The sequence below is a fragment of the Psychroflexus longus genome, from assembly GCF_020164595.1.
Lineage (GTDB): Bacteria > Bacteroidota > Bacteroidia > Flavobacteriales > Flavobacteriaceae > Psychroflexus > Psychroflexus longus.
Genome location: NZ_JAIQZE010000011.1, coordinates 1 through 112,910, shown reverse-complemented (window position 1 = coordinate 112,910; position 112,910 = coordinate 1). Strand labels below are relative to the sequence as shown.

Below are 112,910 nucleotides of genomic sequence, written 5' to 3'. Positions count from 1 at the left end.
ACAAGCAAAACAAACTCAAAAGAAAATCGTATAAATCAAAAAACCTTAACGATGCTAGCATCGTTAAGGTTTAAATTATAAATTTAATGTCTAATAATCTGTATCGGTTATTTAGGACGAGACAAAATCTTAGATTTTATCCTAAATATTTTTTAAGCATTTTATTTTTAGATTGATGCTTCAATCTTCTAATGCCTTTTTCTCTTATTTGTCTTACTCTTTCTCTACTTAAGTCAAAAGTATCGCCTATTTCCTGTAAGGTCATTGCTGGCTGATTTCCAATTCCGTAGTTCAAACGGATGACATCAGCTTCACGTTGAGATAATGTTTCAAGAGCTCTGTTAATTTCAATGCTCAATGAATCTCTCATCAATTGATCGTCTGGAGTAGGGGATTCTGCAGAACTTAAAACATCATAAAGATTGGAATCATTTTCACCTTCTTTAAATGGTGCATCCATAGAAAGGTGTCGTCCAGAATTTTTAAGAGCTACTTTAACTTGTGACTCACTCATGTCCAATTCTTTAGCAATTTCGATCGCAGAAGGTGGACGCTCATTCACTTGTTCTAAATGTGAAAAGGTCTTGTTTATTTTATTGATAACCCCAATCTTATTGAGAGGAAGTCTTACGACACGGGATTGTTCAGCAAGTGCTTGTAAGATAGATTGTCTAATCCACCATACAGCATAAGATATAAATTTGAAACCACGAGTTTCATCAAATCTCTTGGCTGCTTTTACCAGACCAACGTTTCCTTCATTAATTAAATCAGGAAGTTTTAAGCCTTGATTTTGATATTGTTTTGCAACTGAGACGACAAACCTTAAATTGGCATTAGTTAATTTTTCCAAAGCCGCCTGATCGCCCTCTCTAATACGCTGAGCTAACTCCACCTCTTCTTCAGCAGTAATTAAGTCTACTTTACTTATATCTTGAAGATATTTGTCAAGGGACTTAGATTCACGATTGGTGACTTGTTTGGTAATTTTAAGCTGTCTCATATATAATTTTTATATAATAGTTAATAACTGAAATCTTGCTATAATACAACATTAAACTGGGAAAGTCAAGTTATGTTGCCTTATAAGTACATCAAATTCAGTATTTTATTATATAATTAAGAATAAAATAAAAATACACCGTAAATAAAGATAAAAGTCCATTGAAAGGTTCTCACCCAGTTTCCTGTTGTCAATTTGTTAGCTGAAATTTTGATGTCTTGATTTTTTTCAATTTTTTGATGCAACGGAACAAAATAAGTGAAGGTTGTTAACCAGGTTGAAATCACGAGCAACCCATAAATTAAGTTAGCAATGGAGAATTCAAATAAAGAAATGTATAAGGCTAATCCCATTTGGATAAACATCATTGGAGCAACAACAATTGTAATTTTTGGAGTGTAGTATTTATGCCATTTAAGCAAATCGGCATTGGTATAGAATGAAAACCCCGGATAAACGATAAGCTGAACCATCCAAATAAGAACAACGAGTCCAAAATCAGCGATCATTCTTAATATATGGATATTATCGAGTAGGATATTCATTAATCTGAAAGTTTCCAATTATAGTCCTGATGAACTTTTTTCAAAATTATGAAAAAAGGAATCCACCAGACAAAGTCATTTGTGATCAATGTATAGAAAAATTCGAAAGGCACTTTTCCTTCATAGTAATTGAATACAAAACCTAAAGGACCGAATATCTTACCCAGAAAACCTACTGCAACAATAGGCCAGTGTCTTAATGGGTTATGAGAAGCCCACCAATATCCCAAACCATAAACACCTATGACCATACCCATTCCTTGCCAAATCATAGGCTGGGAGGGAAGTTCCATGCCAACAAGCTGGAAAAAGTGATTTGGAAATATAACTACCCAAGCTCCCCAAAGTAAATTATAAATGGCTGCTAATTGTAATGTTAATTTCATGTTGACAAAAATACTCAAGCAGTCATAAACAAGATTAAATATTATTTGAAATTAATTAAAAAGCGCTAAACTTAATTGTTGAGCGCTCTTTTTTATTGAAGTTGATTTTAAAAACTAATTTTCCCAATTAAATTCTGCAAACATAGTGTCAACTTCAGTTTCAGCAATATGATTCATATAATTACTCATGGTTTTCATGCCTACACCCGTTATAACTCCAGCAATATGTTCATCTTTATAACCCGCATTTTCAAATTCTTTTATAGCTGTATCTGTAGGATAGCCTCTTTCCTTGGCTACTGAGATCGCAAATTTTGAAAGTGCATCAAGTTTAGAATCTGGTAAGTCGTTTTGATTGCGCAAAGCTTCTAAAACTTCAATGGATACATGACTTTGATTCTTCGCAATAAAACTATGTGCAGCTACACAGTAGGTGCACTTGTTGTAAACAGCAACAGATAGCAAAATCACTTCTTGTTCCTGAGAAGTAAAACCAGAGTCGTTTCTGAACGTCTCATCAGCTTTGGTGTATGCAACAAGTAAAGAAGGATTGTTGGCCATTATCCTAAACATATTTGGAATTGCACCCATTTTATCTTTTGTGGCTTCCAAAATACTTTTTGCTGGTTCTTTTGCTTCGCTTATTTCTAAAAGTTTCATGTGTATATTTTTAAGTTGATAAATTAGTCCAGTGCCGCAAGATTATTGTACAAAAAAAGCCGTTACAAAATTGTAACGGCTATAAAGTGTAATTGATTGAGTTCGAATTAGCTTTTTATTTCAACTAATTCGAGTTCAAATGTTAGGTCGTGTCCAGCAAGTGGATGATTTGCATCAACAACAATATGGTCATCATTTACTTCTGCAACTCTTAATTGACGTTCTGTTCCATCAGGATTTTGAGACACTAATCCCATACCTACTTCTGGCTTTATTTCTTCTGGAAGTTGATCTTTACCGACTTGTTGGAAGAGATCTTTTCTTACTTCTCCGTAAGCTTCTTCCTTAGGTATTTCAATAGTTTTCTTCTCTGCTTCTTTCATGTTAAGAACACCAGTTTCAAATCCCGGAATAATTGTTCCTTCACCTAATGTAAATTCAATAGGTTCTCTTTCCAAAGAACTGTCGAATACTTGGCCTGTTGAAGCTAACTTTCCAGTATAATGTACTTTTACTGTGTCTTTTTCTTTAACTTGACTCATAATTTTAATTTATTGATTTCTAATTAATTAGATTTCTATTTAAATTCGATACAAAGGTAATATTTAAGATTCCAGAGCCAATTTTATAGGGGTTTAATTCAGTATTTTAAAGGAATTTTAACCTTAGCTAGGTGCCATGTTGTTGTAATTGAATTTAATTTCGTCTCAAATTAATTAAATGTTTTATGGGAGTTAATTCAAAAAAGCCAGATCAGGTCGTTTATAATGAAAATACCGAGAAGTACGAAGCTGGTCTTTTGCCTTATGCAACAAATTCAGGGGCTCCAAAAATCACTCCTACAGACTTAACAGGATGGAAGAATTCTAATGTAAGTAAAGTAAATCATCAAATTAAAACTGAATATGAGGAACTGAAAAATCAATATGAAAAGTTGATGGCTCAATTCGAATATAATAATTTGATTTATAGTGCTGAATTTAGTTTCGAACCTATTGTGGGTCAAACTTACCACTTATACGAGAAGAAAGATGAAAATATTTTTTTATCAATTATTTCTCCAAATGAATGTAACTTTAAATTTAAAGGGAGCTTTAAATTAAATGAAGATAAAATGTGGATACGGTTAGATTCTAAGAATAACAATAAGCTTTTAAATAAATAATTTGATACAAAGAGACAGACTTTCTGTAAGATACTTATAGCTAATAAGTAAGTTTGTTGTAAAAGAAAAGCCTGCTTGGTAAAAACTAAGCAGGCTTTTCTATGTTAAAGCAAATTATTTTTCAAGAATTTGCATATACCTATCGATCTTAGGTAATAATAAGATAGTAGTTCTTCTATTCTTCGCTCTTCCTTCTTCAGTAGAATTATCTGCTATAGGCTTATAATGTGATCTTCCTGAAGCAATCAATCTATCCCCACTAACCTCAAACTTATCTTCCAAAGTTCTCACAACTGAAGCAGCTCTTCTTATGCTTAGGTCCCAGTTATCAACTATATAAGAGGATTCCGCTAATTTCAAATCATCAGCATGTCCTTCCACACGTATATCCATGTTCGGTTCAGAATTTATCACTTCTGCAATTCTTGCCAATAAGTTGTATGCTTTTTTATCAACCCAATAACTTCCACTCTTGAACAAAACTTTATCTGTAAGAGTTATTCTTACAACAGGTTCTGCAACACTGACTTCAATGGCTTCGTCAGCAACTCGATCTTCATCTTTCATTTGTACTAAAAGGTTGGACTTGATATTGTAACCCACAGCCATATTGATAGAATCTTCAAGTGTTTTAGCTTCAGAACGCTGGTCAACCGGCATTTTGGAAAAAACTCTTCTTACATTAGATTTTGTGTTTTCAGAAACGACCTGACCACTTTCAGTAAGTTCAATTTTGTCTTCAGAATCGCCTTGTAATTGAGCGATCTTTTGTTTGTAAGACATCACTTCATCCTGAAGGTTTGTGTAATTATCATTGCACTCATCGCGATCGGATTTTAAATTTGAAATTTCTTCTTGAAGAGCTGTTCTTTGATTTTCAACTTGATTAAATTTCTTTTTAGAAACACAAGCTGACATTAAAACAGCAAATAAAACTGAAATAGTAGCAATTTTGGTCATAAGTAGTTAGTTTTGAGATAAATGTAATTAATTTTTTAAGAATTCCTACATTTTTTTTCCATAAGCAAGATCTCCTGCATCACCTAATCCTGGAATAATATACCCTTTTTCATTCAATCGTTCATCTATAGAACCTATCCATAGGTGTGTATCTTCTGGGAGGTAATTACTAATCAAATCAATTCCTGGCTGAGTTCCAATAACAGATAATATGTGTATTGATTTGGGTGTACCAACCTTTTTAAGAGCTTTTAAAACATTGAGCATAGAAAGTCCTGTAGCAAGCATTGGATCAACCAAAACTAATGTTTTTCCATATAGACTAGGAGATGACAGGTATTCTACGGCTATGTCAAAATCATCTTCTGAAGTTTCAGATTGCTTTCTAAACGCAGAAACAAAAGCATTGTCAGCATCGTCAAAATAATTTAAAACTCCGTTATGTAGTGGTATACCTGCCCTCAAAATCGAACAAACCACAATTTCTTCGTTTAAGCTTTCATAAGTCGAAGCACTCAAAGGAGTAAGAAATTTTTTGGTTTGAAATTCTAAAGTTTTACTCATTTCATAACTTAAAATTTCACCGATACGTTCAATATTTCTTCGGAATTTCATTCTATCATTCTGAATAGACTTATCTCGAATTTGATGTAAAAAATGATTTAAAATTGAATTGTTTTTACTTATATCATGAATTTTCATAACTATTTTTCCTTAAAAGTAATTTATTTTATACGTAGTTACCAATTGAAGTTAAGAGTTTAAAATTTGTTAATTCAAATTTAGAGTTGTTCAATAATTTGTAAATTATAGATTAATTTTAATCAAGAAATATCATGTCAAATAATGTTACTCAGAAACTAATTCAATCTCATCTTTTAGAAGGCGATATGAAAGCTGGTAAAGAGATTGGTATAAAAATAGATCAAGCACTTTTGCAAGATGCAACAGGTACACTTGTACAGTTGGAGCTTGAAGCAATGAACTTGGATAAAGCAAAAACTGAAGTTGCTGTTCAATATGTAGATCATAACCTCCTCCAGACAGATTATAAAAACGCAGATGATCATAAATTCTTAAAGTCTGCTTCACAGCGATTTGGGCTATGGTTCAGCCGTCCTGGAAATGGTGTAAGCCATCCTGTTCACATGGAGCGTTTTGGAAAGCCGGGAAAGACAATGGTTGGATCCGACTCTCACACTTGCGCTGCAGGGTCTTTAGGTATGTTGGCTATCGGTACTGGAGGTCTTGATGTTGCTGCTGCAATAGCCGGTCAGCCTTATTTTGTAAAAATGCCTAAAGTAATGGGAGTAAAGCTTACTGGTAAACTTCCAGATTGGGTGAGTGCAAAAGACGTTGTTTTAGAAATGCTCAGGCGGCACGACGTCAAAGGAGGAGTAGGAAAAGTCATTGAATATTATGGTGACGGACTTAAAGAATTAAGTGCGATGGATCGCCATGTTATAGCAAATATGGGCGCTGAGCTCGGTGCGACAACAACAGTTTTTCCGAGTGATGAAGAGACTAAACGCTTTTTAAAATCTCAAAATAGGGAAGAGGACTGGACAGAATTACTTGCCGATGAGGGTTGTGAGTATGATTTTCATGAAGAAATAATCTTGGATAATCTTGTACCTCTTATAGCTCTACCGACGAGCCCTGGTAATGTTGTTCCAGTTTCTGAAGTTGCGGGTAAACCGATAAGCCAGGTGGTCATTGGATCATCTGCAAACCCAGGATTACGAGATTTCTGGATAGCAAGCGCTATTGTAAAGGATAAAAGTGTAAGTCCTGAGGTCAGTTTTGACATCAATCCGACTTCCAGACAAATCATGCAAAACATGATTGAAAACAAAACATTTGGTAATCTGATCAAGTCCGGAGCAAGATTTCACCAATCTGGCTGTATGGGATGCATCGGTATGGGACAAGCACCAGCCAGCGGCACTATCAGCCTAAGAACAATGCCTCGTAATTTCCCAGATCGAAGTGGAACTAAAGATGATCAAGTTTATCTCTGTAGTCCAGAAACCGCTGCAGCCTCTGCGCTCATGGGTAAGATTACAGATCCCAGAGATTTGGAAAAAGAATTTGGCATGAAGTATCCAAAATTCGAATATCCAATTTATGAAATTATAAATACAGATATGCTTGTAGCTCCAGTAGACGATAGTGAGACTACTGAACTTGAAAAAGGGCCGAACATAAAAACTTTACCTGAAATACCTGAACTTCAGGAATCTTATAAAGTTCCAGTTTTACTCAAGATGAACGATAATATTTCTACTGATGAAATTTTAAAAGCAGGAGCAGAAGTTTTGCCTTTCAGAAGTAATTTGCCAGAAATAAGTAAATATTCATACATTGTGATTGATGATACTTTTTATGATAGAGCCATGGAAACAAAAGATTCCAGAGGAGGTCATATAGTTGTCGCTGGAGAAAATTACGCTCAAGGCTCTAGTCGTGAGCATGCTGCTTTAGCACCAAAATACCTTGGACAAGTTGCCGTCATTGCGAAAAGTTACGCAAGGATTGCCTGGCAAAACCTAGTGAATTTTGGAATTTTACCTTTAGAATTTGATAAAGATTCAGACTATGAGTTAATAGATCAAGGGGATGATATTGAACTTAAAGATGTTATCAACTCAGTAAAATCAAACAAACCAATTGAAGTTTTAATTCATAAAGCTAATGGTGAAACGAAAGCGATTACAACCAAACATACCCTTAGTGGAAGACAAATTGATATTTTAATAAAAGGTGGAATCATAAACGATTTTAAAGAAAAACTCTAGATTATCTGTTATTTCTCAAACAAAAAAAAGCGCTCAAATGAGCGCTTTTTAAATTTTAAACATTAAAATCTAAGGAAGCTTAGCATCTTTAGAATCCATTTCCTGCAATTTCATTAAATCATTGATACCTTCTACTTCAATAACTTTTTTACCACGCATAGCTATTGAATGCAATAAAACCTGTGGATTGTGAGTTAAAATTTTTAAAGCCTGATTCTCATCTAATTCAGGATTGTCACTTAAAGTTTCTTTGACTAAGGAGTGATCTGTATTTATCAATTCTGAAGGATTTTTATCCAATAATGTAGCGATTTCCGCCCATTGAGTTTCTGTAAGCTTGACTTCTTCCAGATTAATCAAAACTTTATCTGCTTTGGTAGCCTCTGCTACAGCAATGCTCTGTTTTGCAATTCTATTATCTGGATGATAATATAGTTTTAATTCTCTATCATTTTTTGCTATGACTCCCATATCTTTGTTACTGATGGTTAATATTTTTTTCTAAAATAGTCATTAATCAAAGGGTCTAATAATATTTAGGAATATTTTGAGGTTTAAAACACTTAGTTTTTTGAACTTACCAACAAAAGAAATATAAATGCAGGATCAGAAAATAGCAATAGTAGGTGCAGGTCTTAGCGGACTTGTAGCCGCAATAAATTTAGAACAAGCAGGGTTTAAACCAGAATTATTTGAAGCAACAGATCGGGTAGGGGGACGTGTGAAAACCGATTATAAAGAAGGCTATACTTTTGATCATGGATTTCAAGTTCTGTTAACACAGTATCCGGCTACTCAAAAATACCTGGACTATGATTTACTGCAGTTGCAGCATTTTTACCCTGGTGCCATCATATACAATAATGGAAAACAAGACAAGATAGGAGATCCACTAAGACGGTTAAGTTTATTATGGCCAACTCTCACCTCAAAAATTGGTAGTGTAGCGGATAAACTCAAGGTGCTTAAGCTAAATACAGAACTAAAAAAGAAATCATTTGATGACATTTTTCTAGCTAAAGAAAAGACTACTCTACAGTACTTAAAGGATTATGGGTTTTCCGAGGACATTATCCGTAACTTCTTCAAACCTTTTTTTACAGGAATTTTTCTGGAACACGAATTAAAAACGTCGTCCCGCAAATTTGAATTTGTCTATAAAATGTTTGGTGAGGGCAGTACCGCCATTCCAAAAAAAGGAATTCAAGCCATTCCCAATCAATTGATGGCTCAGCTCAAACACACAAAGACTCACTTTAATACCCCTGTAAAATCAATTCAGGATCAAAAAATTAAGTTTGAAAATGGAAAAGAAGAAGATTTTGATTTTGTAATTGTTGCAACAGAAGCATCCCAGTTGATATCAAACCTGAACAATCAGCAAACCCTCTGGAAAAGTGTTGATAATTTTTATGTATCTGTCAAACAACGCGTTTTTAAAGAACCAATGATAGCACTTATTGCAGATGAGGAATCATTAGTAAACAATATATATTACACCTCAAAAACCAATGCTGATGAGCACCTGTTGTCGGTAAGTATTGTTAAACCACATCACCTATCGATGGAGGATTTGAAATCTAAAATCACAAAGGATCTGAAAACCTTTGCTGGTATTGATACCATAGAATTTAAGCAATTTTATCACATTGAAAAGGCCCTACCAATAATGCAATCCGTCAATTATATGTTACCAAAGTCTGAAACTCAATTAAAGGATCAGGTATTTTTAGCAGGTGACCATCTGGCGAACGGCTCCATTAATGCAGCAATGCTAAATGGTGAATCTGCAGCTCAAGCAGTAATTGCAAAAATAAAAGATGGAATCATTAACTTAGGCTAGCTCAGAATTCGGCATTATACTTGAACTATTAAATGAAAATTGAAGATGAAAGTAAAGTTAAGTAACCAGATAAAGATCAAAAGTTTAGTAATTCTATTGCTAAGTTTTATAATTGCTTCCTGCGGAATTTCCCGAGATGCTACAGCCGAAGAAAATGAAAGATTGGAGCAGCTCTTACAAGATAAATACTTTGAGTTTGATTTACGATTCGCTAGACCACTGCCAACAAATTCTTTAACCCAATTGGCCAATGCGGGATTGTTTAGGCCTGGAGATAACGCATCACAAATCAATTTACAAGGATCCTCAGCGGTTTTTAAATTTGAGGGAGATACTGTAACAGCCAATTTACCATTTTTTGGTGAACGACAGTTTGGAGGCGGCTATAACTCAAATACAGGGATTGAATTTAAGGGTATCCCTAAAGATTTAAAGATTACTAAATATGATAAAAAAGATCATTATCAGGTGAATTTTAACATCAGGGAAGATTCTGAAAGCTATCAGGTTAATTTAACAATTTATCCAAGCCTAAAAGGAACTATCAACATCAATAGTTCACAACGTTTTCCAATGCGTTATGAAGGCTCAGTTAATATATTAAAAGTTCCTAAAGAAGAGTAGATAAAGATTAGGAAAGAAACTTCAAATTCAGGTAACTTCTATTTTACATAATATAAATTATAATACAAATGTAAGGTATAGAGATTTGAAGTGTTAGTCATTAATCAATTTTATTTCATTCCAAACACCATGCAATGCTGCCACGGCAGATTATCAATATTTTCGATCAGTTCAAAACCAGCAGCTCTCATTTCCTTGACGGCCTGAGCTTCTGACATTTTGTGTAAACGTTTAATCGGCACTTGTGGATCTTCAGCCCGGTATTCTATCAAATAGATTTTACCGTTCGGTTTTAAACCTCTTTTTATGGAAGCCATCATTTCTACAGGAAACTCAAACTCGTGGTACACATCCACCATCAAGACTTTATCTACTGCATTTTCAGGTAACTTAGTGCTTTTTTCAGTGCCTTTAATCAATTCAATGTTAGTTTGATTAAGCCTGTTTTTCTTTTTCTCCATGGCATTCAGCATCTCCTGTTGTATGTCCACGGCATAAACTTTACCTTCACTTACTTTTGGCGCTATTTTAAACACATGATAACCCGAACCCGCGCCAATATCGGCCACTACATCCTTGGATTTTAAATTCATATTTTTTAAAAGCGTGCTGGTTTCTTCTTCCTGTTCCCGCTCAGAACGTTCCAGCCAGGACATGCCCTGATAGCCCATCACATGGGAGATTTCACGACCTTTATACCATTTTCCAATGCCGTCAAAACTCCCACTTTTGAAAGTATAAACAGATCCATTGGAATCGTTTTGACTATGGCATGAATTGACTGGCAATATCAAAGTCAATAATAAAAATGAAAAGACTATTTTCTGAAGCTTCATATTTTAAGTTTTCCTCTAAATTAAGAACTATTCGCCTAAGGCTTATTAAGCATACTATAAATGTGAATTAAAATTTATTTATTACGGTGAAATATTAAGATTCTATGCTTAATCAAAGTCATGAATGCAGAAGGGATTGCAAAAAAAAACTGGTTCAATTGGCTTTTTACAATTCACAAAATCCAAGTAAATATGTTAATGATTCTGCAAGATAAATTTTTAGAATATATATTCGCTTTTTATTCATTTTTAAGTTAACTTTTGGAACAGATAAAAGCTTATTTAGATCGATTGGTAGATATCTCAGATGAAGATTGGGATTATTTTACCTCCAAATTGAAACCGCGTTATTTTCAAAAAAAATCTGTGTTTCTGAAACTCAATGAGGTTGAGAATCATATTTCATTCATAGAATCTGGTGTGGTGCGTTTATATATCCCCAAAGAAGATCCAGCCAAAGAAATTACTTTTGGATTTTGTTTTAAAGATGAATTTGTCAGCGCTTATGACTCGTTTCTGACGCAAAAACCTTCCGCCTATCAATTACAAGCGCTTGCAGCTACAAAAATGCTGAGCATCACTTACGAGGATTTGCAGTTGGTATACAAGCATACACAACTCGGGAACCTTATTGGTCGACTTACTGCAGAACAGTTATTTTTGATCAAATCCAAACGAGAACAACACCTTCTCAATTTATCTGCAGAACAACGTTATTTGAATTTATTTAAAGAACGACCAGAACTTTTGCAAGAAGTGCCTTTGAAATACATCAGTTCTTACATCGGCGTTACTTCTCAAGCTTTAAGCCGCATTCGAAAGCGCTTATAACACTTATTTTATTGACTTGGGTTCATTGTTTAAGGATAGTCTTCAGCCTACCTTTGTTAAAAAAAATTATGTGGATTCTTCTGTTCGTAACCGTGCTATGGTACGGAGGTTTATTTTTCCAGTCGTTCTTTTTGCATCGATACGCGGCGCATCAGGTCTTTACCATGTCAAAAGCTATGGAACGTGTAACTTATGTATTGACTTGGATTTTTCAAGGTCCAAGTTACTTAAGTGCTTATGGCTATGGCATTATGCATCGCATGCATCACGCTTATACCGATACCGAAAAGGATCCTCACTCCCCTTCTCACGATACTAATTTATTTGCTATGATGTGGAAAACAAAAACCATATATCAGGACATCAATACCCAACAAGTAGAAGTGGATTCAAAATTCACCAAAAATATTCCACAGTGGAAAGGTTTTGATCTGTTTGCTAGTTCACGAGTGTCGCGTTTGTTGTGGGTAGCTGCTTATATAGCATTTTTCGCATTTTTCGCCACAACCTGGTGGGAATGGGCTTTATTGCCTATCACATTCATGATGGCACCTATCCATGGCGTGATCATCAACTGGTTTGGACACATCTTTGGTTATGTAAATCATCAAATGAAAAATACCAGTAAAAACCTTTTTCCCTTTGATTTCTTAATGATGGGTGAAGGTTATCATAACAATCATCATAAACATGCTAGCAGCGCTAATTTTGGAGAAAAATGGCACGAAATCGACATTACTTATCTTATTATTCGTGTTTTAGATTTTCTTGGGTTGATCCAATTGAAACCAATTAAGATTAAAAATTGAAATTCACCTTTGTAGTATTGTCATAGCCGTATAGTTTAAAACGTTTGAGTTCTATAAACAAAAAATCACTAGATAAACACTAGTGATTTTTTTAATTGTTTTGTATGTAAAACTAAGTTATTAGGTTATGCTTCTACATTTTCACGTTTGGCCATCCTAAATATATAATTAGGATAAATAGATCGCTTGGCAAAGCGATTTAGCTTATTGCTGTTGATCATTTTTATAAAAACGGGTTTTGAAACTCCGAAGTATTCGTAAGTCACGCCATCCATAAAGGTAATTTCTAATAACATGCCTTTATGTTGAAAGTCTGCGATGCCAGAATTAATAGATTCTGCATATTGTTCTGCATTGGCTGAAATGGTTTCCGGTGCAATACTAACGAGAAAGTGATAACCGTCAATAATTCTTCTACTTTGAATTTCAGCTTCAGCTTGACGATCGTCACCTGCCTGAAATTTATCGGGATGCCATTCTTTTACTAGGTCTCTGTAAGCCTTTTTCAATGGCTTTAACTCAATTGTATTCTCAACTCCAAAGAGTTTTTTGTATTCATTAATTCGCTTCATCACTAAAAATATTTAAGTCTGCAAAATTACGACTAAATAACGCCTGAAATACATCTATTTTAAAGTCTTGAAAATATAATCTTAAGCCTTGTTTTTAGCGGTAACCTTCTGCCTGTAATTCATACAATTCAGCATACAATTGTGGGTTAGCTAAAAGTTCTTCATGCGTTCCCATTTCCAAAATCTCTCCGCCTTGAAGTACTAAAATCCGATCAGCCATTCTAACAGTTGAAAAGCGATGAGAAATAATGATACTAGTGCGGTCTTCGGTTAAGGCAATAAATCGCTGAAAAACTTCAGATTCTGCCCTAGCATCTAGTGCTGAAGTGGGTTCATCTAAAATAATAATCGGCGCATCAGACATGTAGGCTCGTGCCAAAGCGATCTTTTGCCATTGCCCGCCGGATAGCTCTGCGCCTTTTTTGAATCGGCGCCCTAAACCTTGTTCGTAGCCCTCGGGTAAACTCTCGATCACGTCATTGGCCAAACTTTGTACTGCAGCGTTTTTGATTTTTTCAGTATTGTGTTCTTCATCAATATTGCCAACCGCAATATTAATTTTTGCCGTTAAGTAATACTTGACGAAATCCTGAAAAATAGCGCCCAGCATTTTTTGATAATCTTGCTTGCGATACTCTTGCACGGGAACTCCGTCCATCAAAATCTGTCCTTCCGTCGGCTCGTACAATCTAAGAAGTAATTTAATCAAAGTAGTTTTTCCAGCCCCGTTCTCCCCTACCAAGGCTAATTTCTCTCCTTTTAGTAAATCAAAAGAAATTGAGTTCAATACATTTTTTTCGGATTGTGGATAGCGAAAACTTACGTTTTCAAAACGAATGCGATCTTTAAACTCTGTAGGAGCTTCTCTAAAAGAATCTGAACTAGTATTGCTGAAATCCATATCCACAAATTCGAAGTAATCCTGAAGGTACATTGCACTTTGGGTAATGTTGGAAAATCGGGAAAACACAGTTTGCAGTTGACCTCTCAGTCGACTGAACGAACCTGCCAAAAAGGTTAAATCTCCAATAGTAACAAACCCAGCAACAGCTTTCAAAACTATAAATATATAAGCTCCATAATAGGCCAGATCTCCTAAAATATGGAAGGTTCCACCCCACAAGCTTTTTTTGATAGCTAGCTTTCGGTTGGCTAAATAATACTTATCGGAAATTCGTTTAAACGTATTGCTGATAAAATCAGCTAAACCAAACAATTTGATCTCTTTGGCTGTAATATCACTGGCCCCAATCATTCGCATATAGTCCAATTCGCGGCGTTCTGGCGTCCAGCTTTTTTGAAGAGAATAAGTCGACTGACTGTATTTTAACTCATTAATAAATGACGGAATAATTGAAATAACGAGCAGCAAAATCAGAATAGGATAAAAATAAATCAGTCCGGAAATTAAAGAAATAATGGTAATGATATCTTGAATTTGTGACAAGACATTTGACATTAAAGTGACCCGACTCGTCGTTTGTTGTCTGGCACGTTCAAGTTTGTCGTAAAATTCAGAATCTTCCAGACTTGCCAGTTCCACTTTAGCCGTTTTCTGAATTAATTCTATAGAAGAAGAATTGGAATATAAATCGCCGAGCAATCCATCGGTAAGACCGATTAATCTATTGAAAACGTCACTAATAATCGCCAAAAACAATTCAATACCGATAAGCCAATACAAGCGATTTAATTCTTTTGTATCCAGGTCAACCTGAAAGATGACTTCATCAATGATTTCCTTCCCTACCCATAGCAGCGCAATTGGAATTAAAGATTTGAGCAATCTCAAAATCACATTAGCAATAAAAAGCCCAGGATTGGTTCTGTAGACTTTTCCTAAAAATCTGGGAACAAACTTTAAAGAAGAAAAATTGCTTTTTTTATTGCGTGGTTTAGCCATAAATGGATTATCAATTGTATTGTGAAATTTAAAGCAAAGAACACAAAGCCTATGGCAAAGGTATGAAAGTCAAGAGCATTTCAACTTTACTTTATGTTTTGATACATCTTTAAGGAAAAATAAAATTCAATTAACCGACTAATTATTTGTTCAAAAACTCAACAACTCAAAAACTAAGTAATTAAATTTAATCACATCTTCCACATTCAGTTTACCGATTCTCAGATGCCTTGTATCTAACAGTCTTGCTTCTTAAAATCAATTATGAATCAAGAATCCTGATGCGGACTTTTTTAGTTTTCAATCTGGAGTTGTTTAATTTATCTACTAAGGCATCAGCCATTTTTGATGGAACACCAACAAATGCACAGTCTGGTTTCAACTCTATAGTCCCTAACTGATCCTTATTGAGCCCGCCTTGCTTAAAGAATAATCCTGCAATATCTCCTTTTGAAATTTTGTCTCTTCGACCTCCAGAAACAAACAGGGTTTCCCAGTGTCTGGGTTTTAGAGTAGTTTTTTTAGAAATATCCGCTTTTTCAACCTCATTAATAAATTCAGGTAAAGCCTCGCGTTCCCATTTTAAAATATACGCAGTTCCTTCAGCATTGACTCTTGCTGTTCTCCCGTTTCTGTGAATGAATTCTTCCTCGTGACGTGGGAGTTCATAATGGATAATAAATTGCATCTCAGGAATATCGATTCCTCGAGCTGCAAGATCGGTTGCCACTAATAGCTGTGAACTTCCGTTTCTGAATTTGATCAAAGCTCGCTCCCGGTCTTTTTGCTCCATTAACCCAGAAAAACAAGTATGACTTATATTATTTTGACTTAAATACCTACTCACTTCGTCAATGCTATCTCTCAAATTACAGAAAACAATACCCTGACTATTGCCCAGATGCCGAACCAACTCCACCAAAGTTTTTAGCTTATTCTGAGAGGGCGAAACTACAGTTTTAAGACTCAGCTTAGAATTGATTTTTCTATCTAAATAGTTGATGACATTAGGTTGATCCAAACCAACGAAATTTGGAATTTTCACCCCTTGAGTTGCTGAAGTCAATACTCGTCTGTTAAGATTTGGCAACTGATTTATGATCGCTTTCATGTCTTCTTCAAAACCCACTTCCAGGGATTTATCAAATTCATCCAGAATTAGTGTTTCGATACTTTCTTTAGAAAATTGATCACGATTAAAATGATCCAGAATTCGTCCTGGAGTTCCTATAAGAATAGCGGGATTATGTTTGATTTCAATTTTATCTTTGGAAACAGGTCTTCCTCCATAAACCGCATTGACTTTGTAACCTGAACCCATCGAGCGAATCACTTGTTCTATTTGAATGGCGAGTTCTCTGGAAGGCACCAATATTAAAGCCTGAACATCTTTAGACTCTGGATTCAAACTATTCAAAACAGGTAATGAAAACGCCAAAGTCTTTCCGGTTCCAGTTGGAGACAAAAGCAGGGTATTTGCCTTATTTTCAATTAAAGGGATAGCTTCAGCCTGCATAGGATTTAAAGACTGAATATTTAGTTTTTGCAGAATTTCTTCCTGAGACTTTATTGAATTTGCCATTGAATATTATTTTTTTGAAGGTTCTGTTTTTGTATGCTCAGTCTTAGATTGACCTAACTGATAAGCAAGTATCTTATCAATGAGTTCTTCTTTGGTTAAATGATGAAATACTGAATGGATCTTTTCTTTAAATTCAGCTGAAATCTCCCGATTGGGTTTGGTTTTGAATATTTTTTTAGCCCATAATAAAGTATTGTTTTCCTCAAGACTTTGAGGATCTGCTTTTTTTATTTCATTGAACTTTATTCCTAATTCCTTTTCAAATTCAGCTACCTCTAAGACTTCATCTTGTTGTAAAATAGTCAAAGAAAGTCCTTCTGCTCCTGCTCTAGCCGTACGTCCGCTTCTGTGAACATAAGCATCATAAGTATCGGGCAAATGGTAATTGACCACAAAAGAAACTGCTTTTATATCAATGCCGCGAGCAGCTAAATCAGTAGCGATCAAAATATCAATATGCCCTTCTCTGAATTGTCCTAAAATACGATCTCTTATTCCTTGAGTGAGACTTCCGTGAATAGCACCTGATGAAAATTTATTTATGGCTAACTTTTTTGCCAATTTGTTTACAGCTGCTTTAGTTTTACAGAAAATAATCCCCCGCTGCCTAGCCCTAGAATTTAAAAAATGCAATAACACCTCCAATTTCTCTATTGGCTCAACAACAACATATTGGTGCTCAATCCCTTGATGGCCTTTAGTAGACATCCCTACTTCAATTTGCAATGCATTCGAAGACATGAAGTCGTGTACCACTTGCTTAACTCTTCCCGAAAGAGTAGCCGTAAAAAGAAAAGTTCTATTGGATTTAGGAAGCATTTTTATGATTGAATCTACTTCTGCTTTCAGAGCAACCAGCATTTCGTCCGCTTCATCTAAGACCAAATGTGTAATCCGACTTAAATCTATAGCTTTTCGTTCTACAAGATCCAATAAACGGCCAGGTGTAGCTACTATGAAGGATGGAGCATGTTTTAACTCTTTTATTTGAGGATTTATAGGCGTACCACCAGTTAAAGAGACCATCTGTAGTAAATCCAAATACTTAGCATATGACTCTAACTGTTTATAAATTTGTTGAGCAAGTTCTCTAGTGGGAGCTAAAACAAGGACCTGCACCTCACTAGCTTTTTGATTCAGTAACTGAAGTAAAGGTAAACCAAAAGCTGCTGTTTTTCCTGTTCCTGTTTTGGATAAAACGACGAGGTCCTCGCTCTGGTTTAAAATATTAAGAATGGTTTTCTCCTGAACATCAGTAGGTATGGTGATCTGTAAATCAGCTAAGCTTTTTAGCAATGACTCATTTATTCCTAATTCTGAAAACTGCTTTAACATGAAAAAATTTTTGCAAAGGTAAGACTTTGTAAGCCTTTAAAAACGTTCAGGACAATAATGAAATTAGCTAGTTGTCAATTTTAGTATAGTTGTGTATTCGTATAATCGAATATTAGGTAGCTAAAAAGTCAGGAATAAATATCATCGTAAAAAATATTTAGTGTCTAATTATCCTTTCATGTCATTTCATGCACTAATTTAGTTTTTTACCGAATACACGATTTTCAATTCACGAATGATCTGGACTTGAATCTAAAAGTCCTGATTCTTAGTTCAAAACGGTCAACGCTATTTAGGGAAAGTCATCAGTCTTACAGCCCAATACCTAAAACCTACTACCTACTTAGACATTAAATCTAAAATTCATAATATCACCATCTTTCACAATATATTCTTTGCCTTCCACATTCAGTTTTCCTGCATCTCGAACTTTAGCTTCACTACCATAACTTACAAAATCATCGTATTTAATAACTTCTGCACGTATAAATCCGCGTTCAAAATCAGTATGAATCACTCCCGCTGCTTGAGGTGCAGTCGCTCCAACTTTTACAGTCCAGGCTCTCACTTCCTTTTTTCCAGCCGTGAAATAGGTCTGTTGATTCAATAATCTATACGCCGAACGTATCAATTTTCCAGCCCCAGCTTCTTGCAGACCAATGTCTTCCAGAAACATGGTACGTTCTTCATAATCATCCAATTCAGCGATATCCGCTTCAATGCCAACAGCTAAAACCAAGACTTCAGCATTTTCACCTTTTACAGACTCTCTCACGTGTTCCACGTGAGCATTGCCGTTTACGGCAGAACCCTCATCCACATTACACACATACATGACAGGCTTGTCTGTGATCAATTGCATAGGCCTTACGTAATCAGCTCGATCTTCTTCCGAAATATCCAAAGCTCGAACAGAAGTTCCACTTTCCAATCCGATTTTTAGAGCTTCCAAAACACCCATTTCACGCTGCGCTTCTTTGTTTCCAGTTTTGGCGGCACGTTTAGTCTTTTCCATTTTTTTCTCAACCGATTCCAGATCTTTCAATTGTAATTCAATATCGATGGTTTCTTTATCCCGAATCGGGTCGATATTTCCGTCCACATGCACAACATTATCGTCGTCAAAACAACGCAACACGTGCAAGATTGCATCGGTCTCTCTTATGTTCCCAAGAAATTGATTACCAAGTCCTTCGCCTTTACTAGCACCTTTTACCAAACCAGCAATATCAACGATTTCCACTGTAGCTGGCACAACTCGCTCTGGATTTACCAACGACTCTAGCTTTTCCAACCTCGGATCTGGCACGTTGACCACTCCAATATTGGGTTCTATCGTACAAAACGGAAAGTTCGCACTCTGCGCTTTTGCATTGGATAATGAGTTAAATAAAGTGGATTTTCCAACGTTGGGTAGGCCTACAATTCCTGCTTTCATCTATTTTTATTATTTGTTTTAGATTGTAAGATGTAATTCGCCAAAATTCATTTCAGTCAAAATAAACTTATAGAATATGGCTCATTTCATAGTGTGTAATCTTAAAATTTTTTAAGTTGCAAAGCTAAGGTTTTTTGGCCACTTCACATTAGCTTTACTTTTATCAAATTCAGTAGATCATATTTTCCTTTTCTTCTGATTTTGATACTGCTAAGCTTGATGATATATACCAGTAAGCTTAAAAATCACATTTACCTATTCCTTCATCTGGTCTTTTAAAATTTTTCTAAAAGTTTTTAGGACAGATTTTATTATTCAATTTATTTATGGAGTTAGTAGATGTCTTTTTATCCCCCTTACCATATAGGCTTTTATGCACTACCTCTTCAACATCTTCAGGGCTACTTCCTACTAGAAGAATACAGAGGTGACGGGATAATTCTCAAATGTTTAAGTCAAAAATCATTAAAAAGGGTCATAGCCATGACATCTTATACTAATTTGGACTATACTATCGTAATTTATTTTTTAGGTATAATATCTGCTTGTATTCGGCAGACAGGATGACGCACTAGCCCGATTATCGTCATTTAGGTGGGTATTTTTATAGATACCGTACATTCTATTAGGGAAACAACTTGTCTCAAGAATCGTATTAAATATCACTTGTGTTTAGCCTCGAATTGTGATTTTTGAGATAGTTTTAAATCGTGATTGCGATTATCTACCTCTTTTGTCTGTTTTTAGACTAAGATATCAGGGCTCTGCCCCTCGATATAATCAGACGTTGTGTTTATTACCAGGATTTGAGGGCTCTACCTTAGCATTAATATCTTTGTTTTGGTTACATTTATACTTCAGCGCCGCAAATAAATAATCTTTTATAGAGATTAGTATTTAATTACTTTTTTAAAACATTATCGAAACCAAATCATTTTCAGTTACTTTTTCAAAGTAGTTTTTTAAATCAAACTGACTTAATACTTTTCTTATTTCACTCTCCTCATGCTTTGTATTTTCCAAAGCTTTTTCAATTGGCGAAATATCTTTTATGTGAAAAAAGTCTCCTGTAATTCGTAGGTTTTTGATTTTACCTTCAGCAACATTCATATTTACTTCAACAGTACCACCTTCAGTTCTTGCTCCTTTCTTGAAGTCGTAATTTGGAAAATAACCATAATTCCACTCCCAAGTAGAGTATTTTTCATCTCTTATTTTTCGAATATTTTCAATATCCTCTTCAGTAAACTCGTAAAGTCTAGCATTTTCAAAGCGACTTGTAATGTGATCCATTACTTTGTCTGTAAATTGATCTACTGTAATATCTTCTTCAAGATGATCACTTATATTGGTCACTCTATTTGGAATTGACTTAGTTGCTCTGTCTTTATACTTAAGAGGGTTTACCTTTAACGCCCCGCTTATATCTTTCATTTCTGATGAAAAAAGCAAAGTTCCATGATGTAAAACTTTATTTCTGAAGACATGCTCTGCATTACCTGAAAATTTCTTCCCATTTATGGTCAGATCGTTTCGACCCTCAAATTTTGCATCGACTCCTAGCTCTTTTAAAACCTCTATAATAGGTTCTGTATAACGTTCAAAATCGATCATTTCATAATTTTCACCCGTCCGCGTGAAGCTATAATTCAAATTTCCTAAGTCGTGGTACACTGCGCCTCCACCAGAAAGGCGCCTTACTATTTTTATATCCTTCTCTTTGACATACTCATAATTGATTTCTGCTAACGTATTCTGATGTTTTCCTACAATTATAGCATTATCATTACGCCATAACATGAAGCAATCTTCTTCAATATGTTTGAAAATATACTCGTCTGTAGCAATATTAAAATACGGGTCTGTAGATTGATGTTTTATACAAAGCATACTTTTGATTTTTTCAAAAATAAAGAAATAAATTCACGTCGCTGGCTTGATTTTGTTTCGCTTATCCTTTCTTCTGTTGACTTAAGATCAGGATTTATTTGCTTTCTCATCTTTCTATTTTTATAAGGATCCGATTGCTAATTATTCTTATTATTTCAAACACTCACTTTCAATTCAGCTTCTTCTTTTTCATCATCAGTTTTGCAGTTCACTTCAATCACCTCATTCAGATTTGTTGTGTAAGGTTTGGATAAATGCTCCCGACGCATTTTCCAAACTCTGCCCAAATCCTGACTTCCAAAACGCACTAAGCCTGTCCCGTAAACACCATTAAGCCGGTCAATTTTTTGCATTAGTTGTTTGTGTTTTGGATTTTCCGCAGTGAAAAAAGCGAGTTGCCGCTCATTTTCAGGAACAAGTCCCATCACAATCACGCCTGCTTTTTTATAATAAAAATTAGGATGGTATATTTTCTTAAGTCCTTCTACCGCAAATTTCACCAAATCTATGCTGGAGTTGGTGGGATAGCCCGTTTGTACCACAATGCTATTTTGGTATTGCGGCAAGTCTTGGCGAAACTTATTCGTTTTTAAAAACACGTATACCATCTGGCAACAACTCCCCTGCTTCCGCAACTTCTCCGCTGACTTGATGGCGAAGCTACTCACGCGCTCACGCACATAATCGAACTCTTTGTACTGCTTGTCAAAAGAACGCGTGGTTGCAATCGCTTTTTTATTAGCTTGTGTTTCCAGTTCCAGGGTTCGGCGACCTTGTAGCTCTTTTTTAAGCCGCAAGCCGACTACGCTCATCTGTTTTCTTACCCATTCGTCTGGCAGTTCAGAAAAGTCATAAGCCGTGTGAATATTATGCTTTTTCAGGCGTAAGGCATGCTGACGACCAATTCCCCAAACATCCTCAATTTTCAGCCATTTTAAGGCTTTTATTCTGGCGGCATCATCTTTCATAATAAAGACACCTTTGGTACGATCGGAAAACTTTTTAGCAATTCTATTGGCGATTTTGCTCAAAGCTTTTGTAGGCGCTAACCCAATACTGATAGGAATTCCCGTTGATTTTTCAACCACATATTTCATCTTTTCGCAGTAGGCCTGCATATCATAATCTTCAAATCCTGTAAATTCTAAAAACGACTCATCAATACTATAAATTTCAACATCTGGCGTAAAGGTTCCCAAAATATTCATCACTCGAGCGCTCATGTCACCGTATAAGGCATAATTGGAGGAAAACACCTGAATGTCATGTTGCTTAAAAATTTTTTGAAATTTATAAGTAGGTGCACCCATAGGGATACCCAAAGCTTTAGCTTCGTTACTTCTGGCAATCACACAACCATCATTATTAGATAAAATAACCACGGGCCTGTCTCGCAAACTGGGATCGAATACGCGCTCGCAGGAAGCATAAAAATTATTGCAATCGACTAAGGCAAACATCAGTTGACTTTTTTGATCACTGTGGTCACGACTCCCCAAATGATGAACTCATTATCATCACTAACTTCTATGGGTGGATAGTCTTCATTTTCTGGCATGAGCCAGACCTTACCTTTTTCTTTATGAATACGTTTTACGGTAAATTCACCATCGATAAAGCACACGGCTATTTTTTCATGTGCAGGCTCCAGACTCTTATCGATGATCAATAAGTCTCCGTTGCTAAGTCCCGCTCCTATCATGCTGCTCCCGCGTACACGAGCATAAAAAGTGGCGCTGGGATTTTTAATAAATTCACGATTCAAATCGATTTTGATATCTAGAAAATCATCGGCCGGACTTGGGAATCCAGCGCTAATACCTTGATTTACAAATGGTAAATCCAAGCTTCTAGATAAATCTGGAGGATAAATTTCTAAGGCAGGATATGCCTGATGAACCAAATGTAACATAGTCTTTTTCTACAAATTTAGGATATATTCCTATTTATCGGAATATATCCTAGTTAATTAACATTCGTATAATTGAGGTTTAATTTTGTTACCAATATTCATAAAAAGAAAAAAATCAGAAAGAAGTCAATGGTAAACCTATATCTAGGATTATGAAAAATATACCTAAAAACCGCTGAAACAGTTTTGCATACTTTCAGAATTTATTGTGGCTAACTATTTAAATTGTAGACTACGACTTAATATCATTACTCATCACTAGATTCTTCTAAAATAATTTTACTTCTTTTCTGCATATCTTCCAGGTCATGACTTTCTTCAAAGGAATCTTCAGCCACTTTCAAAATCATTTGAGCATGCTCTTTAACTGCTTTTTTATGGATGGAATAGGTGGTGGAATTATGGATCTTGATCATGGCCTCCATAAGCCGGATCACCACAGCAGGGCTGCCTTTAGAAAACTGCCTGATCTGTAGAAAAGCCGCATCCAGCATACCTTGATAGGTTAAGGGGAAATGGGCGTACCTGAGTTGGTCTTCGTCATCAAACTTATACTTAGAAGGAAATCTAATGCGAGTAAGGTAGCATAAGGTAGAGGTGAGATTATCGATACAGGAAATCGCGGTAAAGGGATCGTTGATTCCAGGTGACAAGGCACGACAGGCAATCTCTACCATCTGATGAATGGAATGCTCTGCATCCTGTTGTCGGGTTCTAGAGTTGCCTATCACAAAATTATCTTTGAAGTCTATCATAGAATCCTTGGTAAATTCAGTTTTGGAGTAAAGCTTAATCATAGCTTCACCCTTAACGATATAACTTCCAATCCTATGCAAGGTCACAATGATATAAGCATTGGTTTTGGCTGCTTCAAAAAGCGACTGGTTGTGCAAATACTGAAGATAACCGCTTTTGGGGGCAAGCAAGGTTTTTACTTCTGGATAGTCTTCGAGGTAATCCTCTAAATCTTTGCTATGAGTCACGGGCTCCTCTTCTCCTTCCAATTCTTCAGAAAAAATACTTTCTATATTTTTCATAAGAGCTATGGAAATATCAGAAACCACTTTATCTGCTTGGATGCTTATAGAAATATGGTGAATAAATACGATAAGGAGAATTATATTGCCGATCGCGGCTATAATAGCTACAAGAATTGAAAGTGTCGGAATAAAAACTTCATTATCATTGTCTTTTACGACATTCAATACTATAAGGCAATAGACATAGGTGGAAATATAAGTTCCCAAGACTACTTGGTTGATTCGCTCATGCATAAAATTTTTCAGTAATCGAGAACCGAATTGGGAAGATGCTAATGTTAAAGCTACCAGTGTAATGGAAAACACTGTACCAGCAACACCTATCATAGCTCCGGAAATAGTAGAAAGTACACTTCTGGCAGAATCTGCACTTTCGGTAAGAATCTGCCTCAAATATACTACAGAACCAAAATCTATGTTTCTGTCCAACAAAATAAGTGAAGAAGCCAGTGCTATTGAAAACAAAATAATAAGAATAGGGACAAACCAGAAACTGTTCGTAAGTTCATACCATATTACCTTAACTTTCCCCATAATTATATTTTGAAATTTAAAAATAATCTTTTTACTGCGTTTATAACAACGGATTTATAGATTGCATAAAAAAATATAGAATGTCTGTTTACAATACTATAACTTACCTTAAAGATAATAGAAGAAATGCATCGAAAGCGAAATTAATAGGAGATTTTTTGAACCACAGCAAGACTATCCTTGATATTGGGACTGGTAGTGGCGGTTTAGCCAACTATCTAAAAAATAAAGACTTTGATGTTACCAGTGTAGATGTCGTCGATAAAACAATCCATCAACATATTACCCCAGTCATCTATGACGGGCAAAAATTACCATTTGATGATCATTCTTTTGATACATCGATGCTCATCACTGTTTTGCACCATTGTCCAAATCCTGAGCAGGTGTTTGCAGAAGCTGTTCGGGTCTCAAACCGGAAAATCATCATTTTGGAAGATGTGTATTCTACATGGCTCATGAAACGGTTGACCTGGTTCATGGATTCCTTGGTCAATATGGAATTCAAAGGTCATCCTCATTCCAACAAGCCCGAAGCCGAGTGGGAAGCTTTATTTCAAGAACACTGTTTAGTAGTCAAAAAAAAGACCAGAACTAAAGTTCTGGCGATTTTTACTCAGGTCATGTATCATCTGGAGAAAATATAGTTTACGGCTTAAACCGTGGACTATATTAAGTCGATAATTTTAATCGTAACGGTTTATTTTAGCTCCAATAGCTTTCAATCGACCGTCAATGTCTTCATACCCACGATCGATCTGTTCGATATTATGTATGGTAGACGTTCCTTTTGCTGAAAGTGCTGCGATCAACAAGGAGATACCAGCTCTGATGTCTGGACTAGTCATCGTTGTCGCTTTTAGTTGAGATTCAAAATCATGACCAATGACAGTAGCCCTGTGTGGGTCACAAAGAATGATTTTAGCACCCATATCAATAAGTTTGTCCACGAAGAATAATCTGCTTTCAAACATTTTTTGATGAATCAAAACACTTCCTCTAGCTTGTGTTGCTACTACCAAAATGATACTCAATAAATCTGGAGTGAATCCTGGCCAGGGTGCATCGCTGATGTTCATAATCGATCCATCAATAAACGTAGCGACTTCGTATCCATTAGTATGAGCGGGAATGTAAATATCATCACCTCTCTTTTCTAGCTGAATTCCAAGTTTTCTGAACGTTACCGGGATAATTCCAAGATTTTCCCAACTTACATTCTTGATTGTGATTTCGCTTTTGGTCATGGCTGCCATTCCTATCCATGATCCAATTTCAACCATATCTGGCAGTACTCCATGAGTGCATCCAGACAATGCTTCTACACCTTTTATTTTCAATAAGTTCGAACCTATGCCTTCAATTTGAGCACCCATAGACACCAGCATTTTCGACAATTGCTGGATATAAGGTTCGCAAGCTGCATTATAAATTGTTGTAGTTCCTTCTGCAAGAACAGCAGCCATCAAAATGTTGGCAGTACCAGTTACTGATGCTTCTTCAAGAAGCATGTCTGCGCCTTTTAAACCTTTTGGCGCTTCTACGCCATAGAAACGTTCTTCTTTATTGTATCTGAATTTTGCACCCAATTTTATAAACCCTCCAAAATGTGTATCTAAACGTCTTCTTCCAATTTTATCGCCACCGGGTCTAGGGATATAGCCTTTACCAAAACGACCCAAAAGTGGACCTACAATCATAATAGAACCTCGAAGACTACTTCCCTCCTCTTTAAACTTCTGACTTTCCAGATAATCCAGATTTAATTCATCAGACTTAAATGAGAAACTACCCCTTCCAAGTTTTTGAATCTTAACTCCGAGATTTCCTAAAATCTCAATTAATTTATTGACATCCCGTATATCTGGGACATTTTGAATCTTAATTTCTTCAGGAGATAGCAAAACAGCACAAAGAATTTGTAAAGCTTCGTTTTTAGCTCCCTGAGGTTGGATTTCACCCTTTAACTGGTGACCTCCTTCTATTTGGAAAGTTGCCATTTAGTATTTTCGTTTGCGGTTACGATTATTGTTTTTCTTGAAGTTTTTAGATTGTGGTTTTGAACGCTTATTCGCTTGACGAATAAGTGCATTGGCGTCGCTCAATTCTTCAGTATCAGCTTTTAAATCAAGTTTTCCATCGCTCAAGTCTCTAAGATGATCAAAAATAATCTTATCTGAAACCGAATCTTTATTCCAATTTAAGTAACATTTTTTCATGTGATTGGCGATGTTAAACATCAATCCATCTTTTAGCTCTCCATCTTCGATTTTGATAGCTTCATCTATCATTCGCTTGATATTATTGCCGTAAAATCTATACTTAGGAAAGTTTTGTGGATAAGGCAATGGTTCTGGTCTGGCGTATAACTCTTCACGGGATGGTTTTGGAAAAGGCGAATCTACATCTAATTCAAAATTGCTGATGATAAAAAGCTGATCCCATAATTTATGTTGAAAATCCGGGACATCTCTTAAGTGTGGGTTCATATTTCCCATCACATCAACAATACCTTTAGCTGTATTGTTTCGTTTTTCATCATCCTCAATAGTTTTGGCATATTCTACCATTTTTTGGATGTGTCTTCCGTATTCTGGGATCTTTAATTCGTTTCTTTCAGAATTATACTCAAGGTAAGTTATCAATGGTCTTTGTTTTTTTGTAAGGATTGCAAAATAAGGAATTAATTTTACACTGGTTATAAAGAAATTACATTCTCGATTTCTTCACCGACTTGTTTATACTTTTCTATGACAATATCTGGTGATTTGAGGGTGACATTTATAGAAACGCTGGTATATTTGCCTTTTGAAGATTTTTTAGTTGAAATAACAGCTCCAAGATTATCAAATATAGCTATAAGCTGATCTAAATTTTTTTGATCTGATGAGGGAACAATAAATTTATAGAGATATGGCGCTGGCCAATCGCTCGTTTTTTTGAGTCTTTTGCGCAGCGTTTTATAAAATTCATCAGAAGATTTATCGGACTTCATGCTCAATTGTTTTATGCAAATATACTGTTATTACCTATTTTTATAAATTCTAGTCGCGTTAATCTATGACCAAATTAAAACCCGTTAAAAATTTACTCATTGGTGGTCCAAGCACTGGAAAATCAACCGTTCTTGAGGCTCTGTCTGACAGGGGATATTGGTGTTTTCCTGAAGTATCCAGAGAAGTCACTTTGGAAGCAAGACAGCTTGGTATTGAACACCTCTTTCTGGATGAGCCTTTAAAATTTAGCGAAATGCTTTTAAAGGGCAGGATAAAACAATTTGAAAAAGCTGAGATTCTCTACACTCAGCAAGTTTTTATCGATAGAGGTATTCCAGACATCACTGCTTATATGGATCATTTCAATGAAGATTACCCAAACGAATTTGTAAAGGCTAATAAAAATTATAGATATGATCATGTGTTTTTATTTCCGGTTTGGAATGAGATTTATACTCAAGATAACGAACGTTTTGAAGACCTTGAACTAGCAAGGAACCTTCAGGATGCTTTAATAAAAACCTATGAAGACCTCGATTATAAACTTATAGAAGTACCAAAGTTTAGAATTCATGATAGAATTGAATTTATACTGAATACTATAAAATCAAGATGAAAAATTCTCCCCTAGACATATTAAAAACCTACTGGGGATATGAAAGTTTTAAACCTTCACAATTACTTGCCATTGAATCGGCACTTAAAGGAAAAGATACCTGTGTGTTTTTACCAACTGGTGGAGGCAAATCCATTTGTTTTCAGGTTCCTGCGCTTTCAGAAGATGGGATTTGCATTGTAATATCACCTTTAATTGCGCTCATGCAGGATCAGGTAGAAAATCTCAAATCTAGAGGAATCAAAGCTCAGTTTCTGAGAAGTGGCATGCCTTATAGAGAAGTAGATCAAAAACTTGACAACTGCGTCTATGGGAATTATAAATTTCTATACTTATCTCCCGAACGTCTTCAGCAGGACCTTGTTCAGCAGCGTATAAAAAAGATGAATGTCAACTTTATAGCTGTGGATGAGGCACATTGTATTTCCCAATGGGGACATGACTTTAGACCAGCTTACAGTCAAATTCAAATTTTAAGAGATTTACACCCTAGAGTTCCAGTCATAGCACTCACAGCCACAGCAACAATTCAGGTTAAAAAAGATATTACAGAAGAGCTAGAACTAGATCAACCCATAATTGTTGAAGAAAGTTTTCAAAGGGCTAACATTTCTTTTCTGAATGAGTTTTCTAATGACAAAATGAATGATCTGTATGCTGAATTACGAAATTCTGATCCAAGTACTATTGTATACGTCCGAAACAGGTCAGCTTGTATAGAATTATCTGATTTTCTAAACAAGAAAGGGTTAAAGTCCACTTTTTTTCATGGAGGGATTTCTCAAACCGAAAAACAGAATCGTCTAGCATCCTGGCTAGCTGAAGATCACCACGTCATGATTGCTACAAATGCCTTTGGAATGGGCATAGATAAAGCCAATGTAAGGCAAGTTGTTCATTATCATCTACCAGAAAGCATGGAAAGCTATTACCAGGAAGCCGGAAGAGCTGGAAGAGATGGAATGCCTTCTAAAGCAATCATTTTGTACAATGAAAGTGATAAGCAACGACTAAATAATCAGTTTGTAAAGACTATTCCAACATTTGAAGCTGTTCAGGTGGTATATAAAGCGATCATGAGTTATTTCAGGGTGGCTTATGGTGAGGGCGAAAATAAAAGCTTCGATTTCAATTTTCATGATTTTTGTTTTCGCTATAAGCTTCATACCATACTGACATACAATACCTTAAATCTTTTGGACAGGTTGAGCGTTTTAAGTTTAGATAAGTCTTTTCAAAAAAAAACCAAATTAAAATTTCTAATATCTAGTGAACGACTTATTCGATTCATAGATAACAACACCCAATTTGCTCTACTTGTAAGAACATTATTAAGAACTTACGGAGGTATATTTGAACAGGAATTGACTATTAATACTCATCTTCTGAAAAAGAAAACCGGTTTTAGTGATAAAGAAATTTACTCGCAACTGGAAGCTCTGGAAAAACATGGTTTACTCGAGGCAGAATTCATCAAACAAGATCTTAGCATTACATTGATTGCCCCCCGGGAGGATAAATACACCTTAAATCCTTTGAGAAAATACGTGGTTCAATATCAGGAAAATAAACTTCAAAAGGCAAAAGCTGTTTTAAATTATATCGAGGCAAACTCACAATGTTTACAAAGTTTTATACTAAATTATTTTGGCGAAAACGATTTCAGTCCATGCGGAAAGTGCAGTAATTGCCTGAACGATAAAATGAACGACACAAAAGAACCCGATCCTAAATATTACAAAAAAATTGAAACCCAAATCTTGAAGCTTTTAGATCAGACAGAGTTAAATTCAAAAGAAATCATTCAAGAAAGCTATTATCCAAAGCATGCAGTGCTTACAACATTGCAATTTCTACTGGAAAAAAATAAAATAAAACTCACTACCAAAAACACTTACACGATAATTCTATGAATACATTAAGAATACTTTTTATGGGAACTCCCGATTTTGCGGTTGGGATTTTGGACCACTTGGTCAAGTCTGATGCAAACATCGTAGGGGTAACAACAGCTCCAGACAAACCTGCTGGAAGAGGGAAAAAACTTCATTCGTCTGCTGTAAAGCTTTTTGCTGAAAAGCAGAGTATTGAAGTTCTGCAACCCACAAATTTGAAATCTGAAGAATTCCAAGCTGATTTAAAGCGGCTTGATCCCAACCTGATCATTGTAGTAGCATTCAGAATGTTACCCAAAATAGTTTGGGATTATCCTGAATTTGGTACATTTAATCTACATGCCTCTCTATTACCACAGTATCGCGGTGCAGCACCGATAAACTGGGCAATTATCAATGGTGAAAAGGAAACTGGAGTTACAACATTCTTTATTGATGAAGAAATAGATACTGGGAAGATTATCGACTCCAAGCGTATTCCAATTGAAGCCAATGATGACGTTGAAAGCCTCCACGACAAGCTTATGTCACTTGGAGCTGAATTGGTGCTTGAGACAGTTCAAACCATTCAGAGTGGCAAAACTGAAGCTGTTCCTCAATCACACGAAAAATCCTTCAAGCCTGCTCCAAAACTTACTAAAGCTAACACTAAAATAGATTGGAAACAATCCGCTAAAGATATCGTAAATTTTGTAAAAGGTCTTACCCCATTCCCAACAGCCTGGACTGAGTTAGAAATGAATGGTGAGACATTGAAAATAAAAATTTTCAAAGTTGAAGCAATGTTTGATCATCACTCAAAAAAAATTGGGAGTTCAATTTACGATAAGGAAAACAAAAGCATTTGTGTTGCCGTGAAGGATGGGCATATCTTAATAAAAGAGTTGCAATTTCCTGGTAAGAAAAGAATGTCGGCACAAGCATTGGTTAATGGCATGGGCTGGGAAAATGAATACAATTTTGTTTGAAAAAAGTGAACTCATCTTTAAAAATTAAGTTCTAAGAGCTCAAAAGCCTGATTTTTGCTTATTCTACAAGGATTTTATGCCTATTTTCTTGCACAGTAATATTTTCCATATAAATTTGTAATGTGTTAATAAAATGTTTAATCAACAAAATTTAAATTTTACATTATGAACAAAACGAATTTAATCGATGCCATGGCAGAAGATGCTGGTGTTACAAAAGCAGAAGCCAAAAAAGCTCTTGAGTCTTTTCTAGAAAACGTTGAAGGAGCTCTTAAAAAAGGAGATCGTGTCTCTTTAGTTGGATTTGGATCTTGGTCTGTATCTAAAAGAGCTGCGCGTGAAGGTAGAAATCCACAAACTGGAAAAACTATCAAAATCGCTGCTAAAAATGTAGTTAAATTTAAAGCTGGATCTGATTTGCAAAAAGCAGTAAACTAAGCTAAAAAACTTACATTTATTTAGATTTTAAAGACCTTTTATGAAAAAAGGTCTTTTTTTATTAACTTTTTTAATAAATTTAGTTAAATTGTTAAATCAAATTACTTACTATGGAAAAACTTCAACCTCATCGAGGAGATGTATTAGTATCAGAACCATCTACAATTGGAGATTTAACATTTAATCGTTCAGTCATTTTATTAGCTCACATGGATCACGAGGGTGCTGTTGGTTTTATAATTAACAAGCCTTTAGATTTTAATCTTGAAGAACTGATTCCTGAAATTGATGAAAATTTCAAAATATTCAACGGTGGTCCAGTAGAACAGGAAAATCTTTACTTTATCCACGACGTTCCACATTTAATCACTGACAGTGTTGAAATTAAGGATGGCATTTACTGGGGTGGATCTTTTGATACAATAGTAAACCTCATTAATAACAAGCAAATTACACCTGATAACATCAAGTTTTTTCTGGGCTATTCTGGTTGGGACACACCACAGCTAGAATCTGAAATCAACCTAAATACCTGGATCATAGATTCTAGTACCAAAGCTACTGATATACTGAACTCTCTTAAAGATGGGCAATATTGGCAAGAAAAAATGAAAAAACTTGGAGGTGAATACCTTTTATGGTCAAATGCTCCGGATAACCCAAACTATAACTAGGCTTCGATCAACCTGGCTTTAGCGTTGAGTTTACCAATTAGATTTTTAGCTAATTCGCTGGTATATGATTTTTTCCGGTATTTGGTAATGGGCTGAACACCTTGAATAGCATTTGTAATAAATATTTCATCTGCTTTCTGTAATTCAAAAGGAGAAATCGATTCTTCTTTTAAAGTATAATCTTCAGATTTTTCAAGGATTTCAATGACCTGTTTTCTAATGATTCCATTGAGACAACCGTCGGATAAGGGCGCTGTTTTTACTACTTCTCCCTTCCTTACAAATATGTTACCGTTAGTAACTTCTAAAACAGACTTATTTTCGTTAATAAGAAAACAATTATCGAAGTCGTTTTCCTTGGCATAAATGCCAGCAAGAATATTTACGAGTTTGTTATTTGACTTAATGGTAGAAAGCATTCCTGACAGAACATAATGATCCTTGAATAATTCTACTTCGTAATCTTTATCATCAAGAGTGAAAAATGCATTTTCTAAAGCTTTAGTTGAGATAATGTACCCTACTGAACTGTCTTCCGGAGTATAATAACCACCTTCATTTCTATGGATATTAATTTTTACACGGACTGAAGCTTTTTCTAAATGATTAGCTTTGATCAGTTCTACTATTTTTTCTTCTAAATATTCAGGAGAAAAATTCATTGGAATTTTCATTCTTAGAATTCTCATTGAAGACATTAATCTAAAATAATGAGCTTCCCAAAACATTATCTTGGAGTTGATGACTCTTAAAGTTTCAAAAAGTCCGTCACCATAATTATATCCTCGATTGTTGAGACTTAATTTTGAGTTTTCAATTGACTGAATCTCTCCATTGACAAAAACGTTCATAATATTTACTATTTACGAGGATCCAAGAATTTGTTTCAAATCCGAAACCATGTTTTCCCAAAGCATTTTACCTTCATCAATTTCGTCTTCTTCAGCGAAATCAGTAATCATAAGGGAGACATCTTTAGTGATTTCATCAACCTGAATTTTCATCTCGAAATAATAATTTAGACCGTCTTCATCATCTGCAGTCCATCTCAATTTCATGCGCTCATCCGCTTTTTTGGATAATAATTTTGCCTGTTCTTCACTTCCTTCCCACATAAATGCAAATAGTTCGCCTCTTGAATTTACATTATCAGCAAACCATTCGCTCAAACCGGAAGGAGTAGAAATATATTGGTAAAGTAAGGATGGTGAAACCTGTATAGGGAATTCCAATTCGTATTTAACTTTATCACTCATTATTTTCAAATTTAGATTGAAAGCAATATATGGATAATTGATTGAAGTATAAAAACTTTAGTTGAAATAATTATCGAAACTAATTTGTGAAAGCAAAAGATAATATTATCTTTGCAAACCTTTAAACGGCGTGGTAGCTCAGTTGGTTAGAGCGTCGGATTCATAACCCGGAGGTCACGAGTTCAACTCTCGTCCACGCTACTTTTTAAATTTATTCAAAACCAAATTGTATCATACAATTTGGTTTTTTGTTTTTACAAATGTTACATTAATACTCCCCTAAACCGAATACTTCGAACTGAAGGATTTACTTAGTCATCAAGTTGATTTTCCATGGAATTTTATAAAGTTTTTAAAAAATAAATTATGATGAAGGTCTAATAAGTACTACAGCTTCCTTGTAAAACTTGTGTAACTCTGCCTTAAATAGTTTTTATTGTTCTCTCGAGGTATTCACATTGAACTAGAATTCAATTAAAATTACTTAAACTCTTGAAAAAGTCATCAATTAGGAAAAACTAGCAATGGAACTTTTAAATAATTAGCAATTTTTTGGATTGATGAGTCTTTAAAAAAGCGCTCAAAAAAACTTTCAGGCTTTACTAATAGGATAATCAGATCTATGTCGTGAGTTTGTATAAAACAATCCACAACATAATTTAGGGGTATATTTTGGACCGTATGATAATGAAACTTTACAGGGCTGAGTATAGTATTTAAAACTTCCGAATCGTTTTGTGCTTCCAGGGGAACCGCTTGATCTGGACAAATTCTTAACACGTTTATCATTTTACCATATTGCTTAATAAAACTCACTATGCCTTCGAAGGACTGATCACTTAATTTATCAAAGTCATGTAAGGGTAAGACTATGTTTTTAAGTTGACGAAACTTAAAATCCAATGGGACTGCAAGAATAGGATGAGTAATATGTCTTATCATTTTTACAGTGTTACTTCCAAAAACAATTTCTTTTGCATTAGTAACACCATTAGCCCCCATAACAGATAATTCAATGTTATTTGATTTTACAACATTTTCGGCTGCATCAATCAAACTATCATAAGCAACGATGGGATGAAATGAAACAGAATCAATACTTAAGTCTTGTTTGAGATCAGATATTAAAACATCTAAATTATCTTTAGCTTCTTTCAATAAAGAATCATGGAAACTTACATTACCTGAGGCTATCACTTCGGCTGTAGAGTATGTTGAATCTGGAACCTTACAATGAAGAATATAGAAGCTTAAGAAATCACCTTCAAAAAGCTTTAATGCATATTTGATAGCATTGATAGAACTAGGAGAAAAGTCGGTAAGAGCTAGAATATTTTTCATAATAAATTTGTTATCATCTAAAATTAAGGAAAAGTCAAATAGAAAAAACTGACGTTCGTCAGATTATTTGATTTAGAAGTACAAAAAAACCCTGCATTTGCAGAGTTTGAATGTTTCAAGTAATACACATTTAATTTAACCTTTCAGGTTATTTTTCTTTTTTTGAGCTTTTTCTGCCTTTTCTTTAGCGATTTGTCTGTTGCGTTTAGCCTTAGCTTGGAGCTCTCTATTAAAATGTACACCATCGCCGTGCATATCAGCTAAATGAACTTGCTCTTCGCTTTTACTTGCATCTTCCCAAGGTTTAATATCTTTTTTATCTCTATTTGATTCCATAATTTTTTTATTAAAAGTAAAATTAAAAGAAAGGAATAGTTCACAACAAAAGTTAAAAGTATACGATAATCCTAAAAGACAGATCAACCGATAAAGAGTTCTCAGAAAATCATCGTCGATTTGTTCAGCAAATGATAAATTAACGCAAAAAAACTAACTTTAGAAGTTAAGTTCTAAACATGATCAATCTATTTTAACCAAAGTTGTTTTGTTAGATTTATCCTTCTTGACATATAAAGATTCAGAAAAATGTGTGAAGGAAATTTCAGGTGGATTTCTTAAATAAGATTTATCCAAAACCACATTTTGTGGATCTTTTGATAAATAAGCCTCCAAAGTTCCATCTGTATTGATTATAACTTCAAAGTACTTGTAATAAACTACATTTTTACCTAAAGCTGTATTTACTCCTGCTGATTCTTTTATCAATTGAAGAACAATTGCTTTTCCATTAAGAAAATTCTTTGCGTTTAGAAATTGAGGTTCAATGGCTTTATTTCCAGAGACATCGATATAACCAAAATAAGAAATACCATCTTTTTTGGATTCTATTAAACACCTTCCGTTACTGAATAATGGATAAGAACCACTATCAGTTCTTGTACTAACAAGGTCAGGTCTAAAATCTATCACAACATCTCCGTTTCTGTCGATGAATGCCCATTGATCATTTTTTTTAACTGCGGCCAAATCTTCATGAAATGGAGATACAAAATCTAAATTCTCTAGTGTTTGAGATAGAACTAGAAAAGGAAGTAACATAACAATACAAATTATCCATTTAAAATTTTTCATGATTAAAATATTTAAAGATTAATACCTTAAATATAATGATCACTTTAGCTATTTTAAATGATATTAATCATGTTTTCAGTAAGTTAAAGATTGCTTGGATGAATAAATACTTTGCGTGTAGTGAAAATGTCCAAACACAAAACTCACTTAATCAGAAAAGTGAGCAAACAACTCTTTTAAACTAAATTTATTCTGCTCTCCAGTTTTCATGTTTTTAAGATTGTAGACTTCATCTTTAATTTCACTGCCTCCGGCAAGCACAACATAAGGTATATTTCTCCTATCAGCATAAGTCATTTGTTTCTTCATCTTAACAGTGTCGGGATATAATTCAGAAGAAATTGAAGAACCTCTAAGTTTTGAGATTGCCTTTAGCGCATATAGTGCTTCTTTTTCTCCGAAATTTATAAAAAGGACTTTCGTAGTCTCTTCAATTTCTTGCGGAAAAAGATTCAACTCCTCAAGTACAAGGTAAATCCTATCTAGTCCAAAGGAAATACCAACACCACTCATGTTCTTGAGTCCAAATATTCCAGTAAGGTCATCGTATCTTCCACCGCCACCAATGGAACCCATTTTCACCTCTTCCGGAGCTGAAATTTCGAAAATAGCACCTGTGTAGTAGTTGAGACCACGAGCAAGCGTTACGTCAAGGTCCAGTTTTGCTGTTTGCAAAGGCATTTTATCTAAGGCTCTTTGAATAAATTGAAGCTCTTCAATACCTTTTTGGCCAATTTCAGAATCAGCTAATAGTGATATGAGAAGATCAATCTTTTGAGAAAAATCACCTGTAAAATTGAATATAGGCTTGATATTGTCTATGGCAGATTCGGAAATCCCTTTTTCAAGCATTTCTTTTTTGACGCCCTCCTCTCCTATTTTGTCAAGTTTATCAAGTGCTACAGTAAAATCGATCAGTTTATCACTTTCGCCAATCACTTCAGCCAGACCAGAAAGGATTTTTCTATTGTTCATTTTGATGGTAACACCTTCAAGCTTCAGACTAGTAAAGACGGCATCATATAACTGAATAAATTCTACTTCCTGCCATAAGCTATCACTGCCAATCACATCGGCATCGCATTGCGTAAACTCTCTGAAACGTCCTTTCTGTGGTCTATCCGCTCGATATACATTCTGAATTTGATAACGTTTAAAGGGAAAATCAATCTCATTTTGATGTTGAACTACATATCTGGCAAATGGTACAGTAAGGTCATATTTCAAAGCTTTTTCCGAAATTGAAGAAGAAAGCTTTACGCTGTCTTTATTTTCATAAGCTTCAGCATTGGCTTTTTTCAAGTAGTCGCCAGAATTCAAAATCTTAAAGATGAGACGATCCCCTTCATCACCATACTTTCCCATTAGGGTATCCGAATTTTCAAAAGTTGGAGTTTCTATAGGCTTAAAACCAAAAGTTTTAAAATGTTTTTGAATGGTGGATATAATGTACTGTCTTTTACTGACTTCCAAAGATGAAAAATCACGTGTCCCTTTTGGTATTGACGCTTTACTTGCCATGTTATTTTTTAAATATTAAAAACCGCTAAAATAATTTTACTTTTCTACCATTCCATTAAAATACTCGTAAAGTTTGCCTTTCGTAATGTGTGCGCCTTGCTTTATGAGCGCAAAAATATCTTTGTTTCTGTCTTCACTTATTGGCTTTTTAGAAGTATAAATCTGGACATCATCATTCAAAAGATTATCCCTTAACCACTGGAAACCTTGTTTGGTGTTGATATCCACAGCTTCATTTTCAATTTTCAGACCTATTAAATTGATAAATTGATCTGTAAACTCAAATAAAAATAACTGCTGTGGAGAATAATGCTCAAGATAATTAACGTTGTTCAGAACCCCTTCCCATACTAAATCACTAAAGACATCGAGTTCATCTTCAGCGACTTGAGGTTTGTTTGTTTTTATGTCCTCCCACTCTTCATTGGTAATGGATTGACTTGCCAAAAAATTGATGAATTCTTTGTGCATTTCCTTAAGCTGTTCCTGTGTAAGCCTTTCGTATTTCATATGTGCAAAAATAAAAAAAGATCGGTAGAAGCTCTACCGATCTTAGAATTGTAATTTATAAGTTGTTTAGAAAATATATCTCAAGCCCACTTGCATTCTCCAACGTGAAATTAAACTTGAATTCACTGCAAAAGAATCTGTTCTATTTTGATCGAATGTGTAAACAGGTTCGTTGGTGTTTTGGTCCACACTTACGCCGATAGGTTGCTGGTTGAATGGTTCTTGAACTATACCCCAGTCCGAATTTAATAAATTACCGAAATTTAGAATATCCAAACTCAATTGTATAGTATTGATTCTATCTCCTGATACTTTAAAGTTATAATCTTGTAAAACTCTTACGTCTACTGTACTTCTCCAGGGCGCCAAAGCTCCATATCTTTCAAAATAACTTCCTCTATTATCTTTCATATAATCATTGTCTTCTATGAAAGCATTGAATGCATCGGCCTGACCTGGTCCTGAAAATTGCATTCTGGCTAATTCTTCAGTGGTTGGAATATAAATAAGGTCGTTGATGTTGGAACCATCATTATTGATGTCACCGCCGTACGTATAATTGTAACGACCTCCTTTAGCATATTCTATAAAACTGGAAACTGTTGTTTCCCATTGATTTTTTGATCCATACTGGAAGTTTTTAGAAATAACAGCAATAAAACGGTGAGTATCTCCATATTTTGAAAATCCTAAAACATCGTTGTTGGCATTTCCTACTGTTGGATTAAAAGTAAATGCATCTCCTGTAATTTCAGCTTCGATAGAGTTAACGTCTTTGGCATTTAAATAACTATAAGAAGTACTTACATATAAACCATTATTAAAACTCTTCTTTAAAGTACCTACTGCATTAAAGATCCTTCCTTTGTTAGAATTTGTAAAAACGTAAGCATTATTTTCACCTTTATCAGATTCAGCGTAAATCGCTCTGCTGTCCACTCCAGCCAAAGTTTGTGTTGGTTCTTTTAATCCCCAGTTTTGAACATGTGCTGCATTTATATCTTCAGTGTAAGAAATGTCTGTAGATGCAATGATACCGTTATCAAATTTATAGTCTAATCCTACATTGCTTCTCCATACTTGTGGAAATTTAAATTCTGGATCTACAATTTGGAAGAACCCCTGGTCTGCACCACTCACCTGGTTACCAATCCAAACAAACGGTAATCTACCTGTGAAAATTCCAGTCCCACCTCTTATTTGTAAAGTTTTATCGTTTCTAACATCCCAGTTAAATCCAAGCCTTGGAGAAATCAAAAATTCATCTGTTGGTAGTTGAGTTGAATTTAATGTAGTTTCTGAATTGGTTTCTGGATCGTAATAAACTGTCGTAGGGTCCACAGAAGCACCATTATCGATATCGATAAATTCTTGAATCTTTTCATCCGTATCAAAGTACAATGGCTTGTCTAGTCTTAAACCATAAGTAAATTTGAAGTTATTGGTCATGCTCCACTCATCCTGAGCATAAAAAGACAATTGACCTACATTGGTTTCAGACAATCTCCAGCCTCCATCATTTCCTACACCATTGGCGTTTCTAGACTCAAATACATTTTGAGCGAATGCTAGATTCTGAGCAATTGCACTTTGGCTACCTGCATTAGCATCAGCCAAAAATGCATCGACAGATGGATACGCATTGAAGGTACCGAAGTAACCATTTGGATTTCCGAAATTATCATAACCCGCTAAATTGAATGAATTATCAAATTCAAAACGTTCAAATGAAGCTCCAAGAGTCACCGAGTGATCTCCTACAAAAATGTTGAAATTGTTGGTAACTTGAAATACCTTCTGCTGTAATTCATTGTTAATAGAAAACGGCTCGTGTCCAGCGATAATATAATTGGATCCACTACCATCCTGTATAGTGATAGGAGGTGCTGGAGTTGAAAATGGATTTCTAAAGTCATCAAAATAAGTATATCCGGCCTGAAATTTATTAGAATATTTATTTCCGAAAGTAGAATTCAATTCAAACTGAACTGAGTTCAAATTGTTATTGATCTCATATCCTGAATTTTCAAACTGTATAACCGATGGACTCGGTCCTCTGAAGCCAAGAGCTGTTCTGTTGGCTGAATTGTCTTTGGAAGCTCTCAAGAAGTTATAAATCAAAGCTGCTTTATGGTTTTGATTGATGTTCCAATCCAGTTTCAAAATCCCTTTAGTGGACTCTGAATTATAATTGAAATTTTCAAATCTTCCAGTATCATAACCTAGCTGTCCTAATGCGTTTGAAACCGCCATCATGTCTGAAGCTAATACTCTGGATTCGTTGATCGCTCCTGTTCCTCGGTTGGGTGCAAAAGGAGCACCAAGATCAGTTCTATCGTCTTTTTCGAAATTGGCAAAAAAGAATAATTTATTTTCAACGATAGGTCCACCAACGCTAACTCCATATTGAATTTGCTCTAAGTCATTTCTTGGGACATCTTGTCCTTCAATTTTACCGCCAGTGAGATCTTCGTTTCTAAAAAAAGAATACACCGTACCCTTAAAAGTATTATCACCACTTTTGGTAACAGCATTTACAGAAGCTCCGGTAAAACCAGACAAGGTCACATCATAAGGTGCAGTTGTTACTTTTATTTGTTCAATAGCGTCCAGAGAAATTGGTTGTGCGCCGGTTTGCCCCCCTGGTGTTGGAGAATCCAATCCAAAGGGATTATTGAAAACAGCACCATCTAAACTGAAATTATTGAATTGATCATTTCTACCTCCAAATGAATTTCCACTTGCGGAAGGTTCCAACCTTGTAAAATCTTGTGCAGATCTGGAAATAGTTGGCAGTCTTTTTAAATCTTTGCTGGTAATTTGCGTTGCTGCACCAGTCCTTTCACTTGAAAACGTTGGATTGTCTGAAACGGTAATTAAGACTTCATCCAGAGCATTGGATGTTGTTACAAGAGTTACGTCAATATTGTAAGTCTCACCAAGATCTAGATTGATGTTTTCAAGAGTTTTAGTTTCAAACCCGACATAAGAAATCTTTACTTGGTAAGGACCACCGATTCTCATATTGTTAAGTCTAAATCTTCCATCAATATTGGTCATAGCTCCATACACTGAACCTGTAGGAATATGAGTAGCTACAACATTGGCTCCAGGCAATGTAATTCCAGCATTATCTTTTACAAGACCAGACATGGTCGATGTTGTTACTTGAGCCATAGAAGTTGATAACCCAATAAAAAACATTAAAATAAAAATGTAGCTTTTTTTCATATTATGAATTGTTTAAGTGTTTGAAAAAATAAAGCCGACAATATAGGTCGGCTTTGTAATTAAAAATTGTTGCTTTATCAATCATGCTAGTTTTCAGCAATGACTTCAAAGGTGAAGTCTAAGATTACATCTCTGTGGAATCTTAGTTTAGCATCATATTGACCTAAACGTTTGATGTTTCCACCTAGTATAGTAATATATTTCTTATCAATATCGACATCGTGTTTTGCTAATATGTCCTGAAGGTTACCAGAGGTAATACTTCCGAAAAGTTTATCACCTGCTCCTGTTTTGGAAGATATTTTGATATCGAGTTCTTTTGCTTTTTCAGCTAATGATTTAGCTTCATCTACAATTTTCTTTTCTTTGTAAGCACGTTGCTTAAGGTTTTCTGCCAAAACCTTTCTTGCTGAAGGAGTTGCCAATACAGCAAGTCCTTGAGGTATTAAAAAGTTACGACCATATCCATTTTTTACAGAGACAAGGTCATCGGCAAAACCAAGATTATCAACGTCTTTTTTTAGTATAATTTCCATTTTTTGCCTTTTTTATTTTAATAAATCACCAACGTATGGCATCAAAGCTAAGTGGCGAGAACGCTTTATAGCTTGAGATACTTTTCTTTGGTATTTTAAAGAAGTTCCTGTTAAACGTCTTGGTAAAATCTTACCTTGTTCGTTTACAAATTCCATCAAGAAGTCAGCATTTTTGTAATCGATATACTTAATGTCAGCTCTTCTGAAACGATCAAAACGCTTTTTACTTTTAGTTTCTATATCTAACGGGGTCAGATATCTAATCTCACCGTCGTTCTTTCCTTTCGATTGTTCTTCAATTGTTGCCATAATTACGCGCCAGTTTTAATTCGTTTAACTCGTTCTTTAGCCCAATCAATAGCATGTTTATCCAATTTAACGGTTAAATAACGCATCATTCTCTCGTCTCTTCTAAACATGACTTCTAAAGGCTCGATGGTAGTTCCATCTACTTTGTACTCAAGTAAGTGGTAAAAACCACTCTTTTTGTGCTGGATCGGGTAAGCCAATTTTTTTAGGCCCCAATCTTCTTTGTTTACCATCTCTGCACCTTTCGAAACAAGAAAATCTTCGTATTTCTTTACTGTTTCCTTTATCTGGTCTTCAGATAAAACGGGATTCAAGATGAAAACAGTTTCATAATGATTCATAAATATTTGTTTTATTTTAATGCCTGCAAAAGTACAACATATTCTGAATACTGCAAACCCTTGCTATCAATATTCTTCGGGTATTATTTCTTATATCGATTACAAACTTTTATATTTACTCAAAAATCATTCAAACCACTATGAATACTTATATAGACCATACTTTATTAAATGCAGACGCTACTCTAAAACAGATACATAATATTTGTGAGGAAGCTATCGCTTACAAATTTGCAACGGTTTGCATTAATTCAAGCTATGTAAAAGAGGCTGCTGAAATACTTAAAGATTCTGGATCTAAAATTTGTACTGTTGTCGGTTTTCCTCTTGGTGCATGTACCACAAAAGCCAAAGTCGAAGAAGCAAAACAAGCCATTGCTGACGGTGCTACTGAAATAGATATGGTCATTCATCAGGGAAAATTAAAGTCTAAAGACTACGATTATGTGGAAGCTGATATAAAAGCTGTGAAGACTGCTATAGGAAATCACACTCTGAAAGTGATATTAGAAATATGTAATCTTAAGGACGATGAAATAGCTGTTGCCTGTCAGCTTTCAGAAAAAGCAGGTGCTAATTATGTAAAAACCTCTACTGGTTTTGGAAGTCACGGTGCAACTTTGGAAGCAGTTAAAATTATGAAAGATAATATATCAGATAAAGTAAAAATTAAAGCTTCCGGAGGTATAAGAGATACAGAGACTGCCAAAAAATACATCGACCTTGGAGTTTCCAGAATTGGTGCTTCAGCAGGAATTGCAATTGTAGAAGGAACTTCATCTAATTCAACTTACTAAAAATTAAAAAATGAGTGTACACATCGACGCTAATAAAGGCGATATCGCCGAAACTATACTTTTACCCGGAGATCCACTAAGAGCCAAATGGATCGCTGAAACTTTTCTTGAAAATGCCACATGTTATAATGAAGTCCGTGGTATGCTAGGCTATACTGGCACCTATAAAGGACAACAAGTATCGGTGCAGGGAACTGGAATGGGAATTCCATCCATCAGTATTTATGCACACGAGCTTATCACTGAATTTGGAGTAAAAAATCTGATTAGAGTCGGTAGTGCTGGTGCTATAAAAAAAGAAGTTGAAATGCGAGATGTTGTCATTGCCATGGCAGCATCGTCCAACTCTTCTTTAAACAGAAACAGATTTAAAGGTGGAGACTTTGCCCCTACAGCAAGTTTCAAGTTGTTTGACAAGGCTATCCAAACTGCTAGAAAGCTTGATATTTCATTTAAAGCTGGCAATGTACTTTCATCTGACTTTTTTTACACAGATGATCCAAAAGATCATGAAATGTGGTCAGCTTATGATGTTTTGTGTGTAGAAATGGAAGCCTCTGGGTTGTATTCTATAGCTGCTAAGCATCATGTCAATGCATTGGCTATCCTGACTATTTCAGATTCATTAATTACAGGAGAAAAGACATCTGCAGAAGAACGTGAAACTACATTTAATCAAATGATCAAAATCGCCTTAGAGCTTGCAGACTAAAGATACCGATTTTCAGATTTTAAAACAATTTAAGGGTTTTATGAATACGAAGTTGATGATTGACCATCTTCCTGGAACAAATATTTCAACTTTTGAATTCGACTTGCTTTCAGAAATCAAGCAAATCGAAAGTTTTCCGTTTGAAGAAGCCAGAGCTTTCAATTTCGTTGGGAAAAGAGCTGAGATATTTTTAAAATACTATTTGGAAAAATCTCAGCATTTTGAAGAATTAGCTTACAGCTTACAGGTTATTGATAATAAGACCACAATTGGTGAATTTGATTTCATTATTCGGGATACCACTGAAGATAAGATCATCCACACTGAATTAATTAATAAAATTTATCTTTATGATGATCGTCTTCATGAAGATCCTGACTATTGCTGGATCGGTCCAAATAGACGTGACAGGTTTATTGATAAGATTGAAAAATTAAGAGCTCAGCAATTTCCCCTACTTTTTCATCCTAAGGCAGAAAGTTTTTTAAGTAAGTATAATATAGATCCCTGGAAAGTTAAACAGAAAGTTTGTTTTAAGGCAATTCTTTTCCTTCCTGTGAATTGCCGAAGTCGTTTTTTTAGAACAAACCTAAAAGCAGTAACTGGTTATTTTTATACACTCGAGGAATTTTTAAATAAAAAATGGAAATACCATGAGTTTTATATTCCGAAGAAAATAAACTGGTATACAGATGAAACTCAGCATACTGAGTGGCATTCCTATTCAAAAGTTTTATATCAACTTCAAGAATTTATGGATAAAAAGCAATCGGTCATGTTGTTCAGAAAAAATAAAAATGGTGAAACCAGCAAATGCTTTGTGGTTTGGTGGTAGCTTTAGATTAAATCTCTTATTTCTTCAGGCTTCATATTTTCAATCGTCTCCTCTCCTATTCTGTAGCGAATTAACCTCAAAGTTGGCAAACCCACTTTAGCTGTCATTTTGCGTACCTGTCTATATTTTCCTTCGGTGAGCGTAATCGATAGCCATGACGTTCTTCCATGTTCATCTTCGTTTCTGATGTCTTTCGCACGTCTAGGCAAATCGTCTGGCGGAGTCATCAAGCGAACTTCACAGGATTTAGTGTAATAAGGTTTCCCGTAAATGCTTATTTCAACACCTTTTGAAAGTTCAGCAACATGCTCTTCTGTGGCTTCTCCGTCTACCTGAGCCCAGTATTCTTTTTCAATACCTGTTGATGTAATTTTATGGCTAAACTTCCCATCCGTAGTAAGAAACAATAAACCTTCAGAGTCCTGATCCAGACGGCCAACAGACATAATTCCTTCAGGAAAATCGCCGAGTTCACCTAGAAGTCTTTTGTTTCTCCTTCGCTTTTCGTTATTAACGAACTGACTTAACATGCCATAAGGCTTAAATATTTTAAAATTTGCCATCTAAATAAGACTTGCGTTTTATATTTAAACAAAAATACAATTAAGCAAATGCTGGAAGAAATAAAAAAAAATTATGGACATCTTTTTGAAGATGAATTGCTTCAAGAAATCAATGACATTGGAGTTATTAAACACGTAAATTCTGGGGACGAATTAATTAGAACTGGTCAATATTTGTCTGCGATGCCATTACTTATAGACGGAGTGGTCAAAGTGATGCGAGAAGATGAGGATGGTTTTGAACTTATGCTTTATTTTTTGGAGAAAGGAGAAACCTGTGCGATGACACTTTCATGCTGCACAGGTTCGTCTGTCAGTGAAATACGGGCGGTAGCAGAAACGGATTCTTCACTGTTGATGATTCCTGTAGAAAAAATGGAAGAATGGCTCGGGAAATACAAATCCTGGAGAAATTTCATTTTTGATAGCTATCATCAACGTCTCATGGAGGTTCTGGCAACTATCGATAGCATCGCTTTCAAGAAAATGGACGAGCGTTTACTGGAATATCTAAAAAATAAGTCTAAATACTATAATGATTCAGAAATTAAAGTTACGCATCAAGACATTGCATTCGACCTCCATACCAGTCGGGTTGTAATCTCCAGACTTCTCAAAAGGCTAGAAAAAACCAATCGAATTAAATTGAATAGGAATTCCATTAAATTAATTGATATTGATTAGCATCCGTAACTTTTGTTACTGTTACAGTTCATATATTTCCTTTATTTTGTTGAAAATTTGACACTTGCTTTAGATTTAAATTCAGCTTTACTCTGAATTCAATAACAACTTAATTCAAGTGTTGATATTTAAAATTAAATAAAATGCAAACAAAGATAATAGTACAAAATTTAAAATGTGGCGGTTGTGCCAGTACCATTTCTAAAAACTTAATATCAATTGATGGTATTTCAGAGGTGAATATCAATGCAGAAGAATCTTCAGTAGAGTTTGCCTATGCTGAAGAATCTTCATTAAAAACAGTTGAAGAAAAATTAAGAAATTTAGGTTATCCGGTACTTGGAAATGCCAATACTTACCTGAATAAGGCGAAATCGTTTATAAGTTGTGCCACTGGAAAAATGAATCAATAATCAAAAGAAATTACTATGACAATTAAACAATATAACGACAAACCTTTATCACATCTTTCATACGCCATTGTAAGCAATGGAAAAATGGCTGTTGTTGATCCTGCAAGGGATCCACAGCCTTATTATGAATTTGCTGAAGAAAATGATGCTAAAATAGTTGCTGTTTTTGAAACTCATCCTCATGCGGATTTTGTGAGTAGTCACTTACAAATTCATAAAGAGACTGGAGCTACTATTTATGTAAGTAAATTAGTTGGTGCTGACTATCCTCATCACGCATTTGATGAAGGAGATGAATTGAAAATGGAGGATATCACCTTCAAATGTATTCATACACCAGGTCATTCACCAGATGGAATCACTGTTCACGCTGTAGATGATGCAACAACCAAAGAAGCTATTTTCACAGGTGATACTTTGTTTATAGGTGATGTAGGAAGACCCGATTTGAGAGAAAAAGCAGGTAATATGACAGCCAAACGTAAAGAACTTGCTCAAGCCATGTACAAAACTATGACCACAAAGTACAATCACTTGTCTGATAATGTTTGGGTCTATCCAGCTCATGGAGCAGGGAGTTTATGCGGTAAAAATATGAGTGATGATACAACAAGTACATTGGGAAATGAGAGAATTGGTAACTGGGCTTTCCAGGAACAAACTGAAGAAGAGTTTGTAAATGAAATTCTTGACGGTCAACCTTTTATTCCATCATATTTTGGACATGATGTAGATATAAATAAAACCGGAGCAGAAAACTTCAGAGCTTCCATTTCTAATATCCTCGTTCACCTAAATGTTGAGAAATTTGACGCAGATGCTACAATTGTGGATACAAGACCTCAAGCTGATTTTAAAGCTAGCCATATCTCAGGAAGTATCAACATTATGGCAAGGACTGAAAATGACAAGATTGAGACTTGGATTGGAGCGATTATAAAGCCAAACGAAAAATTTTATTTGGTGTTGAATTCTATTTCTGAATATGATGAAGTTGTTTCTAGAATTGCTAAAATTGGCTATGAATCACAAATAAAAGCTGTTTTAACCTTAGGACAAACTCAGTTTGAATCTTCAGAGGATTTTGATTACACAGACTTTAAGCAAAATCCAGATCATTATACAATTATCGATATTAGAAATCCAAGTGAATTCAATGAAGGTAAAAAGTTTGAATCTGCTAAGAATCATCCACTTAATGAATTGAGAGATTCTGCAAAATATATTCCTACAGATAAGCCCGTTGTGGTTCACTGTGCAGGTGGTTACAGAAGTGCAGCCGGAAGTAGTATTATAGAAAAGGTTTTACCAGCTAATGCTAAAATTTATGACTTAAGCGATAGAATAAATGATTTCAGTTAATTAACAAAATCATTTAGCTTTTAAAAGACCGATGAAAATTCATCGGTCTTTTATTTTATATTAGTTTTGACCTCATGAACAAAATTTTCTTTTTTATTTTAAGTCTTACGTTGCTATCATGTATGCAACCTTTAGAAAAAACTACTTCTACTCAAAATTATGTGGTAAGAGGAACCATAAATGGTGAATTTGATGACTACATAAAAATCAAATACAAAGATCAACTAGATAGTGCGCAAGTTGTAAATAATGCTTTTCTATTTGAAGGTACTGTAACAACTCCCACAGCTTTTCGATTTCGATTTGATTCAGTCACCTCTTCTGAAGTGTTTTATCTAGAAAATGATACTTTATTTTTTGATATTATAGTAGATGATTTAAAACTTGAAGATGAAATGTTTAAAGACTTTGTTGTCAAACAATTGAGTGGAGGAAAAACTGTAGAACTAAAAGCATATTTGACAGAGTTTCTCAAATCAACTTCAAAATCAAAAAGAAATCGGGATCTGATTTTAGATAAAATGGATAGCTTAATAAAGGCTCATCCCAATCATGATTATCTTGGAAAAATACTTTCTGAAATAAGCATGAATCAAACTTTACTCTATAATGATATTAAAAGTTTGGTATCAAAACTTGATGTTGATAAGCTAAACCCCCAAGACGTTGAGATCCTAGAAAAATATCAGCACAAGCGGAGGAAATATCAGATTGGAAGTCAAATCCCATCTTTTGATTTAATATCTATTACAGCTGACACTGTCGATTTAAAATCTGATTTTGCCAAATACAATCTCATTCAGTTTTGGTACAGCTGGTGTGAAACTTGTAAAAATCAACAGGAAGAATTGCTTAAGGTATATCAAGACTATAATTTCAAAGGATTTGAAATTGTGAGTGTTTCACTTGATACTACACGTGAAGACTGGATAAATTCTGTCTCTGAGCAGTCCCTTCCCTGGAAATCTTTGAGGGTGAAGAACGGTTTTACTGGAGAACTTCCAACGGAACTAGGTATCACAGATTTACCACAGTATTACCTTGTCGATAAGAGTGGAAGAATTATAGAGATCAACCTAAGTATTGACGAACTGGACACCATATTGTCAGCCTTACTAAACTAAATTCAAAATATCAACGTTATTTAAAAAAACAATTGCCATGAAACACGCGATAAAATTAATTTTAATAATTAGTCTTGGTCTCTGCAGTTTTAATTCTCAATCACAAAATTTTGACTTAGGTATAAAAGGTGGTATCAATTACGCCTCTATTTCTGAAATTAACAAAGATGGTCGGTTGGGTTTTACAGGAGGCATCTTTACCAGTGTCCGATTTAATGCACTAGCAATACAAACAGAAGTTTTGTTTTCTCAGCAAGGAGGCGAGTTCAATGGAGATGATATTGAAACAGATTATGCTTTGGTGCCTGTGCTTTTGAAATTACATTTTCTAAGAGTGTTCAATCTTCAGTTTGGTCCACAATTCAGCTACGTAATTAATGAATCAGACTTTAGAGAATCCGAAAAACTTGATATTTCAGGTGCTGCGGGACTAGGGTTGAGTTTAGGATCTGGTTTAAGAATCGATGCCAGGTATAATTTCGGTTTTACAGATGCTTTTAAAGGAGCCTCAGGGAATAATAGATTTATTTCTCTTGCTCTTGGGTATTCTTTTCTTTAAGAATAACAGATACCTCTGAATCATCTAATTGTATTCTAAACATCTCATATTCCGGGTGAGTGAAAATGAGTTCATCTCCCCTGTCTTTTGTATTGATTCTAAAAACACCTTTAGTATTTGTTCTTGAGTTTAAATCTGTACCCATGACTTGAACAAGCACATCTTCAATGCCTTCCCCATTTGAATTTTTGACTTCACCATCAATAAGATTACTATCTTTCCCGCAAGAAAGAAATGCAATTGAGAGCAATAAAAAAATAACTTTTTTCATAGTTTTATAGTAATAAATTATACTGATCATTCATGAAACGAATATACATTTTCCTTTTCATCTTTAGCTTTACAATCAACGCGCAGGCTCAATTATTATCGGGAGATCAAGAGAAATTTACCAGAGCAGATACACTCCGTGGAAGTTTGCGACCAGAACGGACAAGCTTTGATGTTCTCGCCTATGATTTAGATATTAAACTGGATCCTGAAGCAAAGTTTATAAGCGGTTTCAATAAGATTGATTTTAAAGTTATTGAAAATACATCCAAAATTCAGCTTGATTTATTTACGAATATGAACATAGATTCTATCGTTTTTAATGGTAGAAACTTAGATTATGAAAGAGATGAAAATGCTGTTTTCATCAACTTCGATAAGCAACTGAAAGCTGGAAACCTTGAAAGTCTCCAATTTTACTATTCAGGATATCCAATTATCGCCAAGAATGCTCCATGGGATGGAGGATTCGTATTTTCTGAAGATAAAAATGGAAAGCCCTTTATAGCAGTTGCTGTGCAAGGGACAGGAGCTAGTTTATGGTATCCTAATAAAGACCATCAAAGTGACGAGCCAGATTCTGCTAATATCAAAGTAAGCGTACCCAAAGGATTGATGAATGTTTCCAACGGAAGATTAGTTGAAAAAATTCCATTGGAAAATGGCTATACAAAATGGCACTGGAGAGTTGAACATCCTATCAATAATTACAATATTACTTTGAATGTTGCAGATTACACTCATTTTGAAGACAATTACAAGGATTTGACTTTAAATTATTACGTCTTAAAAGAAAATCTAGACAAGGCCAAACAACAATTTCGGCAGGTAAAACCAATGATGGATTGCTTCTATGAAAAATTTGGTGAATATCCTTTTAAAAAAGACGGCTACAAACTAGTCGAAACGCCTTATTTAGGTATGGAACACCAAAGTGCTGTTGCTTACGGAAATGGATATCAAAATGGGTATTTAGGTAATGATTTATCGAATACTGGTATTGGATTAAAATGGGATTTTATCATTATCCATGAATCTGCTCATGAGTGGTTTGGAAATTCAATATCGGCATCAGATATAGCTGATATGTGGATACATGAAAGTTTTACCGCCTATGCAGAGTCTGTATTTGTAGAATGTGAATTTGGAAAAAAAGAAGCTATTACATACCTCTACGGTTTAAGAAAAATAATAGCTAATGATAGTCCAATCATTGGTGAGTATGGCTTAAATCATGAAGGTTCAGGAGATATGTACTATAAAGGAGCCAATATGCTCAATACTTTGAGAAGTGTGGTTAACAATGATGAAAAATGGTGGTCACTCTTAAAAGAATTTCATGAAACCTTTAAATATAAAACAATCAACACTAATGATGTGATTGCATTTTATGATCAAAGAACAAAAGAAAGACTTGAACCAATATTTAATCAATACCTAAATTTCACCTCCATACCGACTTTGCAAATAAAGTTTGATCAACAGAATAGATTATACATGAGATGGAATACGGATGTCAAGGACTTCAAAATGCCAATCGAATTTCAAAATTCATCTGAAAAATTTGTTCATAGAGAGAACGTAACTAATCAATGGAAATTGATACAAGTAGATTTAAATGATTTGGATGAATTAGCCATCAATAAGTACGGATACTATATAAATATTGAGAAAGTGAGAGGTTAAATCGAATTAGCTAATCAATTTTGATAAGGTCTTTTTTCGATGAATCTTTCCTGAATCGGTTTCTTCAAATTTATCAACAAAGTATATATGCTTTGGCTTTTCATATTTCCCTAAAGACTTTTTCTGCTCGATCGCATGCTTCAGGTCGTTCAAATACTTTTTATTTTCGGGAGCTTCAATAAATAAAACAACTTCCTCACCAAGTGAGTCATGAGGTATCCCTGCTATATAAAATCTGTGAGTGATTAGCTTCTGAAGTTTTTTCTCAACGCTTTCTGGAAAAACTTTTATACCACCAGTATTTATAACATTATCTAACCTTCCTATCCAGAAAAATTTCTTGTACGTAAGCACTTCAACGATATCGTTGGTAACCAATTCCTCATCTAAAATTTTGGGCGCTTTTATGACCAAACAATTATTTTCGTTTTGTGATACACTTACGTTAGGTAAGGCTTTAAAAGGCCTTTTTTCTTTGTTGTCGGTTTTAGGATTCAATTTTCTTGCTGCAATATGAGATATGGTCTCTGTCATTCCATAAACTTCATAAACAGTTGTGGGAATCCCTTGTATCAATCCGATAAGATTATCCGTCACAGCTCCTCCACCCACAATTAATTTTTTAATCAGATGAAGTCTTCCTAAGGAATTATCCATTTGAAATGGAGTCATCGCACAAAAATCATAGGTTTTGAAAACCTCATCCAGTGGATTCGATCTAGGTTCAACAAGATCCAAATCCCAACCTAAAACCATTGCTCTCACTAACATCATCCTACCCCCAATGAAGTTGGCTGGCAAACAAAGTAAAGCTTTGGTTTCTTCCTGAATTTTGAAATATTTCCCAGTAGCTAAAGCACTATTGATCATTTTTTGTTTGTCCAAAAAATAGATTTTTGGATCACCAGTCGAACCAGAAGTTCGAACTTTTATGGTATCGTAATCTTCATTTAGCCAATCTAAAAGAAAGTTGCCTATTTGTTCTTCAAAAGGCTCTCCTTCCTTTACAAAGCTATAAGCCACCGAGTGTAATTCAGATTTATTAAAATGATGACCATTGATTTTAAAAAAAGGATGGATTTCGACTGCATGCTTTACCATAATAATAGATTTAATGAATCCTTATAATATTCTATAAATATAATAATCATTTTGAAACTCTCAACCGATTATTATAACTCATTATCAGGCAGTTCCACCTTACCAAAAAGCTTTGATTTCCAATTTTTCCACTTATAAACTTTAGCCATGATCAACAAATAAATTGGGTAAATAACTAAAACTGGCGTTAAAACATCGAGACCAATAGAGGGCTCTGCTGTATAAAGAAGAATCGATTCCGTTTGGAAAGCAGTCCAGTCTGCGGTCACCAACAAAGCTGTAATGAGATTATTACCAGCATGATACCCTATCGAAAGTTCCAAACCTTCATCCATCAGTGCCATGATTCCTAACAAAAACCCTGTGCCAATGTAACTGACCATGATCACATTACCAACTTTTCCTACTTCCGGATTTCCTAAGTGTAAAAGACCAAACCCAACAGAAGTAACTAAAAGCGGTAACCATCTGTTTTTAAAAATAACACCAAGACCTTGCATAAAATAGCCTCGGAAATAAAGTTCTTCAAATGAAGTCTGCAGAGGAACCATTACAATACCTATGATTGCTAAAATAAAAAACTGATCCCATTTAAGATTCCATAAGTAATCATCTGGATTAATATTATAATCGATAATGGTCATTACTGTAATGAAAAAACCTACTATACTAAAACCAAAGAAAACACGCTTCCAGTCAAATTTTTTTCGTGTGGTCAATAGATCTTTAAACTTCTGATTATGAAAAAATCTTACAATTAACCACAAACCGAATAAACCGATCACAAAGGAGAGTAACATGAGAAAAAAAGTGAGATTTGAGTCCAAAGTTCCCATCAGAGTCTCGTAATTCCCTACATTGGAAAAGTCTCCGCCATCTGTAGCAATTTTATACATAACTGCAGCAACAAAGGGAATGGTTCCAATTTGCCAGATTATAAATATTAGGAAAGCTCCAACAAGGTATCTCCACCACTCATAGTAACCCTTTGTCGCTAAAGCGATATAATCTTTCATAAATTAAATTTATTTTCCCAATTCAGTTTTGGGTTGTACATGATGTGTTCTCCTTCGATCGTCAAAGGGCTTTCAATATTATTGGTATAAAGTCCACCAGTTCCAAGTCCTTGTGGCATTTTATTATTTTGTAAAAACGTAAACTGAGCAATGGCATTCAACCCAATATTACTTTCCAACGCACTTGTCATCCACCACTTGATGTTATGTTGATTTGCCAGCTCTATCCATTCTCGCGATCCCTGAAATCCACCAATTAAGCTAGGTTTCAAAATTATGTATTGAGGTTTAATAGTTAGTAATGCTTTTTCCTTTTTTGTTACGTCCTTTATTCCTATTAATTCCTCATCCAAAGCAATTGGCAAAGGCGTCTGCTCACAGAGTTTTGCCATTTCTTTCCACTCTCCCTGAGCGATTGGCTGCTCAATACTATGTAAATCATACGCACTCAATCTTTTCAATTTTTCGAGAGCATGTTCTGGAGAAAAAGCACCATTGGCATCGACACGCAATTCGATATCTGAAGCCGAGAATTCACTTCGAATGTATTTGAGTAATTCTAATTCAGATTCAAAATCAATTGCTCCGATTTTAAGTTTAATACAACTGAATCCTTGCTGAATTTTATCCTGAATTTGGCTTTTCATAAATGACTTTTCTCCCATCCAAATCAAACCATTTATGACCATTCCTTTATTCCCATCAGTAAATTCTGAAGGAAATAATACATAAGGATTACTGGAAGCAAAGGATTGAAAAGCCATTTCCAACCCAAACTGAATCGATGGAAACTCTTTTAACTCTGGATATAAAGTGTCAAGACCTAGGTGAATGTTATCGCAAAGCCATTTCAAAGTAGCCTCGTAATCTTCAATGCTATCAATGCTCAAGCCTTTAAGAAGTCCGCACTCCCCTATTCCGAATTTATTTTCGGTTTCTATTTTTATAAACCAGGATTCTTTAGTTTTTAAAACTCCTCTTGAAGTTCCACTAGGTTTTTTAAATTTCAAAATATGTTTAAAATAAGATGCCTTCATTTTATAGTTTCCATAAAATTTAAAAAGCCATTTTACTAAAAATGGCTTTTTAATATTAATTAATAATAATCTATTATTTGATGATTAATTTTTTTGTAGTGACTTTAGAATTAGATACAATCCTAACTAAATACATACCAGAATTTAGATTCAAAGATAATTGAGTTCCGTTAGATATTTGCTTTTCTAGTACTTTTTTCCCAGTCATTGAGTAAAATTCTACATTCGCAGCGTTAGTTATACCTTTAAATTGAATATAAGTTGAAGTTGGATTAGGATAAATAGATATATCTTGATACTTATTTTGATTTATCGAAAGTGATTGGTTCCAGGTTTCACCTTGCTGGTCTCCCCATATATAATCCACTAATTCTGGATAGTCAATAAAAGGATTCCTATTATTTTGCCAAGTGTAAACAACATTATTTCTGTTCATCTCAAAATCATCTGCAGGATCATATGTATGCCATTGCATAAGTGTTTCCAAATCTCCTAATTGGCCTGTAACATCTGGAAATCCATTAACCACAAAAAGGTCATTGTATCGAATAGCAAGATAAAAAACTGCTCTAGCCACATCACCTCTAAAACTGCCTTGAGTTCCAGAAGGTCCAGCATAAGAATCAATATTGTTTATGCTTCCAAAATGTTTATTTCCTCTGGAGCTGTTTTCATTTGCATCTGTTGCCCTCAAACCATGTGCATCAGAATTGGCGTGTCTCAACGAGTCTGCATTGGTTTCCCACCATTCATTGATCCCGGTGGCAATTTCATCTTCTTCTATACTGAAAAAACTACCTCGAGATCTTGGAAACACATGTTCTCTGTTCCAAAATCCAGTTCCCGAAGAACTTAATTGATATAAATATTTTGGCCGTGATTCCTCTCGATACGCCAACCAAACCTGATTACTATTACTTGGGCTTTGGTCCGCTGATTTTAAAATATCTATAATGTCTGAGTAAGTATGGATTTTAACAACACCTTCTTCGGCAATAATATCTCGTATTGCTTTTCTTAGAGCATTACCAGATTTACCATTTAAACTTTCAAAATAATTTGTTGGTCCTGTAGGATTGACATTATCGAAGGTCGGGTTTGTGGGAATTCCCCAATCAGCCACAGTAAAATCATTATCTACAACAATGACCTGGATAAAATTAGAATTCAATATGTATGGATCACCAATTACATCTATCTCAATATTGATAAATTCATCACCTTCATCTAGTTCGTCGTCTACAATATCAATAGTTAAAGAACCTGTGCTCGTACCTTCAGATAAGATGATGGAATTAGGTCCATTGTAATCATCCTCGGTGAAGGTTCCATTTGCTAAACTAAAATTAATAATCAAATCTTCATCTAAAGGCTTTGATGTTGAAAAATTAATGACAAAACTATCGCCTTCATCAACTAAAGTTTTGCTTGAAGTTATATCAATAAACACGGGAGGTATTCCAGAACCGTCATTTAATTCTCTTGGTGTAGGAAGCCCTATAGACCAAGTTCCATCAGAATTTCGCTGCATCGATTCTGAATCCTTATTACCGTTTAAATCCTCATCAATTTGTTCATTTTGAGCTAAAAGATTTAAAAGATTCTGATCAGTTGGATCGCTAGTTCCATAAACCAAAGCATCAACTATATTGTCTGTTGTAGCTAAAGTTCCTTCCGGAAAATCTTGTTCTGATCCTCTATAGACAGCAACTGCATCAGCGCCATTTTGAATGAAATTTGAAGGTAAAAAATAGTTAGGACTCGGTGTGAGTTCTGGTCCGCCTAAAACAAACAAACCATTAAAATCTGTAGTAAAACTATCTAAATTCAATGCGAAATAGCTGGAATCCCCTCCAGACGATGATCCATTAAATAAAACAAGTACATAACCAATAAGAGTGGTATTTGGAGAGAGCGTTTTAAGCTCAATAAACTCTTTTGTATCAACACCATCTGTGTCTGAATCCACTTCATTGATAATAACATCTTGAGAAAAAATAAACTGGCTGATCAGTACAAAAGCCAGAAAGATAATTTTATTCATTTTTATCAAATTTTGGCAAAAATAAGGTATAAATTTATCAAATAAGTGTTCTCAAGTTAACTTATGATTAATAAAAAAACTCTGAAGCTGAAAAAGCAACAGAGTTTTAATTTTAAATCAAAAATTTTGATCTATCGAACCAGTTTTTTATACTTAATTCGTTTTGGCATGGTATCACCACCTAATCGTTTTTTCTTGTTTTCTTCATAATCACTAAAGCTACCTTCAAAGAAATAAACTTCAGAATTTCCTTCAAAAGCCAATATGTGAGTACAAATTCTGTCTAAAAACCATCTGTCGTGGGAAATCACAACAGCACATCCCGCAAAATTTTCCAATCCTTCTTCCAAAGCTCTCAATGTGTTCACATCCAAATCGTTGGTTGGCTCATCAAGTAACAAAACGTTTCCTTCTTCCTTTAACGTCATAGCAAGATGAAGTCTGTTTCGCTCTCCTCCGGAAAGCTTATCAACTTTCTTGTTTTGTTCACTTCCATTAAAATTGAAACGGCTCAAATACGCCCTGGAATTTACTTTTTTGCCTCCCATCATCACTAAATCCTGGCCTTCACTGAAGTTCTCCCAAATTGATTTATTTGGATCAATATTGGAATGCGCCTGGTCAACATAAGCGATTTTAGCAGTCTCTCCTACAATAAATTCGCCTTTATCAGGTTGAATTTCACCCATAATCATTTTGAAAATGGTGGTTTTACCAGCTCCGTTTGGACCTATGACACCAACAATTCCTGCCTGTGGCAATTTAAAATCCAAATTTTCATAAAGCAACTTGTCATCAAATGCTTTGCTTACTCCTTTAGCATCTATCACATTGGTTCCCAAACGTGGACCATTGGGGATATAGATTTCGAGTTTTTCATCAAGTTTATCTTGATCCTGACTCATCAATTTATCATAATTATTAAGTCGGGCTTTTTGTTTGGATTGTCTGCCTTTTGGAGCCATCTTCACCCATTCCAGTTCGCGTTCTAAAGTCTTTTGACGCTTGCTAGCTTGTTTTTGTTCCTGAGCCATACGCTTAGACTTTTGGTCTAACCAAGACGAATAGTTTCCTTTCCAAGGAATTCCTTCACCTCTATCCAGTTCTAAAATCCAGCCTGCTACGTTATCCAAGAAATATCTATCGTGAGTGACGGCAATGACAGTTCCTTTATATTGTGATAAGTGATGTTCGAGCCAATGCACAGATTCTGCATCCAAGTGGTTGGTAGGTTCATCGAGTAAGAGCACATCGGGCTCCTGAAGTAATAATCGACAAAGTGCTACTCTACGTCTTTCACCACCAGAAAGATTTTCAATTTTTTGGTCGGACGGCGGTGTTCTCAGTGCGTCCATCGCAACTTCCAGCTTATTGTCTAGCTCCCAGGCATTTGTAGCATCAATTTTATCTTGAAGTTTGGCCTGACGATCCATAAGTTTTTGCATTTTATCTGCATCTTCGTAAACTTCTGGTAAACCAAAATCATCATTAATTTTGTTGTATTCATCCAGAATGGCTACCACGTCAGCAACGCCTTCTTTCACTACATCTAATACAGTTTTCTCAGGATCCAATTCTGGTTCCTGTTCTAAATAACCTACAGTGTAATCTTGAGAAAAAACAACATCGCCTCGATAGTTCTTTTCTATCCCAGCAATGATTTTCATCAAGGTAGATTTACCAGAACCGTTGAGCCCAAGAATTCCTATTTTAGCTCCATAAAAAAAGCTTAAGTATATATTTTTAAGAACTGGTTTATCTTCTCCAGGGTAAGTTTTGGATACTCCCGACATGGAGAAAATCACTTTTTTATCGTCTGCCATTAATTTTAATTTTTATTTATACTCTTCCTTTTAGGGCATTAAACACCCAAGCTATTGCAAAAAAACCGATACCAACAGAAGCAAAACCCCAACCGGCTATCTCATTATATCTAAAAGCGCCTAAAGCAATAAGTCCTAAACCTACAATTACCATAATAAAGGTTGCCCACGCTAAAACTGTATTTTTATTCATTAACTATCATATTTATGATTTGCTAAATTACAAAAACGATTTTTAATGTTACTAGTCACATAAAAGCTTTATGTCTTACATGTCCAAAATATTAGTTCATAACTAAAGTAGTTTTCTCAAACACTTTTGAAAATCTGCATTAATCTTAGCTATTTTAATAGAATCTTTAGTGTGGCTTTGATTAATTTCCAGCTCAATTCCTGTATAATTATTGGGGAATATCTTTCTTAGACTCGTCGTAAATCCATCAGATTTTCCCTTGTAGGGGTAATTCATTCTAATTCTGAATTCAGGCATTTGTAAGCTCATTTTTTTTCGAAATTTGTTTGCAAAGTCTTTATCAGCTTTTCGTCTTGGATCGTATAAAATACCAAGATCCGCTTCGCGAACGTTTCCGTTCAAAATTGGTGTAAAAGTGTGAATAGATAGATGAAGTACGCATTCACCTTTGATGAGGCTTTCTTCTATTTTCTTCTGAATTTGATACCGATAAGCTTGATAATAGTCGATAATTAAGCGGTTTTTTTCTGCTTTATCAAGATTTTGTGAGATGCTTGAAAATAATTTGGGATGATGCAAAGACCTGTTAACTTCTATCAAAAGCCTGCTCCATTGGTAATGTAAAGAATAATCAGCTATATGCTGTAGAGATTCATAAACTTCAAAAGCACCTACATCATAACCTTCATGCGTTTCCAATCGGTTTTTATGGTCTATAAATAAATATTCGTATTGTTTCGGCAACAAATTACTCGCATGCTCACAAGTCAGTATTAATTTCACGGCAGGAATAATTCATTTTTGGATAGACTATTTCCAAGCTTTTGATAAACCTTCAGAATATTAACTTCAGAAAAATCATTATTTATTGCTTTTAGAATTCGTGTGGACAAACTACCATGAACTAAAATTTGTTCAATAGCTTCAGAATGTCTTTTATTCAATCTAGAGGACACCTTTTCAAATAAATGCTTATAAATATCTTTTACAGCCATCGATTCAGCTTCAATTCCAAAAAGTTTCAAATAGGATTTATTATGAATTACAGCTTCTTCTGCATGTTCGATACTTTGATTCAAAATTTCAAAAAGAATATCTTCATACCATGATTTTTGATCCTTCAAATTTGAATAGGTTTCATTTACAAAATCCTTTAAAATTTCGACAATAAAACTAGCGATAGCAACATCTGCCAGAGGGCATTCTTGTATATCCAGAACTCGAATCTCTATTGCGTTTCTATCAAACCTGGCAATAGCTCCTCTTGAATTTAAAAAATGATGTTCTAAAATTTGGTCCTTATCAAATGGAGCAATTGCAGAATTAATAGGGTCGAAGATTTTTTCCTGATATTCTTTTTGGCTAAACACTTGTTCAGGAATCACTTTCCCTGTCATTTCAGGTATTTGCTTTTGATTGGTTAAATACAACCTCATCCTGGAATCTAGATCACCTGTTGTTTGACCATCCAGAATTGGTGAACTTGCACTCAATGCCGGTAAAATAGGTAGTAAAATCCGTATAGCAGCGTGTAACTTTTCAAATTCGGAGTCATCGCAAAAGGGTAAATTGATGTGCATACTTTGTACATTGGACCAACCGTGACCTTTGCAATCAAAAATTCTGTTGTAAAGGGCATAGACTTCGCTATAGGAATGTTGCCATAATTTCATCTCCAATTCTGGATTCATCAATGGATGTGAAGCTGTTGGCCATAAGCGAAGATTAACGCCTTTGAGTAAATTATTTATTTCAAGGATGTTTTCGTGAAATTTCATATCTAAAGTATCCAGGCTTTTGGCAGGACCGTTGGTTTTCAATTCAACCACATGAGCGGCAAGTTCATTACTCCATTCAATTGGACCGTTATCCACATCTAAAACAATTTCACCAGTTTTCAATTTCATCAATTTATCTACAGAGGGATGAACTTTGCCAGTCATAGCCTTAACGAGCATATATTCTAATTCGATCCCGAAAACTTCAAAAAGATGGTATTTCATGAGTCTTGTTTAGAATTAAGGCGATTTTTAAAGGCCTGAAGAATAGTAGTGTAAACAGCATCGCCGTATAGCCCATCTTCCACTCCAAAATCAATATTTGGATTGTCATTAATTTCAATGACCAAAGCCTTTCCATTGACTACTTTGACATCAATCCCATACAAACCTTTCCCCATTATTTTTGCTGATTTTAAGGCTGCCTTCATCACTTGTTCTGGAACATCTTCTACAGCAAAGCAATCTGCATTTCCATCTTGGTCATCTTTTTTGTCGGCTGACCAATTGTAGATTTGCCAGTGTCCTTTGGCCATAAAATAACGGCACGCATAAAAGGGCTTGTTATCTAAAATTCCTATTCTCCAGTCATATTCAGAATAAGTAAACTCCTGGGCAATGATGAGATCGGAAGTTTTAAACATCTCGGTAGTGAGAGATTCAAATTCTTCTTTAGTTTTTGCTTTTTTCACTCCAAAAGAAAAGGTAGAATCCGGAGACTTTAGAACACATGGAAGTCCTGTAACTTTTAAAACTTCATGTGTATTGTCTTTATGAATGATCATGGTTTTTGGTGTTGGAACCCCATTCTTGTGGAGTGCTTCCGCCATAAAAACTTTATTGCAACATTTCAATATCGCATCAGGATAATCGACAATCGCTAAACCATCTTGCTGGGCTTTTCTAGCAAAAGCATAGGCTTCATTATTTACTTCAGTACTTTGTCTGATGAACAAGGCATCAAAAGATGAAAGACGGTGTAAATCTTTAGGTGAAATAATTTCAACGTAAAAATTCATTTTCTCAGCCAAGTCTGTAAATTTTTTAATGGCTTTTGGATTGCTTGGTGGCGCAGGATCATTATTTTGAACCAAAATTGCCAAATCGTACTCAGCTTTATTCGCTTTTGGACTATCGTATCTTTTTTTAGAAAAAAATTCTGAAGCAAAATAATGCATACTCTCCAAATGATCAGTTGGAATTTCTGTTAGGGAAATGGCTTTAATAGACTTAATATTCCATTTTGTGGTATGTTTAAAAATCACTCTTAAAAATGGAATCTGAAAATGTCTGAATATTAAGCTGCTTAATTCTCGGTATTTCTGAGCGACATTTTGTCCGAAGTAAATGCTTAAAGTAAATTCCTGAGACTTAATCAATTTCAAACTCTTCTGAATTTCTTCCTCAAAATCTTCAGAAACGATTTTGACCAGTTTTTTTTCTCCAAGATCTACCAGGTTACTAATGTTAGGAATAGACGTATGTCCGCGAGCTTCCGCCAGCAGGGAAACATAGTATCCTTTGGATTGGTAATTGTATTTGTCACTCAAATTGAAAACCCTTACATTTTTTAATTCTGCGTATTTGGGATTTGTCAAATAATCTTGTGAAGTTATAATAGACGTATGATCCATTATTATAGGCCATTTTTCGGGTTGGCTAACCACAATAAGTTTGTTCATTAATGAATTAAATAACCTATCAAATGTAGCTTAAAATTAAATTCAAAATTATTCTTGCAAAAAAATAAATAAGGAAGATTTTGACGCAATTCTTTTCATATTATCATAATTTGGTCAAAACTATTCATTCAATGAAAATCATCAAATACCTCCTTTTTTTTACCACTTTGGTTTTACTTCAATCTTGCGGATCCCGAAAACTTCCTGAGGAATCTGTGAAAATCTATGAGGGTCAACTGAGTCTTATGGAGGGCTACTACCTGATCAACTCCTACGACAGTCCTTCCATGTCTGCATCTCTTAAAGGAATTGACGAATTTTTTGATATCAAAATACCACTGTCCATCACTTTCGTCAACTTAAAATTTATTGATGATGAGACTTTACAACTCAGCTACGAAAGTGAAGGATTCGTTTTTAAAAAAACCTTTTCAGGTGAATTAAAGAACGGAGCGTTCTATCTATCGAGCAACCGCTATTTTATTGGTATTCCATTGACTGCATTTACTAAAGAAAATAATTTTGAACGCGTCGTCATGGGAAATGATGACAATTTCATTTTGGAACGATTTGAGGAGAAAATTTCCAGAATTTTTAATGCAGTTGAAGAAACTTATTTTTGGGAATCCTACACCTACGATCGTTTATACAAGGGCATTCATATAGATAAGGAGGGAAACTTGATTGAATAAAAAAACTCCCTATCTTTTGATAGAGAGTTTTTGAAGTGTTCCAAGTTTATTTTTTGTAGGAAGTAGTTCTTAAGTAAGGCTTAACTTCTACATAATCTGGAAATAATTTTTTCGCTTCTTCATGACTTACAGAAGGAGAGATGATGGCATCATCGCCTTGTTTCCAATCTGCCGGAGTTGCTAATTTATGGTTAGCTGTTAATTGAAGACTATCGATCACTCTAAGTAATTCATTGAAATTTCTACCTGTAGAAGGTGGATAAGTTAATGTCAACTTGATTTTTTTATCAGGTCCAATTACAAATACAGAACGAACAGTCGCTTTTTCTGAAGCATTAGGATGAATCATGTCATACAACTCTGCTACTTTTCTATCCTCGTCTGCAATAATTGGAAAGTTTACATTTGTATTTTGTGTTTCGTTAATGTCCTTGATCCATTCGTGATGATCTTTTACTGGATCAACACTTAAGGCAATAACCTTTACACCTCTTTTGTCAAACTCATCTTTTAATTGAGCAGTTCTGCCCAATTCAGTGGTACACACTGGTGTGAAATCAGCAGGGTGAGAATAAATAATACCCCAACTATCGCCTAACCAATCGTGAAATGAAATTTCTCCTTCAGAAGTTTGTTGTGTAAAATCTGGTGCTGTATCGCCCAATCTTAAATGTGCCATAATTGAAATTTATTATTAGTTAATATTCAGTTTTTTGAAATACAATTTAAAATCATATTAGTGAATAAAAGTAAATAATGAATCTTAGGTCTACCTTATTTATTTCAACTTTAGCTTTTTATTTGGACTTGATCTAAAGATATGCGATTGGATTGATGAATTCATTTATTCTGCGAGCTCACATTCATTTACAAAATCAATTTTAACCAGCCCATCATCATCAATTTCATTTAGAAAAACATGATGTTTTGTATTTATAAGCTCTGGATTCCAGAATGTTTTTACTTTCACATAATTTTCGGTGAAACCATGAATATAACCAGATTTATTTTCTCCTTCAAATAAAACTTCATGAGTTGAATTCAACTGACTTTCATAAAAAGCGCGTCTTTTTTTTGCAGAAAGTCCCCTTAGCATTTTGCTGCGTTTTTTTCTTACTTTTAAAGGCACCACATCATCCATTTCAGCAGCTGGAGTATTGTCTCGTTCTGAAAAAGTGAAGACATGCAAATAAGAGATGTCCAACTCATTTAGAAAATTGAATGTCTCTAAGAATAATTCATCCGTCTCTCCCGGAAAACCAACAATAACGTCTACACCAATGCAAGCATCTGGCATCTTTCTTTTAATGCTTTCTACACGATCTATATAAAGTTCTCTCATGTAGCGTCTCCGCATTTTTTTCAAAAGTGCATTGCTTCCACTTTGGAGTGGAATATGAAAATGAGGCACAAAACAATTACTGTCTGCTACAAAATTTATAGTTTCGTCTTTAAGCAAGTTCGGTTCTATCGAAGAAATTCTTACTCTGTCGATACCGTCCACATGATCAAGTGCTTTGACAAGGTCTAAGAATGTATGTTCATGTTTCTTATTTCCAAATTCACCTTTTCCATAATCTCCAATATTAACACCAGTTAACACAATTTCTTTGATGCCCTGCTCTGAGATTTCTTTGGCATTTTTGAGAACATTTTCCAATTTATCTGACCTGGAAATTCCACGTGCCAGTGGGATCGTACAGTAGGTACATTTATAATCACAACCATCCTGGACTTTGAGAAAAGCCCGCGTTCGATCTCCTATGGAGTACGATCCCACATAAAAATCGGCTTCATCAATTTCACACGAATGTACCTCGCCAAAATCATTTTTAGTGAGATCTGTGATATAATCAGTTACCTTAAACTTTTCGGTTGCTCCAAGAACCAAATCCACTCCATTTACATCTGCAAGTTCTTCTGGTTTAAGTTGTGCATAACAACCTATTCCTATAATAAAGGCGTCAGGATTAGTTTTTTGAGCTTGTTTGACAATAGTTTTAAAACGCTTATCCGCATTTTCGGTCACGCTGCAGGTATTGATGACCACCACATCTGGGTCGTTTTCAAACTCTACACGTTCGTACCCTTTCTCCTGAAAATTCCTAGCTATAGTGGAGGTTTCTGAAAAATTCAATTTACAGCCTAAGGTATAAAATGCTACTTTTGGTGTGGACATAATTAAGTTTTGGAGGACTCAGGTGATCGAAAACAAATTCAGTAGAAACCTCTATATTCGCAATTGTTTGCAAAGATACCAACTATAATTTATTTTCGAAAATTGAAGTCCTACTCTACTCTATCTTTACTTTTTCTGTTGATTTTGATACTGCTATCTTCATGCTCAGATGATGATTTTAAGGATCGCGATCACCTAGTCTTTAGATACAACGAACACGCCAATATCACCTCACTAGATCCAGCTTTTGCCAAAGATCAACGAAACATCTGGCCGACTCACCAACTTTATAATACGTTGGTAAAACTTGATGAAAACCTTGTAACTAAAGGCGATATTGCTAAAAACTGGTCTATTTCTGAAGATGGATTAACCTATACGTTTGAACTGAGAAGCGATGTTTATTTTCATAAACACAGAATTTTTGGCCAAGATTCAACCCGACAGGTTTTAGCTCAGGATGTAGAATACAGCTTAAAACGTCTTACCGATCCAAAGGTAGCTTCACCAGGAAGTTGGGTGATGTCTGATGTAGAGAGAATTGAAGCCAAGAATGATTCCGTCATTAAAATTGAACTTAAACAAAAGTTTCCAGCGTTTTTGGGGTTATTGACTTCTAAATTCTGCTCTGTAATTCCTATGGAAATGAATGAGTTAGATTTTCAAACTTCTCCTATTGGCACAGGTGCATTTAAATTTAAACGCTGGGAAATAGGAGAAAAACTGGTTTTAAGGAAAAATGAGCTTTATTTCAAAACAGATGATATTGGCAACCCACTACCTTACCTGGAAGCCGTAGCGATCACTTTTTTACCAGATAAGCAAAGTGAATTTTTAGCTTTTGTGCAAGGAAAATTAGATTTCCTTAGTGGTTTGGATCCGTCTTACAAAGACGAACTAATCACTATATCTGGTGAATTGAACCCCAAATTTGAGACCAACATAAGTATGGAGAAAAGTCCATACCTCAATACAGAATATCTAGGGTTTTATTTAGATTCTGAGTCTGAAGAAATGAAATCGAGAGCGTTTCGGCAAGCTATCAACTATGCTTTCGATCGTGATAAAATGATAAAATTTCTCAGAAATAACATTGGTATTCCAGCATATAGAGGTTTTATCCCTGAAGGACTTTCTGGTCGTTCAAAAACAGAAGGCTATACTTATCAACCAGAAAAGGCAAGAGCTCTTATTCAGAAATTTAAAGAAGAAACAGGAGTAAAAACTCCTCAACTTACTATTAGTACAAACCCATCTTATATAGATCTGGTAGAATTTATTCAAAAGGAAGTTCAAAAAATTGGAGTTCGTGTGGAAATTGATGTCATGCCACCTTCAACCATTCGTCAAAAACGTTCTGCAGGACAATTGGATAATTTCAGAGCTAGCTGGATTGCAGATTATCCCGATGCCATTAATTATTTGTCGTTATTTTACAGTGAAAACTTTTCTCCAAATGGTCCCAATTACACTCATTTTAAGAATGAAACTTACGATCAACTCTATGAAGAAGCCTTGAGTATTACCAATGATTCGTTGAGGTATGAGTTGTATGCACGAATGGATTCTCTGTTGATTGAAGAAGCTCCAGTTATCCCTTTATATTACGATGAGGTGGTTCGCTTTAGATCCAAAGCTGTCGAAGGTTTGGGTATTAATCCTTTTAATCTTTTGGATCTCTCTGAAGTTAAAAAATCTAAGTAGAGCCGATCTTAAGTTAGCTTTTCTAAGGATTCCTTTTCTATATTTGAAAAAATCTCTTTTATGGACATGTCAAGTTTAATAATAGTTGGTGCAGTTGCCTCAATTTTGGGATTTGTCATCGCTAAATTGATAGACCGCTCATCGATTTTAAAATGGCAAACGACATCTTCTCATTTTGAATCCCTTTATACTGAATCCCTTCAGCGTGAAGAAAAAGCCAAAGACGAATACTCAAAAGCTAACGAAAAACTTCAAGCTGAATTGAAATCTGAATTAAATGAACGCTATCAAATTCAGAATAAATTTACCCAGAAAGCAACCGAACTCGAAGGTTTAAAACGACAATGGTCGGAGCAAAAAATAGAAATGCAAGACCTGCAGAAAAAATTCGGAGAAGAGTTTGAAAACTTAGCTCAGCGAATTTTGGAACAAAAGTCTGAAAAGTTTACTCTGGAGAACAGAAAAAATATCTCTCATATTTTGGATCCATTGAAAGAAAAACTCAATTCCTTTGAGACCAAAATTGAAAAAACAAATACTGATTTTCTTAAAGGCCATTCTCAATTGGGTGAACAGCTGAAACATCTGAATGAGCAAAATCTGAAAATTTCTGAAGAAGCCAACAATTTGACCAAAGCTTTAAAGGGCGACAATAAAACACAGGGGAATTGGGGCGAAATGATTCTGGAAAAAGTCTTGCAAAAGTCTGGATTGGTGAAAGGTAGAGAATATGAAATCCAGTCGCATTACAAAGATGAAAATGGGGTAAGTAAACTACCGGATGTGGTGGTGCATTTACCCAATGAAAAGTTGATGGTCATCGATTCTAAAGTTAGTTTAAAAGCCTATGAACATTACATCAATACTGAAGATGAGCAGAAAAAACAAACTTATCTGAAAGCTCATGTGAAGTCTCTGGAAACTCACCTGAAGGGCTTAAAAGAAAAGCGATATGATTTATTGGGAGGAAATGCTTCTCCAGATTTCATACTCATGTTTATTCCTGTAGAACCAGCTCTGTTTTTGGCTCAAAGTGAGAATTCAAACTTTTTTTATACTGCTTTTCAGGATAATATATTAATGGTAAGTCCTACGACTTTACTTTCTACCTTGAGAACCGTGGATATGGTATGGAGTAATGAAAAGCAACAGCAAAACGCACTGGAAATTGCAAAACATGCTGGAGATTTATATGATAAATTTGTGAATTTGATCGAGGGATTGGATGCTTTAGGAAACCGCATAGAATCCACAAAATCTACTTACGATCAAGCCATGAAAAAGCTTACTGGACAACAGAATCTTATAAAAGACGTTGAAGTTTTGAAAAATCTGGGAGTCACCACAAAAAAAAGAATTGATCCAAAATGGATTGCACATAAAAATCAAACCAATGACCAAGAAATTTAAACATAGTTCAGAATCTGCAGTCATACTTAGCCAATTGATGCTCCCCTCCCATTCCAATTTTGGAGGTAAAATTCATGGAGGATTCATTTTATCCTTATTGGACCAGGTGGCCTTTGCCTGTGCCTCCAAACATTCAGAAAACTATTGTGTCACAGCTAGTGTTGACCGTGTAGATTTTTTAAATCCTGTTGAGGTTGGTGAGCTCCTAACATTGAAATCTACCATAAATTATGTAGGAAGGACTTCCATGGTAGTTGGGATAAGAGTAGAATCTGAACATATCCATGATGGAACTAAAAAGCATTGCAATTCATCCTATTTTACTATGGTTGCAAAAGATAAAAATGGCAAATCAGCGGAAGTACCAGGTTTGAAATTGGAATCTGAAGATGATTACCGCCGATTTATCAAAAACATCAAACGGATGGAAAACAGATCACGTCATGATGAAATCTTCTCAAATTTTAAATTTGATAAAAAAGAATATCAAAGCGTTTTAAAACAACACAATGTGATCATGAAATAATTTATAGAGATTCTAAACAATTAGATTCCTTTAAATTTTATTGAAATAACAGATCATTTTTTTAGTGGAATGAAAAATTCAATTTAGAATTTATATGTGATTTTATTGAATTTTAGTTTTAAAATGAATCTTAAAATAAAAACACCCCATTTAGATAGGGGTGTTTTTATTTTTATAAGACTTTATTGTAGATTTACCCCTAAATAAAGTTCGTATGAAAAAAATAGAGGCTATTATAAGAAAGTCACGTTTTGATAAAGTCAAAGAAGCACTTCATAATATCCAGGTGAATTTTTTTAGCTACTGGGATGTTACCGGCGTAGGAAACGAACAACAAGGTCACGTATACAGGGGTATCTCCTACAGTACAACCGATATCCAAAGGCGATATTTAGTTATTGTCGTTTCTGATGACTTTGTCGAGAAAACAATTGACACTATAATCGAACATTCAAGAACTGGGGATGTTGGAGATGGTAAAATTTTCATCTCAAACATTGAAGATTGTATAAGAATCAGAACCAACGAAAGAGGGATGAAATCTATTAAATAAACTATATGAACCAGGCATTATTTACAGCAAATAATTTATGGATGATGTTATGTATCGCTTTGGTCTTTATCATGCATCTTGGATTTTCCTTACTTGAAATCGGGCTAACTCGTCAAAAAAATACAATCAATATCCTGTTCAAAAATTTCTTTATTATTTGTTCTGGTTTAATACTCTATTACCTGATTGGTTTCAATTTAATGTATCCAGGGGATTTTAATGGTTGGTTGGGTTTAAGTGGAATTGGACTTGAGCTCCCAGAAAATGGACTTACAGAAGCTTATGCAGAAGGCGGTTATACGTATTGGACAGATTTCTTATTTCAAGGAATGTTTGCCGCAACAGCGGCGACTATTGTCTCTGGAGCTGTAGCAGAACGAATCAAGATTGGTGCTTTTATGATTTTTTCCATCATTTACGTAGGCATAATTTATCCCATTAGCGGTTCCTGGCTTTGGGGCGGTGGTTTTTTGAGCGATTTTGGCTTTTACGATTTTGCAGGATCAACCTTGGTACACTCTGTGGGTGGATGGGCAGCATTGATGGCAGTCATTTTTTTAGGACCACGAATAGGGAAATTTAAAGGAAAAAAAATCTTTGCTATCCCCGGACATAATATACCTCTCGCTGCAACTGGAGTATTTCTACTATGGTTTGGTTGGTTTGGGTTCAACGGAGGATCTGTGCTTTCTGCAGAGACCTCGAGTACATCGTTGGTTTTGGTTACCACAAGCTTGGCTGCAGCTGCAGGTGGACTCGGAGCCTGTATAAGTAGTTTTATGGTTTTTAGAAATTTTGACGTTACTATGTTTATGAACGGAGTTTTAGGAGGGCTGGTTGGAATTACAGCCGGAGCAGACCTCATGTCTCCTCTTGAAGCTATTTGTATAGGACTCATAGCAGGTTTGATCATTGTTTTGGCTGTAAAGCTTATGGATATATTAAGGGTAGACGATCCCGTAGGTGCAATACCTGTCCATTTATGTTGTGGGATTTGGGGAACTCTTGCAGTTGGAATATTTGGAAGTATAGCTAGTCTAAATCAACTTTTTATCCAGTTTGCATCTGTGATGACTATTGGAGGATTTTGCTGTTTGAGTGCTTGCATCATATTAATACCTCTGAAAAAAGTATATGGTTTAAGAGTTTCTGCGAAACACGAAGTTGAAGGACTTGATATTCATGAACACGGTATGGATGCGTATGCTGATTTTGGGTTAAACCAACACTAATATCTTTGGATAGGACTGGCTGAAGGAGGATAGGTAATTGTCGAATCTTTTTGCCATTCCGTTAATAATTCCAAGTGATTAATTTGAATTTTTGGTGCTTGACTTTCAAGTGCACCAGATTGGAATTCCCTTTGAAGGATGTCTTCTATGTAAAAATCTTCTTTATTGATTGAGGGATTGTACTCTTCCTTTAGAGAAATATTGAAAAAATTAGCGGTAGTGTTATACCAGAAAGCATTCCAACCAGACCTTAAATCTTTTACAAGTTCGAATGTAGTAATACCAGTTTGTCGGTGGATTAACTTGACCAAAATCTGACCTTCAGTTTTCGTGAGTTTTTTAAGCTCATCCGTAAATTCATTTTCAACATATCTTTGAATCACCTTTGTATACCTTTTCTTGTCGCTTTTAGACTCAATACTTTCGAGACGTTCATTCAGAGCTTGAAACCGTTCTGAAGCTAACTTGGCATAAGGCCATACTTTTTTTGTTTTTCGCTTTAGAATAAGATAACTTCTAAAGTCATTTCTGTCTTTAAATTTCAGTTTAGGGTAAATAATAACTTCATCAAGTTCAACTTCACTTACATATGTAGTGTCTTTGCTTATGATAATATATCTTTTCTGTTCACTATTTGGAACAGTAGTTATTTCTTTATATCTAAATTCTTGCGCACTTAATGTTAAACACATAAGCGTACAAAAACATACAGCAAATTTCACAACATTACATTTAGTAATTATACGAACTATAATCATTCCAAAATTAAGGATTCGTTTTCAACTTTATCTCAATACTTTACTAAATTAGCACTATAAAACAGATAGATATGAATGATAATTCACTTAAATTTTTAGAAAAATATTTAAATAATGCAGCTCCAACTGGCTATGAATGGGAGGGGCAAAAATTATGGATGGACTATCTTAAGCCTTATGTAGATGAATTTATTACAGATACGTATGGAACAGCTGTTGGAGTTATCAATCCAGATGCAGACTTCAAGGTAGTAATAGAAGGCCATGCAGATGAAATTTCCTGGTATGTCAACTACATTACAGATGAGGGACTTATTTATGTGATAAGAAACGGCGGTAGTGATCACCAGATTGCCACCTCTAAACGTGTTAATATACATACCAAAAAAGGAATTGTTAAAGGTGTTTTTGGTTGGCCGGCAATTCATACTAGAGATAAATCTAAAGAAGAAACACCAAAAATTGAAAACATATGTATTGACGTTGGTTGTTCGACAAAAGAAAAAGTTGAAAAACTTGGTGTCCACGTTGGTTGTGTTATTACCTACCCTGATGAATTTTTTATTCTGAATAATGACAAATTTGTCTGTAGAGGATTAGACAACAGAATGGGTGGCTTTATGATAGCAGAGGTAGCAAGAATGCTGAAAGAAAATAATGTAGATCTGCCTTTTGGACTTTATATCACAAATTCTGTACAAGAAGAAATTGGCTTACGCGGAGCAGAAATGATAAGTAATACAATCAAACCAAATGTAGCCATCGTAACAGATGTTTGTCATGATACCACTACTCCAATGATCGATAAGAAGAAAGAAGGCTTGACCAAAATTGGAGCAGGACCTGTGATTAGTTATGCCCCTGCAGTTCAAAACAAATTACGGGAAATGCTTATCGATACAGCTGAAAAACACAAAATTCCATTTCAGCGCCTAGCTGCAAGTAGAATGACTGGAACTGATACAGATGCTTTTGCCTATAGTAATGGTGGTGTAGCTTCTGCTTTAATTTCTCTACCTTTAAGATACATGCATACTACAGTAGAAATGGTTCATAGAGACGATGTAGAAAACGTCATTAAATTAATTTATAACTCTTTACTTGAGATAAAGAGCGGTGATACTTTTAGTTATTTTGACTAATTAATACCAATTAATTTCAATAAAAAAAGCAGCCTTAAGGCTGCTTTTTTTATTGAGGTGATTTCTTTCGTATGACTATTTTTCGAACTCTTCTTTAGTGTATTTATCATCCCAATTCTTAACATTAGGATCTCCTAATTTATTTTGAGATTTAGCAACAAGCATAGAAACAGCAGCATCGCCGGTAACGTTTACACTTGTTCTCAACATATCAAGTGGTCTGTCAACTGCAAAAATCAATGCTAGACCAGCTTCAGGAATTCCAGCCTGACCTAAAACGATAACCAGCATCACCATTCCTGCACCTGGAACAGCAGCGGAGCCTATAGATGCGAGAGTTGCTGTTGCAATGATTCCTAGTTGCGCTGCAAAACTTAACTCCATACCGAAAGCTTGAGCAATAAATACAGCTGCTACTGCTTGATACAAACTAGTTCCATCCATATTGATAGTTGCACCAATAGGTAGTACAAAACTTGAGACTTGAGGATGAACGCCTAGATGCTCTTCAACGCGCTCCATGGTCACCGGTAGAGTTGCAGCACTCGAACTCGTTGAAAATGCCAGTAATTGAGCAGGCGATATTCCATTGAGAAAAAAGCGAGGTGATTTTTTTGTAAAGATACCTACGATCATGGCATAAACTCCAATCATAAGTAGTAATCCTCCAACTACACAAAGTGCATAATAACCCAATGCAATGAATAAATCTGTGCTTGGCGCCTCTACGACTAGAGCTGCCAATAGGGCGAAAACACCATATGGAGCTGCAAGCATTATGAGGTCTATCATTTTTAAAATGACTTCATTGAGCGAATCAAAAAATTCTTTTATCGGTTTCGACTTTTTCTCTGGAATTAGAATCATCCCAATACCGAAGAAAATGGCGAAGAAAATCACTTGAAGCATATTGGAATTGCTGGAAGCTGCGCCAAATATATTATCTGGCACCAAATCTTCTAAAGCTTGAAGCGGGCCAGAATCCTTTTGTTTTTGGGCATTTTGGCGTGTCATCTCTGCATCACCCCCATAACTCTCTACAAGTTCTTCTCTTGTATCACTTTCAATGCTTTTACCTGGTTCAAAAACATTAACTATCAACAAACCAATAGAAACGGCAATTATCGTTGTCGTGAGGTAAGTTAAAATCGTTCTTAATCCCATTTGAGACAAACTTGAAATATCTTTCAAATCTGAAACACCTTTGATTAAAGAAGCTAAAATTAACGGAACTGCTATAAGTTTTAATGCATTGATGAATATTGTACCAAATGGTTTTATCCAATCCGTTATGAAGCCACTGCCCCATTCGAAATTTGATAATATAAAAGCAAATAAAATTCCTAGGCCCATTCCTATGAGAATTTGCCAGTGCAGTTCTAGTTTTTTCATCTTAATTAATTGATTTGTTTAATAAGAAAGCATCTGCAAGTACAAGAGCGGCCATAGCTTCAACTACAGGGATAGCTCTTGGAACAACACAAGGATCATGTCTCCCTTTTCCATGCATTTCAACTTCCTCAGCATTTTTATTTATAGTTTGTTGTTTTTGCATAAGTGTTGCAACAGGTTTGAAAGCAACTCTGAAATTGATATCCATCCCGTTAGAAATTCCACCTTGAATACCTCCGCTATGATTGGTTTTGGTCGTCCCATCAGTGTTGAACAAATCATTATGTTCACTTCCTTTCATGGAAATCCCATCAAATCCGGACCCGTAATCAAATCCTTTTACGGCATTTATGGTCATCATAGCCTTGCCGAGATTAGCATGAAGCTTTTCAAAAATAGGATCTCCAAGGTTTTTGGGAACATTTGAGATAATACATTTTACAATCCCACCTATGGTGTCCCCTTCTTTTCTAATTTTTTTGATAAAAGCCTCCATTTCTGAAGCTCTATTTTCATTTGGACACCTCACTGGATTTTTTTCTATTACATCAAAATCTATTGAATCCTCTTCGGATAATTGGAGTGATCCAACGGAATGAGTATATGCGGTAAACTTTACATTATTCAATAATTGTTTTGCGACTGCTCCAGCTACAACCCAAGATGCAGTTTCTCTGGCACTAGACCTTCCTCCTCCTCTATAGTCACGCTGACCGTATTTTTGATCGTAAGTGAAATCTGCATGATTTGGTCTATACACATCTTTTATATGACCATAGTCTTTGGACTTATTATCTGTATTTTGAATTTCAAACCCTATAGGTAATCCAGTAGTGACACCTTCAAAAATTCCAGATTTAAAATGAACAATATCAGATTCTTTCCGTTGAGTAACAATTGAGGATTGCCCTGGTTTTCTTCTATCCAGTTCAATCTGAATCTTCTCTAAATCTAACCTTATACCGGGTGGAACTCCATCAAGAATACCTCCAATGGAAACGCCATGGGATTCACCGTATGTAGTGAGTTTTAAAAATTTTCCGAAGCTATTTGATGCCATGAGATGTTTTGAACAAATGTAATTGTTTTAAGCAATAATCAAAAAGTTATCAAATTAGATTACTCAATAAAAATAGCAATTAAAAAAATAAAGTAAAATTATAGTTAAGTAACCTGTTGAATTCATAACCTATGGCTTAAACTTTCATAATCTTAGATTTACAGAAAAAAGTCAATAACTGAGTTACTTTGGTAAAAACCATGCATTTTGAAAAGAAAAATTGACTTAGTTGTTCTATCAGATATCCACTTAGGAACTTTTGGTTGTCATTCACAAGAGCTTTTAAACTATCTTGACTCCATTGAACCAAAAAAAATAATACTTAATGGAGATATCATTGATATATGGCAATTCAGAAAAAACTATTTTCCTAAAACACATTTGACAGTGATTAAAAAACTGATTGAATTTTCTATGTCTGGAACTGAAATTGTGTATATAACAGGAAATCATGATGAGATGTTGAGAAAACTCAGCGATTTTGAAATAGGGAACATTAAATTACTGGACAAATTAATTCTAAATTTAGATGGCAAAAAAGCTTGGTTTTTCCATGGTGATGTTTTTGATATTTCAGTTCAAAATGCCAAATGGATAGCAAAACTTGGTGGATGGGGCTACGATATACTAATTTTAAGCAATAGGTTTCTTAATTTTTTACTATTGAAAATTGGTCGTGAAAAATATTCGCTATCAAAAAAGATTAAAAACTCAGTGAAAAAGGCGGTAAAATTCATTGACGATTTTGAGAAAACAGCTACCGATTTAGCAATTGAAAATGGCTATCATTATGTCATATGCGGCCATATCCATAAACCTCAAGTCTCACGAAAGGTCAATAAAAATGGCACTTGTCTATATTTAAACTCTGGAGACTGGGTTGAAAACCTCACAGCTTTAGAATATCATAATGAACGTTGGAAATTATTTTATTACAATAAGTTTAAATCTAAAACAGGTAATAATGATCACAATAAACCTATCAATTTGATAAGCGCACTTACAATTTTTTCAAACAAGAATATGAAAAGCGGATAAAATCCGTTATTTGCATAATATCTTTTGTTATGAAAAAAATTCTTCTACTAGCTGTTTTTATTTTAGCGGCACTATCCTGTTCTGAAGAAGATGACTCTTTTTTGGTTTTAGATGTCAATTATTTTCCTTTAGAAATTGAAAACTCGTGGACATACAGTAACCAGTCATATTCAAATACTGAAAATTCCCAAGGAACCGAAACCTTAACAATTAATAATCAAGATGGGAATAGGTTTAATTTTACTCAACTCATAGATTCTAATGCTGGATTATTTACTAGTGTTCTTGCTTCGGGGGAAGTTTATAAACAAAGCGGTAATCAAAAAATAATCTACGATGGGAATCTAAGCTTAGCACTTGATAATAAGCTTCAAAACTTTGAATTTCCACTTGATGACATTATTCTTTACGACGCCAATTTATCTCAGGGAGACGTCATGTTTTCGAATGCTGGAGAACTCCAACAAAATATTAATGGATTCCCTGTGGATTTTGAATATGAAATAAACTCAACCCATAAAGGATTTTTAATTTCTGAAGTTATAAACGATGTGACTTACGAAGATATTTTTGTTTCTGAAATCATATCTCACTTTCTGCAAGTGTCTTTTTAGTAATTTCAAATTTTTCAATACTTCAAAAACAAGACATTATTAAAATAACCAATTATTACGCTAAAGACATTGGATTGATATACAGCAAAGCCGATACTGAAATCATTTTTGAAGATATTCCTGAACAATTAAATACTGAAATCTCTGATGTAAATACGACATCAACTCAGAATCTTATGAGTTATAGTTTAAGTACAAATTTATAAAACATACTTATTGAGAATCGAAACAGGATGCAATGCTTCTTTTTCGGTTCCATCTTTAATTTGATGCCTGCAACTTGTTCCATTAGCACAAATCATTGCATTTGATTTTCTCACAGCTGGGAACAATACAAGCTCACCAATGGCTTGACTTACCTCGTAATGTTCCTCCTCATAGCCAAAACTACCAGCCATACCACAACACCCAGAAGGGATCAAGGTGACCTTGAAGTTTCTTGGTAGATTCATCAAATTAAATGTATGAATCTGGCTGGAAAGAGCTTTTTGATAGCAATGGTTATGAATTTTAATTTCTTTAGTTTCTTCTGAAAATTGATCTGATGTCAGATTTCCTGCTTGAATTTCAGAATCCAGAAATTCTTCTATGAGAAAAACATGCTTTGACAGATTTTCCGCAGATTTCTTATCTGAAGCCAGCTTTATGTATTCATCTCTAAAGCTTAAAACTGTAGAAGGTTCAATTCCTAGTAAAGGCGATTCTGTAGAAACAACTGGGTCAAAAATCTTGATGTTTTTATCTATAAAACCTTGAGCTTCATCCAGCAAACCTTTGGAAAAATAAGCTCTTCCACTTTCTTCGTGCTTGACTACTTTAACTTCATAACCAAGTTTTGTAAGAAGCTCAATTGCATCGACACCAATATTGACATCTAAAAAATTAGTGAATTCATCTATAAATAAAAACACAGATTTTTTGATTTCAGTTTTAGGCTTCAAAGAAATAGATCCCTTAATTATTTTTGACCGTAATGACTGTGAGCTCAATTTTGGTAAACTTCTTTCTTTAGCTACACCCGCAGTTTTTTTGACTAGTGTCGAAGTAAATGCATTTGAATTTGCCCAATTGTACAAAGGAGCAATTGGAGATATTAATTTATTTATCAAATTATTTTTAGCAAACACCTGAGTTCTAAATTTAACTCCGTTTGCCTTTTGATATTGATACAAGAATTCGGTCTTAAAAGCTCCCACATCCACATTACTAGGACATTCATTTTTACATGCTTTACAACTAATGCATAAATCAAAAATCTCTTTTAAATCTTCATTATCAAATGCATTTTTCTCGAGGTGATTTTGGGTAAGTACCTCTCTAAGCATATTGGCTCTGGCCCTAGTTGTATCCTTTTCATTTTTGGTGGCTTGGTAACTAGGGCACATGCCTCCTTCAAATTCATGAGATTTTCTACAATCACCACTACCATTACACTGTTCTGCAGCTCTTAAAATTCCAAGATTTTTGGAAAAGTCCATTTTTGTTGAAATCTCTGGTTCTTTCCTATCGATCTCATATCGTAAATCGGTATCAATTGCTTTAGGATTTACAATTTTTCCAGGATTAAGAAGATTTTTGGGATCAAATAAATGTTTAATATCCAAGAGAATTAAATAACATTCTTCACCAACAACGCTTCTTGTAAAAGGAGCCCTCACTCTTCCATCACCATGTTCTCCACTTAAGGCTCCTCCATAGCTTTTTACAAGATTAGCAACATCTTTAGAAATATTTTTAAAATCATTGACACCCTTAGATGTTTTCAAATTTAAAATTGGTCTTAAATGAATTTCACCTGCACCTGCATGAGCATAATAAACCGCTTTCTGATTGTAGGATTTCATGATTTTAGTAAAATCAGAAATATAATGAGGTAAATCTTGAATGGTAACAGATGTATCTTCAATACAAGCAACAGCTTTTTCATCTCCTTTTATGTTACCAAGAAGTCCCAATCCTGCTTTTCTAAGTTCCGCAGCCAAATCAATTTCACCATTTTTCAAAACAGGTGTAGCATAAGCCTTGGTAGAAGATTTCAAATCATTTAGTAAGTCTTTAATTTGATCGGTAAGCTCATCTAGAGAATCCGATTTCAGTTCAAGCATCAATATGGCTTCAGGATCCTTTTCTATAAAAAACCTGTGATCCATGTACTTCATGCTGTCCTTCGTACAATCTAAGATGGTTTTATCCATCATTTCACAAGTATATAGATTATGGGTCATACTTATTTCTACAGATTCGAGACAGTCCGAAATACTAGAGAAATGAGCTGCAATAAGTGCTGAGTGATTTGGAGGAGAATCGTCAAGTCTTAATTCTAATTCTGTGGCTATGTATAAAGTACCCTCACTTCCACATAGAAGTCTATTTAAATTAAAATATGGATTCGTATCGCTTTTGAAAAAAGATGTATTGTAGAGTTCATCGATTGCATAACCCGTATTTCTTCGATGGATTGATGACTTTGGAAATCCTTTTTCTATAAGTTTTTCAATATCGTTTCTTTGAAAAAGATCATTGAAATATTTATAAATAGCACCTTCCAGTGTATTCAATTTTAATTTTTCTTCAAACTCACTTTTTGTGATTGGCTTCACTTCAATGAAACTACCATCAGACAGAAAACCTTTTGAAGAAATGACTTTATCACGGGTAACTCCATATTTTATAGATGTAGTTCCGGAGGAATTGTTTCCAAACATACCTCCTATATTACAGCGGTTACTAGTAGATGTATTAGGACCAAAAAAAAGATGCTTAGATTTTATGTCCCTGTTCAAAGCATCTCTTACAATTCCAGGTTCTAAGCGAATGACTTTATTTGATCCATCAAAATTTAATTGCTTAGTGAAGTATTTGCTTAAGTCTAAAATTATACCATCTGTGACACATTGCCCTGCTAACGAAGTACCCGCTGCACGAGGCGTAATAGATAATTTGTGTTCATTTGAAAATTCGAGTATCTTTTTAAGGTCTGAGTTACTTTTAGGATAAATTACCGCTAATGGGATTTCCCTATATACAGATGCATCTGTTGCATAAATAGAAGTGTATAAACTATCTGTTTGTACATCTCCCTCAATAGAATTAGCTAAAGACTTGAATTTTAATTTCATCATAAAGGAATAAGGTATCAAAAATACTGTAGATTATTTTATTTTAATCCTGAACAAACGATAAGATTAAATCTAAAATTAAATGATAAAAATCAGAGCTTATCATTAAAGTTTTGAAAAAAATAAATACAGTAACTTTAATTTGCTAAATTTATATTTTAAGCTTAACAATGGGTTGAGTTTGATTACATTTAAAAAGTTACACTAAAAATAGACAACTCAAAAATTTTTAATTATGGACATTAATTTTAATTACGTACACGTTACAGCGAGCGAAAGACTTGAAGAATTGATAAGTAAAAAATTAAACAAGCTGGAAAATAGATATGATTGGATAGTCAGAGGTGAAGTTTTCTTCAAGACTGAAAATACATCTAGTCCAGATACTGGAATGATCTGCGAAGTTAAGTTGAGTGCTCCAGGTCAAAATGTTTTTGCTTCATCTAATGAAAAAAGTTTTGAATTAGCCATCACAAATACAATAGATGACATCACTAGACAGCTTCAAAAGAAGAAAGAGAAGATGAGTTCCAGGTAAATCGATAGAATTTTTAATAACAAAAAAGCCGAAACATATGTTTCGGCTTTTTTAGTAATTGTCATGTTCTAACTTGACTATTCCTTCATTGAGTTGATTTGCTCTTGAAGTTTTTTAGCTTCCTCGTTTTTTTCTAATTGGTAATAAATGTTCAAACGAGTTTGCATAGCATCCATATTATCAGGATCTAATTCATTGGCCTTTTCAAGATATGGTAAAGCATCTTTATAATATTGCTTTTTCTTTTCATTCAATTCTTGATATTTCTTATTATCTGCTCTAGAATTTCCAAGTTTATTCATTTCTTCAACAATGCTTCTTTCTTCACTTAAAGTGAGTGCTGCTAAATTAATGTAAGCATTGACCATTTCTGGATCTAGCTCAATCGCTTTTTTGTAATAATCCTTTGCAGAATCTTTGTCTCCCAATTGTTCAGACGCCACACCTAAGTTGTAATATAAGGAAGGATTTTCTGGATCCTTTAATACGACTTGTTTCATCACTTCGTTATACTTATCAACTTTTCCAATTCTGTAGTATAAATCTGCTTCAGCTTGCATAATACTGATGTCATCAGGATTCTCTTCTTTTGCCTTTTGAATCGCTACTAGAGCTTCATCTGGCTTATCTTGCTGGATGTAAATCAAAGAAACATTTTTTGCAATTTCACCGGTAAGTCTTGGTGTTTTTTGAATCGATGGATCAGCGAACTCATCTGTTTTCACTGCGATATCTCGCATGTTTTTAGATTCAAAAATTTCAACCTCTCCTGTTTCTTTATTTGTAGCTACATATTGAGTAGTAGCACCATCAAAACCAAGATCTAAAAGTTCACTGTAATAATTTAAAGCTTTATCATAAATTTTACCATTTACTGCAGCTGAAGCTGCATAATAAAGCATTACAGTATCATTTTTATTCATTTGGTACGTTTTATACAACAGTTTTTGTGCTGTATCAAAATCTCCTTCATTTTGACCATCTATAGCAGTCTGCACCATAGTTTGTCTTAATTTGGTCTGATAGTTTAATGCATCTTCATTATCTTTTTCTAGCTCCAAGACTTTATCTACAGATTCCAGAGCAGTATTAAGATTTTCCATCATCTCATCACCAGACTGGCTAGATGCCATATTACCATGTGTTTTTGCCTTTGCTAAATGATAGCGAATTACCCATTTGTCTTTTTCATCAACCAATTGCGGCTTTGCAGCATTCAGTTCTGTCAAAGCTTCACTATAATTTCCGTCCTCAACAGCACTTTCGGCGCTTCTGATCTCGCTTCTTTGAGAAAACCCTAAACTTGTTATTCCTATTAAAGCTATTGCTAAAATTGACTTTTTCATGTTTTATCCTATTTATTTATTTATTTATTTATTTATTTAAAGTTAATATTATTCAGTTGTTGTTTGATCGTCAGATTCATTTGTTTCAGCGTTATCTTCAATGGCATCATCTTCATCTTCATTCAAAATTTTGGCTACGGCAGCAATTTCATCATCACCTTTTAAAGATATCAATCTGACCCCTTGCGTAGATCTACCCATTGTTCTAATATCAGACACAGACATTCTAATTGCTACACCAGATTTCTTGATAATCATCAAATCATCATCATCTTTTACGGTTTTCATAGCAACTAACTCACCTGTTTTTTCTGAAATAGAAATGGTTTTTACACCTTTTCCTCCTCTATTGGTTATTCTGTAAACTGGCTCACCATCTTGGTCATCAATGAAAGTCCTTTTTCCATAACCTTTTTCTGAAACAACTAAAACTGTTTCATCTTGCGGATGTTTTACACAAATCATGCCGATAACCTCGTCTTTATCTGAAGCTAAAGTTACACCCTTGACTCCAGCAGCTCCTCGACCCATTGGTCGGATGTGTTTTTCTTCAAATCTTAAGGCTTTACCGCTTCTTAATCCTAACATCACTTGGTTTTCACCATCTGTTAAGACAGCCGATAGTAATTCATCACCTTCTTTTATAGAAATAGCATTAATACCGTTAACGCGAGGTCTAGAATACTGTTCAAGAACAGTTTTCTTAACTTGACCTTTTTTGGTTACCATCAATACATAGTGATTATTGATGTATTCCTCATCAGAAAGATTTTCGACTAGAATAAAGGCATTGATTCTATCGTCTGGATCCAAATTCATCAGGTTTTGAATAGCTCTACCTTTACTTGTTTTACTTCCTTCAGGAATTTCAAAAACTCTCATCCAGAAACATTTTCCCTTTTGAGTGAAGAATAGAATGTATTGATGGTTGGTTCCTGAAAAGATATATTCTAAGAAATCTTCGTCTCTTGTTGTAGAAGCTTTTTGACCAACTCCGCCTCTATTTTGAGTTTTATATTCTTTGAGGGGGGTCCTTTTAATATAGCCAGCATGAGAAATAGTTAGAACAACACTTTCATTTGGTATCATGTCTTCCATACTGAAGTCACCACCAATCATGTTTATTTCTGAACGACGCTCATCACCGTACTTATCTTTTATTTCTGTAAGTTCATCTTTAATAATTTCCATCCTACGAGGCTCGTTGTCGAGAATATCTTTAAGATCTTCAATAGTGACCATTAAGTCATTATATTCAGATCTCAACTTATCCTGTTCAAGACCTGTAAGTTGTCTTAAACGCATTTCAACAATTGCCTTAGCCTGTGTTTCGGAAAGCTCAAAACGTTGTATCAACTTACCTCGAGCTTCTTCGGCATTTTGAGAACCTCTTATCAAAGCAATCACTTCATCAATATTGTCTGATGCAATGATTAAACCTTCAAGAATATGAGCTCTCTCTTCAGCCTTACGAAGTAAATATTTAGTCCTTCGTATAACAACTTCATGCCTATGCTCAACAAAATTGTAAATGATGTCTTTTAGATTAAGCATTTGAGGTCTTCCTTTCACTAGTGCGATATTATTTACACTGAAAGTAGACTGAAGTGCTGTATGTTTATATAGGGTATTTAAAACAACGTTTGGTAACGCGTCTTTCTTTAAAATATAGACGATACGCATTCCATTTCTGTCAGATTCATCTCTGATCAATGAAATACCTTCAATTTTTTTATCATTAACCAAATCAGCAGTTTTCTTAATCATATCTGCTTTGTTGACTTGGTAAGGAATTTCAGTAACTATGATACATTCCTTGCCTTTGACTTCTTCTATTTCGGCTTTAGCACGCATGACAACTCGACCACGTCCTGTCATAAAGGCATCTTTCACACCTTCATAGCCATATATTATGCCTCCTGTAGGAAAATCTGGGGCTTTGATGTAGGTCATCAACTCTTCAATCGAAATATCTCTATTATCGATATAAGCTCTTACACCATCGACAACTTCTGTAAGGTTATGGGGTGGCATATTGGTAGCCATACCAACGGCAATACCGCTTGCGCCATTGACTAATAAATTTGGAACTCTCGTAGGAAGAACAGTTGGTTCTTCCAGGGTATCATCAAAATTTAATGTAAAATCGACAGTTTCTTTATCAATATCAGCAAGCATTTCCTCGCTGATTTTCTGCATTCTGGCTTCTGTATACCTCATTGCAGCAGGGCTATCCCCATCAACAGACCCAAAGTTACCTTGACCATCGACAAGCTGATACCGCATACTCCATTCCTGAGCCATTCTTACCATGGCATCGTAAACTGAAGTATCACCGTGAGGGTGGTATTTACCTAAAACTTCACCAACTATTCTTGCTGATTTCTTATGTGATTTATTGGAGAATATGCCAAGCTCCTGCAACCCAAAAAGGACTCTTCTATGTACTGGCTTAAGACCGTCTCTCACATCCGGAAGCGCTCTAGAAACAATAACAGACATCGAATAATCGATGTAAGCTGTTTTCATTTCATCTTCAATATTAATTGGTATTAGCTGTTCACCGTTCGCCATTTAATTCAATTTAAATTAATATTTTAAAATATTTATAAATATTGTAATTCAACAACTATTAAGTTGCTAATTAGCAAATATACAAAACCTATCAAATCCTTAAAGACCCTTAAACTTGAAATGCAAACTTTTTTTGAATTCATATTTAATAAGATTTTCACTATTGAAATAGCATATATCAGTAATAAGGTATTATTTTTGAGTAATGTCTAATAAATTTAAAGACTATGGATGATAATTTCTCACCGAAAGTAAAAGAAGTAATTGCATATAGTAAAGAAGAAGCTTTACGTTTAGGTCACGATTTTATAGGAACTGAGCATCTTATGCTTGGTTTACTTCGTGATGGCAGCGGAAAAGCAATCAATATACTTGATGCGATGAATATTGACTTGGAGCTGTTGAGAAGAAAAGTTGAAATTTTAAATCCTTCAGACCACACCAATACAGATATATCTCAAGAAAAGAAAAATCTACATTTAACGCGACAAGCTGAAAGAGCTCTAAAAACTACCTTTTTAGAAGCTAAACTATTTCAAAGTTCTTCAATAAATACTGCTCATTTGTTGTTATGTATTTTAAGAAACGAAAATGATCCAACCACTAAGCTGTTGAATAAGCTTAAGGTTGATTATGATAACGTCAAAGAAGAATTTAAAGCTATGATTACACAGGACGGAGATTACATGGATACACCGACAGATGCCTTTTCTGATGATGCCACAAGTTCAGGTGATTCTGGTAGAGAATCTCTTGGAGGTTCAGGAAATTCCAAAGGAAAATCCACTAAAAAATCTAAAACACCTGTTTTAGATAATTTTGGTAGAGACCTTACAGAAATGGCTCAGGAAGGAAAACTTGATCCTGTTGTTGGTCGTGAAAAAGAAATTGAAAGAGTATCTCAAATTTTAAGTAGAAGGAAGAAAAATAATCCTTTACTTATCGGTGAACCAGGCGTAGGTAAAAGTGCAATTGCAGAGGGTCTGGCCTTAAGAATTATACAGCGGAAAGTATCAAGAATACTTTATGACAAAAGACTTGTTACGCTTGACCTTGCGAGCCTTGTTGCAGGGACTAAATACAGAGGTCAGTTTGAGGAACGCATGAAAGCGGTCATGAATGAGTTGGAGAAAAATGACGATATCATTCTTTTTATCGATGAAATTCATACGATTGTTGGTGCTGGAGGCGCTACAGGAAGCTTAGACGCCAGCAACATGTTCAAACCTGCATTAGCTAGAGGTGAAATACAATGTATTGGTGCAACCACACTTGATGAATACAGGCAGCACATTGAAAAAGATGGTGCTCTTGAAAGAAGATTTCAAAAAATTATTGTAGAACCTACTTCTATTGATGAAACCATTGAAATTCTTCACAACATAAAAGACAAATATGAAGATCATCATAATGTTCTTTATACTGAAGAAGCCATAAAATCATGTGTCACTTTAACTAATAGGTACATGACAGATAGATTCCTCCCAGACAAAGCAATAGATGCTTTGGATGAAGCTGGAAGTAGAGTACATATTACAAATATCAATGTTCCAAAACGTATTCTTGAACTCGAGAAAAAGCTCGAAGATATTCGTGATGAAAAGAATTCTGTTGTAAAAAAACAGAAGTATGAGGAAGCTGCTAAATTAAGAGATGACGAGAAAAGAATTGAAAATGATTTGCAGCAAGCCCAAGAAGAATGGGAGAAAGATTCTAAAGAAAATAAAGAAACAGTAACCGAAGATCATATCGCAGATGTTGTTTCAATGATGACGGGGATTCCAGTTAAGCGTATAGCAAAAACTGAAGGTAATAAGCTTGCTGAATTACCAAAAACCATCAAAAATAAAGTTATTGGTCAAAGTGAAGCAGTAACTAAAATCGTAAAAGCGATTCAAAGAAATAGAGCTGGTTTAAAAGACCCAAATAGACCCATTGGTTCATTTATATTTTTAGGTCAGACAGGTGTTGGAAAAACCCAACTTGCTAAAGTATTGGCTAGAGAGTTATTCGATAATGATGATGCTTTGATTAGACTTGACATGAGTGAATATATGGAAAAATTTGCCGTCTCAAGATTGATTGGAGCACCTCCAGGATACGTTGGATATGAAGAAGGTGGTCAATTGACTGAAAAAGTAAGAAGAAAGCCATATGCTGTTATCTTACTTGACGAAGTTGAAAAGGCACACCCCGATGTGTTTAATATGCTACTTCAGGTTTTAGATGATGGACACTTGACAGATAGTCTTGGACGTAAAGTTGATTTTAGAAATACTATTATTATCATGACCTCTAATGTTGGTGCAAGAAAGCTTAAGGACTTTGGTACTGGTGTTGGGTTTGGAACAAAATCTCAAAAGCAACAAGAAGATGACAATACTAAAAAAGTCATTGAAGGTGCACTAAAAAAAGCTTTTGCCCCAGAATTTTTAAACAGGGTTGACGATGTTGTTATCTTCAATGCTTTAGAAAAAGATGATATCAAGAAAATTATCAATATTGAACTAGAAAGACTTTTTTCTAGAATAAATGATGTGGGTTATAGTTTTTCTTTGAGCGAATCTGCAAAAGACTTTATCGCTGAAAAGGGCTTTGACAGACAATATGGTGCGAGACCTCTTAACAGAGCGATTCAAAAATATATTGAGGACGCTTTAGCAGAAAAGATTATCAATTCATCTATTGTAGAAGGTGATACTTTGTATATGGACTTCGATAAAGAAAAAGATGAGCTAGTTATAGAGGTTCAAAAAACAGCTAATAAGGAATCTTAATTAGCTTAACAAAAAAACTCCTCTTGGGGAGTTTTTTTTGTTATAAATATAAAATCACTTACAATTAAAATACATGAAAGTCACTAAAACGACTTGGATATATGTTATTGCTGCACTCATTACCATCTATGGTATTGTAACTCGTCAGTTTATATTCTTATTGCTAAGTTTTCCTTTAGGCATATTCTATTATACTAAAGAAAACAATAAGAAAGACTAATAGTTAAATATTGATTAAAGCAATTCAATTTTTTGACTTAGACCGAGATTACCTCTACATTTATGATAAACTGTAAAAGATGAAGAAAAAAGATACATTATCCGAAACAATGAATGCATTGAGAGATAAAGGTTATACAGATGATCTTAATCTTCTTGATGACAAAATTGAGAATCGGACTAAAAGTAAAAAATACCCTATTGATGAGTTTGAAGTTGATGAATATTTTAGATTTGAGGGTATGGCAAATCCAGCTGATAATTCCATTTTGTATGCTATAAAAACATCAGATGGACATAAAGGAATGCTGGTAGATGGTTACGGAAAATCCGGAGGCCAAGTATCAGAAGAAATGATGAATAAACTGAAAATTAAATAAATAATAATTATATGAATTACTTAAACCTAGATAAAACCAAGACAAAAGATACTGTCAAAGAATTAAATATTCTTTTATCAGATTATCATATGTATTACCAAAAGTTGAGAAATTTTCACTGGAACATTGTGGGTCATAACTTCTTCGATTTACACGAACAATTTGAGGTTATGTATGACGATGCAAAGCTTAAAGTTGATGAAATAGCAGAGCGAATTTTAACTTTAAGATCTTATCCAGAAAGTAATCTTTCAACTTATTTAAAGCTGTCTAATTTGAAAGAATCAACTTCAGATAAAGAAGATGTTGAAATGGTTAGTGATCTTCTACATGATCATGGTTTGATTATTACTCAAATGAGAAAAGTTATAGAAGTTGCAGATGCTAATGAAGATGAAGGAACAATTGATTTAATTGGTGCTTACATTAGAGAGTTAGAAAAAACAAGTTGGATGCTTGATGCTTGGAATAACAAGCTATCAGATAAATAATAGAGAATAACTAAAGTTTAATTTTAAAAAATTTAATTTTATGAATTATCTAAATTTAGATAAATCAAAAACTAAAGAAACAGTAAAACAATTAAATATTTTACTTGCAGATTATCATTTATATTATCAAAAGTTAAGAAATTTTCATTGGAACGTTTCAGGTCATAATTTCTTTGACTTACATGAACAATTTGAGGATATGTATAATGATGCTAAAGTGAAAATTGACGAAATTGCTGAACGAATTTTAACTTTACGATTTCAACCCGAAAGTAATTTTACTCAATACCTTGATAAATCCAATTTATCTGAAGCTTCTTCAGATATAGAAGATTTTGAAATGGTAGCCACCTTGCTTAGTGATCATAGCAAAATTATATCTCAAATGAGAAATACTATAGATGTAGCAGATAAAAATGATGATGAAGGTACTATTGATCTTGTCGGAGCCTATATTAGAGAACTAGAGAAAACAAGTTGGATGCTTGATGCTTGGATAATGAAAAAAGAGGAAAAACAACATTCTTAAACTAAAAGATGCAAGATTCTGAAATAATCGAAAAGACTGAAAAGTCTTGGTCAGAGTTGTCTAATAATGTCATCAATTGGGTAGATTCATTAATTTTGAACCTACCCAATTTTTTGCTTGCAGTTCTTGTTTTGGTGCTTTTCGTCATTTTCGCTAAATATTCTAGCAAATTAGTCGATAAAATCTTCAGAAAAAGCAATGCCCAAGATTCTATTCGCACGGTTTCTGTAAAGGTTTTTAAAGTATTTATTATAGGCCTTGGTTTATTTTTATCCTTAGGTATCTTAAATCTTAATACTGTACTTACCTCTATTTTAGGTGCGGCTGGTGTTGTTGGTCTTGCTGTTGGTTTTGCTCTGCAGGGTACTTTGCACAATACTTTTGCCGGAGTAATTATAAGTTTTATTCCTAAGCTTCAGATAGGAGATTGGATTGAGACGAACGATTATGCAGGCTTTGTAGTGGATATCAATTTGAGAAGCGTAGTAATTCAGACAGTTGATTACAATTTAGTTATAATCCCTAATTCTAAAATTGTTGATGCGCCCTTTAAAAACTTTAGTAGAACACCTCGAGGTCGAATAATTTTGACCTGTGGAGTTGGTTATGAAAGTGATTTGCCAAAAGTTCAAGAAATAACAGTAAATGCTATCAAAGAGATTTTTGACCAAAGACCAGGGGAAAGCATTCAGTTCTATTATACAGAATTTGGTGATAGTTCGATAAACTATCAATTGCGTTTCTGGGCAGATGTTGGCAATCAGGGCGATGTTTATAAAGCCCAACATAATGCAATACTAGCAATTAAAGCAGCTTATAATGAAAATGACATTAATATCCCATTCCCAATAAGAACTTTGGATTTTGGAAAGAATAAATTTAGGTCTGAAAAGATTGATATTAGGAATATTAAAGAGTAAAAAAAATACCTCGAAGCCAAGCTATCGAGGTATTTTTTAATAATTATTTGCTTAGCGAATTAAATCATCTTCTGATATAACTTTTCGTACTGACAAACTACCCTTTCTACATCAAATTGTTCAGCAATAGCTCTAGCGCCAGATTTAAACTTATTTAAAACATTATCGTTAGATAAGATTTTAATTCCATTTTGAGCCATATCATCAATATCACCTACATTACTCAAATAACCAGAAATGCCGTGCTTGTTAACTTCCGGTAAACCTCCAACATTAGTAGAAATAATCGGAACTCTATGAGCCATGGCCTCAAGGGCTGCAAGACCGAAGCTTTCCTTTTCGGATGGCAAAAGAAAAAGATCCGAATAGCAAAGAATACGCTCTACTTCATTACTTTTTCCTAAGAAAATAACTCTATCCTTAATCTTTAAATCTTTGGCCAAATTGGAAGCTTTTTCTCTATCAGGTCCATCACCAACGATGATCAATCTCGACTTAATTTTTAATTGAATTTTATAAAAGATTTCAATAACATCATTCAGGCGTTTTACCTCCCTGAGGTTACTGACATGGGTAATCACTTTTTCGTCTTCAAAAGCAACCATATGACGTTTACAATCTTCAAAAGATTCTCTGAGATTGGAAATATCTATAAAATTTGGTACAACTTCAATTTTCTTTTTAATGTCAAAAATATCGAGTGTGTCGTTTTTTAAGCTTTCAGAAACCGATGTGACGATGTCACTCTTGTTAATGCTAAAGTTAACTGCTGGTTTGTAGAAAGAATGGCTACCGACAAGAGTGATATCGGTACCATGTAATGTTGTCATCATTGGCAACTTAATTCCTTCTTCCAATAGCATTTGTTGAGCCATAAATCCAGCATAAGCATGAGGAATAGCATAATGAACGTGTAAGATATCAATTTTATGTTTTTGTACTACTCTCACCAACTTACTGGATAGCGCCAGTTCATAAGGTTGATAATGAAATAATGGATATTCAGGAACCAGAACTTCATGGTAATGAATTGAACTGGACAAGTATTCCAGTCTTACAGGTTGTTTGTAAGTCACAAAATGTATCTCATGCCCACGTTTTGACAGTGCAATTCCAAGTTCTGTAGCTACTACTCCACTCCCCCCGAATGTAGGATAACACACTATGGCTATTTTCATACTTTAAATTATATATTTCAAAAGTAGAAGTTTGAAAAGTATCTAAGTCTTAAACTAATCTCAAATTAATTTTTCAATTGCAGACTTTCATAAATAAAACCTTGAATCTTGGTTCTTATGTCTTCTTTGATGAGTTTTGCGTTGGAAGCATCTGGATGAATTCTATTGGATAGGAAAACGTAGATAATTTCTTCTTCAGGGTCTGCCCAGGCATAAGTGCCTGTAAAGCCAGAATGACCAAAGCTCGACATAGAAATACATCCACAAGTTGGTCCCATATCTTCAAGCTGCGGTTTATCAAAACCCACTCCTCTCCTCACATTTTGCTCGCAGTAGTAGCAAGTATTAAATCTAGTCATAGTAGCTGGTTTAAAATAAGTTTTACCGCCAAAATCACCTCCATTTAAATACAATTGCATGAAAGAAGCTACATTACGAGCGTTTCCAAATAGTCCTGCGTGACCACCAACTCCACCGAGCATTGCAGCACCTTGATCATGGACAGTTCCATGAACAAGTTCATTTCTCCATTCTGTATCGAATTCGGTTGGTACAATTTCTTCCTTTTTGAAATGCTGTAGTGGGAAGAATTTTAAGCGATGAAGCCCCATTGGTTTGTAAAAAAAAGTTTCTGCTAAACTGCTCAATGAAGAATTTGATTCTTTTTCAATAAATTTTTTCAAAAAGTAATAAGGCAAATCTGAATATTTATATTCTAACGTATCTCTTAATTCGCTCTCAACAATCTCAGCATAAATAGAATCTCTATAATCTGTTCTTAGATACATATTATTAGCGACTTTTATACTAAATTCTTTAGACTGTTCGGTTTTGTAATAGTCGCTTTTATTTTCAAGAGTCTTTTTATAAAAAGGAATCCAAGGTTCTAATTTTGCATAATGCGATAGCATATCAAGGATGGTAATATTAGCCTTATTTGTGCTCGCAAGTTCTGGTAAGAGTTCGTGGAGTTTTGAGTCTAAACTAATTTTGCCAGACTCTTGAAGAGTCATTAAAATAGGTAAGGTTGTAAGAATTTTGGTAAGAGAAGCTAAATCATAAACATTACTGGACTCAACATTTATTTTTTTATCGTAGGTGTGAAATCCAAAATTTTTGTCATAAATAATTTTTCCCTTTCTAGCAATCAATATTTGCATACCAGGCGTCATCTCTTCTTCTAATGCATAATTAGCGAGTGAATCGATTTTAGCTTCAAAATGAGAGTTAAAACCCAAATTCTGTGAGTAGCCTACACCAAGTCGACCATTAGATTTCAATTTATAACCAGTTCCTAATGGAAAAGCTGAAGAAATGCTTACTGGCAGTTTACCATTTATAGATGAAGCTCCAAAAATTTGCTGAGCAGCTACGGATTGAGCTATATCACTATTCTGATATATTTGCAAGATCGCATCTATATTTATAAAACTCTGAAGATCAAGCAGACTGTAAGGTCTCGAAAAATTGACAAGTGTAACTTTATTTTCCTTTGAAATTGTGTTAATTAAGTTTAATTCGAAAGGAGTAAATTTATAATCAGTCCAAGGGTTTGCGTTTGACTTATGAAAGCCAATTATGACATGATCATAATCCAATTTTCCAGGATTATCAAGTATTGAATCCTTATTCTCAATCTTTTCAACATTGGCATAAATATTCATAGTTTTATAGAACTTATCACCACTATCATCACCGAGTTCCAAATACCCTATTTTTTGATATTCAATGTCATTTATTGGAAGGATCCCAAGGTCATTTTTTATCAGGGTACTTGAATTTTCAATTGCATGTTGATACAAGGCATCGTTTTCTTCGGAATTTAATTCTGCAGTTAAATTTGAAGTTTGGATTGCTTCAAAATCATTCAAACCAACTTTATACTTAGCGTATAATATTTTCTTCACTGATTTTTCCAGTCTATCCTCGGAAATCTCTCCGCTCGAAATTGCATTCTTTATGATCTGAATTGCTTTAGGAACGTTTTCTGAAATCAAAAGAATATCGCTCCCAGCTTTAAATGCTCTAAGATCAACTTCACCTGGAGAATTATTATCACTCGCTCCTTTCATATTTAAAGCATCTGTAATTACTAAGCCTTTAAAGTTAAGCTCATCAACAAGTAATTCAGAAACAATTTTTGGAGATAAGGAAGATGGATAGTTTGGACGGCTATCCAAGTTTGGGATATTGAGATGTGCCACCATGACACTACTTACGCCTTCATCGATTAAAGCTTTAAAAGGTTCCAATTCTACATTTCGAATGCGATCTGCAGAAAAATTAATTGTTGGTAGCGTTTTATGTGAGTCTTGCTGAGTGTCGCCATGTCCTGGGAAATGTTTTGCACTTGTCAAGATGCCAGCTTCATGCATGCCTTTCATTAGAGCAACGGAGTGAGAAATAACGATGTCTTTGCTTTCACCAAAAGACCGGTTGCCAATAATTGGATTTTCAGGATTGGTGTTTATATCTGCTACCGGGGCAAAATTGATATGAACTCCAAGCCTTTTATTGTGTCTACCTATCTGATATCCTACTTTTCGGACGATACTTGTATCCTGGATTGCACCCAAAGTCATATTCCAGGGGAAAGCGTAAGTAGAATCCAAACGCATGGATAGCCCCCACTCTGCATCCATACCTATAAGTAATGGAACTTTATTTTCGGTTTGAATATCGTTAGTGAATTGCGCTTGTCTATATGGTGTTCCTTTAGAAAAAATGACACCTCCAATATGGTTTGATTTGATAAAGCGCTTTATGGATTCAAGTTCACTATCAGATTTGTTTGTAAAAACATCGATCATAAACAATTGACCAATTTTTTCTTCCAAACTCAAGCTCGAATAAACAGATTCTACCCATTTCCTCTGCTTGTTGATATCTTCAGAAAACAGACTGCTTTGTGAAAAAACACAATTGAATGAAAAAAAAGTCATCATAACGACGACTTTCAAATAGTTTTTAGAAATCATATAAAATTATAGTAAACGGCTGTGCCAGCTCTCCGTCATTGGCACTTCCCAAAATTCTTTATATTCAGCTTTTGTATTCACAAGATTATTGAAAACAATTGTTTGGGGAGAAACAGCTTTTTGCTTTACCATTTTTTTGAAATCCAGAAGTGGTTTAAAGGCGACGTATTCTCCATTTTTGAAACTTACATTCATTTTATCCAATAGATCCACGTTATATTCCTTTTCCAAACTTTGAATAAAATGGACTGATGCGTCTATTGAACATCCACTCGCATTTGCTTGAGACTCGTCGAGTCCCAGTATAATAAACCGATTATATCTTATTTCAAAACCAGCTTTCAAAGCTTGTCCATGAACAGTCCAACTCTTCAAGAATGCCTCAATCATAGGCTTGATTTCCTCTAGCTCACTTTCACTAAATCCTCTATTGGATTGAAAAACCCAGACTCGTGAAGAATCTGGTAATTGATTAAATTCTACTACCATATATATTTTATAAATCTTCTGCGTTTGCAATCATTTCAACAACATCCAAAACTGCAATATCATCTTGCTTTTCTTTGTTTTTAACTCCATCTGTCATCATTGTGTTACAAAATGGACATCCTGCAGCAATAACATCTGGCTTGACATCAACAGCCTGTTCAGTTCTATGAATGTTGACTTCTTTATCACCTTTCTCTGCGTCTTTGAACATCTGGGCACCGCCTGCACCACAACATAAACCTTTAGATTTACAGGATTTCATTTCAACAAGTTCTACTTCAAGTTTTCGAAGTAAATCTCTTGGAGCTTCATATTCTCCATTTGCTCTTCCAAGATAGCAAGGATCGTGATAGGTGATTCTTTTACCCTTAAATTTCCCACCTTCAACTTTAAGTCGTCCTTCATTCAATAATTGCTTTAAAAATTGAGTGTGATGAACGACTTCGTAGTTTCCACCCAAAGATGGATATTCGTTTTTAATTGTGTTGAAACAATGAGGACAAGCTGTCACAATTTTCTTTACCTCGTATCCATTCAAAACTTCAATGTTTGTCATGGCTTGCATTTGAAACAAAAATTCATTACCGGCTCTCTTTGCGGGATCTCCGGTGCAGCCTTCTTCTGTTCCAAGTACTGCAAAGTCGACATTTGTATTATTTAAAATCTTTACAAAGGCCTTGGTTATTTTTTTAGCTCTATCATCAAAACTACCAGCACAGCCTACCCAAAATAGGACTTCAGGTTGCTTTCCTTCTGCTAAATATGATGCCATCGTAGGCACGTTTAAACTATCACTCATTATTATCTCTTTTATTCTTTAAATACTTGAATTGTCTCCTTTTTGTCGACTAGATCAGTAAACTGACCTTTATATCTTGTAGCTTTTACAATATGGTTATCTATCCAATGGTAATTACCACCTCTAGGTTTCCCCATTAATAGACTATGGTATTTGAAACCATGTTTATTTAGCCAATCTTCGGTAACTTTTCTGTGCTCCTCAACTCTGGATGTAAAAAAGCAAATTTGATGTCCATCACCATACCATTTGTTCACAGTTTTCAATGCGTCTGGAAAAGGCTCACAGGTCGCCATTCTTTCCGGTTCTTCATTTGGGACATCGTCTGTGATTGTTCCATCAATATCAATTAAATAGTTTTTTACACCATCAGGTAAACTTGGACTAATTGTTTTGCCTTTTGAATCTTGCTGTTTTTGTGACATGATTAAGCTTCTTCTTTTGCCCAATCCAATCTATCCTGCTGGTTGTAAGGCCATGGTGCAGAATTATTTTCAATATTGGACATTGCATTATTTAGTTCTACAGGAGCTGCACTTTCTTCCATTACGAGATATTGTCTCATGTCCATTATGATAGACAATGGATCTATTCCTATAGGACAGGCATCAACGCATGCATTACAAGTTGTACATGCCCATAGCTCTTCACGACTAATATAATTATCTAGAAGCTGATTATCTGCTGTAACTTCTTCTTTATTATTTAATTTTTGACCAACCTCCTCTAATCGATCTCTGGTGTCCATCATTATTTTCCTGGGAGATAATTTTTTACCAGTTTGGTTAGCTGGACATTCTGAAGTACAACGTCCACATTCTGTACATGTATAAGCGCTTAATAATTGGAACCAATTAAGATCTTGAACATCACTAGCTCCGAATTTCTCAGGTATATCGTCATCACCTCCTTCTGGTTCAGCATACGGATCTGCATCTGGATCCATCATCATTTTCACTTCTTTAGTGACAGCATCAAGATTTTTGAATTTTCCTAAATCATCAAGTCTTGAAAAATATACGTTTGGAAAAGCAAGTAAAATATGAAGGTGTTTTGAATAATATAAATAATTCAGAAAAATTAGAATTCCAACAATATGAAGCCACCAAGCTGTTCTCTCAACGATTACAAGTGATTCTACACTCATCCCATCAAAAAGCGGTAGCAAATATTGACTAATAGGAAATGAACCTGTAATACCAGCTTCACTGGCATAATGAGATGCACCGAGTAGTTGTAACTGATAGTCTGTAGCATTCATGGTTAGGAAAAGTACCATTAACACGACCTCAAAATAAAGAATATAATTCGCATCATTTTTAGGCCACCCTTTTAATTCTTTAGACATAAACCTTTTAATGTTCATCATGTTTCTTCTTATCCAAAACAGGATAACACTTACAAGTACAAGGAATGCTAAGATTTCAAAACTACTAATCAAAAAATCGTAAACAGGTCCAAGAAATCCGAAAATTCTATGAGTTCCAGCAATACCGTCAATCATGATTTCAAGCACTTCGATGTTTATGATTATAAATCCCACGTAGACGATGATATGTAAAATTCCGGCGATAGGTCTTGCAACCATTTTGGACTGACCCAAAGCCACCCTCATCATTTTCTTAAACCTTTGATCTTTTCTGTCAGATTGATCAATTTCCTTACCTAAATTGATATTCCTTTTTAGCGAAGAAACGTTTTTAATGAAAAATAAAACAGCTCCAACTAAAACTATTATAAATAAAATCTGTGGTAAATATTCTAGCATTTTTTTTAATCTTCAGGGTTGTTATACTCTTTATTTTTTTTACCAAATACTGAAAAATGAACATAACGCTTAGGATTTAATTTTAAATCTCTCATAAGCTCTTCCATCTCTTTTGTAGCGTTTTCAATATTTTGATAAAGTTGATCATCATTCAGTAATTTACCTAAACTTCCTTCCCCGCTGTTCAATTTGCTTGAAATTTCATTCAGGTTTAACAGTGTTTTATCTGCATTATGAGCGATACTTTTAAACTCAATTTGGGATAAAGAATCTGTAATCTTTGAAAGATTATCTGCAGTCTGAGTGAATTTATCTATAGACAGGTTTATTTTATCTCTATTTGTATCTAATATGCCTTCCATTTTGGAAGAAGATGAGTTTAGTGAAGCCAAGGTTCCATTAAGACTCTTTATAGATTCTTTTAAATTATTTCTTGTTTGTGCATCCAGAATATAATTAATTGATCCAAGTAAGGTATCGATTTCTACAACAGCATGAGAAATTTTATCCTTCAATGGTGTTAGTTTCTCGTTTACTAGTTCTATTAAACCTTCTTCAACAGCAGATGGCAAAGTATCACCAGATTTTGCAAAATTACTGAAGTCTTCCCCTAGCTCAATTTTCATCGATTTTCCGCCTATCAGTCCTCCTCCATAAATTTTGGCAACACTTTCTTTAGGAAAAGTGAAATTGTCGCTCATATTCATTGTAACCAATAATTCACCAGATTCGATAAAATCAATTTTGGTAACTGAGCCTACTTGATATCCATTGATAGTAACTGGTGCTGATTGGTTTAGACCTTCGACATTATCATAAACCGCATAAAAAGTTCGTGATGTATTAAATAAGTTATTTCCTTTAAGGAAATTGTAACCAAAAATAAATAAGGCTACTGCAACAATGGCTAAAATGCCAACTTTTACTTCTTTTTTCAAAGGATAATGTTTTGTTTCAAATGTAGTAAACTTTAATGAAAACTAGTTGTTAACTCTTGTATTGAGCGCTTCTTTTATTGAAATTTTTTCACCTACAGAATTGAAAGCAACAATAAATGCAGATGTATAACCCTCTGCTTTAGCTCTATCTCTTAAGGTTTGTGCACTCATGTAATTATTTGTTTCTCCAAATAGATATTTGAACAAGTCATTTTCTTGATATCTTGATATTGGCGACAGTTTTTTAAAATTTTCTGGACTTGGATCAATTTTTCTTGAACTTGCAGCTAATTGAATTTTAAATTTCACTGTAGAAAAATCTTCCATGACATCGCTAGAGTTTACTTTGTATTCGCTAAGCTCTGCCTCTAAAGCTTTTACATTAATAATGTTTTTATAATTATTGATACCGTCGACAATTGCATCTGCAAGTTTAGTTTGACCGGTAACAGAATTTAAAAAGGCGCCCTCAGCTTTATTGGTCAAAAATCCAGTTTCGATCAAAACACTTGGCATATAAGTTTCTCTCAATACTAGAAATCCTGCTTGCTTTACACCTCTATTTTTTAAATTCATTGTGCTTGAAAATTGCTTCTGAACAAAATCGGCAAGCAAAGCACTTTGATCCAAAAATTCTTCTTGCATGATTGAAAATCCAATATAAGATTCAGGTGACTCGGGATCAAAACCATCGTATTTTATTTGATAATCATCTTCAAACTTTATTACTGAATTCTCTTTCATTGCAATTTCCAAATTGTCCTTGTTTCTATGTAAACCTAAAACAAAAGTTTCTGTGCCTGATGGAGCACTATTATTTACACCATTACAATGTATTGACACAAACAGATCAGCATTAGCCATATTTGCAATTTCAGCCCTTTTGTCCAATGGAATAAACACATCTTTATCTCTTGTATAAATTACCTCTAGGTCTTCATATTTCTTAAGCTGCTCCCCAACCTTAAGAACAATCTTGAGTGCTATATCTTTTTCAAAATAATTATTACCAGTGTTGCCTGCATCTTTACCACCATGTCCAGCGTCCAAAACCACTATAAATTTTTTAGAAGCAGATTGAGCGTAAGTCAAATTTACACTCGAATTAAAAATGAATAAAAACAATAATAATTGGAGACTAAAGTTAGGTCTAAACATGGATTTTATAATTGTGGATGTTATTTGAAACTTTTTTAGGAAGCATAAAAATAAAATGTAATTTTGGGACTTCTTAATAATGGCCACTTTTACAAAAATAGTACTAAAAGCTTTGCGTACAAACTTACTTTACATACTTTTTTTTATTGTATTTCTTTTGAATTTCGGCCTTTATGGACAAGAAAAAGAATCTAAAAAAACTGATCTTGGTTACTTAATCAATAATAAGGCCGATTCCATAACTCAGAGAATAAAATATATAATTGGCGACACCATATCTCCTAATCAAACAGCTAGAAAGCGAGAAACTTTAACTGATATTGTAGACGCTTTTGCCAAAGACTACAAGAGATTATCTAAAAAAGAAAATAAAATGTATCTCTATAACGAAGCCGTTGTAGAATATGGTGACATGATCATCAACGCCGGAAGAATCGTTATGGATAATTCAACCAAAGAAGTCTTTGCAGCAGGAATTATTGATTCTACAGGGACTTACACTCAAAAACCTACTTTCAAACAAGGTAATAACTTAGTTGAGCCCGATAGTTTGATTTTTAATTTTGATTCACAGAAAGCTTTGGTTTTTAATTCGAGGACAGAACAGGGTGGCTTTAAGGTAAAAGGGGAAATTTCAAAGAGACAAAACGATTCCATTTATTATTTAGCTAATGCAAAATTCACCACCGCGGAAGATGTTGATGACGCAAATTACTATTTTTTTGCTAGAAAAATAAAATTTGTTCCTGATAGCAAAATTGTTACGGGTTTTGTCAATATGTATATAGCAGATGTTCCAACTCCCCTAGGTTTGCCTTTTGGATACTTTCCATTGACAGAAAAACAATCGTCTGGTTTTATTATTCCTTCCTATGGTGAAAATATAAATAGAGGCTTCTTTTTACAGAATGGTGGATACTATTTTGCAATAAGTGATTATGCTGATTTAGCAGTACAGGGAGATTATTATACCAATGGAAGTTACGGTGTTCGCCTGGAAAGTAACTACAATACGAGGTATCGTTTTAATGGAAACGTAGCTTTTAGGTATGAGAAGTTATTAATCGAAGAACGGGGATTTCCAAATTTTAGTGAAACGACAATATATAATTTGCGTTGGAGTCATAACCAAGACCAAAAGGCTAACCCATCATCAAGATTTTCGGCTTCAGTAAATTTAGGATCTAGCGATTACTATCAGCAGTCTGTAAATCAGAATAACACAGGTAATTTTTTAAATAATACATTAAATTCATCTATTTCCTATTCAAAAACGTTTGAAGGAGAACTAGGTATGAATTTGAATATTTCTGCGACACATAATCAAAATACCAATACGGAGGTTATCAACCTTACTCTACCCACCTTACAATTTAGCATTGGGAGGATTTTCCCCTTTGAGCCAAAAACAGGAACTAAGCAAGGTGCTATTCAAAATATTAACCTTCAGTACAACGTAAGAGCAGAAAACAGAATTACTACAACAGACTCATTATTCTTTCGCCCAGAAATGTTTGAAAATGCGAATTCAGGAGCAAGACATACAATCCCAATTTCAACAAATTTTAAAATATTTGATCATTTTAGTGTGAGCACAAGTGCAAATTTTAACGAAGTCTGGACTCTTAAGACCTTCGAGCAGAGATTTGATGAGCAGATAGGTCAAGTAGAAAGGGACACAATAAATGGGTTTGACTCTTACAGAACATACGATTTTTCAACTTCGGTGGGAACTACTGTCTACGGAATGTTCGATTTTGGCGATAAAAGTAATATTAAAGCCATCCGTCATGTGATAAGACCTTCTGTATCTTACAACATAGGGCCAGCCTTTAATCAATATTACGATGAATATACTAGAACAGGAATTGCTGGACTTGAAGATGAAGTTGTAGAATATTCAAGGTTTGAAGGAACACTAAATGGTGCTCCAGGAAACAATTTTACCAGTAGTATGTCCTTCAATGTCACAAATGATTTTGAAGCTAAAGTGAAGAAAAAGGACTCAACACTTACAGGCGATGACCGCTTCGAAAAGAGAAGTCTTTTAAGTAATTTAAGCTTTAGTACAAATTATAATTTTGCAGTTGATTCATTAAATTTAAGTCCTGTATCTGTGAGAGGGACATTACCTGTAGTGAAAGATAAGCTGGCAGTCAACTTCTTAGGGTCGTTGGATATGTATGCTCTAAACAGTAACAATCGTAGAATAAACACTCTAAATATTGATAACGGAGGAAGTTTATTTAGACTTACGAGAGGTAACTTAAGTTTTAGCTATTCATTTTCAAATAAGGACTTTCAAAAAGGTGATGATGACGATGATGGAGACGAAGATGATGAAGAATTTGATTCTGAAAGCTATCGAAATGGTGGACGCCCGGATGATCTTTTCGGAACGAGTGAAATGATGAATCGACGACCCAATAATAAAGAGTCCAAAAGTGATGAAAATGAATTTTATAATTATGCCATACCCTGGAATTTAAATTTATCTTACACAATGACCTATTCTAACCAAGCAAGAGAAAACGAGATAAGTTCCCATTCTCTGATGTTTTCGGGAGATGTAGAATTATCTCCCACATGGAAGGTGGGGGTGTCATCTGGTTATGATATTAAAAATAAAGGATTTTCATTTACACAACTTCGGTTTGCTAAAGACTTGAAGAGTTGGCAGATGAGTTTTAACTGGACACCTTTTGGAATAAGAAAATCATGGTTTTTCTTCATAGGAATTAAGTCCAATATATTACAAGATGTGAAATACGATAAGAACAGAGAAAGGGATAGAACTTTAAATTAATCATTATGAAAGAAATAATTAAAACGAAACACGCAGCTGCTCCAATTGGACCTTATAATCAAGCTGTTAGCATAAATGGATTTCTCTATACCTCTGGGCAAATTGCAATTAATCCAGAAACAGGAAAAACCGAATTTGACTCCATAGAGGAAGAGACGAAGCGTGTCATGACAAGTTTAAGGGCCATTTTAAATGAAGCTAAGTTGGACTTTTCTGATGTCATAAAGACAAGCATCTTTATTTCTGATATGGATGATTTTTCGAAGATCAATGAAGTTTACGGATCATACTTTGATGAAAGTACAGCTCCAGCCAGAGAAACTGTTCAGGTAGCAAGATTGCCAAAAGATGCTAATGTTGAGATAAGCCTTATTGCCTTCCAAGGATAAATTATATGCTACTAAGCTTCATTGACTGGGTTATCATCATCGCCTTTTTTGCAATAAGCCTAGGGATTGGTGTCTATGCTTCCAGGTCTAGTGGAAAAAATGCAAAGAATTTCTTTCTATCCGGACGGAATATGTCTTGGTGGTTGCTTGGTATATCTATGGTGGCTACAACCTTTGCTGCAGACACCCCAGGGCTTGTAGCAGGAATAGTAAGAAATGATGGGGTTTATGGCAATTGGGTCTGGTGGAGTTTTCTGCTTACAGGAATGCTTACCGTATTTTTTTATTCTAAACTCTGGAGAAAAAGTGAAATATCAACAGACCTTGAGTTTTATGAACTCCGCTACAGCGGTAAAAGTGCTGCCTTTTTAAGAGGGTTTAGAGCTATATATTTAGGAGTATTCTTTAATATAGTTATTATGGCGACCGTTTGCCTCGCTGCTATTAAAATTGGTCATGTGATGTTCAACTTTTCTGCAGTTGAATCTTTGGTAATTTCATGTTCAGTGACTGTGCTATATTCAATGCTTGGAGGATTGAAGGGTGTTATTCTTACTGATTTTATACAGTTTGCAATTGCTATTACTGGTAGCATTTGGGCAACTATCTATATCGTAGAAATGCCTGAAATTGGTGGTTTACAAGAATTACTTGCGGTTCCTGAGGTGAATGAGAAAAGTTCGATTTTTCCAGATTTTTCAAATCCCAAAATTTTTATTCCAATTTTAGTTGTACCCTTAGCCGTCCAATGGTGGAGCGTCTGGTATCCTGGTGCCGAACCAGGAGGTGGCGGATACATTGTCCAGCGCATGCTAGCTGCCAAAAACACAAAACATGCAACCCTTGCAACACTTCTTTTCACAGTTGTTCATTATGCTATAAGACCATGGCCGTGGATAATTATAGGTTTGGCTTCTATTGTATTATTTCCAGATTTGCAAAGTCTAGCTCTTGCATTTCCAGATTTGAATGAAGATTTTATTAAAAATGATTTAGCCTATGCTGCTATGTTATCCTATCTTCCAGCTGGACTTCTTGGCCTTGTTGTTACTTCTTTGATTGCAGCATTTATGAGTACGATTTCAACACATCTCAATTGGGGAAGTAGTTATGTTGTAAATGACTTTTACGTAAGGTTTTTAAGACCAAAGGCTTCCGAAAGCAATAAAGTCTTAGTTGGTAGGCTTTCCACCTTGTTCATGATGATTTTTGCTGCTCTACTTGCTTTAGTTCTCGAGGAGGCAAAAGAGGCTTTTGATTTATTACTCCAAATCGGTGCTGGCACTGGCCTTCTTTTTATATTGAGATGGTTTTGGTACAAAATAAATCCATATAGTGAAATCGCGGCGATGCTCTCTTCCTTTATTATCGCTGTTATATTTTTTGTAGGAAAAACCTACGGGATTTGGCAATTAGAATCTCATATTGAACTTGTATTTGGTGTATTAATAACTACTTGTATTTGGGTAGGAGTTACCTTATTAACCAAACCATCACCAAAAGAAACCATAGATTCTTTTGAAAAGAAAGTATTTGATAACGGTCAAAAATTTGATGGATTTAAGTATAAAATAATCGGATTTATAGCAGGAGTCGCAGGAGTATATTCAGCATTGTTTGCTACGGGATATCTTATTTATAATGAGATGACTCTTTTTATATTATCAGCCTCAATCTGCTTTATTTCTATAGCTGTTATAATTTATTTTTGGAAAAAAATTATTAATTAGCTCCTCTATTTGAGGGGAAGTTGATGTAAGATGGCAATTCAATTGTTTTATCATTTTGATCTTTTTTGTCTTGTTTCTTTACTTTAGTGAATTCCTTATCCATTATTTTATTAATCAACTCTTTGAAGTTGTTGAAATCTACAGTGTAAGTCAAGCCAATTCCCTGCGTATACCCAAGTTCTTCTCCTATAAACTGAATGTCACTTTCTCTGTTAAACACATTTGCTCTTAAACTACCCGTTTCATTCAGAAGAAAATTTATCTCCACATCACCAAACACAACTGACTCTGTAACTCCACCCACTGGAACTCCAAACCTACCGTTGATTAGGACCCGATCGCTTATTTTGGTTTTGATAGAAAGTCCAACTCTATCTGCAATATTATTTTGAGTAAGACTTCTGTCGTTTTGTTGATAATTCAAACCGAGTTTAAATTTATTATCCTCTTTAGAAATTATATCATCTACTATTCCGGAAGCTCTTTCTATCAAGTTGCCTGTAATTGCATTTTGTCCTAGACCTGCCTGACTGTAAAAAGTTCCTTGAGTTACCAACGATAAAGCCTGAAGTTCAGTATTTTCCCGGCCTTGAACACGATATTCTAACTCACTTTTCACCACTGAAGACAAATTAGGGTAATTTAAACTGAACTCGATATCAGGTTGAATGATCTGTCCAGTTAAATTAATGAGAACTTCCACTGGAATCTCACGGTTGACTGAAGGATTTTCGAGTAAAATCGCCGGATTTGCTTCAGTTATATATTTTGCCTGTACATCTATATTTGCTCTCACAGGGTCCCCATTCCAAGTCAAATTCGATCCTGGAACAACTTCAAATCGTTTCTGTACCAAACCTGAATATTTGAAATTATACTCACCTTCGTAGGCAACGAAGTCTCCGTACATGTTGAATTTCCCATTGGTATTGATTTCTATTAAAAGTGTCCCAGCTCCTCTTCCTTTCAAGCTACTACCACTAGCTGGGTCTACTACTATTTCCACTTCGGCATCTCGAGTGATATCGAGATCAAAGTTTAGACTCAGACCTTTTACCTCTTTCAACTCTATTTTTCTGCCTGCTTCTTTGGAAAGCTTGTCTTCCAGGCTTAAAAAATAAATAAATGAATTGTCGCCTAAAGATTCAGAATCATCCAAGGGTATTTTAAAAACAGTATTTTTTTGAGTTATCGCATTCACATTGATTTCTATCTCGTCTGTAGGTCCTGTAATCGAAGCTGATCCATCAATAAAAGCAGTACCATAATAAAGATCACCTTCTTCAAATTCAGTATCTAGAGCCACAAGATTATTTGAACTTAAATTTAGATCTAAAAACCACTCACTGAAATTTTGGTTGCTTATTCTTCCGTTTAACAGACCTTGAGTATTGTATTTGACGTCTGTAACACCAATATTATCGAAAACAAATTCTTTATCATCGAACCTAATTTTTGAATTTTTATCAAAATCAAAATCAATATTTAAATAAGGGACTTTTAATCCCGCTTCATTCAATACTAATTCTCCATTTAAGTATGGATTGTTAAGTTTACCAGTGACATCAACTTTGCCTGAAGCAAATCCACGGATTTTGGAAATAACATCTTCACCAAATACACTCATTGAGCTAAGATCAAACTCATTAACAATAACGTCAACATCAAAATATTGATCATTTTCTATGGAAAATATTGAACCATCAGCTTTAAATAGTAAGTCTTCATCAAGTTTTAATTCGGAAAGTAAATCAAATGAACTCAAATCCTTGTTACCATCTGCTTCCAAAGAAAACTGACCATATTTAATTTCATTGAACACAAAATCATCAATTATGATGTCAAGATTTGGAGCATATAAATTGTTTTTTTGGAAAATATCTAATCTTCCATCCAGAACTCCTGCAAAATTGATACTATCTTGTTTAGGAACTACATCAGCTAGCTCTACATTATTGAATGTAAGTTTTAAATCTTTAAATGTTGAATCCCTCAGAATACCATCAAAAAATATCGATTGATTTCCACTTGAAACTTTCAGGGAGTCTACATTGAAATTCTGAAAACCTCGCTCGATTTCAACTTTATTACTTCTATTGGAATCTCTATTGATAAACCACAAATTGTCATTGTAAACAATACTTGAACGCTTGAATCCAAATGTAGATTTATCATCACTATCCAAGGTTTGATAAATGCTTAAATTAAAATTGTCTTTCTGCAACTTGCCACCCTTAAATTCAGTTCTCACAAATAATGTGTCTTTCAGATTTACATTAATCATATTAAAATCTGAAATGTTATAAAACGAAGTGATAATACTTTCAATTTCGACATATGAGTTATAAAGTGGATTTTCTGTATCTATCTGTATGTTAATATTATCTAGCGTATTCCCATAAACCTCCAAATGAGGTGATCTGAAATTCAATGATAAATTATTTGCATCTGCATCAATACTACCTCTTATATAAGTTTTTGGAGCAACTTCAATCTCTGGAAAGAATACTTCCACAATTTTATTATAAATATTGAGATCAAAATCAACAAACTGATTTTTGCTTTTTGAATCCTTTTTACTTCTGAAGTATAAATTTTCAACAGCATCAGAAAAAAGTTGTGGTAACGAGGTTAGTTTAAACTCACCCTCCAATTTACCACTAATCACATCTGGACTGTCAATACTTATGGTCTGTTTGTCTTTTTCAAAGGAGGATTGGACAATAAGGTCTTCAAACCTGTATTTCTCGCTCGTGTTCTCATATTCAAATGAATTGAAGCTGAGTTTACCCTTCAACTCATCCAATGAATTTCCCTTAAGGTCGACTCTCAACTTACCTTGAAAATCTGCCACAGTATCACGTTTTACAATATTTAGTTTTGCCAGGTCGGCGTAATCAATATCAGCACTAAAATTGTATATATTTTCTTTTTTTGAAGCGTCCAAAAGACCATCAAAAGAAAAAAGAAAGTTTGGATCCAGACTTTCTAATCTTCCATTAAAATATGGAGCTTTCAAATTACCATTAAGTCTGATGTTTTTGTATTCATATCCATTTACTTCAATAGAATTTATGGTCCCTTCTGCTAAAGTGTTAAGCGAAGATTTCGTGAATCCAGACCCATTGACATTAAAGTTAAAGGTTGTTTTTCCTAAAGTCTTTATTCCTAAAAAAGAGGCCAAATCAAATTTGACTACATCCAGAAATCCTGCATATTTTACCACATCTGGACTTTGGTAGTTTTCAAAATTTAAATTTAATGATGTTTTACCGAGTTTTGATTTGACATCAAGAACAGTAAACAATTCGTCGTTGGATAATTCAATTCTGCCTTTGAGATTTGTCAAACCGAATTGCTTGAAATAGATTGGTAAGTTTTCCTTCAGGTCATCTGGAAATAGTGATATAAGGTCTTCATAGGTAGTGGAAATATTCATCGAAGAGCCTTTCATGCTAAAAGGAGAATCACTAAATGAGTTCACAAGTTTTAATTCGGCATCGAGTTTGGTATCCTGAACTCCTGTAATGTCCAATGCTTTTAATTCAAGATTATTTAATTGACCAGAAGCCACACCAGTAATATTGAGCTCTTGAGAATACCCAAATCCATCATAAAATCGTCGTAAGTCTGTACTCGATACCAATGAGTTATTGAATTTAGCATTAACATTTACCTTATCAAAGAAATCCTTAAGATCTTCACGATTGTAATCAAATTCGATTTCACCCTCTATTTTGGAATAAGGAGTTTCTAAACTTAGATCTTCAAGATGCATTCGACTTGGACTATAAGAAAATCTAGTTTTGAAATCCTCGACTATTATCCCTTGCTTTAAGATTCCTGACATCCTTCTGAGATTGAAATCGAGGTCTGGTCCTAATAACTTGAAGTTTGATAAATTAAAATCTAAATCCCTGATAAAAAAAGTGGGGTCTTGACTTATTTTTTGATTGATGATACTAAAATCACTTTTGTAAGCCAGAACTCTATTTATCTTAAGTTGAAAAGACTGATCAGAAGTTGTAGTTGTATCATTCAGTTTATCAAGAAACTTAGTAAACTCATCATATCTTTCATTTTGATACTGTTTCAATTTAAATTTGAGTTGATCAATTTCTGTATTGGAGAAATGAAGATTTTTTCCAGATAGATTTGCCAAGTTTATTAAAGAAGTTGAAAGGGATTTTGCATAGATGATTGTATCTTCATAATCATCTCTAAGAAGTAAGTTATCTAAAACAATATTCCCTTTATAGTTTATACTTAGTCTACTTACATTTAAATCTGTATCGTAAGTTTCATTGAAGCTTTTTGTGAGTTTGTTTCCGTAATAAGTCTGTACCTGAGGAATCAAAAAAACAAGTACAATTAGCAATAGTATTAATATTACAGCTGTAACAGTTTTTTTTAAGAAATTCCAAAGGGATTTGAGCACTCTATTATTATATTTTTTTCAAAGATATATCAAATACTAATCCTAAATGCTTTCAATGAAGCCACAAATTTATTTAGATTTGCTAGGGGTATAAAGATTTAAATTTAATTGATGGAAATTGCGAAAAATATTTACATTTTAGGAATTGAATCTTCTTGTGATGACACTTCAGCTGCTGTATTATGTAACGACAAAGTTTTAAGTAATATTGTGGCAACTCAGCAGGTTCACAAAGAATATGGCGGGGTGGTTCCAGAGCTTGCTTCCAGAGCACACCAACAACATATTGTACCTGTGATTGATCAGGCTTTAAAAAAAGCAGATATTAGTAAAAATGATTTGTCTGCTATTGCCTATACACGAGGACCTGGTCTCATGGGTTCGCTACTCGTTGGCAGCTCGTTTGCAAAATCTCTGAGTCTTGCACTAGGAATTCCGTTAATAGAAGTCAATCATATGCAAGCGCATTTACTTGCTCATTTTATCAATGATGAAAAAACTGATGTTCCAAAGTTTCCTTTTCTTGGAGTAACTATAAGTGGTGGTCATACTCAAATTGTAAAAGTCAAGGATTATTTTGAAATGGAAGTAATTGGAGAAACCCTCGATGATGCTATTGGAGAAGCGTTTGATAAATGCGGGAAAATGATTAAGCTTCCCTACCCTGCAGGTCCGGAAATCGATAAATTATCAAAACTTGGTAATCCCTCAAAGTTTGAATTTGCAAAACCCAAGGTAAAAGGTTTAGACTTTAGCTTTAGTGGTTTAAAAACTTCGGTTCTTTATTTTCTTCAAAAACAAACTAAAGAAAACCCTGAATTTATTTCTGAAAATATTGAAGATCTCTGTGCTTCTTTTCAAAGAAAAGTTATCGATATATTGATGACAAAACTTACAAAAGCTGTCAAAGAAACAGGCATCAATCAAATTGCCATTGGTGGAGGAGTTTCCGCTAATTCTGGAATAAGAAATGCACTTTTAGAAAAAAAAGATTCAGCTGGCTGGAATGTCTTCATCCCTAAATTTGAATATTGCACAGATAATGCAGCTATGATTGGAATAGTGGGATATCTAAAGTTTCAGAAAAATCAATTTACAGATTTAGCAACAGCTTCAAAAGCTAGATACGCTATCTAACCCATATCTTATGAAATCAGTTTTACTTTTAATACTTATAAGTTTTCAACTTCATTCTCAAACTAATTTATTCAGACATAATGAGGATCCATATGCAGATTTTGGTTATTCTAAAGAAGAAATTTTAGAATTAAAATCAGAGGGAAATTTATCTATTTTTAATGCAGAAAAACACAATTCTAATCTTGCTAATAAGCTTTTTGAATTAGGTGAAGGCAAAAGTATAACCCTGAAGGGTCGAGAGAAAAAGAAACTTAAAGTTATAAAGAAGAAAAATATAGAGCACTTTAGGATCAATTATATTTATTTTGATGGTGATAAGATGACTTATGAAGAAATGGATAGATTGAGAGATCGCATTTTAATGATGAGTGAAACACAGAAATTTGAGCGACTAGCTCAGCAATACTCAATGGACATGAGTAAAAACAAGGGGGGAGATTCTGGTTGGTTTAAAAAAAGCAGTGTTCCTGAAGATTTTAAAAATGCAGCCTTATCAAGTATCAGGGCTGCGAATGAAACATTCAAGGTTGATTTGGAAAACCAAGGATGGTATTATCTTATATTGAAAAGTTATTCACCACAACTTATTGAAGAAATATTAGTTTTAGAAACAATAGAATAATGCAACTTTTCTACGAGCCAAACTTTGATTCTTCTTCAAAACTCATAAGTATTAATTCTGAAGAGAGTAGACATATTTCAAAAGTACTCAGAAAAAATATTGGTGAGGAGATTGCAATTACCAACGGTTCTGGATTACTTGCAAAGGGAGTTCTCAAAAGTAATCATCCAAAAAAGTGCGAAGTTGAAGTTGTAAAATTTGAAGAAAAAGCCCCAGCAGATAATTATCTTCACATTGCAATCGCACCAACCAAAGCGAATGATAGATTTGAGTGGTTTCTTGAGAAGTCAACTGAAATTGGAATTCAAGAAATTACACCCCTTCTTTGTGAACATAGTGAACGTAGAGTAATTAAGCAGGAACGATATGAAAAGGTTCTCCAGGCTGCCATGAAACAATCTTTAAATACATTTCTACCTAAATTAAATAAATTGACATTGTTCTCAGATTTTATTAATTATGAAACTAAACACAATAAGTTTATAGCGCATTGCGAAGATGGACCTAAGGATAATCTTTCTAAAGTCATAGGTGATAATAATTTGATCATGATCGGGCCAGAAGGTGATTTTTCTCAAGAAGAAATTCAATTAGCCTTAACTAAAGATTTCAAAGCTGTATCGCTTTCAGAATCAAGACTAAGGACCGAAACTGCTGGAATTGTAGCTTGTCATACTGTAAATTTGATTCAATCCTTATGAGGTTAGTTATTCTTTTTGTCATCTTAGTTGTAAATATCAATAATTTGAGTGCACAAGAGATAGCGCTTCTAAAATATGATGGAGGTGGCGATTGGTATAGTAACCCCACTTCTCTTCCTAACCTTATTAAATTTGTAAATAATACAATTGGAAGTAAAATAGCCTCTAATGCAAATGAGGTAAAACCTGAAGACCCTGAACTATTTAATTATCAATTTATTCATCTGACAGGTCATGGAAATATTTATTTCTCTGATGAAGCATCAAAAAATTTAAGAAATTACCTACTCTCTGGAGGTTTTTTACATGCTGACGATAATTATGGGTTAGAACCATATTTTAGACAAGCAATTAAAAATGTATTTCCCAACCGTGAACTTATTGAATTAAGTGCTAATCATCCAATATTCAACAACGAATTCAAATTTGAGAACGGCTTACCTAAAATTCATGAACACGACGGAAAACTGGCTCAGGCCTTTGGCATTGAGGACGATAAAGGAAGACTCATGGTTTTATTTACTTATGAAAGTGACTTAGGGAATGGATGGGAAGATTCTTCTGTTCATGGAGATCCGGAAGAAGTTAGACTTCAAGCTTTGAGAATGGGAGCCAATATCATTAAGTATGCTTTTACAAAATGAAAGAAAAACAGCTGACACATCAACAAGTAAATTTTAAAAATTCGTCAAAGCTCCAGATCTCCATCTTAATGGACAAAATCGATAGTCCTGCCAACTTAGGAAGTATTTTTAGAAATGCAGAAGCTTTTGATGTGGATACAATTTGGTTAAATTTTGAGAATAAAAATGACTTAGACAGCAATAGGTTTAAAAGAACTTCAAGGTCCACTGAAAAAAGTTTAAGTGTTGAGTTTTATGAGAGTTTTCAAACAGTATTCAAAGGCTTTGAAGGAATTATTATTGGTTTAGAAATTACCAGTAATAGTGAAAATATTGTAAATATTAACCAATCTGTAAACGATAAAGTCTTAGTTGTTCTAGGAAATGAAAGATTTGGGATAAAAAAACCAATACTACAGAGACTTGATAAAGTATTTCACATCGAAATGTATGGAAATAATTCAAGCATGAATGTTTCTCAAACCTTAGGAATTACACTGCATGAACTTAGAAGAAGAGTATAGTAAATTAGATGATCCTGAAGTTTTAAAATTTATAGATGATAATCTTCACACACCAATTCCAGATTTGGTATTAAAAGGAAGTCCATTTAAGGCAATTGATATAGATCTTCTCATAAACCAAATAGTTGGAAAGAAAAAAGCTAGAAAAAAATTACCCACCTGGTATAAAAATGAAAAGATTATTTATCCTCCTAAGGTAAATTTAGAACAAACATCATCAGAAATAACAGCGTTACATAAAGCAAAGGTCGTACATGGATCTTCACTCATTGATTTGACTGGCGGTTTCGGAATTGATGATTATTATTTTACAAAGAAAATTGGCGAAGTAACTTACGTAGAATTAAATCAAGACCTTTATAATATAGCTGAACACAATTTCAAACTTTTAAAGGTTCGTAATATATCATGCTTTAATCAGGATTCAATTGAATATTTACAAAACACACAAAGTATATTTGATTGGGTTTATATAGACCCGTCTCGCAGAAATAAAGGTCAGAAAGTATTTCTTTTAGAAAATTCTCTCCCCAATATTTTAAATCATAAATCTTTATTTAAAGACAAGTGTAGAAATCTTATGATCAAAACGTCTCCCATGTATGATATTGAAATGGGATATAAAGAATTATTTGGGATAAAAGAATTACATATTGTATCTGTAAAAAATGACGTTAAGGAATTACTTTGGTCTATAGACTGGAGAGAAAAAAACTCCAAGGTTATAAAGATGTATAATTACGATGAAGAAAATAAATATTCTGTTTCAAAGTATGATAAAGATCAAACTTACAGTAATATTAACGTAGAAGATTGCCAAGAATATCTTTATGAGTTTAATTCTAGTATAATGAAATCAGGGTTGAATGATGATATTGCCTTAAAATATAAATTAAAGAAACTTGAAAACAACACAAATTTATATACTTCTGAAAATAGAATTAATAGTTTTCCTGGTAAACTATATCTTGTTAAAAATTCTGAATCAGTTAATTTTAAAAAACTAAAACACAGATATAAAAATGAATTCACAAATTTAATATCAAAAAATTTTAAACTCACAACATCACAAATTCAAAATAAATTGAATTGTAAAATAGGTGGAGACACAGATTTTTTAATCTTCACAAAAACTATTGAAGGATATAAAGTAATTGAAGCTTCTAAGCTCTAGATTACAAAATTAAAATCTGCATAATTAAATTTATGCAGATTTTTTTGGTTATAACTAACTTATTATAAACTAAAAAACCCTTCATTACGTTTGTAATGAAGGGTTTTAAAATAAGGAAGGCGGCGACCTACTCTTCCACGGTATGTAGTACCAT

105 protein-coding genes and 1 tRNA gene are annotated in these 112,910 nt (G+C 34.4%); 46 read left to right on the top strand and 60 right to left on the bottom strand.

Annotation, left to right across the window (positions count from 1 at the left end; all coding sequences use genetic code 11):
- Window positions 1–136 precede the first annotated feature (136 nt).
- The 5 genes from LB452_RS10635 to LB452_RS10615 form a co-directional block, all read right to left on the bottom strand.
- Entirely contained in the window at window positions 137–1,003 is an 867-nt protein-coding gene (locus LB452_RS10635) for a sigma-70 family RNA polymerase sigma factor (protein ID WP_224454289.1), read from the bottom strand.
- A 116-nt stretch (window positions 1,004–1,119) separates the two neighbouring features.
- Window positions 1,120–1,548, bottom strand: coding sequence for a hypothetical protein (locus tag LB452_RS10630; RefSeq protein ID WP_224461721.1), 429 nt, complete (start codon window positions 1,546–1,548; stop codon window positions 1,120–1,122).
- Window positions 1,548–1,934, bottom strand: a complete 387-nt coding sequence (locus LB452_RS10625) for an alkyl hydroperoxide reductase (RefSeq protein ID WP_224461720.1) — start codon at window positions 1,932–1,934, stop codon at window positions 1,548–1,550. The genes LB452_RS10630 and LB452_RS10625 overlap by 1 nt, the downstream gene beginning before the upstream one ends.
- Before the next feature lie 114 nt (window positions 1,935–2,048).
- On the bottom strand, window positions 2,049–2,594 hold the full coding sequence (locus LB452_RS10620) for a carboxymuconolactone decarboxylase family protein (protein ID WP_224461719.1): 546 nt from the start codon (window positions 2,592–2,594) through the stop codon (window positions 2,049–2,051).
- A gap of 107 nt (window positions 2,595–2,701) precedes the next feature.
- Window positions 2,702–3,136 (bottom strand): FKBP-type peptidyl-prolyl cis-trans isomerase, encoded by a 435-nt coding sequence (locus LB452_RS10615; protein ID WP_224461718.1) that lies wholly within the window; start codon window positions 3,134–3,136, stop codon window positions 2,702–2,704.
- A 185-nt stretch (window positions 3,137–3,321) separates the two neighbouring features.
- Here LB452_RS10615 and LB452_RS10610 point away from each other — a divergent pair, with 185 nt between their 5' ends.
- Window positions 3,322–3,759: a DUF2452 domain-containing protein gene (locus LB452_RS10610; RefSeq protein ID WP_224461717.1), complete on the top strand. Its 438-nt coding sequence runs from the start codon at window positions 3,322–3,324 to the stop codon at window positions 3,757–3,759.
- A 114-nt stretch (window positions 3,760–3,873) separates the two neighbouring features.
- Here the strand turns inward: LB452_RS10610 and LB452_RS10605 are convergent, their stop codons facing one another.
- Both LB452_RS10605 and upp read right to left on the bottom strand, forming a co-directional pair.
- A complete protein-coding gene (locus LB452_RS10605; protein WP_224461716.1) occupies window positions 3,874–4,719 on the bottom strand; it encodes an OmpA/MotB family protein in 846 nt (281 codons plus the stop codon).
- Between the two features lie 45 nt (window positions 4,720–4,764).
- Window positions 4,765–5,421, bottom strand: coding sequence for a uracil phosphoribosyltransferase (upp, locus tag LB452_RS10600; RefSeq protein ID WP_224461715.1), 657 nt, complete (start codon window positions 5,419–5,421; stop codon window positions 4,765–4,767).
- Window positions 5,422–5,555: 134 nt separating this feature from the next.
- Between upp and LB452_RS10595 the strand changes: the two genes are divergently transcribed.
- The gene (locus LB452_RS10595) at window positions 5,556–7,517 is read left to right on the top strand and encodes an aconitate hydratase (protein WP_224461714.1); all 1,962 of its coding nucleotides are present in this window, start codon (window positions 5,556–5,558) and stop codon (window positions 7,515–7,517) included.
- A 69-nt stretch (window positions 7,518–7,586) separates the two neighbouring features.
- Here the strand turns inward: LB452_RS10595 and LB452_RS10590 are convergent, their stop codons facing one another.
- The gene (locus LB452_RS10590) at window positions 7,587–7,988 is read right to left on the bottom strand and encodes an arsenate reductase family protein (protein WP_224461713.1); all 402 of its coding nucleotides are present in this window, start codon (window positions 7,986–7,988) and stop codon (window positions 7,587–7,589) included.
- 127 nt (window positions 7,989–8,115) lie between these two features.
- Between LB452_RS10590 and LB452_RS10585 the strand changes: the two genes are divergently transcribed.
- On the top strand, window positions 8,116–9,360 hold the full coding sequence (locus tag LB452_RS10585; protein ID WP_224461712.1) for an NAD(P)/FAD-dependent oxidoreductase: 1,245 nt from the start codon (window positions 8,116–8,118) through the stop codon (window positions 9,358–9,360).
- A gap of 45 nt (window positions 9,361–9,405) precedes the next feature.
- Entirely contained in the window at window positions 9,406–9,984 is a 579-nt protein-coding gene (locus LB452_RS10580) for a DUF4251 domain-containing protein (RefSeq protein ID WP_224461711.1), read from the top strand.
- A gap of 110 nt (window positions 9,985–10,094) precedes the next feature.
- Here LB452_RS10580 and LB452_RS10575 read toward each other — a convergent pair whose 3' ends face one another.
- Window positions 10,095–10,820: a class I SAM-dependent methyltransferase gene (locus tag LB452_RS10575; protein ID WP_224461710.1), complete on the bottom strand. Its 726-nt coding sequence runs from the start codon at window positions 10,818–10,820 to the stop codon at window positions 10,095–10,097.
- A gap of 261 nt (window positions 10,821–11,081) precedes the next feature.
- Between LB452_RS10575 and LB452_RS10570 the strand changes: the two genes are divergently transcribed.
- Both LB452_RS10570 and LB452_RS10565 read left to right on the top strand, forming a co-directional pair.
- Complete coding sequence (locus tag LB452_RS10570) at window positions 11,082–11,651, top strand: Crp/Fnr family transcriptional regulator (protein WP_224461709.1); 570 nt, start codon at window positions 11,082–11,084, stop codon at window positions 11,649–11,651.
- A 68-nt stretch (window positions 11,652–11,719) separates the two neighbouring features.
- Window positions 11,720–12,460 carry an acyl-CoA desaturase gene (locus LB452_RS10565; protein WP_224461708.1) on the top strand — a complete coding sequence of 247 codons (741 nt, stop codon included), beginning with the start codon at window positions 11,720–11,722 and terminating at the stop codon, window positions 12,458–12,460.
- A gap of 125 nt (window positions 12,461–12,585) precedes the next feature.
- Here LB452_RS10565 and LB452_RS10560 read toward each other — a convergent pair whose 3' ends face one another.
- The 9 genes from LB452_RS10560 to LB452_RS10520 form a co-directional block, all read right to left on the bottom strand.
- Entirely contained in the window at window positions 12,586–13,032 is a 447-nt protein-coding gene (locus tag LB452_RS10560; protein ID WP_224461707.1) for a KTSC domain-containing protein, read from the bottom strand.
- 94 nt (window positions 13,033–13,126) lie between these two features.
- Window positions 13,127–14,935, bottom strand: a complete 1,809-nt coding sequence (locus tag LB452_RS10555; RefSeq protein WP_224461706.1) for an ABC transporter ATP-binding protein — start codon at window positions 14,933–14,935, stop codon at window positions 13,127–13,129.
- A gap of 262 nt (window positions 14,936–15,197) precedes the next feature.
- Window positions 15,198–16,517, bottom strand: coding sequence for a DEAD/DEAH box helicase (locus LB452_RS10550; protein ID WP_224461705.1), 1,320 nt, complete (start codon window positions 16,515–16,517; stop codon window positions 15,198–15,200).
- A gap of 6 nt (window positions 16,518–16,523) precedes the next feature.
- On the bottom strand, window positions 16,524–17,852 hold the full coding sequence (locus LB452_RS10545; RefSeq protein WP_224461704.1) for a DEAD/DEAH box helicase: 1,329 nt from the start codon (window positions 17,850–17,852) through the stop codon (window positions 16,524–16,526).
- 343 nt (window positions 17,853–18,195) lie between these two features.
- Entirely contained in the window at window positions 18,196–19,290 is a 1,095-nt protein-coding gene (gene ychF, locus LB452_RS10540) for a redox-regulated ATPase YchF (RefSeq protein ID WP_224461703.1), read from the bottom strand.
- 909 nt (window positions 19,291–20,199) lie between these two features.
- A complete protein-coding gene (locus LB452_RS10535; protein ID WP_224461702.1) occupies window positions 20,200–21,180 on the bottom strand; it encodes a lipoate--protein ligase in 981 nt (326 codons plus the stop codon).
- A 155-nt stretch (window positions 21,181–21,335) separates the two neighbouring features.
- Complete coding sequence (locus tag LB452_RS10530) at window positions 21,336–22,640, bottom strand: Y-family DNA polymerase (RefSeq protein ID WP_224461701.1); 1,305 nt, start codon at window positions 22,638–22,640, stop codon at window positions 21,336–21,338.
- Window positions 22,640–23,092, bottom strand: coding sequence for a LexA family protein (locus LB452_RS10525; RefSeq protein ID WP_224461700.1), 453 nt, complete (start codon window positions 23,090–23,092; stop codon window positions 22,640–22,642). The genes LB452_RS10530 and LB452_RS10525 overlap by 1 nt, the downstream gene beginning before the upstream one ends.
- Window positions 23,093–23,340: 248 nt before the next feature.
- Window positions 23,341–24,666, bottom strand: a complete 1,326-nt coding sequence (locus tag LB452_RS10520) for a DUF2254 domain-containing protein (RefSeq protein ID WP_224461699.1) — start codon at window positions 24,664–24,666, stop codon at window positions 23,341–23,343.
- 80 nt (window positions 24,667–24,746) lie between these two features.
- Here LB452_RS10520 and LB452_RS10515 point away from each other — a divergent pair, with 80 nt between their 5' ends.
- Window positions 24,747–25,313, top strand: coding sequence for a class I SAM-dependent methyltransferase (locus LB452_RS10515; protein ID WP_224461698.1), 567 nt, complete (start codon window positions 24,747–24,749; stop codon window positions 25,311–25,313).
- A 39-nt stretch (window positions 25,314–25,352) separates the two neighbouring features.
- Here LB452_RS10515 and murA read toward each other — a convergent pair whose 3' ends face one another.
- The 3 genes from murA to LB452_RS10500 are packed head-to-tail and all read right to left on the bottom strand — an operon-like array spanning window position 25,353 to window position 27,661.
- Window positions 25,353–26,666, bottom strand: a complete 1,314-nt coding sequence (murA, locus tag LB452_RS10510) for a UDP-N-acetylglucosamine 1-carboxyvinyltransferase (RefSeq protein ID WP_224461697.1) — start codon at window positions 26,664–26,666, stop codon at window positions 25,353–25,355.
- On the bottom strand, window positions 26,667–27,311 hold the full coding sequence (locus LB452_RS10505; protein ID WP_224461696.1) for a DUF4290 domain-containing protein: 645 nt from the start codon (window positions 27,309–27,311) through the stop codon (window positions 26,667–26,669). It lies immediately after the preceding gene.
- Window positions 27,312–27,364: 53 nt separating this feature from the next.
- Complete coding sequence (locus LB452_RS10500; protein ID WP_224454313.1) at window positions 27,365–27,661, bottom strand: DUF493 family protein; 297 nt, start codon at window positions 27,659–27,661, stop codon at window positions 27,365–27,367.
- A 65-nt stretch (window positions 27,662–27,726) separates the two neighbouring features.
- On the opposite strand from LB452_RS10500, the gene LB452_RS10495 reads away from it, so the two are divergent.
- From LB452_RS10495 to LB452_RS10475, 5 genes are all read left to right on the top strand, one after another.
- Complete coding sequence (locus LB452_RS10495) at window positions 27,727–28,278, top strand: AAA family ATPase (protein WP_224461695.1); 552 nt, start codon at window positions 27,727–27,729, stop codon at window positions 28,276–28,278.
- The gene (locus tag LB452_RS10490; RefSeq protein WP_224461694.1) at window positions 28,275–30,191 is read left to right on the top strand and encodes a RecQ family ATP-dependent DNA helicase; all 1,917 of its coding nucleotides are present in this window, start codon (window positions 28,275–28,277) and stop codon (window positions 30,189–30,191) included. Before LB452_RS10495 ends, LB452_RS10490 begins: the two co-directional genes overlap by 4 nt.
- Window positions 30,188–31,141 (top strand): methionyl-tRNA formyltransferase, encoded by a 954-nt coding sequence (fmt, locus tag LB452_RS10485; protein ID WP_224461693.1) that lies wholly within the window; start codon window positions 30,188–30,190, stop codon window positions 31,139–31,141. The genes LB452_RS10490 and fmt overlap by 4 nt, the downstream gene beginning before the upstream one ends.
- A 165-nt stretch (window positions 31,142–31,306) precedes the next feature.
- Window positions 31,307–31,579 carry an HU family DNA-binding protein gene (locus tag LB452_RS10480; protein WP_003438613.1) on the top strand — a complete coding sequence of 91 codons (273 nt, stop codon included), beginning with the start codon at window positions 31,307–31,309 and terminating at the stop codon, window positions 31,577–31,579.
- Between the two features lie 110 nt (window positions 31,580–31,689).
- Window positions 31,690–32,253 carry a YqgE/AlgH family protein gene (locus LB452_RS10475; protein ID WP_224461692.1) on the top strand — a complete coding sequence of 188 codons (564 nt, stop codon included), beginning with the start codon at window positions 31,690–31,692 and terminating at the stop codon, window positions 32,251–32,253.
- Here the strand turns inward: LB452_RS10475 and LB452_RS10470 are convergent.
- Together LB452_RS10470 and LB452_RS10465 are read right to left on the bottom strand one after the other, a co-directional pair.
- Window positions 32,250–33,104, bottom strand: coding sequence for an aminotransferase class IV (locus tag LB452_RS10470; protein WP_224461691.1), 855 nt, complete (start codon window positions 33,102–33,104; stop codon window positions 32,250–32,252). The two genes, LB452_RS10475 and LB452_RS10470, sit on opposite strands and share 4 nt — an antisense overlap.
- 12 nt (window positions 33,105–33,116) lie before the next feature.
- Window positions 33,117–33,509 (bottom strand): START-like domain-containing protein, encoded by a 393-nt coding sequence (locus LB452_RS10465; RefSeq protein WP_224461690.1) that lies wholly within the window; start codon window positions 33,507–33,509, stop codon window positions 33,117–33,119.
- Window positions 33,510–33,636: 127 nt separating this feature from the next.
- Between LB452_RS10465 and LB452_RS10460 the strand changes: the two genes are divergently transcribed.
- Window positions 33,637–33,710, top strand: a tRNA-Met gene (locus LB452_RS10460).
- Between the two features lie 303 nt (window positions 33,711–34,013).
- On the opposite strand, the gene LB452_RS10455 is transcribed toward LB452_RS10460, so the two are convergent.
- The 9 genes from LB452_RS10455 to rpsF form a co-directional block, all read right to left on the bottom strand.
- Window positions 34,014–34,850, bottom strand: coding sequence for a universal stress protein (locus tag LB452_RS10455; protein ID WP_224461689.1), 837 nt, complete (start codon window positions 34,848–34,850; stop codon window positions 34,014–34,016).
- A gap of 135 nt (window positions 34,851–34,985) precedes the next feature.
- The gene (locus LB452_RS10450) at window positions 34,986–35,186 is read right to left on the bottom strand and encodes a hypothetical protein (protein WP_224461688.1); all 201 of its coding nucleotides are present in this window, start codon (window positions 35,184–35,186) and stop codon (window positions 34,986–34,988) included.
- Between the two features lie 183 nt (window positions 35,187–35,369).
- Complete coding sequence (locus LB452_RS10445; RefSeq protein WP_224461687.1) at window positions 35,370–35,981, bottom strand: WG repeat-containing protein; 612 nt, start codon at window positions 35,979–35,981, stop codon at window positions 35,370–35,372.
- 147 nt (window positions 35,982–36,128) lie between these two features.
- Complete coding sequence (gene hisS, locus LB452_RS10440; protein ID WP_224461686.1) at window positions 36,129–37,502, bottom strand: histidine--tRNA ligase; 1,374 nt, start codon at window positions 37,500–37,502, stop codon at window positions 36,129–36,131.
- Window positions 37,503–37,538: 36 nt separating this feature from the next.
- Window positions 37,539–38,012: a DUF6495 family protein gene (locus tag LB452_RS10435; RefSeq protein ID WP_224461685.1), complete on the bottom strand. Its 474-nt coding sequence runs from the start codon at window positions 38,010–38,012 to the stop codon at window positions 37,539–37,541.
- A gap of 66 nt (window positions 38,013–38,078) precedes the next feature.
- Window positions 38,079–41,243, bottom strand: coding sequence for a TonB-dependent receptor (locus tag LB452_RS10430; RefSeq protein WP_224461684.1), 3,165 nt, complete (start codon window positions 41,241–41,243; stop codon window positions 38,079–38,081).
- An 86-nt stretch (window positions 41,244–41,329) separates the two neighbouring features.
- Window positions 41,330–41,779: a 50S ribosomal protein L9 gene (gene rplI, locus LB452_RS10425; RefSeq protein ID WP_224461683.1), complete on the bottom strand. Its 450-nt coding sequence runs from the start codon at window positions 41,777–41,779 to the stop codon at window positions 41,330–41,332.
- A gap of 12 nt (window positions 41,780–41,791) precedes the next feature.
- Window positions 41,792–42,088, bottom strand: coding sequence for a 30S ribosomal protein S18 (rpsR, locus tag LB452_RS10420; protein WP_224461682.1), 297 nt, complete (start codon window positions 42,086–42,088; stop codon window positions 41,792–41,794).
- 2 nt (window positions 42,089–42,090) lie between these two features.
- Window positions 42,091–42,429 carry a 30S ribosomal protein S6 gene (gene rpsF, locus LB452_RS10415; protein ID WP_224461681.1) on the bottom strand — a complete coding sequence of 113 codons (339 nt, stop codon included), beginning with the start codon at window positions 42,427–42,429 and terminating at the stop codon, window positions 42,091–42,093.
- 140 nt (window positions 42,430–42,569) lie between these two features.
- On the opposite strand from rpsF, the gene deoC reads away from it, so the two are divergent.
- Genes deoC through LB452_RS10400 form a run of 3 tightly spaced genes read left to right on the top strand, consistent with a single transcriptional unit; the run spans window position 42,570 to window position 44,773 of the window.
- Complete coding sequence (gene deoC / locus LB452_RS10410) at window positions 42,570–43,226, top strand: deoxyribose-phosphate aldolase (protein ID WP_224461680.1); 657 nt, start codon at window positions 42,570–42,572, stop codon at window positions 43,224–43,226.
- A gap of 10 nt (window positions 43,227–43,236) precedes the next feature.
- Window positions 43,237–43,938, top strand: coding sequence for a purine-nucleoside phosphorylase (deoD, locus tag LB452_RS10405; protein ID WP_224461679.1), 702 nt, complete (start codon window positions 43,237–43,239; stop codon window positions 43,936–43,938).
- Window positions 43,928–44,773 carry a DUF1853 family protein gene (locus LB452_RS10400; RefSeq protein ID WP_224461678.1) on the top strand — a complete coding sequence of 282 codons (846 nt, stop codon included), beginning with the start codon at window positions 43,928–43,930 and terminating at the stop codon, window positions 44,771–44,773. The genes deoD and LB452_RS10400 overlap by 11 nt, the downstream gene beginning before the upstream one ends.
- A 2-nt stretch (window positions 44,774–44,775) precedes the next feature.
- Here the strand turns inward: LB452_RS10400 and LB452_RS10395 are convergent, their stop codons facing one another.
- The gene (locus LB452_RS10395) at window positions 44,776–45,336 is read right to left on the bottom strand and encodes a pseudouridine synthase (RefSeq protein WP_224461677.1); all 561 of its coding nucleotides are present in this window, start codon (window positions 45,334–45,336) and stop codon (window positions 44,776–44,778) included.
- Window positions 45,337–45,384: 48 nt separating this feature from the next.
- Here LB452_RS10395 and LB452_RS10390 point away from each other — a divergent pair, with 48 nt between their 5' ends.
- The 5 genes from LB452_RS10390 to LB452_RS10370 all read left to right on the top strand — a co-directional run bounded on the left by LB452_RS10390 (window position 45,385) and on the right by LB452_RS10370 (window position 49,478).
- A complete protein-coding gene (locus LB452_RS10390; protein WP_224461676.1) occupies window positions 45,385–46,020 on the top strand; it encodes a Crp/Fnr family transcriptional regulator in 636 nt (211 codons plus the stop codon).
- A gap of 143 nt (window positions 46,021–46,163) precedes the next feature.
- Window positions 46,164–46,433 carry a heavy-metal-associated domain-containing protein gene (locus LB452_RS10385; protein WP_224461675.1) on the top strand — a complete coding sequence of 90 codons (270 nt, stop codon included), beginning with the start codon at window positions 46,164–46,166 and terminating at the stop codon, window positions 46,431–46,433.
- Window positions 46,434–46,448: 15 nt separating this feature from the next.
- A complete protein-coding gene (locus LB452_RS10380) occupies window positions 46,449–47,795 on the top strand; it encodes an MBL fold metallo-hydrolase (protein ID WP_224461674.1) in 1,347 nt (448 codons plus the stop codon).
- A 74-nt stretch (window positions 47,796–47,869) separates the two neighbouring features.
- Window positions 47,870–48,919, top strand: a complete 1,050-nt coding sequence (locus LB452_RS10375) for a TlpA disulfide reductase family protein (RefSeq protein WP_224461673.1) — start codon at window positions 47,870–47,872, stop codon at window positions 48,917–48,919.
- A 37-nt stretch (window positions 48,920–48,956) separates the two neighbouring features.
- Entirely contained in the window at window positions 48,957–49,478 is a 522-nt protein-coding gene (locus tag LB452_RS10370) for an outer membrane beta-barrel protein (RefSeq protein WP_224461672.1), read from the top strand.
- Here the strand turns inward: LB452_RS10370 and LB452_RS10365 are convergent.
- A complete protein-coding gene (locus LB452_RS10365; protein ID WP_224461671.1) occupies window positions 49,444–49,749 on the bottom strand; it encodes a peptidase associated/transthyretin-like domain-containing protein in 306 nt (101 codons plus the stop codon). The genes LB452_RS10370 and LB452_RS10365 overlap by 35 nt on opposite strands.
- A gap of 32 nt (window positions 49,750–49,781) precedes the next feature.
- On the opposite strand from LB452_RS10365, the gene LB452_RS10360 reads away from it, so the two are divergent.
- Window positions 49,782–51,434, top strand: a complete 1,653-nt coding sequence (locus LB452_RS10360; protein ID WP_224461670.1) for a M1 family metallopeptidase — start codon at window positions 49,782–49,784, stop codon at window positions 51,432–51,434.
- Between the two features lie 6 nt (window positions 51,435–51,440).
- On the opposite strand, the gene LB452_RS10355 is transcribed toward LB452_RS10360, so the two are convergent.
- From LB452_RS10355 to LB452_RS10315, 9 genes are all read right to left on the bottom strand, one after another.
- Window positions 51,441–52,535: an AMP-binding protein gene (locus LB452_RS10355; RefSeq protein ID WP_224461669.1), complete on the bottom strand. Its 1,095-nt coding sequence runs from the start codon at window positions 52,533–52,535 to the stop codon at window positions 51,441–51,443.
- 71 nt (window positions 52,536–52,606) lie between these two features.
- Complete coding sequence (locus tag LB452_RS10350; protein WP_224461668.1) at window positions 52,607–53,551, bottom strand: CPBP family intramembrane glutamic endopeptidase; 945 nt, start codon at window positions 53,549–53,551, stop codon at window positions 52,607–52,609.
- Window positions 53,548–54,588 carry an o-succinylbenzoate synthase gene (locus LB452_RS10345; protein WP_224461667.1) on the bottom strand — a complete coding sequence of 347 codons (1,041 nt, stop codon included), beginning with the start codon at window positions 54,586–54,588 and terminating at the stop codon, window positions 53,548–53,550. The genes LB452_RS10350 and LB452_RS10345 overlap by 4 nt, the downstream gene beginning before the upstream one ends.
- A 73-nt stretch (window positions 54,589–54,661) precedes the next feature.
- Window positions 54,662–56,632 (bottom strand): endonuclease, encoded by a 1,971-nt coding sequence (locus tag LB452_RS10340; RefSeq protein WP_224461666.1) that lies wholly within the window; start codon window positions 56,630–56,632, stop codon window positions 54,662–54,664.
- A 131-nt stretch (window positions 56,633–56,763) separates the two neighbouring features.
- Window positions 56,764–58,455, bottom strand: a complete 1,692-nt coding sequence (gene ettA / locus LB452_RS10335) for an energy-dependent translational throttle protein EttA (protein WP_224461665.1) — start codon at window positions 58,453–58,455, stop codon at window positions 56,764–56,766.
- 16 nt (window positions 58,456–58,471) lie between these two features.
- Window positions 58,472–58,648, bottom strand: a complete 177-nt coding sequence (locus LB452_RS10330) for a CAL67264 family membrane protein (RefSeq protein WP_224454367.1) — start codon at window positions 58,646–58,648, stop codon at window positions 58,472–58,474.
- A gap of 102 nt (window positions 58,649–58,750) precedes the next feature.
- Window positions 58,751–59,431: an N-formylglutamate amidohydrolase gene (locus tag LB452_RS10325; RefSeq protein ID WP_224461664.1), complete on the bottom strand. Its 681-nt coding sequence runs from the start codon at window positions 59,429–59,431 to the stop codon at window positions 58,751–58,753.
- On the bottom strand, window positions 59,428–60,651 hold the full coding sequence (locus tag LB452_RS10320; protein ID WP_224461663.1) for a carboxylate-amine ligase: 1,224 nt from the start codon (window positions 60,649–60,651) through the stop codon (window positions 59,428–59,430). The genes LB452_RS10325 and LB452_RS10320 overlap by 4 nt, the downstream gene beginning before the upstream one ends.
- Window positions 60,648–62,108, bottom strand: a complete 1,461-nt coding sequence (locus LB452_RS10315) for a RimK family protein (protein ID WP_224461662.1) — start codon at window positions 62,106–62,108, stop codon at window positions 60,648–60,650. Before LB452_RS10315 ends, LB452_RS10320 begins: the two co-directional genes overlap by 4 nt.
- A 131-nt stretch (window positions 62,109–62,239) precedes the next feature.
- Here LB452_RS10315 and LB452_RS10310 point away from each other — a divergent pair, with 131 nt between their 5' ends.
- A complete protein-coding gene (locus LB452_RS10310) occupies window positions 62,240–62,800 on the top strand; it encodes a hypothetical protein (protein ID WP_224461661.1) in 561 nt (186 codons plus the stop codon).
- A 46-nt stretch (window positions 62,801–62,846) separates the two neighbouring features.
- On the opposite strand, the gene LB452_RS10305 is transcribed toward LB452_RS10310, so the two are convergent.
- Window positions 62,847–63,479, bottom strand: a complete 633-nt coding sequence (locus LB452_RS10305; protein ID WP_224461660.1) for a peroxiredoxin — start codon at window positions 63,477–63,479, stop codon at window positions 62,847–62,849.
- Between the two features lie 165 nt (window positions 63,480–63,644).
- Complete coding sequence (gene mtaB / locus LB452_RS10300; protein ID WP_224461659.1) at window positions 63,645–64,979, bottom strand: tRNA (N(6)-L-threonylcarbamoyladenosine(37)-C(2))-methylthiotransferase MtaB; 1,335 nt, start codon at window positions 64,977–64,979, stop codon at window positions 63,645–63,647.
- 102 nt (window positions 64,980–65,081) lie between these two features.
- Between mtaB and LB452_RS10295 the strand changes: the two genes are divergently transcribed.
- From LB452_RS10295 to LB452_RS10275, 5 genes are all read left to right on the top strand, one after another.
- Window positions 65,082–66,683, top strand: a complete 1,602-nt coding sequence (locus LB452_RS10295; RefSeq protein ID WP_224461658.1) for an ABC transporter substrate-binding protein — start codon at window positions 65,082–65,084, stop codon at window positions 66,681–66,683.
- Window positions 66,684–66,749: 66 nt separating this feature from the next.
- Entirely contained in the window at window positions 66,750–68,093 is a 1,344-nt protein-coding gene (gene rmuC / locus LB452_RS10290) for a DNA recombination protein RmuC (protein ID WP_224461657.1), read from the top strand.
- Complete coding sequence (locus LB452_RS10285) at window positions 68,077–68,619, top strand: acyl-CoA thioesterase (RefSeq protein ID WP_224461656.1); 543 nt, start codon at window positions 68,077–68,079, stop codon at window positions 68,617–68,619. The genes rmuC and LB452_RS10285 overlap by 17 nt, the downstream gene beginning before the upstream one ends.
- Window positions 68,620–68,833: 214 nt before the next feature.
- Window positions 68,834–69,172, top strand: a complete 339-nt coding sequence (locus LB452_RS10280) for a P-II family nitrogen regulator (protein ID WP_224461655.1) — start codon at window positions 68,834–68,836, stop codon at window positions 69,170–69,172.
- 5 nt (window positions 69,173–69,177) lie between these two features.
- Complete coding sequence (locus LB452_RS10275; protein ID WP_224461654.1) at window positions 69,178–70,404, top strand: ammonium transporter; 1,227 nt, start codon at window positions 69,178–69,180, stop codon at window positions 70,402–70,404.
- Here the strand turns inward: LB452_RS10275 and LB452_RS10270 are convergent.
- A complete protein-coding gene (locus tag LB452_RS10270; RefSeq protein ID WP_224461653.1) occupies window positions 70,401–71,126 on the bottom strand; it encodes a DUF4294 domain-containing protein in 726 nt (241 codons plus the stop codon). The genes LB452_RS10275 and LB452_RS10270 overlap by 4 nt on opposite strands.
- A 107-nt stretch (window positions 71,127–71,233) precedes the next feature.
- Between LB452_RS10270 and LB452_RS10265 the strand changes: the two genes are divergently transcribed.
- Window positions 71,234–72,304 (top strand): M42 family metallopeptidase, encoded by a 1,071-nt coding sequence (locus LB452_RS10265; protein ID WP_224461652.1) that lies wholly within the window; start codon window positions 71,234–71,236, stop codon window positions 72,302–72,304.
- A gap of 75 nt (window positions 72,305–72,379) precedes the next feature.
- On the opposite strand, the gene LB452_RS10260 is transcribed toward LB452_RS10265, so the two are convergent.
- Entirely contained in the window at window positions 72,380–73,696 is a 1,317-nt protein-coding gene (locus tag LB452_RS10260) for a dicarboxylate/amino acid:cation symporter (RefSeq protein ID WP_224461651.1), read from the bottom strand.
- Window position 73,697: 1 nt separating this feature from the next.
- On the bottom strand, window positions 73,698–74,756 hold the full coding sequence (gene aroC / locus LB452_RS10255) for a chorismate synthase (RefSeq protein ID WP_224461650.1): 1,059 nt from the start codon (window positions 74,754–74,756) through the stop codon (window positions 73,698–73,700).
- Window positions 74,757–74,960: 204 nt separating this feature from the next.
- On the opposite strand from aroC, the gene LB452_RS10250 reads away from it, so the two are divergent.
- Window positions 74,961–75,794, top strand: a complete 834-nt coding sequence (locus tag LB452_RS10250) for a UDP-2,3-diacylglucosamine diphosphatase (protein WP_224461723.1) — start codon at window positions 74,961–74,963, stop codon at window positions 75,792–75,794.
- Between the two features lie 29 nt (window positions 75,795–75,823).
- The gene (locus tag LB452_RS10245) at window positions 75,824–76,408 is read left to right on the top strand and encodes a hypothetical protein (protein ID WP_224461649.1); all 585 of its coding nucleotides are present in this window, start codon (window positions 75,824–75,826) and stop codon (window positions 76,406–76,408) included.
- A 200-nt stretch (window positions 76,409–76,608) separates the two neighbouring features.
- Here the strand turns inward: LB452_RS10245 and LB452_RS10240 are convergent, their stop codons facing one another.
- The gene (locus tag LB452_RS10240; RefSeq protein ID WP_322966315.1) at window positions 76,609–79,527 is read right to left on the bottom strand and encodes an FAD-binding and (Fe-S)-binding domain-containing protein; all 2,919 of its coding nucleotides are present in this window, start codon (window positions 79,525–79,527) and stop codon (window positions 76,609–76,611) included.
- Between the two features lie 235 nt (window positions 79,528–79,762).
- On the opposite strand from LB452_RS10240, the gene hpf reads away from it, so the two are divergent.
- Window positions 79,763–80,065, top strand: a complete 303-nt coding sequence (gene hpf, locus LB452_RS10235) for a ribosome hibernation-promoting factor, HPF/YfiA family (RefSeq protein WP_224454384.1) — start codon at window positions 79,763–79,765, stop codon at window positions 80,063–80,065.
- Between the two features lie 77 nt (window positions 80,066–80,142).
- On the opposite strand, the gene LB452_RS10230 is transcribed toward hpf, so the two are convergent.
- Together LB452_RS10230 and gyrA are read right to left on the bottom strand one after the other, a co-directional pair.
- Complete coding sequence (locus LB452_RS10230; protein WP_224461647.1) at window positions 80,143–81,411, bottom strand: tetratricopeptide repeat protein; 1,269 nt, start codon at window positions 81,409–81,411, stop codon at window positions 80,143–80,145.
- Between the two features lie 48 nt (window positions 81,412–81,459).
- Complete coding sequence (gyrA, locus tag LB452_RS10225; protein ID WP_224461646.1) at window positions 81,460–83,985, bottom strand: DNA gyrase subunit A; 2,526 nt, start codon at window positions 83,983–83,985, stop codon at window positions 81,460–81,462.
- A 227-nt stretch (window positions 83,986–84,212) separates the two neighbouring features.
- Here gyrA and LB452_RS10220 point away from each other — a divergent pair, with 227 nt between their 5' ends.
- From LB452_RS10220 to LB452_RS10200, 5 genes are all read left to right on the top strand, one after another.
- Window positions 84,213–86,762, top strand: a complete 2,550-nt coding sequence (locus LB452_RS10220; RefSeq protein ID WP_224461645.1) for an ATP-dependent Clp protease ATP-binding subunit — start codon at window positions 84,213–84,215, stop codon at window positions 86,760–86,762.
- Between the two features lie 299 nt (window positions 86,763–87,061).
- Window positions 87,062–87,361, top strand: a complete 300-nt coding sequence (locus LB452_RS10215) for a phosphoribosylpyrophosphate synthetase (RefSeq protein WP_224461644.1) — start codon at window positions 87,062–87,064, stop codon at window positions 87,359–87,361.
- An 11-nt stretch (window positions 87,362–87,372) separates the two neighbouring features.
- Window positions 87,373–87,852 carry a Dps family protein gene (locus tag LB452_RS10210; RefSeq protein WP_224461643.1) on the top strand — a complete coding sequence of 160 codons (480 nt, stop codon included), beginning with the start codon at window positions 87,373–87,375 and terminating at the stop codon, window positions 87,850–87,852.
- A gap of 40 nt (window positions 87,853–87,892) precedes the next feature.
- The gene (locus LB452_RS10205) at window positions 87,893–88,381 is read left to right on the top strand and encodes a Dps family protein (protein WP_224461642.1); all 489 of its coding nucleotides are present in this window, start codon (window positions 87,893–87,895) and stop codon (window positions 88,379–88,381) included.
- An 8-nt stretch (window positions 88,382–88,389) separates the two neighbouring features.
- Window positions 88,390–89,301 (top strand): mechanosensitive ion channel family protein, encoded by a 912-nt coding sequence (locus LB452_RS10200; RefSeq protein ID WP_224461641.1) that lies wholly within the window; start codon window positions 88,390–88,392, stop codon window positions 89,299–89,301.
- A gap of 59 nt (window positions 89,302–89,360) precedes the next feature.
- Here the strand turns inward: LB452_RS10200 and bshA are convergent, their stop codons facing one another.
- From bshA to LB452_RS10160, 8 genes are all read right to left on the bottom strand, one after another.
- Window positions 89,361–90,479 (bottom strand): N-acetyl-alpha-D-glucosaminyl L-malate synthase BshA, encoded by a 1,119-nt coding sequence (gene bshA, locus LB452_RS10195; RefSeq protein WP_224461640.1) that lies wholly within the window; start codon window positions 90,477–90,479, stop codon window positions 89,361–89,363.
- A gap of 65 nt (window positions 90,480–90,544) precedes the next feature.
- Window positions 90,545–93,421: a glycoside hydrolase family 3 N-terminal domain-containing protein gene (locus tag LB452_RS10190; RefSeq protein ID WP_224461722.1), complete on the bottom strand. Its 2,877-nt coding sequence runs from the start codon at window positions 93,419–93,421 to the stop codon at window positions 90,545–90,547.
- A gap of 42 nt (window positions 93,422–93,463) precedes the next feature.
- Window positions 93,464–93,946, bottom strand: a complete 483-nt coding sequence (locus tag LB452_RS10185; protein WP_224461639.1) for an ABC transporter ATPase — start codon at window positions 93,944–93,946, stop codon at window positions 93,464–93,466.
- Window positions 93,947–93,953: 7 nt separating this feature from the next.
- Entirely contained in the window at window positions 93,954–94,745 is a 792-nt protein-coding gene (locus LB452_RS10180) for a (Fe-S)-binding protein (protein ID WP_224461638.1), read from the bottom strand.
- Window positions 94,746–94,756: 11 nt separating this feature from the next.
- The gene (locus tag LB452_RS10175) at window positions 94,757–95,170 is read right to left on the bottom strand and encodes an LNS2 domain-containing protein (protein ID WP_224461637.1); all 414 of its coding nucleotides are present in this window, start codon (window positions 95,168–95,170) and stop codon (window positions 94,757–94,759) included.
- Between the two features lie 2 nt (window positions 95,171–95,172).
- Window positions 95,173–96,513: a (Fe-S)-binding protein gene (locus LB452_RS10170; RefSeq protein WP_224461636.1), complete on the bottom strand. Its 1,341-nt coding sequence runs from the start codon at window positions 96,511–96,513 to the stop codon at window positions 95,173–95,175.
- 5 nt (window positions 96,514–96,518) lie between these two features.
- A complete protein-coding gene (locus tag LB452_RS10165) occupies window positions 96,519–97,451 on the bottom strand; it encodes an MlaD family protein (RefSeq protein ID WP_224461635.1) in 933 nt (310 codons plus the stop codon).
- Window positions 97,452–97,493: 42 nt separating this feature from the next.
- Window positions 97,494–98,609 carry an N-acetylmuramoyl-L-alanine amidase family protein gene (locus tag LB452_RS10160; RefSeq protein WP_224461634.1) on the bottom strand — a complete coding sequence of 372 codons (1,116 nt, stop codon included), beginning with the start codon at window positions 98,607–98,609 and terminating at the stop codon, window positions 97,494–97,496.
- A gap of 79 nt (window positions 98,610–98,688) precedes the next feature.
- Here LB452_RS10160 and LB452_RS10155 point away from each other — a divergent pair, with 79 nt between their 5' ends.
- The 3 genes from LB452_RS10155 to LB452_RS10145 are packed head-to-tail and all read left to right on the top strand — an operon-like array spanning window position 98,689 to window position 103,534.
- Window positions 98,689–101,415, top strand: coding sequence for a putative LPS assembly protein LptD (locus tag LB452_RS10155; protein ID WP_224461633.1), 2,727 nt, complete (start codon window positions 98,689–98,691; stop codon window positions 101,413–101,415).
- A 5-nt stretch (window positions 101,416–101,420) separates the two neighbouring features.
- A complete protein-coding gene (locus LB452_RS10150) occupies window positions 101,421–101,804 on the top strand; it encodes a Rid family detoxifying hydrolase (RefSeq protein WP_224461632.1) in 384 nt (127 codons plus the stop codon).
- A 5-nt stretch (window positions 101,805–101,809) separates the two neighbouring features.
- Entirely contained in the window at window positions 101,810–103,534 is a 1,725-nt protein-coding gene (locus LB452_RS10145; protein ID WP_224461631.1) for a sodium:solute symporter family protein, read from the top strand.
- Here LB452_RS10145 and LB452_RS10140 read toward each other — a convergent pair.
- Window positions 103,527–107,912: a translocation/assembly module TamB domain-containing protein gene (locus LB452_RS10140; protein WP_224461630.1), complete on the bottom strand. Its 4,386-nt coding sequence runs from the start codon at window positions 107,910–107,912 to the stop codon at window positions 103,527–103,529. The two genes, LB452_RS10145 and LB452_RS10140, sit on opposite strands and share 8 nt — an antisense overlap.
- Before the next feature lie 171 nt (window positions 107,913–108,083).
- On the opposite strand from LB452_RS10140, the gene tsaD reads away from it, so the two are divergent.
- The 6 genes from tsaD (at window position 108,084) to LB452_RS10110 (ending at window position 112,756) form a co-directional block, all read left to right on the top strand.
- Window positions 108,084–109,109, top strand: a complete 1,026-nt coding sequence (tsaD, locus tag LB452_RS10135) for a tRNA (adenosine(37)-N6)-threonylcarbamoyltransferase complex transferase subunit TsaD (RefSeq protein ID WP_224461629.1) — start codon at window positions 108,084–108,086, stop codon at window positions 109,107–109,109.
- 10 nt (window positions 109,110–109,119) lie between these two features.
- Complete coding sequence (locus tag LB452_RS10130) at window positions 109,120–109,734, top strand: peptidylprolyl isomerase (RefSeq protein ID WP_224461628.1); 615 nt, start codon at window positions 109,120–109,122, stop codon at window positions 109,732–109,734.
- Window positions 109,734–110,435, top strand: a complete 702-nt coding sequence (locus LB452_RS10125) for a 16S rRNA (uracil(1498)-N(3))-methyltransferase (protein WP_224461627.1) — start codon at window positions 109,734–109,736, stop codon at window positions 110,433–110,435. Before LB452_RS10130 ends, LB452_RS10125 begins: the two co-directional genes overlap by 1 nt.
- Window positions 110,432–111,079 (top strand): DUF4159 domain-containing protein, encoded by a 648-nt coding sequence (locus tag LB452_RS10120; protein WP_224461626.1) that lies wholly within the window; start codon window positions 110,432–110,434, stop codon window positions 111,077–111,079. Before LB452_RS10125 ends, LB452_RS10120 begins: the two co-directional genes overlap by 4 nt.
- 68 nt (window positions 111,080–111,147) lie before the next feature.
- A complete protein-coding gene (locus tag LB452_RS10115; RefSeq protein WP_262903002.1) occupies window positions 111,148–111,582 on the top strand; it encodes a TrmH family RNA methyltransferase in 435 nt (144 codons plus the stop codon).
- A complete protein-coding gene (locus LB452_RS10110; RefSeq protein ID WP_224461624.1) occupies window positions 111,560–112,756 on the top strand; it encodes an SAM-dependent methyltransferase in 1,197 nt (398 codons plus the stop codon). The genes LB452_RS10115 and LB452_RS10110 overlap by 23 nt, the downstream gene beginning before the upstream one ends.
- Window positions 112,757–112,910: the final 154 nt, after the last annotated feature.

What these genes read in the sequence shown, in the direction of transcription:
- LB452_RS10635 (WP_224454289.1), bottom strand. Translation starts at nt 1,003, where the DNA reads ATGAGACAGCTTAAAATTACCAAACAAGTCACCAATCGTGAATCTAAG.
- LB452_RS10630 (WP_224461721.1), bottom strand. Translation starts at nt 1,548, where the DNA reads ATGAATATCCTACTCGATAATATCCATATATTAAGAATGATCGCTGAT.
- LB452_RS10625 (WP_224461720.1), bottom strand. Translation starts at nt 1,934, where the DNA reads ATGAAATTAACATTACAATTAGCAGCCATTTATAATTTACTTTGGGGA.
- LB452_RS10620 (WP_224461719.1), bottom strand. Translation starts at nt 2,594, where the DNA reads ATGAAACTTTTAGAAATAAGCGAAGCAAAAGAACCAGCAAAAAGTATT.
- LB452_RS10615 (WP_224461718.1), bottom strand. Translation starts at nt 3,136, where the DNA reads ATGAGTCAAGTTAAAGAAAAAGACACAGTAAAAGTACATTATACTGGA.
- LB452_RS10610 (WP_224461717.1), top strand. Translation starts at nt 3,322, where the DNA reads ATGGGAGTTAATTCAAAAAAGCCAGATCAGGTCGTTTATAATGAAAAT.
- LB452_RS10605 (WP_224461716.1), bottom strand. Translation starts at nt 4,719, where the DNA reads ATGACCAAAATTGCTACTATTTCAGTTTTATTTGCTGTTTTAATGTCA.
- upp (WP_224461715.1), bottom strand. Translation starts at nt 5,421, where the DNA reads ATGAAAATTCATGATATAAGTAAAAACAATTCAATTTTAAATCATTTT.
- LB452_RS10595 (WP_224461714.1), top strand. Translation starts at nt 5,556, where the DNA reads ATGTCAAATAATGTTACTCAGAAACTAATTCAATCTCATCTTTTAGAA.
- LB452_RS10590 (WP_224461713.1), bottom strand. Translation starts at nt 7,988, where the DNA reads ATGGGAGTCATAGCAAAAAATGATAGAGAATTAAAACTATATTATCAT.
- LB452_RS10585 (WP_224461712.1), top strand. Translation starts at nt 8,116, where the DNA reads ATGCAGGATCAGAAAATAGCAATAGTAGGTGCAGGTCTTAGCGGACTT.
- LB452_RS10580 (WP_224461711.1), top strand. Translation starts at nt 9,406, where the DNA reads ATGAAAGTAAAGTTAAGTAACCAGATAAAGATCAAAAGTTTAGTAATT.
- LB452_RS10575 (WP_224461710.1), bottom strand. Translation starts at nt 10,820, where the DNA reads ATGAAGCTTCAGAAAATAGTCTTTTCATTTTTATTATTGACTTTGATA.
- LB452_RS10565 (WP_224461708.1), top strand. Translation starts at nt 11,720, where the DNA reads ATGTGGATTCTTCTGTTCGTAACCGTGCTATGGTACGGAGGTTTATTT.
- LB452_RS10560 (WP_224461707.1), bottom strand. Translation starts at nt 13,032, where the DNA reads ATGAAGCGAATTAATGAATACAAAAAACTCTTTGGAGTTGAGAATACA.
- LB452_RS10555 (WP_224461706.1), bottom strand. Translation starts at nt 14,935, where the DNA reads ATGGCTAAACCACGCAATAAAAAAAGCAATTTTTCTTCTTTAAAGTTT.
- LB452_RS10550 (WP_224461705.1), bottom strand. Translation starts at nt 16,517, where the DNA reads ATGGCAAATTCAATAAAGTCTCAGGAAGAAATTCTGCAAAAACTAAAT.
- LB452_RS10545 (WP_224461704.1), bottom strand. Translation starts at nt 17,852, where the DNA reads ATGTTAAAGCAGTTTTCAGAATTAGGAATAAATGAGTCATTGCTAAAA.
- ychF (WP_224461703.1), bottom strand. Translation starts at nt 19,290, where the DNA reads ATGAAAGCAGGAATTGTAGGCCTACCCAACGTTGGAAAATCCACTTTA.
- LB452_RS10535 (WP_224461702.1), bottom strand. Translation starts at nt 21,180, where the DNA reads ATGCTTTGTATAAAACATCAATCTACAGACCCGTATTTTAATATTGCT.
- LB452_RS10530 (WP_224461701.1), bottom strand. Translation starts at nt 22,640, where the DNA reads ATGTTTGCCTTAGTCGATTGCAATAATTTTTATGCTTCCTGCGAGCGC.
- LB452_RS10525 (WP_224461700.1), bottom strand. Translation starts at nt 23,092, where the DNA reads ATGTTACATTTGGTTCATCAGGCATATCCTGCCTTAGAAATTTATCCT.
- LB452_RS10520 (WP_224461699.1), bottom strand. Translation starts at nt 24,666, where the DNA reads ATGGGGAAAGTTAAGGTAATATGGTATGAACTTACGAACAGTTTCTGG.
- LB452_RS10515 (WP_224461698.1), top strand. Translation starts at nt 24,747, where the DNA reads ATGTCTGTTTACAATACTATAACTTACCTTAAAGATAATAGAAGAAAT.
- murA (WP_224461697.1), bottom strand. Translation starts at nt 26,666, where the DNA reads ATGGCAACTTTCCAAATAGAAGGAGGTCACCAGTTAAAGGGTGAAATC.
- LB452_RS10500 (WP_224454313.1), bottom strand. Translation starts at nt 27,661, where the DNA reads ATGAAGTCCGATAAATCTTCTGATGAATTTTATAAAACGCTGCGCAAA.
- LB452_RS10495 (WP_224461695.1), top strand. Translation starts at nt 27,727, where the DNA reads ATGACCAAATTAAAACCCGTTAAAAATTTACTCATTGGTGGTCCAAGC.
- LB452_RS10490 (WP_224461694.1), top strand. Translation starts at nt 28,275, where the DNA reads ATGAAAAATTCTCCCCTAGACATATTAAAAACCTACTGGGGATATGAA.
- fmt (WP_224461693.1), top strand. Translation starts at nt 30,188, where the DNA reads ATGAATACATTAAGAATACTTTTTATGGGAACTCCCGATTTTGCGGTT.
- LB452_RS10480 (WP_003438613.1), top strand. Translation starts at nt 31,307, where the DNA reads ATGAACAAAACGAATTTAATCGATGCCATGGCAGAAGATGCTGGTGTT.
- LB452_RS10475 (WP_224461692.1), top strand. Translation starts at nt 31,690, where the DNA reads ATGGAAAAACTTCAACCTCATCGAGGAGATGTATTAGTATCAGAACCA.
- LB452_RS10470 (WP_224461691.1), bottom strand. Translation starts at nt 33,104, where the DNA reads ATGAACGTTTTTGTCAATGGAGAGATTCAGTCAATTGAAAACTCAAAA.
- LB452_RS10465 (WP_224461690.1), bottom strand. Translation starts at nt 33,509, where the DNA reads ATGAGTGATAAAGTTAAATACGAATTGGAATTCCCTATACAGGTTTCA.
- LB452_RS10455 (WP_224461689.1), bottom strand. Translation starts at nt 34,850, where the DNA reads ATGAAAAATATTCTAGCTCTTACCGACTTTTCTCCTAGTTCTATCAAT.
- LB452_RS10450 (WP_224461688.1), bottom strand. Translation starts at nt 35,186, where the DNA reads ATGGAATCAAATAGAGATAAAAAAGATATTAAACCTTGGGAAGATGCA.
- LB452_RS10445 (WP_224461687.1), bottom strand. Translation starts at nt 35,981, where the DNA reads ATGAAAAATTTTAAATGGATAATTTGTATTGTTATGTTACTTCCTTTT.
- hisS (WP_224461686.1), bottom strand. Translation starts at nt 37,502, where the DNA reads ATGGCAAGTAAAGCGTCAATACCAAAAGGGACACGTGATTTTTCATCT.
- LB452_RS10435 (WP_224461685.1), bottom strand. Translation starts at nt 38,012, where the DNA reads ATGAAATACGAAAGGCTTACACAGGAACAGCTTAAGGAAATGCACAAA.
- LB452_RS10430 (WP_224461684.1), bottom strand. Translation starts at nt 41,243, where the DNA reads ATGAAAAAAAGCTACATTTTTATTTTAATGTTTTTTATTGGGTTATCA.
- rplI (WP_224461683.1), bottom strand. Translation starts at nt 41,779, where the DNA reads ATGGAAATTATACTAAAAAAAGACGTTGATAATCTTGGTTTTGCCGAT.
- rpsR (WP_224461682.1), bottom strand. Translation starts at nt 42,088, where the DNA reads ATGGCAACAATTGAAGAACAATCGAAAGGAAAGAACGACGGTGAGATT.
- rpsF (WP_224461681.1), bottom strand. Translation starts at nt 42,429, where the DNA reads ATGAATCATTATGAAACTGTTTTCATCTTGAATCCCGTTTTATCTGAA.
- deoC (WP_224461680.1), top strand. Translation starts at nt 42,570, where the DNA reads ATGAATACTTATATAGACCATACTTTATTAAATGCAGACGCTACTCTA.
- deoD (WP_224461679.1), top strand. Translation starts at nt 43,237, where the DNA reads ATGAGTGTACACATCGACGCTAATAAAGGCGATATCGCCGAAACTATA.
- LB452_RS10395 (WP_224461677.1), bottom strand. Translation starts at nt 45,336, where the DNA reads ATGGCAAATTTTAAAATATTTAAGCCTTATGGCATGTTAAGTCAGTTC.
- LB452_RS10390 (WP_224461676.1), top strand. Translation starts at nt 45,385, where the DNA reads ATGCTGGAAGAAATAAAAAAAAATTATGGACATCTTTTTGAAGATGAA.
- LB452_RS10385 (WP_224461675.1), top strand. Translation starts at nt 46,164, where the DNA reads ATGCAAACAAAGATAATAGTACAAAATTTAAAATGTGGCGGTTGTGCC.
- LB452_RS10380 (WP_224461674.1), top strand. Translation starts at nt 46,449, where the DNA reads ATGACAATTAAACAATATAACGACAAACCTTTATCACATCTTTCATAC.
- LB452_RS10375 (WP_224461673.1), top strand. Translation starts at nt 47,870, where the DNA reads ATGAACAAAATTTTCTTTTTTATTTTAAGTCTTACGTTGCTATCATGT.
- LB452_RS10370 (WP_224461672.1), top strand. Translation starts at nt 48,957, where the DNA reads ATGAAACACGCGATAAAATTAATTTTAATAATTAGTCTTGGTCTCTGC.
- LB452_RS10365 (WP_224461671.1), bottom strand. Translation starts at nt 49,749, where the DNA reads ATGAAAAAAGTTATTTTTTTATTGCTCTCAATTGCATTTCTTTCTTGC.
- LB452_RS10360 (WP_224461670.1), top strand. Translation starts at nt 49,782, where the DNA reads ATGAAACGAATATACATTTTCCTTTTCATCTTTAGCTTTACAATCAAC.
- LB452_RS10355 (WP_224461669.1), bottom strand. Translation starts at nt 52,535, where the DNA reads ATGGTAAAGCATGCAGTCGAAATCCATCCTTTTTTTAAAATCAATGGT.
- LB452_RS10350 (WP_224461668.1), bottom strand. Translation starts at nt 53,551, where the DNA reads ATGAAAGATTATATCGCTTTAGCGACAAAGGGTTACTATGAGTGGTGG.
- LB452_RS10345 (WP_224461667.1), bottom strand. Translation starts at nt 54,588, where the DNA reads ATGAAGGCATCTTATTTTAAACATATTTTGAAATTTAAAAAACCTAGT.
- LB452_RS10340 (WP_224461666.1), bottom strand. Translation starts at nt 56,632, where the DNA reads ATGAATAAAATTATCTTTCTGGCTTTTGTACTGATCAGCCAGTTTATT.
- ettA (WP_224461665.1), bottom strand. Translation starts at nt 58,455, where the DNA reads ATGGCAGACGATAAAAAAGTGATTTTCTCCATGTCGGGAGTATCCAAA.
- LB452_RS10330 (WP_224454367.1), bottom strand. Translation starts at nt 58,648, where the DNA reads ATGAATAAAAATACAGTTTTAGCGTGGGCAACCTTTATTATGGTAATT.
- LB452_RS10320 (WP_224461663.1), bottom strand. Translation starts at nt 60,651, where the DNA reads ATGAAATACCATCTTTTTGAAGTTTTCGGGATCGAATTAGAATATATG.
- LB452_RS10315 (WP_224461662.1), bottom strand. Translation starts at nt 62,108, where the DNA reads ATGAACAAACTTATTGTGGTTAGCCAACCCGAAAAATGGCCTATAATA.
- LB452_RS10310 (WP_224461661.1), top strand. Translation starts at nt 62,240, where the DNA reads ATGAAAATCATCAAATACCTCCTTTTTTTTACCACTTTGGTTTTACTT.
- LB452_RS10305 (WP_224461660.1), bottom strand. Translation starts at nt 63,479, where the DNA reads ATGGCACATTTAAGATTGGGCGATACAGCACCAGATTTTACACAACAA.
- mtaB (WP_224461659.1), bottom strand. Translation starts at nt 64,979, where the DNA reads ATGTCCACACCAAAAGTAGCATTTTATACCTTAGGCTGTAAATTGAAT.
- rmuC (WP_224461657.1), top strand. Translation starts at nt 66,750, where the DNA reads ATGTCAAGTTTAATAATAGTTGGTGCAGTTGCCTCAATTTTGGGATTT.
- LB452_RS10285 (WP_224461656.1), top strand. Translation starts at nt 68,077, where the DNA reads ATGACCAAGAAATTTAAACATAGTTCAGAATCTGCAGTCATACTTAGC.
- LB452_RS10280 (WP_224461655.1), top strand. Translation starts at nt 68,834, where the DNA reads ATGAAAAAAATAGAGGCTATTATAAGAAAGTCACGTTTTGATAAAGTC.
- LB452_RS10275 (WP_224461654.1), top strand. Translation starts at nt 69,178, where the DNA reads ATGAACCAGGCATTATTTACAGCAAATAATTTATGGATGATGTTATGT.
- LB452_RS10265 (WP_224461652.1), top strand. Translation starts at nt 71,234, where the DNA reads ATGAATGATAATTCACTTAAATTTTTAGAAAAATATTTAAATAATGCA.
- LB452_RS10260 (WP_224461651.1), bottom strand. Translation starts at nt 73,696, where the DNA reads ATGAAAAAACTAGAACTGCACTGGCAAATTCTCATAGGAATGGGCCTA.
- aroC (WP_224461650.1), bottom strand. Translation starts at nt 74,756, where the DNA reads ATGGCATCAAATAGCTTCGGAAAATTTTTAAAACTCACTACATACGGT.
- LB452_RS10245 (WP_224461649.1), top strand. Translation starts at nt 75,824, where the DNA reads ATGAAAAAAATTCTTCTACTAGCTGTTTTTATTTTAGCGGCACTATCC.
- LB452_RS10240 (WP_322966315.1), bottom strand. Translation starts at nt 79,527, where the DNA reads ATGAAATTAAAATTCAAGTCTTTAGCTAATTCTATTGAGGGAGATGTA.
- hpf (WP_224454384.1), top strand. Translation starts at nt 79,763, where the DNA reads ATGGACATTAATTTTAATTACGTACACGTTACAGCGAGCGAAAGACTT.
- LB452_RS10230 (WP_224461647.1), bottom strand. Translation starts at nt 81,411, where the DNA reads ATGAAAAAGTCAATTTTAGCAATAGCTTTAATAGGAATAACAAGTTTA.
- gyrA (WP_224461646.1), bottom strand. Translation starts at nt 83,985, where the DNA reads ATGGCGAACGGTGAACAGCTAATACCAATTAATATTGAAGATGAAATG.
- LB452_RS10220 (WP_224461645.1), top strand. Translation starts at nt 84,213, where the DNA reads ATGGATGATAATTTCTCACCGAAAGTAAAAGAAGTAATTGCATATAGT.
- LB452_RS10215 (WP_224461644.1), top strand. Translation starts at nt 87,062, where the DNA reads ATGAAGAAAAAAGATACATTATCCGAAACAATGAATGCATTGAGAGAT.
- LB452_RS10210 (WP_224461643.1), top strand. Translation starts at nt 87,373, where the DNA reads ATGAATTACTTAAACCTAGATAAAACCAAGACAAAAGATACTGTCAAA.
- LB452_RS10205 (WP_224461642.1), top strand. Translation starts at nt 87,893, where the DNA reads ATGAATTATCTAAATTTAGATAAATCAAAAACTAAAGAAACAGTAAAA.
- LB452_RS10200 (WP_224461641.1), top strand. Translation starts at nt 88,390, where the DNA reads ATGCAAGATTCTGAAATAATCGAAAAGACTGAAAAGTCTTGGTCAGAG.
- bshA (WP_224461640.1), bottom strand. Translation starts at nt 90,479, where the DNA reads ATGAAAATAGCCATAGTGTGTTATCCTACATTCGGGGGGAGTGGAGTA.
- LB452_RS10190 (WP_224461722.1), bottom strand. Translation starts at nt 93,421, where the DNA reads ATGACTTTTTTTTCATTCAATTGTGTTTTTTCACAAAGCAGTCTGTTT.
- LB452_RS10185 (WP_224461639.1), bottom strand. Translation starts at nt 93,946, where the DNA reads ATGGTAGTAGAATTTAATCAATTACCAGATTCTTCACGAGTCTGGGTT.
- LB452_RS10180 (WP_224461638.1), bottom strand. Translation starts at nt 94,745, where the DNA reads ATGAGTGATAGTTTAAACGTGCCTACGATGGCATCATATTTAGCAGAA.
- LB452_RS10175 (WP_224461637.1), bottom strand. Translation starts at nt 95,170, where the DNA reads ATGTCACAAAAACAGCAAGATTCAAAAGGCAAAACAATTAGTCCAAGT.
- LB452_RS10170 (WP_224461636.1), bottom strand. Translation starts at nt 96,513, where the DNA reads ATGCTAGAATATTTACCACAGATTTTATTTATAATAGTTTTAGTTGGA.
- LB452_RS10160 (WP_224461634.1), bottom strand. Translation starts at nt 98,609, where the DNA reads ATGTTTAGACCTAACTTTAGTCTCCAATTATTATTGTTTTTATTCATT.
- LB452_RS10155 (WP_224461633.1), top strand. Translation starts at nt 98,689, where the DNA reads ATGGCCACTTTTACAAAAATAGTACTAAAAGCTTTGCGTACAAACTTA.
- LB452_RS10150 (WP_224461632.1), top strand. Translation starts at nt 101,421, where the DNA reads ATGAAAGAAATAATTAAAACGAAACACGCAGCTGCTCCAATTGGACCT.
- LB452_RS10145 (WP_224461631.1), top strand. Translation starts at nt 101,810, where the DNA reads ATGCTACTAAGCTTCATTGACTGGGTTATCATCATCGCCTTTTTTGCA.
- tsaD (WP_224461629.1), top strand. Translation starts at nt 108,084, where the DNA reads ATGGAAATTGCGAAAAATATTTACATTTTAGGAATTGAATCTTCTTGT.
- LB452_RS10130 (WP_224461628.1), top strand. Translation starts at nt 109,120, where the DNA reads ATGAAATCAGTTTTACTTTTAATACTTATAAGTTTTCAACTTCATTCT.
- LB452_RS10125 (WP_224461627.1), top strand. Translation starts at nt 109,734, where the DNA reads ATGCAACTTTTCTACGAGCCAAACTTTGATTCTTCTTCAAAACTCATA.
- LB452_RS10120 (WP_224461626.1), top strand. Translation starts at nt 110,432, where the DNA reads ATGAGGTTAGTTATTCTTTTTGTCATCTTAGTTGTAAATATCAATAAT.
- LB452_RS10115 (WP_262903002.1), top strand. Translation starts at nt 111,148, where the DNA reads ATGGACAAAATCGATAGTCCTGCCAACTTAGGAAGTATTTTTAGAAAT.
- LB452_RS10110 (WP_224461624.1), top strand. Translation starts at nt 111,560, where the DNA reads ATGAACTTAGAAGAAGAGTATAGTAAATTAGATGATCCTGAAGTTTTA.